Here is a 115,343-nt window from a genome sequence, read left to right as displayed (position 1 = left end):
GGAGGAGATCTTCGAGGAGATCTCGCCGATCGAAGACCTGAGCGAGACGATGCAGCTCTCGTTCACCAACCCCTACCTCGAGCCCGAGAAGTACTCCATCGAGGAGTGCAAGGAGCGCGGCAAGACCTACGCCGCCCCGCTCTACGTCGAGGCCGAGTTCATGAACCACCAGACCGGTGAGATCAAGACCCAGACGGTCTTCATGGGCGACTTCCCGCTCCAGACCGACAAGGGCACGTTCATCATCAACGGCACCGAGCGCGTCGTCGTGTCGCAGCTCGTCCGCTCTCCCGGCGTCTACTTCGACCGCACCCCCGACAAGACGTCGGACAAGGACATCGTGTCGGCCCGCGTCATCCCCAGCCGCGGCGCCTGGCTCGAGTTCGAGATCGACAAGCGCGACCAGGTCGGCGTGCGCATCGACCGCAAGCGCAAGCAGTCGGTGACCGTCTTCCTCAAGGCCCTGGGTCTGTCGAGCGAGGACATCCTCAACGAGTTCGCCGGCTTCGAGTCGATCGAGGAGACGCTGTCGAAGGACACCATCCTCACCAAGGAGGACGCGCTCCGCGACATCTACCGGAAGCTCCGTCCGGGCGAGCAGGTCGCCGCCGAGGCCGCCCGCGCGCTCCTGGACAACTTCTACTTCAACCCGAAGCGCTACGACCTCGCGAAGGTCGGCCGGTACAAGATCAACCAGAAGCTCGGTCTCGACCGCCCGCTCTCGGACTCGGTCCTGACGGTCGACGACATCGTCGCGACGATCAAGTACCTCGTGCGCCTGCACCGCGGCGACACCGTCTTCGACGGCATCCGCAACGGCCAGCCGGCGGAGATCCGCCTCGACGTCGACGACATCGACAACTTCGGCAACCGCCGCATCCGCGCCGTCGGCGAGCTCATCCAGAACCAGGTCCGCACGGGCCTGTCGCGCATGGAGCGCGTCGTCCGCGAGCGCATGACGACGCAGGACATCGAGGCGATCACGCCGCAGACCCTGATCAACGTGCGCCCCGTCGTCGCCGCGATCAAGGAGTTCTTCGGAACGTCGCAGCTGTCCCAGTTCATGGATCAGAACAACCCCCTGGCGGGCCTGACCCACAAGCGCCGCCTCTCGGCGCTCGGCCCCGGCGGCCTCTCGCGTGAGCGCGCCGGCGTCGAGGTCCGTGACGTCCACCCGTCGCACTACGGCCGCATGTGCCCGATCGAGACGCCGGAAGGCCCGAACATCGGTCTCATCGGCTCGCTCGCATCGTTCGCGCGCATCAACGCGTTCGGCTTCATCGAGACGCCGTACCGCCGTGTCGTCGGCGGCCGCGTCACCGACCAGATCGACTACCTCACGGCCAGCGAGGAGAGCGACTTCATCGTCGCCCAGGCCGGGGTCGAGCTGAAGGCCGACGGCACGTTCGCCAACGACCGCGTGCTCGCCCGCCGCGGCCAGGGCGGCGAGGTCGACCTCTTCCACGCGGAGGAGATCGGCTACATGGATGTCTCGCCCCGCCAGATGGTGTCGGTCGCGACGTCGCTCATCCCGTTCCTCGAGCACGACGACGCCAACCGCGCCCTCATGGGTGCGAACATGCAGCGTCAGGCCGTGCCGCTCCTGCGTTCCGAGTCGCCCGTGGTCGGCACCGGCATGGAGGGCTTCGCGGCCATCGACGCCGGTGACGTCGTCACCGCCGAGCGTCCGGGCGTCGTCGTCGAGGTCTCGGCCGACGTCGTCACGGTGCAGCTGGACGAGGGCGGGACCCAGGACTACTTCCTGCGCAAGTTCGACCGCTCGAACCAGGGCACGTCGTACAACCAGCGCGTCGTGGTCTCGGCCGGCGACCGCGTCGAGGCCGGCGAGGTCATCGCCGACGGTCCCGCGACCGAGAACGGAGAGCTGGCCCTCGGCAAGAACCTCCTCGTCGCGTTCATGACGTGGGAGGGTCACAACTTCGAGGATGCGATCATCCTCAGCCAGAACCTCGTGAAGGACGACACCCTCTCCTCGATCCACATCGAGGAGTACGAGGTGGACGCCCGTGACACGAAGCTCGGCAAGGAGGAGATCACGCGCGACCTGCCGAACGTGAGCCCCGACCTCCTGAAGGACCTCGACGAGCGCGGCATCATCCGCATCGGCGCCGAGGTGCGCCCCGGCGACATCCTCGTCGGCAAGGTCACGCCCAAGGGCGAGACCGAGCTGTCCGCCGAGGAGCGCCTGCTCCGCGCGATCTTCAACGAGAAGAGCCGCGAGGTGCGCGACACGTCGCTGAAGGTCCCCCACGGTGAAGCCGGCACGATCATCGCGGTCAAGGAGTTCAACGCCGAGGACGGAGACGACGAGCTCGGCTCGGGCGTCAACCGCCGGGTCGTCGTTTACATCGCCCAGAAGCGCAAGATCACCGAGGGCGACAAGCTCGCGGGCCGTCACGGCAACAAGGGCGTCATCGCGAAGATCCTCCCCGTCGAGGACATGCCGTTCCTCGCGGACGGCACGCCCGTCGACGTGATCCTCAACCCCCTCGGCATCCCCGGACGAATGAACTTCGGCCAGGTGCTCGAGCTCCACCTCGGCTGGATCGCCAAGCAGGGCTGGAAGGTCGAGGGCACCCCCGAGTGGGCCGCCCAGCTGCCGCAGCAGGCCTTCGAGGCTCCCGCCGGCACGAAGGTCGCGACCCCGGTGTTCGATGGCGCGTTCGAGGACGAGATCGCGGGTCTGCTGGACTCGACCCTGCCCACCCGCGACGGCGTCCGCCTCATCGACTCGTCCGGCAAGACGCAGCTCTTCGACGGCCGCTCCGGCGAGCCGTTCCCCGCGCCCATCTCGGTCGGCTACATGTACATCCTGAAGCTGCACCACCTGGTCGACGACAAGATCCACGCACGGTCGACTGGCCCCTACTCGATGATCACCCAGCAGCCGCTCGGTGGTAAGGCGCAGTTCGGTGGCCAGCGCTTCGGTGAGATGGAGGTATGGGCGCTCGAGGCGTACGGCGCCGCGTACGCCCTCCAGGAGCTCCTCACGATCAAGTCCGACGACATCCTCGGCCGTGTGAAGGTCTACGAGGCGATCGTCAAGGGCGAGAACATCCAGGAGCCCGGCATCCCCGAGTCGTTCAAGGTGCTCATGAAGGAGATGCAGTCGCTCTGCCTGAACGTCGAGGTCCTCTCGGCGGACGGCACGGCGGTCAACCTCCGCGACACGGATGACGACGCCTTCCGCGCGGCGGAGGAGCTCGGCATCAACATCTCCACGCGGTTCGAGTCGTCGTCGATCGACGAGATCTGACGCTCCGCGACCGACTGACTCACCACACAGAATTCCGACACAGGAGAACCAGTGCTCGACGCAACCACATTCGATGAGCTTCGCATCGGCCTTGCGACCGCAGACGACATCCGTCGCTGGTCGTACGGCGAGGTGAAGAAGCCCGAGACCATCAACTACCGCACGCTGAAGCCCGAGAAGGACGGGCTCTTCGGCGAGCAGATCTTCGGCCCCTCCCGCGACTGGGAGTGCGCCTGCGGCAAGTACAAGCGCGTGCGCTTCAAGGGCATCGTCTGCGAGCGCTGCGGCGTGGAGGTCACCAAGTCCTCCGTCCGTCGCGAGCGGATGGGCCACATCGAGCTCGCCGCGCCCGTGACCCACATCTGGTACTTCAAGGGCGTCCCCTCGCGCCTCGGGTACCTGCTCGACATGGCGCCGAAGGACCTCGAGAAGGTCATCTACTTCGCCGCCTACATGGTCATCTCGGTCGACGAGGAGGCGCGTCACCGCGACCTCCCCACGCACGAGAACAACCTGCGCCTCGAGATGAAGACCGCGGCCGACCGCCGCGACTCGCGCATCGCGAACCGCCTCCAGAAGCTGGAGGAGGAGCTCGCCGCGCTCGAGGAGGAGGGCGCCAAGGCCGACCAGAAGAAGAAGGTCAAGGACGCCGCCGAGAAGGACATGGCCGCCATCCGCAAGAGCGCGGACGAGACCATCGCCAAGCTCGAGCGCGTCTGGGAGGAGTTCCGCAACCTCGAGGTCGGCTCGCTGAAGGGCGAGGACGAGATCTTCCACGAGCTGCAGGACCGCTTCGGGCAGTACTTCGAGGCCTACATGGGCGCGGAGTCGATCCAGCGCCGCCTGCAGGCGTTCGACCTCCAGGCCGAGGCCGACAGCCTCCACCTGCAGATCTCGGAGGGCAAGGGCCAGCGCAAGATCCGCGCGATCAAGCGCCTCAAGGTCGTGAACTCGTTCCTCCAGACCGGCATGAGCCCGGCCTCGATGGTGCTCGACGTCGTCCCGGTCATCCCGCCGGAGCTTCGCCCGATGGTGCAGCTCGACGGAGGCCGCTTCGCCACGAGCGACCTGAACGACCTCTACCGTCGCGTGATCAACCGCAACAACCGGCTCCGTCGCCTCATCGACCTCGGCGCGCCCGAGATCATCGTGAACAACGAGAAGCGGATGCTCCAGGAGGCCGTCGACGCGCTGTTCGACAACGGCCGCCGCGGTCGTCCCGTCACGGGCACGGGCAACCGTGCGCTGAAGTCGCTGTCGGACATGCTCAAGGGCAAGCAGGGCCGGTTCCGCCAGAACCTGCTCGGCAAGCGCGTGGACTACTCGGGCCGCTCGGTCATCATCGTCGGCCCGCAGCTCAAGCTGCACCAGTGCGGTCTGCCCAAGCAGATGGCCCTCGAGCTGTTCAAGCCGTTCGTCATCAAGCGCCTGATCGACCTCGGTCACTCGCAGAACATCAAGGCGGCCAAGCGCGCCGTCGAGCGCACGCGTCCCGAGGTCTGGGACGTGCTCGAGGAGATCATCCGCGAGCGTCCCGTGCTGCTCAACCGCGCACCCACGCTCCACCGCCTCGGCATCCAGGCCTTCGAGCCTCAGCTCGTGGAGGGCAAGGCCATCCAGCTGCACCCGCTCGTCTGCGCCGCGTTCAACGCGGACTTCGACGGTGACCAGATGGCCGTGCACCTGCCGCTGTCGGTCGAGGCGCAGGCCGAGGCCCGCATCCTGATGCTCGCGTCGAACAACATCCTCAAGCCGTCGGACGGCCGCCCGGTGACCCTGCCCTCGCAGGACATGATCATCGGCCTGCACCACCTGACGACGGTCGTCGAGGGCGCCACCGGCGAGGGCCGCGTGTTCGGATCGGTCGGCGAGGCGATCCTCGCGAAAGACGAGGGCACCCTCGACCTGCAGGCCAAGGTCCGCATCCGCATCCCCGGCCTCACCTTCCTCGAGGGCGAAGCCCCCGAGGGCTACGCCGACGTCCTCGACGAGGACGGCGCCGTGGTCAAGAAGGGCCACGGGCTGGTGGATGCCTCGCTCGGCCAGGCGATCTTCAACGACACGCTCCCCAAGGGCTACCCGTTCGTGCGCGAGCAGGCCGACAAGGGCAAGCTGTCGCAGATCGTGAACAAGCTCGCCGAGGAGTACCCGAAGGTGGAGGTCGCCGCGTCGCTCGACCGCATCAAGGACGCCGGCTTCTACTGGGCCACCCGCTCGGGTGTCACGGTCGCCCTCAGCGACATCCTCACTCCGCCGAACAAGGCCGAGATCGTCGCGGGCTACGAGCAGCAGGCCGCGAAGGTCCAGGCGCAGTTCGAGAAGGGCCTCACGACCGACGCCGAGCGTCGTCAGGAGCTCATCAAGATCTGGACCGAGGCGACCGACGAGGTCCAGAAGGCGATGCGCGAGCACTTCCCGGCCGACAACACCATCAACCGCATGGTGTCGTCGGGCGCGCGAGGCAACTGGCTGCAGATCCGCAACATCGCGGGCATGCGGGGCCTCGTGAACAACCCGAAGGGTGAGATCATCCCCCGTCCGATCATCTCCTCGTACCGCGAGGGTCTGTCGGTGGCGGAGTACTTCATCGCGACGCACGGTGCCCGCAAGGGTCTGGCCGACACGGCTCTGCGTACCGCCGACTCGGGCTACCTGACGCGTCGCCTGGTCGACGTCTCGCAGGACGTCATCATCCGCGAGGAGGACTGCGGCACGACCAAGGGCCTCGAGCTCCCCATCGCGACGCAGGGCTTCGGCGGTGCGCTCACGAAGGACCCGAACGTCGAGAACTCGGTGTTCGCCCGCACGCTCGCGGCCGATGTCGTGGACGCGGCGGGCACGGTGCTCGCCGAGGCCGGCGACGACGTGGGCGACGTGCTGATCAACAAGCTCGTGGACGGCGGGGTCGAGACGATCAAGGTCCGCTCGGTCCTCACGTGCGACTCGGCGGTCGGCGTCTGCGCGAAGTGCTACGGCCGCTCGCTCGCGACCGGCAAGATCGTCGACATCGGCGAGGCCGTCGGGATCATCGCGGCCCAGTCGATCGGCGAGCCCGGCACGCAGCTGACCATGCGCACCTTCCACACCGGTGGCTCGGCCTCGGCCGACGACATCACGCAGGGTCTTCCCCGCGTGCAGGAGCTCTTCGAGGCCCGTACCCCCAAGGGTGCGTCGCCGATCGCGGAGTCGGCCGGTCGCATCACGATCGACGAGACCGAGCGCTCGAAGAAGGTCATCCTGACGCCCGACAACGGCGACGAGCCGCACGTCTACCCGGTCCTCAAGCGCGCGACGCTCCTCGTCGAGGACGGCCAGCACGTGACGGTCGGCCAGCCGCTGCAGGTGGGGACGCTCGACCCCAAGGAGGTCATGCGCGTCATGGGCGCCCGCGAGGTGCAGAAGTACCTCGTGAACGGCGTTCAGGGCGTGTACCGCTCCCAGGGTGTGCCGATCCACGACAAGCACATCGAGGTCATCGTGCGCCAGATGCTGCGCAAGGTCACGGTCGTCGACCACGGCGACACGACGCTGCTCCCCGGCGAGCTCGTGGACTTCAAGCGCTACCAGTCGATCAACCGCGAGTCGGTCGCCGAGGGCAAGCGTCCCGCGTCGGGTCGTCCCGAGCTGATGGGCATCACGAAGGCGTCGCTCGCGACGGAGTCGTGGCTGTCGGCCGCGTCGTTCCAGGAGACCACCCGCGTCCTCACGCAGGCGGCCATGGAGGGCAAGAGCGACCCGCTCGTCGGCCTCAAGGAGAACGTCATCATCGGAAAGCTCATCCCCGCCGGAACCGGCCTTGCGAAGTACCGCAACGTCACGGTCGAGGCGACGGAGGAGGCCAAGAGCGAGCGGTACCCCAACCGCATCTTCGCCTCGGACGGCGCGTACAGCGACGCCGACCTGAGCTACGTCGACTTCGACAGCTTCTCGACGGACGACTTCTCCGGCAACTACAACTGACGGGCGACGGATGCCCCGGCATCCGTCCCCTCAACACGAAGGCCCCGGCTCGCGCCGGGGCCTTCGTCGTCTCCGCGTGCCGAAGTGCGCCTCCTCTGCACACCGGCTTACCGTGGATCCGAGGGGCGGATCATGGCGCGCATCGGCGGTCGTAATCTCTGGCTGGCATGGCCTGTGGGGCTGCTGTGCGCCGGTGTCGTCGGCGCGCTCGCGTGGCTCGCTCTCCCGGCGGTGCCGGGGACGGTGGGATTCGTCGGCGACACCCTCCGCTCGGCGACCTCGACACCGCAGGCCGCCGCGACCGGTCCCGTCTCGGCCGCGGCGCTCGATCCCTCGGCCGACCTCGACTGTCGCGACATCTATCCGCGGCGACTGTGGGGTGAGCTCGCGTGGGCCCCCGACTCGCTCCTCTCGCAGACGCGGGCCGCGCCCGCGACCGCCGTGACCGCGCTCGTCGACGCGTTGCAGCCGACCGTGCGCGTGACCTGCGCCTGGCGCGCGGCGCCCGGCACGATCGTCACGACGCTCTCGGTGGTGGGCGCCGATGCCGCCGCCGTCGCGGAGGCGGCGCTTCTCGGCCAGGGCTTCTCGTGCGAGCCGCTCGGTTCGGGCGTCGCGTGCCGGCGGACGGCCGGCGGCATCGTCGAGGAGCAGGCGGTGCGCGACGGACTGTGGCTCGCGAGCGTCGAGAGCGGATGGACCCCCGTTCAATACGGGACCCGGCTGGCTGCCTTCGTCTGGGCGTGAGCGGGCGGCTCAGCCCCAGATCGAGGCGACGATCGCGGCGGTGAACCCGGTCGGCGCGAGGTTCGAGTAGCGCGTGTCGATCAGGACGTCGTCCCGCCAGAACAGCGTGCGCCCGTCGGTCACGGGGTAGGTCCCGTTCGGCCACGTCTTCTCGCACCGGGTGCCCATGTCGGGGGTATAGCAGGTGAAGCCGTTCTCGTCGGCGAGATCGTTGAGCATGTCCAACGCCGGCCCGCGGCTCATCTTCGTGATCGCGGTCGACAGGTAGGTCGTGTCGGCTGCCGGATCCCGCCAGATGCAGACGAGGCTTCCGTCCGCCTGCACGCCGGTCGGCACTCCCAGCACGGGGTCGTTGAGCGGCACCCCCGCCAGCTGCGCGGTGACGCTCGGTGACAGCATCCCGGCGCAGTCGTCGGGGATCGCCGCCGATGTCGTGGGCGACGCGCTCGGGGTGGGCGTCGGAGCGGCGGACGCGCTCGCGTCGGCTGCCCGGGTCGACGGCGCCGTCGCGCCGGACGCCTGTTCGGGAGCGCATCCGGCGAGCGCCGCCGAGAGCGCCACCACCCCGCTCGCGACGGCGATGGCGATGCGGAAGCGGGCGAGGCGCGGCGGCATGCCGTCACCATAGCCGCGAACACGCCGAATCCGTCCGCAATCGGCGCGGCATGCCTCCACGGGCATGACGGTGCTGGGCGCTACCCTCGCTGATGCGGGGGCGTGCCCCGTGTGAGGAAGTGGATCCGATGAGTGACTCGAAGTCGACTTACGGCGAACCCGTCGAAGAGCCGAGGCCCGTCGACGACGTGGTCGGAAGCGCGAACGAGGGACTCACGGATGCCGAGGCCGCCGGCCGCGACGCCGCGCCGTACGCCGAGCCTGCCGTCCGCGATGAGCCCATCGTGCGCGATGAGCCCGTCGCGGCGAACGGTGAGCCCGCCCCGGCGCACGCGGAGCCGGTCGTGCGCGACGAGCCGACCCCGGCACACGCGGAGCCGGTCGTGCGCGACGAGCCCGCCCCGGCGCACGCGGAGCCGGTCGTGCGCGACGAGCCGACCGGAAGCGAGAGCTGCGCCGCCGGTGCGCCGGCCGTCGCCTCGGAGCCGGTGGCCGCCGCAGACGAGCGGTCGACGGCGTCACCTCTGGCCGATTCCACGGACGACGAGATCACGGATGCCGCGGCCTACCATGCGGCTTACAACGCGTCGTACGACGATGAGCCGGCCGCCGCCGAGGGCTCCGTCGCCGCCCGCGCGTACGACACCCCCGCCGACCCCTCGGCGACGGGCCCCGCCGTCGCCCCCAGCGAGCCGGTGTCGGGTTCCGCCGACAGCGGAGCGACGACCGCGGCCGGAGCGACCGCGGCCGGTGCGACCGCCGCCGGAGCGACCGCCGCTGCTGCGCCGCAGCCCATCTTCGTGCAGGCTCCCGAGCCGCCGCGGGCGCGGGGGAACCGCGCCGCCGCGGGAGCCATCGGCCTCCTGGCGGCGCTGAGCTTCGTCGTCATCTTCCTCGCGGCGTGGCTCGGCATCGGCCTCGTGCGCGGCGACGTCGAGGTCGCCGGCATCGTCCCAGCCCTCACGAGGACGCTCACGTCGTGGGTGTTCTGGACGCCCGTCGTGCTCTTCTTCATCGGCTTCTGGCTGCTGGGCGCCATCATCAACCGCGGACGCTGGGCGCACTGGGTCGTCTTCGGACTCTTCGTCGGCCTGTTCAGCTGGTTCGGCTTCATCCTGGGCGAGCTGTTCCAGGCGCCGTTCTGGAGCCTCACCGCATCCGAGGGCGTCGCCCGCATCCAGGACAACCTCTTCGCCCCGCTCGCGGTCATCGCCTTCATCATCGGGCGCGAGCTGACGATCTGGTTCGGCGCCTGGGTCGCCGCGCGCGGCAAGCGCGTGACCGAGATCAACACCGAGGCGCAGCGCGAGTACGAGCGCACGCTGGAGGCCGGCCCTCAGCTGTACCGCCAGTAGCCCCGGGCGTCAACCGGCCTGCCGCCCGGCGCCGCCCGGACGTATCGTCGATCGATGACGGCTGATCGGCCACCCGAGCACGGGCATGTCCGCCCGCCCGTCGCGTTGGGACTCGCGACGGCGGCCTTCGGTGCGCTCGTGATCTGCGGGCTGGGCGTGACGAGCCTGATCCTCGACCGGGACGTCATCCCCGTGCCGGGGCTCGGGCAGATCCCCGGCGTCCTCGGAACGATGTTCGCGATCGGCGCGTTCGCGCTGGTCGTCTGGCTGGCCGTCAGCCGGCCGCATCCGTCGTACGGCGCGGCCGCGCTCGCCGCCGTCGCGGCCCTTCTGGCCTATCCCCTCGGGGTGTGGTTCGGGGCGGTCATCGGGGGATCCGACCTCGCGGCGGCCGCCGGGGCTGCCGGAAGCGTGCTCCTCTCCTGGTTCGCGGTGGTGATCGCGCTCTCGGCCTTCGCCTGTGCGTGGGGGGCGGTCGCGCTCGTGCGCACCGACGCCCGGCGGCCGCGGTGGCCGTGGGAGGACCCGGACGACGAATAGCGCGTCGCACCAGGGCGTCGCGGCGGTGCGCGGGATACGGTTGACGCCGTGGAGCGGTCGCTCGAGACCCAGGTCAGCCAGGCGGTGGACGCCTGGCTGAGGTGGCTGCCGCGGTGGGAGCCGGCGACCCATCGTGGGCGCGTGGCACCCTGCCGCCGGTGCTTCGGATCGCCGGTCCTCTCGGCCGCCGGCCTCGGGTCCGACGTGCCGCACGGGGTGCAGCACGGCCTGTCGACGCGCATCAAGGCGATCGTCGACCACTCCGTCGCGGAGTACACCGCCCGCAACCTCCCGATGCTCCAGGCCGAGCTCGACCAGCAGGCGGCGCGCAACCGCGCGCGCAGCTACCGCCCGGCCGAGGGCCTCGACCCGGAGTTCGAGGGACTGCCGCTGGATCCCGATCCGATCCCGGGCGCTCCCTTCCTGTTCACGATCTCGGGGCTGGCGGAGGAAGCGGATGCGGGCATCCCGGAGCTTCCTCCGCTCAGCGAGGACGCCAAGGCGGCCCTGCGGCAGGAGGTGGGCCTCGCCGACGACTACGCCAACATGGTGGGACGGGAGGTGTGCACGATCCTGCTCCACCATCGGCTGCGCATCCAGGCCGCCATCACGCAGTACGTGGAGCCTCAGATCGAGGCGATGCTCCACGAGCTGACGAAGTCCCTCGACGTGCCGTTCGACCCCAACGACCCGCCTGCGCTCTGATCAGCAGCCGTCCACAGGCGCGGCTCGGACCCCAGGGGCGGCTCAGGAGCGTTTGTTAGCATTGCGCAGTTTGAGTGCGCGGCGTGCGCGCGCTCTCCGGGTGCGGGTCGAGACGTGGGGAGGACCGGGTGGCAACACGCCTGCCTTCGGCACCCCCCATCCTCCCCGGACTGACCTACATCCGCCCCCTCGGATCCGGCGGCTTCGCGGACGTGTTCCTCTACGAGCAGGACATGCCGCGACGGGATGTCGCGGTGAAGGTGCTGCCGAGCGACGTCCGCGATCCCGAGCTGCGGCGCATGTTCAACGCCGAAGCCGACGTCCTCGCCCACCTCTCGGCACATCCCTCGATCGTGACCGTCTACCAGGCCGGGATCTCCGCCGACGGCCGGCCGTACATCGTCATGGAGTACTGCCCCGGTTCGCTCGCACAGCGATACCGCATCGAGCGGCTGCCGGTGCCGGAGGTGCTCGAGATCGGCGTCCGGATGGCGAGCGCGCTCGAGTCCGCGCACCGCGCCGGCCTCGTGCACCGCGACGTCAAGCCGAGCAACATCCTCGTCACCACCTTCGGCGCGCCGGTCCTGGCGGACTTCGGCATCTCGTCGTCGCTCGCCCGCGCCACCGCCGACGAGGTGCTCGCGATGTCCATCCCCTGGAGCGCGCCCGAGGTCGTGGCGGAGCAGACGGCGGGGACCGTGGCCAGCGAGGTGTGGAGCCTCGGCGCGACGGTCTACTCCCTCCTCGCGGGGCACAGTCCGTTCGAGCGCCGCGAGCGGGGGCAGAACACCAAGGAGCAGCTGCGCCGGCGGATCGCCCGCGCGAGCTACACGCCGATCGCCCGCACGGATGTCCCGGCCGCCCTCCAGGACGTGCTGGCGCGATCCATGAGCCGCGAAGCCGGCCGGCGTCACGCCTCGGCGCGCGAGTTCGCCGAGGCACTGCGTGCCGTGCAGGCCGAGCTCGGCATCTCGCCGACCGCGCTCGAGGTGCCCACCGAGGAGTGGGCCGCGGCATCCGGTCCCGTCGACTTCGCCGACTCGACGATGCGGGGAGCCGTGCGCAGCCGCGTCGAGCATGAGGGACGTCGCAAGACGCGTCCGGAGACCGGTGTGGCGAGCCTGGCCAGGGACGAGGACACCGACATCTCGGCGACCCCGGCTGCGCGCTCCCGGGTCCTTCCGTGGATCATCTCGGCCGTCGCCGCAGTCGTCGCCATCGCGGCGGTGGTCGCGGCTCTCTTCGCCGGGGGGGTGCTCTGAATGCGCCGCCGCGCCATCGCCGGCATCACAGCGGCGGCGGCCGTCGCGGGCCTCATCGTCACCGCGAGCGTCGTGTGGCCGGGACTCGACGCGCAGGAGACGCCCGAAGTCGACACCGCCGTCTGGGCGCTGCAGACGGGCGACGGCCGCCGCTACGCGCGCGTGAACACGGCGATCGGCGAGCTCGACACCGTCCGCAGCATCAGCAACCCGAGTGACGTCGCGCAGACCTCCGACGGTGCGTTCCTGTTCTCGGACAGCTACAGCAAGCTGACCCGGATCGACCCGGCCATGCCCGTCGACCTCGACGAGGAGTCGCTGCGCGCCTCGCCCTCCACACCCGCCGGCACGACCGACGTCGCAACGGCCGGTGACTTCGCGGCCTACCGCACCGACTCCGGAGCCGTCTTCGTAGGCCGTCTGTCGACGGGCGATGCGACGCAGCTCGACCCGTTCCCCTCCGACGACGACGCGCCGCAGTACACGGCCGATGCCATCGCCGTCGACGAGCGCGGCATCCTCTTCAGCTATTCCGCCGCCGACGGATCCGTGCTGCGCTACGACATCGCCGCGTCCGAGGTGAACGGGCGCGACACGCTCGATGTCGACGGCCTCTCCGCCCCGGCGATCTCCGCCGCGGGCGACGCGTGGGCGGTCGTTGACACCGAGGACGGCGACGTGTGGCTGCGGGACGCGGATGCCGCGATCGCGGTCGAGACCACCGGCACCGCGGTCGTCGGCGACCCGGATCCGACGGGCACCGCGATCTACATCGCGGACGAGACGGGCCTCGCCCGCGTATCGACGGACACCGGCGAGGTCGGCGACGAGCTCGGCGTGGGGTCCACGGTCATCGGGACGCCGGCGACCCCCGTCGTCCACGACGGGGAGGTCTTCGCCGCCTGGCTTCCCCAGGGCGACACGCAGGGCGTCCTGTGGAGCTCGCGCGGCGATCAGCAGGTGCTCGACTACGGCGGACGGGAGCTCGGCGACGACCGCCGCCCGACGTTCGTCGCGAGCGACGAGGCCGTCATCCTCAACGAGACGCGCACGGGCTGGGTCTGGACCGTGCCCGACGGGACACTCGTGCCCTCGAGCCAGGACTGGTCGCTCGACGAGAGGACGAACCCCGACTCGCAGCCCAGCGAAGAGCAGCTGACGATCCAGCTCGACCCGAAGCCGCCGATCGCCGAGGCCGACGCGTTCGGCGTCCGCGCCGGCAGTCTCGCCACCCTCCCCGTGCTCATGAACGACCACGACCCGAACGAGGACGTCCTCTCGATCGATCCCTCCTCGGTCACGGGTCTCGACCCGGGTTTCGGCTCGGCCACCATCACCGACGACGGCCAGCGCGTCACCGTCCGCGTCGCCCCCGAGGCGACGGGCTCGGCGACCTTCTCGTACGCCGTCACGGACGGCACCGCGGCGGACGGCCTGCGGTCGGATCCCGCGACCGTGACGATCACGGTCGCGCCGGAAGGTTCCGACAGTGCGCCCTCCTGGTGTGCCGTCGACGGATGCCTCGTCCCCTGGCCCGAACCGGAGGTGGCGCGAGGCGGCACCGTCACGGTCCCGGTGCTGCCGGGGTGGGTCGACCCGGAGGGCGATCCGCTCCTTCTCCTGTCGGTCGAGAACACCTCGGGCATCGGAAGCGTCGCGTCGACGCCGGCGGGCGACGTGGTCTATCAGCACGCGGACAGCGGCCAGGGCGGCGAGGAGCTCGTCGAGCTCGCCGTCACGGTGTCGGACACGCTGGGCCAGACCGCGACGAAGCCCCTCGTCATCCGCGTATCGCCGGAGCCGCGGCTGGAAGTGCAGTCGTTCGCCGTCGTCGACACGATCGACGCGGGCCTCACCGTCGATGTCGCCCCGCACGTGACGGGGACGGCGGGAGCCGTCACGCTCCAGTCGGTGCGGGTACTCGACGACGCAGCGGCGACGGCGACGGTCGTCGGCGGGACCACGGGCTTCGACTTCACCGCGCGGTCGCCCGGCACCTTCCGCGTCGGGTTCACCGTCACCGACGGGACGACGGACGCCGACGGCACGGCGCGTGTCACGATCCTTCCGGCCGATGCGCCCCCCGAGCTCGCGACGTCGCCCGTCGTCGCGTTCGTGAGGCCCCAGGAGGACGCGACGCTCGACGTCTTCGCAGCCGTATCGAACCCCACGCGCCGTGTCCTGCTGCTGAGCGACGTCGTTCCCCGCGCCGACGAGGGAGCGTCCCTCTCGGTGGATACCGTGGGACAGAACTACCTGCGCATCTCCGGTACGACCGCCTCGGGGGCACCGGGGCGACTCGGCACGGTGACCTACACCGTGAGCGACGGGACGGAGGATCGTGGAGCGAGCGTGCAGGGCGAGGCGACCGTGTACCTGCTCCCGCAGGCGCCCGAGCTCGCTCCCATCGCGGTCGACGACACCCTCGTCGTCCGCGCCGGGTCGCAGGTGGACATCCCGGTGCTCGACAACGACATCGCGCCCGCCGGCGGGCGGCCGATCCTCAACCCCGCCCAGGTCGTGTCGTCGAGCGATGAGGCCCTGGCCTTCGCCTCCGGCGACACCCTGCGCTACCTCGCGCCGAGCGAGCCCGGCGAGTACGGCATCGAGTACTCTGTCTACACGGCGGGCGCGCCCCTGCTCGCCGACACGGCCGATGTGCGCGTGCAGGTGCTACCCGACGAGGCGAACCGCGCTCCCCTCCCCGAGACGCTGGAGGGGCGGGTCCTGAGCGGCCAGTCGACAGTCGTCGAGTTCGACGGCTTCGGCATGGACCCGGACGGCGACGTCGTGACACTCGACCGCGTCGTGAGCCAGCCCGAGAGCGGCGCGGCGACGATCACGGCCGACGGCACGTCGATCCTCTACTCGAGCGTTCCCGGCTACCGGGGGCAGGTGTCCTTCCGCTACCGCGCGGTCGACGCCTTCGGTCAGACCGGGGAGGGCACCGTGCGCATCGGGGTGCTGGACGGACAGTCGAATCCGAGTCCCGTCACCTTCACCGACTACGTGCAGGTGCAGGCCGGCTCCGAGAGCCGCATCCGCGTCAGCCCGCTGTCGAACGACATCGATCCGACGATGCGCGAGCTGACTCTCGAGGAGGTCCGGCCCGACCTGCCCGCGTTCCTCGCCGACGGGTCAGTGAACCCCGAGTACCGGCGCATCGAGAACCGGATCAGGTCGCAGTCCGATTCGACCGTCGTCATCGACGCCGGGACCGAGCCGACGACGATGTCCTTCCTCTACGACGTCGCGTCCACCTCCGGCAACACCGGTCGCGGCCTCATCGTCGTGAAGGTCGTGCGCGACAGCGTGCCGGACTATCCGGTCGTCACCGACACGGTCCTCACCGTCGAGAACCGGGAGGACTTCGAGAAGGGCGTCGACGTTCTCGACGGCAAGGCGACCTGGTCGGGAGGTGACGCCGAGCAGCTGACCGTGAGCCTGTGGGGCGATCCCGCCGGCGTCTCGGTCGACGGGCGCGAGATCAGCGGGACGCTTCCCCCCACGACGCGCATCATTCCCTTCGCCGTCACCGGCGAGGGTGCGGACGGCCCCGTCACGACCTTCGCCTTCCTCCGCGTGCCGGGTGACGACGACCTCTCTCTCGCGCTCCGCTCCGGCGCCCAGACCCCGACCGTCGCCGAGCTGGAGTCGGTCTCGTTCGACATGGCGTCGCTCGTCGCCCGTCCACCCGGCGCGCAGCTCGAGGTGGGGGAGGAGCTGCGCACGTCCGGCGCCCGGGCCGAGGCCTCCTGCTCGCACGAGTCGGGCACCGCCGTGCGCTACGACTCCGGGGCCGGGGCGCCGTGGGCCGATGCCTGCCAGGTGCCCGTCCGCCTCGCCGGGCAGGAGGACTGGACCCTCCTCTCGGTGCCGATCGTCGTGCTCGCACTCGACCCGCAGCCCGAGCTGCATCCGGCCTCCCTCACCGTCGGGCCCGGCGAGACGACCACCTTCGACCTCGAGCAGATGACGACGTGGCAGCTGCGCGAGGGCTGGGGCGACATCCGGTATGCCGTCGACTATGCCGGCTCCGCCTTCGAGGTGACGCAGTCCGGATCGACTCTGACCGTCACGGGCGCCGACCGCGCCGTCCCCGGGACTGAGGATGCCGCGATCGTGCGCGTGACGAGCCACAACGCCGTCGTGCCGGCGCGACTGCTCCTGCGCGTGGGCGCGGCGCCCTCGACGCTTCCCCAGGGCGGCTCGGCGACGCAGCAGTGCTCGCAGGCGGCGGGCTCGTCGTGCACGATCCAGGTCATCGGCGCCCCGGGCGAGGTCAACCCGCTGCCCCGCACACCGCTCGAGGTGATCGAGGTCCGCCCTGTCGGCGCGTGCGTCGGAGTGAGCTTCCAGGTCGCGTCCCCGACATCCGTCGTCGCCTCGTGGGCGGCGGACGCGTCCGGCGCGACGTGCAGTGCGTCGTACTCCGTCAAGGACGCCCAGGGCCGCCGCACGAACGCCGAGCGCGACGGGCGGATCCTCCTCGATCTGCTCGGCTATCCCCGCACCCCCGCAGCCGTGCGGCAGACGGCTTACGGGGACGGGACCCTCACCCTGCGGGTCGATCCCGGTGAGTCCCGCCTGGCCTATCCCGCGCTGGCGGGCTTCCTCATCCGGTCGAACGGGCAGGAGGTCGCCCGCTGCTCGGCGGACGGCACGTGCCCGCCCATTCCCGCCCCCAACGGCGAGCAGCGGACGTATCAGGCGGTCGCGACGAACTCCGTCGGCGAGTCCCGGTCGAGTGTCAGCACCGTCGGGTGGGCGTATGCCGCGCCGGGCGCGCCGGCGGCGGTCTCGGTCGCGCCCGTCGTCACCGCCGGGGAGGGCGGTCTCGTCTCGCTCTCCATGTCCGGTCTCGACACCGACCAGACGGGAGGGCTGGAGATCACGAGCCCGAACGGCGAGACGGCCCGGATCCCCGTCCGTCCCGGCCAGGAGACGCTCGAGGTCGGCTCGTATCGCGTCGGCACCAACTCGTCCTCGCCCATCACCGTCACCCCCTATTCCCGCTTCCAGCTGCCCCCGGGCCTCGGCGGAAGTGCGTCGGGTTCCGCCGTCACGGTGTGGGGCAACGGCGTCGGGGCGCCGACCAGCCCCGCTCTCGCGCTCAGTTCGGAGTCGATGGGCGACGGGACCTCGACCGTCACCGCCCAGGCGTCGGCAGCGGTCAACGGCGACGGCTCCTCCTTGCGCTACGGCATCGTCCGGGACGGGCAGCGGTGCGAGGTCACGACGGGAGGCGCCACCGCGACCTTCAGCGGACTGCCCGACGGCGACGAGTACACCTTCACGATGTGCGTGGAGTCCTGGTTCGACGGCCGGTCGTACGGCTCCAGCGCCACCTCGGCGAGCGTCCGGGCCGTGCAGAGCGGGAAGGCCCCGAAGGGCTGGACGTTCGTCGTCGACGGGCGGCCGATCGTCGGCGACGGCCGCGCCGAGTGGACCATCCAGACCGCGCCGACCTCCCCCGAGCGGATCCCCAACCGCAACCGCGTCGAGATGAGCGGCTACCCGACCGGCGTCTTCGGGCGCGACCCCGGCATCCTGGTGCGCTACGTGCACGACTGGTGGGGGACCGCGACGCCGTGGTCGACCGTCGCTCCCGCCCCCGGAAGCGCCCCGTATCAGGTGCAGGCCTCGTGGAGCGCCGACGACGCCTGCGTGGGCGGCGGCACGCTCGCGCCCCGCGGGACGTCGACCGAAGGCCGGGCGGCCTTCACCTTCGGCAACGGCGGCCTGACGTACTACGACAGGAACGGCAAGGTGCTCTCCCACACGGCGGACACGTGGGACGTTCCCAAGGCGGCCGCACGGGTCGAGGGGATTCGGGTCACGGTGAGCTGGGCGGCGCAGGGCTGGGGCCTCGACGACGCGACCTCGACGTTCGCGGCCGCGTGCACCCCCGACGACACCCCGCCCGACCCCGAGCCGGTTCCGTAGACCCCCGTTCCGAGCCCCACCGGAGGACAGCATCCATGACGCTCACCCAGGAGCAGGCGACCTGGTTCGCCCAGACGTTCGCGCAGATCGCCGACAACGTCGAGCGCGCCGTGCTCGGCAAGCGGCATGTGGTCGAGCTGGTCCTGACCGCGATGCTGAGCGACGGGCACGTGCTCCTCGAGGACGTCCCCGGGACGGGGAAGACCTCGCTCGCGCGCGCCATGGGGCAGTCCGTGCAGGGCACGAACACGCGCATCCAGTTCACCCCCGACCTGCTGCCCGGTGACATCACGGGGATCACCGTGTACGACCAGAAGACCGGCCAGTTCGAGTTCCACGCCGGGCCGATCTTCGCCAACATCGTGCTCGCCGACGAGATCAACCGCGCGAGCCCGAAGACGCAGTCGGCGCTCCTGGAGGTCATGGAGGAGGGGCGTGTCACGATCGACGGCGTCTCACGGCAGGTCGGCGTGCCGTTCCTCGTGCTCGCCACCCAGAACCCCGTGGAGCAGGCGGGGACCTACCGGCTTCCCGAGGCGCAGCTGGACCGGTTCATGATGCGCGCCTCGCTCGGCTACCCCGACCACGCCTCGACCGTCCGCATCCTCGACGGCGCTGCGATCGCGACGGAGGATCTCGCGCCGATCATCACCCCGCAGGCGCTCGTCGGCATGGCCGACCTCGCCGCCGACGTCTACGTCGACGCTCTGGTCCTGGACTACGTCGCGCGGCTGGTCGACGGAACCCGGTCCGCCGACGAGGTGCGGCTGGGCGTCAGCATCCGCGGCGCTCTGGCCCTCACGCGGGCGACCCGCACCCGCGCCGCCTCGCAGGGGCGCACCTACGCGACGCCCGACGACGTCAAGGCGCTCGCTGTGCCCGTGCTCTCGCATCGGCTGATCCTCCACCCCGAAGCCGAGTTCGACGGCGTCTCCCAGGAGGCGGTCATCGGTCAGGTCCTGCTCGACGTCCCGCCGCCCACCCGCCGCGAGGCGATATGAGCGTCGACGAGGCTCGCCGGGGTCGCACCGACACGGTGGAGCCGCGCCTCACCCGCACGTCGGCGTCGACTCTGTCGTCGACGGCGGCGGCGACGACGCGCACGGTGGCCCCGGTCACGCGCGGGCGCACCCTGGTGCGCGCGGTCGTGTGGGCGACGGATGCCTCGCGGGCCGTGGGCCGCGGTGTGGCGAGCGCGGCCGACTGGACGGCGCAGACCGTCCGTCCGGCGGGAGTGCTGGTGGTGGCGGCGGCCTCGGTGGGACTCCTCCTCGGCATCGCCTTCGGCTGGGTGGAGTGGATGGTCGCCGGTGCGATCGCCCTTCTGCTGCTGCTCATGGCGGTGCCGTTCCTCTTCGGCGCGCGGTCGTACGACGTCGATCTCACCCTCGCGCACGAGCGGGTCGTCGCCGGTTCCGGTGTCGTGGGGGAGATCGTCGTGCGCAACCACGGCAACCGCATCGCGCTCCCCGGACGCCTCGACATCCCCGTCGGGGCGGGACTGGTCGAGTTCGGGGTGCCGCTGCTGCGCCCCGGGCACACGATCGCGCAGCCGCTCGACATCCCGGACCTCCGCCGCGGGATCGTGACGGTCGGTCCCGCGACCACCGTACGGAGCGACCCCATCGGTCTCCTCCGCCGCGAGCATGCCTTCGAGGACGTGCACGAACTGTACGTGCACCCGCGTACGACCACGGTGCCCTCGACGAGCGCCGGACTCGTCCGCGATCTCGAGGGCAGCCCGACCCGGCGCCTCGTCGACGCCGACATGTCGTTCCACGCCATCCGCGAATACGCTCCCGGCGACTCCCGCCGTCAGATCCACTGGAAGTCGACGGCGAAGACCGGGCAGCTGATGGTGCGCCAGTATGAGGAGTCGCGCCGCTCGCGCATGGCGATCGTCCTCGCGATCGCCGAGGGCGAGTACGCCGACGCCGATGAGTTCGAGCTCGCCGTCTCGTGCGCCGCCTCGCTCGGGCTGCGCGCCGTGCACGACGACCGGGACCTCGACATCGTCGTGGGGTCGGAGGTGCCGCGAGTCATCCGCGGGCGCCTGCGCGCGATCCAGCGCATCCCCGCGCCCGCGCCGCGGCCGATGCTGGACGGCTTCAGCGGCGTCCAGCTGATCGAGAACACGATGCCGATCGAGGACGTGTGCCGCCTCACGGCCGAGGCCGACGACCGCCTGTCGATCGCCTTCGTCGTGGTGGGCTCCCGCGTCTCGCTCACGCGCCTGCGACAGGCGGCGCTGGCCTTCCCGACCGACACCGCCGTCGTCGCGGTGATCTGCGACGAGCGCGCGCATCCCCGCATGCAGCCGATCGCGGGCCTCACGATCCTCACCGTCGGAACGCTCGACGACCTGTCGGGACTCCTTCTGCGCGGAGCGGCCTCATGAGCGGTCCGAGCGTCCTCCCGGCGACCCGGCGACGCGAGCGCTCCCCGTCCAGGCCGCGCCTCGTGGCGGGCTCGCTCTTCGTCGCCGCCGTCGTCGCGGTGGCGGCGGCGGCCGCCTGGCCGATCTATCGCTCGGGGTGGTTCCTGCTCCTCGTCGTCGTGTCGGCGGCGGTGGCCGCAGGACTCGCCGTCGTCGCGAGGGTGCGTCGCTGGGACGGATGGATGACGGGCGCCGCCCTCGGAGCCGCGTTCTTCCTCTTCGGGGTGCCGCTGGCGGTGCCGTCCCGGCTCGGCGGGGTGGTCGATTTCGTGCGCGGATTCGGCGACCTCGGCACGGGTCTGCTCCTCGCCTGGAAGGACCTCGTCACGGTCGACCTGCCCGTCGGCACCTATCGCAACCTCCTCGTGCCGGCGCTCGTGGTGTTCCTCGTCGGCACGTGCGCCGCGCTTCTCCTGTCGTGGCGCGAGGACCGCGTGGCCTATGCGGCGGCGCCCGTCGGGCTCGCGATGGTCTCGTTCGGCCTCTTCTTCGGTCGGGCGCAGACGAGCGCGCCCCTCGGTGTGGGCCCCGTCACCCTCTACGCCCCGCTCGAGACCGCGATCGGCATCTCGGCGCTCGTCGTCACGCTGCTGTGGCTGGCGTGGCGGAACCACGACGAGCGGGTGCGCGCACTGCAGCGCGCCGCAGCATCCAGCGGCGTGCGCATCTCGCGCCGGCCCACGCGCACCGACCGGCGACGCGCTGCGCTGGGCGCGGGCATGATCGTGGTCGCGGTCATCGCGGGGGCCGTCATCATCCCGTATGCCGCGCGCGGCGCCGACCGGGATGTGCTCCGCTCGACGCTCGGACCGGACGTCGACCTCGCCGCCGAGGTGAGCCCGCTGTCGACCTATCGCGCGCTCTTCGCCGACGACCGTGCCGACGAGGTGCTCTTCACCGTCAGGAGCGAGATCGGATCGCCCGCGCGCATCCGGCTGGCGACGCTCGACAGCTATGACGGCGAGGTCTTCCGTGCGGGCGGCGCCGACGCGCTCGACGAGGCGCAGTTCGTCCGCGTCCCGTCGAGCCTCGACGCCGGCGACGGGCGGGTCCTGCGCACCGAGATCTCGGTCGAGGGCCTGAACGGCATCTGGATGCCGACCGTCGGGCGACTGAGGTCCGTCGAGTTCGGCGGCGATCGCGCCGCGGCTCTCGCCGACAGCTTCTACTACAGCGCCGAGGCCGAGGCGGGCGTGCAGACGGCGGGCGGCGGGCTGCGCCAGGGCGACTCGTACGTCATCGAGTCCGTCCAGCCTCGGCTGCCCGACCCCGCGACGATCGCCGCTCCGGGCGGCGTGGATTCGTCCGTCGCGGCTCCGGAGAGCCTGTCCACCTGGGTGGAGCGGCACGCGACGGGTTCGGGCGGCGCGGCGCTGCAGGGTCTCGTCGAGCTCCTGCGCGAGCGCGGCTACCTGAGCCACGGCCTCCTTCCCGAGGGCCGCACGCCGGTCTGGGCATCCTCTCTCGGCGACTACGCCCCGCAGCCCAGCGCATCCGGGCACTCGCTCGCGCGCATCGACGCGCTGTTCTCGCGCCTCCTCGAGCGCGAGACGGATCCGCGGGCCGAGGCGTCCGGCAATTACGTCGCGGGGGTCGGCGACGACGAGCAGTTCGCCGTCGCCGTCGCGCTCATCGCCCGCGAGCTCGGGTTCCCGTCCCGTGTCGTCCTCGGCGCGCGGCTCGCCTCGGACGATCCGGACCTCGCGACCTGCGACGAGGGCGTGTGCCGCGCGCAGGATCTCTCCGCGTGGGCCGAGGTTCAGGACGAGGCGGGGCAGTGGGTTCCGATCGACGCGACGCCGCAGCGCGCCGACTCGCCGAGCCTCGAGGTGACCGAGCAGCGCGACCCCGAGAACGTCACCCAGGTGCGGCCGGACTCCGTCGACGAGGTGCTGCCGCCCGATCCGGTGCAGGAGGACTCGGGCGTCGACGACGACGTGCAGAACGACGTCGGGGCCGACCTCTCGTGGCTCTGGGCGGCCCTGCGGACGGCGGGCATCGTCCTCGCGATCCTCGTGCTCGCGCTCGGGCCCTTCCTCGCGGTGGTGCTCGCCAAGGCGCTGCGCCGGCGCGGCCGCCGCACCCAGGGAGCTCCGGCTGCGCGCGTCGCCGGCGGCTGGGACGAATACGTGGATGCCGCGGTCGATGCCGGACGCGCGGCTCCGCGTGCGCTCACCCGATCGGAGATCGCCACCTCCTACGCGACAGGCTCCGGCCTCGCCCTCGCCGAGCAGGCCGACCGCGCCGTCTTCTCGGGGAGCACGGTCACGGTGGACGAGGCAGCCGCGTTCTGGCGCATCGTCGACGAGGAGCGCCGGCGACTCGCGCGTGAGAGCGGGTTCTGGCGAGGGCTGCGGGCGACCGTATCGTTGAGATCGTTCATCCGTCCTCTCGCCCCGAAGAAGGGGCGCAGAGAGCGCACCGCCGGAAGGGGGAAGCGCCGCGCCGCGACGCGCGAGCGCACCACGCCATGAGCAACCTCGAAACCTGGACCAGCGTCACGCTGGGTCTGACGTCGGCGCTCGTCGTCCTGCTGATCTACGTGTGGACGGCGATCGGCCTGTCCGCGGTCTTCCGCAAGAGCGGTGAGGCGGGGTGGAAGGCGTGGGTGCCGATCCTCAACGCCGTGATCGTCCTGAGCCTGGGCGGGCTCTCGGGCTGGCTCGTGCTCCTGTTCATCCTCCCGATCCTCGGCTGGATCGCTCTCATCGTCGCGGTGTACCGCATCAACGTCGCGTTCGGCCATGGAGTCGGCATGACGGTGCTCGCGTGGTTCTTCTTCCCCGTGTGGGCGACGGTGCTCGGCTTCGGCTCCGCCCGGTGGGTGGGGCGCGAAGAGGGGGGACGCGGGCCGGTCCGGTCGGGATACGCCGACGCGCCGCCCCTGCCGCCGCCCCCCGACGGCGCGCGCCTGGCGCCCGCGACGTTCCCGCCCGTGGCACCCCCGCCCGCCTTCGCGCGTGCCGCCTCGACGCCTCCGGCGACCGGCGTGGGAGCGCCCGACCGGCCGCTGCCGGGCTGGAACCCTCCGCCGCTGCCGACCCCGGCCGCCGCGCCGGTCGCCGACGCGTACGCACCCGCCACGCGTCGCGCGACGGGCGACGCGTCGGAGCTCCCCGGCAACGCGCCCGCTCCCGCCCCGCCCTCCCCGCCGGTCCCCGGGGCCGCCGCGCCGCGCGGCGGGGTCGCGCACGGCCGCGGGCTCGACGACATCCCCACCGCGGACGAGCCGGCCTCGGCGCCCCTCCGGCGCTCGAGCATGCCCCCGGCGACGCAGGGGTGGGACGTCGACGACGACGCCGATGCGCCGTCCGATGAGCCGTCCTGGGACCTCGATTTCGGCGGCGCGTCCGGCACGAGCGAGGTGACGGATGCCGCGACCAACGCGCCCGCGCCGATCTCCGCCGCCCCCCGCCGCGCCGTCGGCCCGCCGGAGGAGCGCGTGTCGGCCGTGCCCCGGCGAGCCGTCCCCGACCTCGGCGACGCACCGGAGGACGCCGCCGAGCCGCCGGTGACGAGCGTCCCGACGGCCCCGACGCCCGCCGCCGCGATGCGTGAGCCGTGGGCGCCCGCGCCCTCTCCCGTTCCGTCGGAGGGCGAGGCCTTCCCCGAGAGCTCGGGTCCGGTCTCGGCGATCGCGGGAGCCCCCGACGCCGGGGGACCCCGGTCGGCGCTCTCGTCCGTGTCGGCGCTGCACACGCGCCCGCACATCCCCGAGGAGGACGAGCTCGAGGCGACCGTCGTCGCCCGTCGCAAGCGCACGGCCTGGACGCTCGTCGACCCGTCCGGCACCCGGATCCCGCTCACGGCCGAGGTGGTCCTCATCGGGCGCCGGCCCTCGGCCGACCCGGATCACCCGGATGCGCAGCTCGTCTCGCTCGACGACGACACGCGGACCGTCTCGAAGACGCACGCCCGTCTCGAGCTCCGCGACGACAAGTGGTACATCACCGACCTGGAGTCGACCAACGGCGTGCTGTTCACGACGCTTCTGGGCACCGAGGTCGCGGCGACCCCGGGCGAGCAGACCGAGGCGGGCGAGAAGTTCCTCCTCGGCGACGCGGAGGTGTCGCTCATCCGGAGCGACGGGTGAGCGGTTCCGAGGAGGGCGACCCGGCCGCCGACGACCCGGACATCGACGAGCGCACCGTCCGAGTGCCCCGCGACTCGCCGTACGAGGCGACCGCCGTCTCGCCTCGAAGGCCCGAGTCCGGCTCGCCGGAACCCGATCTCGAGGCCACGCTCCCCGCGCGATCACCGGCGGCCCTCGACGCCGCGCCCGGCCCGCGCCGGAGTGCTCCGTCCGCGGGCCGCCCCGACGACGAGCCGGTCGAGGGGAACGATCCCGAGGACGGATCCACCATGGTCGTCCGCCGCGAGTCCCGTCGTCGGGCAGCCGTGCGCCAGAGGAGCACGGACAATGCGAGCGCGATCGACGCGCCGCCGCGCACGCCGGCGGATCCGCAGGCCGCCGGGCGGCGGACCGCTGCGCTGGAAGACGCCGGTCGGCCGGCGAACCGCGCCGCCCGCGCACCCGAACCGGTGGATGCCGTCTACGGGCCCCGGCCGGGGGAGCCGGTGCGCGCCGAGCGATCGCGGCGTCCCGCGCGCGCGCGGCAGATGCCCGTCGACACGGCCGCGGTCGAGGCATCCGCTCGCTCTCGTCGACGGCGGCGCCTCGCCGGCGCGGTCGTCCTCGTCGCCGTCGTCCTTCTCGGCGCGGCCGCACTCCTGGCGCTCCTCGCCCTGACCGGCTGAGCCCGCCGTCGGCGCCGGGGCGCAGGCATCCGTCCCTCCGCCGGCCAGACCCGCGCTCGTTTGACCCCCCTCCCGAAACCGGCGTATCATAGGAGGGTGTGCGCTTTCGCGCGCCGTCCGCCGTGCCTCGGCGCGGTCGTCGGCGAGAGGGCGCCGCATCTCAGGGAACGGCCTGCGAACAGGCCACCCCCACGGCATATCCACCACACGACAGCGCGGCACCATCATGCCGCGCCGGTGGGTCCGCGTGAGCCTCCGGTGAAACAGATCGCAAGATCCGCGAATCCCGAGGGGAGACCACGAACGCTGTCACCGTGCAGCACATACAAGGAGAGAACGTGCCAACGATTCAGCAGTTGGTTCGCAAGGGGCGCACGCCGAAGGTCTCGAAGACCAAGGCTCCCGCCCTGAAGTCGAACCCGCAGCAGGCGGGTGTCTGCACCCGCGTCTACACGACCACGCCCAAGAAGCCGAACTCGGCCATGCGCAAGGTCGCCCGTGTCAAGCTCCGCAACGGCACCGAGGTCACCGCCTACATCCCGGGCGAGGGCCACAACCTGCAGGAGCACTCGCTCGTGCTGGTCCGCGGCGGTCGTGTGAAGGACCTCCCGGGTGTCCGCTACAAGATCGTCCGCGGCGCGCTCGACACGCAGGCCGTGAAGAACCGCAAGCAGGCTCGCAGCCGCTACGGCGCGAAGAAGGGCTGAGAGACATGCCTCGCAAGGGACCCGCCCCGAAGCGCCCCGTCGTCAACGACCCGGTCTACGGCGCTCCGATCGTCAGCCAGCTGGTGAACAAGATCCTCGTCGACGGCAAGAAGTCGCTCGCCGAGTCGATCGTCTACAACGCCCTCAAGGGCGTCGAGTCGAAGAACGGCCAGGACGCCGTCGCCACGCTCAAGAAGGCCCTCGACAACGTGCGCCCGACCCTCGAGGTCAAGTCGCGCCGCGTCGGCGGCTCGACCTATCAGGTGCCGGTCGAGGTCAAGCCTCACCGCGCCAACACGCTCGCCCTCCGCTGGCTCGTCAGCTACGCCAAGGGCCGTCGTGAGAAGACCATGACCGAGCGCCTCCAGAACGAGATCTTGGATGCCTCGAACGGCCTGGGTGCCGCGGTGAAGCGCCGCGAGGACACCCACAAGATGGCCGAGTCGAACCGCGCCTTCGCGCACTACCGCTGGTAACCCGGTCCGTCTCGCGCTTCGCGCTCGCTCAACGACCGGCCTGAGCACGGTCGTTGAGCGAGCGAGGCGAGACGAAACGCCCAGAACCCGATCCACAAGATAGGAAACCCCGTGGCACAAGAAGTGCTCACCGACCTCAACAAGGTCCGCAACATCGGCATCATGGCGCACATCGATGCCGGCAAGACGACGACGACCGAGCGCATCCTCTTCTACACGGGCGTCAACCACAAGATCGGCGAGACGCACGACGGCGCTGCCACCACCGACTGGATGGAGCAGGAGCAGGAGCGCGGCATCACGATCACGTCGGCCGCCGTCACGTGCTTCTGGGACAAGCACCAGATCAACATCATCGACACCCCCGGCCACGTCGACTTCACCGTCGAGGTGGAGCGCTCGCTCCGCGTCCTCGACGGCGCCGTCGCCGTGTTCGACGGCAAGGAGGGCGTCGAGCCCCAGTCCGAGACGGTGTGGCGTCAGGCCGACAAGTACGACGTGCCCCGCATCTGCTTCGTCAACAAGATGGACAAGCTGGGCGCGGACTTCTACTTCACGGTGGACACCATCGTGAACCGGCTGAAGGCCAAGCCGCTCGTCCTCCAGCTGCCGATCGGCGTCGAGAACGACTTCATCGGCGTCGTCGACCTCGTCGAGATGCGCGCGCTGGTCTGGCCCGGCGACGCCAAGGGCGACGTGACGATGGGCGCGAAGTACGAGATCCAGGAGATCCCCGCCGACCTCGCCGACAAGGCCGCCGAGTACCGCCAGCAGCTGCTGGAGACGGTCGCCGAGAGCGACGAGCACCTGCTCGAGAAGTACTTCGGCGGTGAGGAGCTCACCGTCGCCGAGATCAAGGGCGCCATCCGCAAGCTCACCGTCTCGGGCGAGCTCTACCCGGTGCTGTGCGGCTCGGCGTTCAAGAACCGCGGTGTGCAGCCGATGCTCGACGCGGTCGTCGACTACCTCCCGTCGCCCCTCGACGTCCCCGCCATCGAGGCGCACGACCCGAAGGACGAAGAGAAGGTCATCGAGCGCCACGCCGACCGCGACGAGCCGTTCGCGGCCCTCGCGTTCAAGATCGTCTCGCACCCCTTCTTCGGTCGTCTGACCTACATCCGCGTGTACTCCGGTCACCTCGACTCCGGCTCGCAGGTCGTCAACGCGACCAAGGGCAAGAAGGAGCGCATCGGGAAGATCTTCCAGATGCACGCCAACAAGGAGAACCCGGTCGATTCGGTCACCGCGGGTCACATCTACGCGGTCATCGGCCTCAAGGACACGACGACGGGCGACACGCTCTCGGACGCGAACAACCAGGTCGTGCTCGAGTCGATGACCTTCCCGGAGCCGGTCATCGAGGTCGCGATCGAGCCCAAGACGAAGGCCGACCAGGAGAAGCTGGGTCTGGCCATCCAGAAGCTCGCCGAGGAGGACCCGACGTTCCGCGTGGAGCAGAACGCCGAGACCGGCCAGACCGTCATCAAGGGCATGGGCGAGCTGCACCTCGACATCCTCGTCGACCGCATGAAGCGCGAGTTCAAGGTCGAGGCGAACGTCGGCAAGCCGCAGGTGGCTTACCGCGAGACGATCCGCAAGACCGTCGAGCGCCACGACTACACGCACAAGAAGCAGACCGGCGGGTCGGGTCAGTTCGCGAAGGTCCAGTTCGCGCTCGAGCCCCTCGAGGTCACGGCGGACAAGACGTACGAGTTCGAGAACAAGGTCACCGGTGGCCGCATCCCGCGCGAGTACATCGAGCCCACCAACCAGGGCTTCCAGGACGCGATGGCGGTCGGCGTGCTCGCCGGCTACCCGATGGTCGGCGTGAAGGCGACCCTCCTCGACGGCGCGTCGCACGATGTCGACTCGTCCGAGATGGCGTTCAAGATCGCGGGCTCCATGGGCTTCAAGGAGGCCGTCCGCAAGGCGAACCCCGTCCTCCTCGAGCCGCTCATGGCCGTCGAGGTCCGTACTCCCGAGGAGTACATGGGCGACGTCATCGGCGACCTCAACAGCCGTCGTGGGCAGATCCAGTCGATGGAGGACGCGGCGGGCGTCAAGGTCGTCCGCGCTCTCGTGCCGCTCTCGGAGATGTTCGGCTACATCGGCGACCTCCGCTCGAAGACCTCGGGCCGCGCCGTCTACTCGATGGAGTTCGACAGCTACGCCGAGGTGCCGCGCAACGTCGCGGACGAGATCGTCCAGAAGAACAAGGGCGAGTAATCGCCCGGGATGCCGCGGCCCCGGCCGACGACGGGCGCGGGTCGCGGCATCCATCCTCAATAACTGCACAGAATCAAACAGAACCCCTCTACTAAGCTAGAGAAATCCCCGTAGAGACCCGGTCGCAAACCAGTGCCCGGAATCCCTACACGACCGTCCTGAGGAGGACCCAGTGGCTAAGGCCAAGTTCGAGCGGACCAAGCCGCACGTGAACATCGGAACGATCGGTCACGTCGACCACGGCAAGACCACGCTCACCGCTGCGATCTCGAAGGTGCTCGCCGACAAGTACCCGTCGGCCACCAACGTTCAGCGCGACTTCGCGTCGATCGACTCCGCTCCCGAGGAGCGCCAGCGCGGCATCACGATCAACATCTCGCACGTCGAGTACGAGACCCCGAAGCGTCACTACGCGCACGTCGACGCCCCCGGTCACGCCGACTACATCAAGAACATGATCACGGGTGCCGCCCAGATGGACGGCGCGATCCTCGTCGTGGCCGCCACCGACGGCCCCATGGCGCAGACCCGTGAGCACGTTCTGCTCGCCAAGCAGGTCGGCGTCCCCTACCTGCTCGTCGCGCTCAACAAGGCCGACATGGTCGACGACGAGGAGATCCTGGAGCTCGTCGAGCTCGAGGTCCGCGAGCTGCTCTCGTCGCAGGACTTCGACGGCGACAACGCGCCCGTCATCCGTGTCTCGGGCCTCAAGGCCCTCGAGGGCGACGAGAAGTGGACGCAGTCCATCGTCGAGCTCATGGAGGCCGTCGACGAGTCCATCCCCGACCCGGTGCGTGACAAGGACAAGCCGTTCCTCATGCCCATCGAGGACGTCTTCACCATCACCGGCCGTGGCACGGTCGTCACGGGTCGCGCCGAGCGCGGCACGCTCGCGATCAACTCCGAGGTCGAGATCGTCGGCATCCGCCCGACGCAGAAGACGATCGTCACGGGTATCGAGATGTTCCACAAGCAGCTCGACGAGGCGTGGGCCGGCGAGAACTGTGGTCTGCTCCTCCGCGGCACGAAGCGTGACGACGTCGAGCGCGGCCAGGTCGTCGTGAAGCCCGGCTCGGTCACCCCGCACACCAACTTCGAGGGCACGGCGTACATCCTGTCCAAGGAGGAGGGCGGCCGTCACAACCCGTTCTTCACGAACTACCGTCCGCAGTTCTACTTCCGCACCACCGACGTCACCGGCGTCATCACGCTGCCCGAGGGCACCGAGATGGTCATGCCCGGCGACACCACCGACATGACGGTCGAGCTCATCCAGCCGATCGCCATGGAGGAGGGCCTCGGCTTCGCGATCCGCGAGGGTGGCCGCACCGTCGGCGCCGGCACGGTGACCAAGATCGTCAAGTAAGTCCTTCGGCGCGGCAGCGCCTGACGGCTCGAAAGCCCCCGGGAGCGATCCCGGGGGCTTTCAGCTTTCCCAAGGGCTTACGCCCGCCGCAGTGGCCCGACAGAATGAACGCGCGGCGGTCCGCCGTGACTCGCACCGAAGGGGGACCCGCATGGGCATCGACGACATCGTCAATCAGGGCAAGAAGCTCTACGCCGACAACAAGGACCAAGTGGACGGCTTCCTGCGCTCGGACCAGGCGGAGCAGGTCAGCGATCAGGTCTTCGACACCGCCGCCGACCTCGCGAAGAAGATCGCACCCGACCAGCACGACGCGACCGTCGACGAGTTCCGGGACAAGGCCGACCGCGCCGTCGGCAACGAGAAGTAGCGGCATCCGCACGGCCCGGGTGGAGCGTCCGCCCGGGCCTTTCGCGTGCCCTCCGAGGGGACCGGCGCTTCGCGCGGAGGCGGTGTCGCTGCGTCCGCGTACTTGACGCCCCGCGAGGCCGCGGACTACGGTCGCTCTCGGAGGGCGGTCATCACGTCGGCTCTGGGGCTGACGAGACGGCGTGACGTCGTGCTCCGCGGGGTTCCGTGTTCCGTGGAACCTCGAACGGGTCTCCGGTTCGGGGGAACCCGAGTCGATGGCGACGGGTAATTTCATATGTCTGGTGTTTCGGGCGGGCAGATTTCGGGGCGCAGGGGGCTGCGCCGGACTCTTCGGGAGGAGCGGGAGCGGCAGCGCAGGCTGACGTTGCGGCACCGGTGGTACGCCGGCGCAGTCGCGACGCTGGTTTCCGGGGCTCTCATCTTCAGCGGGGTCGGGCCCGCGGTCGCGGCGGAGGTGACGCCGACGCCCACGCCGGAGCAGTCGGCCGCACCCGAGCAGACGGCGGCGCCGGAGGATCCGACCGACCCTCCCGCGGATACGCCGATCCAGGAGGAATCGCCGGCGCCGGAGGACCCGGCTCCCGCTGATCCGGAGCCCTCGGAGCCGGCTGCCCCGGGCGGCGACGTGAAGCCGGCCGACCAGACCGATCTGTCGGTGCAGGACGAGCAGAAGACCGCGCAGGATGCCGCGGCCGCCCAACCGGATGTCGGCGTCCTCCTCGTGCCCGATCCCGGCCCGACGACCTCGGTCATCACCGTCAAGGTGGGTTCGGACCGCACCGGGATCACGGGGGTGACGAGCCTTGCCGGCGTCGTGCTCCTGCTGAACACGGGCGGCGCGGGCGGACCGAGCGGCACGCGCCCCGACGGCGTGGCGGGAACAGGGGACGGATGGGCCAAGTGCACCTCCGACGCGCAGGGCGACTGCTCCTTCACCGTGCCGGCGACCAACCCCGGCGGCGCCAACCGCGACCAGCGGTACTGGGTCGTGCAGTCGAGCGTCCCCGCGGGCTACTACGCCAACCCGACGCTGCGGACCGGCGGCTCCTCGGGCGCCGGGGCGGCGACGCCCTACACGTTCCGCACCGGCAACCAGCTGCGGGCGAACAGCACCTACTCCTCGCAGGACGCCAACGCCTTCATGCTGTCGTCGGGCATCACGCCGACGGCATCCGGCGGAATCTGGCAGCAGTCGCGCAGCAATCCTGCGCTGACCGCCTCCTGCGGGCTCGATGTCGCGCTCATCCTCGACCTCTCCGGCTCGGTCTCGGGCTCTCTCGCCCAGCTGAAGACGGCCGCGAACACGTTCGTCGACTCGCTGCAGGGCACGCCGTCGCGCATGGCGCTGTTCTCGTTCTCGTCGCAGACGCCTGCGACGGGCGCGACCGCGAACTTCCCCTCCCTCACGCCGGTCTCGACGCCTGCTCAGGGAACCGCGTTCAAGAACCTCTACGCGCCGTGGACGGCCGACGGCAGCACCAACTGGGACCGCGGCCTCGGCGTCGCGGCGGCGGCCAACACGGCCGCCAACAACTTCGACATCGCCGTGGTCATCACCGACGGCAACCCGACGTCGTACAACCAGCCTCCGCAGGGGAGCGGTTCGGACAACCGCTTCCGCGAGACCGAGAACGGCATCTTCTCGGCCAACGCCCTCAAGGCCGGCCCCGGCGGCACCGCGCCGACGCGCGTGCTCGCGTTCGGGGTGGGCGACGGGGCGACCGGCGCGACGAACGCGCTCAACCTCCGGGCGATCTCGGGACCGACCGCCTTCACGGGAGCCAACGGCGAGACGGCCGACTACTACCAGGCGAACAACTTCGCCGCCGTCGGCACCGCCCTGCGCAATCTCGCACTGGGCAACTGCGAGGGCACGCTCACGGTGACCAAGCAGATCATCCCGAACACCACGCCGGTCGGGCAGACGACGGGTGCACTTCCCTCCGGGGCGGGATGGCAGTTCACCGGCACCGTCAACACGCCGGGCGTCACGACGCCGGCCGCGGCACGCACGACGACCGCCGACGGCACGGGCACCGTCACCTACCCGCTGGCGTTCCCCGGCGGCACGACGAGCGCCTCGGTCTCGGTGGTGGAGACGCAGCAATCGGGATTCACCCTTCAGCAGGTGGGCGGGCAGAACGCCGTCTGCCGGAACCTCAACACGAACGAAGCGGTGTCGGTCACCAACAGCGGCGCGCTCGGATTCACGGTGGACGTGCCGAGCACCCAGGCCGTGAACTGCGTCGTCTTCAACCGCGCCCCGGCGCCGGAGGCGAACCTCACGGTCACCAAGACGTGGGTCGTCAACGGCGTGACGTATCCCGACGGCGCGCAGCCGAGCGACCTGACCGCCCAGCTGCAGCTGACCGGTCCGGGCGCAGCCGGGGCGACGAACCAGGGATGGGGAGTGACCCGGACGGGCTACGCGCAGGGGGACACGACCACGCTGTCCGAACAGGTCACCCTGATCGACCCCACGATGTGCACGAGCAGCGCGGTCGTCACCAGCGTCAACGGCACGCCGGCCAACGTCCCGTTGGGTGCGGGCTACCAGATGCTTCTGAGCCAGATCAACAACACGGCGACGATCACGAACACCGTGCTCTGCAACAGCGAACTGACACTCATCAAGCAGGTTCAGGGCGGTGACGCACAGCCTTCGAGCTGGACGCTCAACGCGTCGTTCCTCGCGACCGCGCAGGTTCCCACCGGACTGCCGGGCTTCTCTGGCGCGGCGGAGTCTGCATCGGTGGCTTCGCAGAACGTGACGCCCAACGCGCGATACCAGCTGTTCGAGTCCGGCGGAGACCCTCGCTATCGGCAGACAGACAACCGGACGAACCTGCAGTCCAACCCTCTGTCGACCGGTTCGGCCACCTGCATCCGCGTCGAGGCCGACGGCGACCCGTGGCCGGGCAGCGGCTTCTCGGACGGCATCAACGGCGGCGTCAACGTGCCCCTGGGGTACCGCGTCGCGTGCACCCTGGTGAACCAGACGGCCGACCTCACGCTGCTCAAGACGGTGGTGAACGACAACGGCGGCTCGACCCCGCCGTCGGCGTGGGACCTCACCGCCACCCCCGCGGTCCTCGCGGGGCTGACCCCCACCACCGTCCCGGGCTCCGAGACGGCGGGGGTGGCCAACACGTTCGGCGTGCGTCCCGGACACGTGTACACCCTCACCGAGTCCGACGTCCCTGGCTACCAGTTCGCCAAGCTCCAGCGCTTCGTGAACGGGGCATGGGTCGATGTCGTCGCTGACCCCGATCCGCTCCGGTACCCGCAGCAGAACGGGGACGGCGACTGGCTCATCACGGTCGATCCGCTCGACGATCCGCTCTACCGGTTCGTGAACGACGACATCGCGCCGCAGCTGACGCTGGTCAAGGAGGTCACGAACGACAACGGCGGCGAGGCCGAGCCGACCGATTGGACCCTCACGGCGACCACGCCGGGCGGGCCCGACCTCAGCGGTCAGACGGAGACGCCGGCGGTGACCGCGCAGCCGGTGCGGGCGGGCGTCGTCTACACGATCGGCGAGAACGGCGGCCCGGCGGCCTACTCCCTGAACAGCCTGACGTGCACGGGATACCCGAACACGTCGGTCGGGAACCCGACGATCACGCTCGCCCCGGGCGACGACGTGACCTGCACGCTCGTCAACGACGACATCCTCATCCCCGTGACCGTGGAGAAGTCCGACGGAACGGTCGAGCAGCTCGCCGACGGCACCTGGCGCATCACGTATGAGGTGGTCGTCGCGAACGGCAGCCCCACCCTTGCGACGCGCTTCTCGCTGACCGACACGCCGCAGTTCGACACGAGCTTCACCGTCCTGACACAAGGCTGGGAGGGCTCGCCGAACGTCACCGACGTGCCGATCGAAGGCGGCGGCGTCTACACCTTCACCTACGTGGTGACCGCAGAGGCGAACATCGAACCGGTCGCACCGGGCGCCCTCGTGTGCTCGCCCACCAACGGGGGCGGCTTCTTCAACTCGGCCACGGTCACGTTCCCCTCAGGCACCGACACCGACACGGGATGCGCCGTGCCGGGAGCGCCGACCGTGCAGAAGACGGCGCAGACGGCTGTGCAGAACCCGGCAACGGGGGAGTGGACGCTCCGCTACCTGGTCGCGGTGAGCAACCCCACCCCGATCCCCCTCTCGTACACGCTGAGCGACACCGCCGCGCCCCTGCCGGCAGGTGTCGCCGGGGGAGCATGGTCGGCATCCGACCCCACTCCCGTGGGCGGCGGCACGTTCGTCCGCAACGCCGGCTGGTCGGGCGCGGGCGAGCTCGCCACCGGCACCCTGCCCGCAGGCGCTGTGCACACCTACGCCGTGACGCGCGTCGTGACGGTCGCGGCATCCGTCTCGGAGGCCGCGCTCACGTGCGGATCGACGCCCGCGGACGGGGGCGGCGTCTGGAACACGGCATCCGTCACGAACGGCATCACCGTGACCGAGTCGTCCGACTGCGTCGACATCGAGCGCCCGGCGGTCACGATCGCGAAGACCGTGACCGACACGCGTCAGCTCGCCGACGGCACGTGGGAGATCGTCTACGACGTCGTCGTGACCAACTCGTCGACCACGCTCGCGGCGGTGTACAGCCTCGCGGACTCCCTGCAGTTCGGCGGCGACATCACGGTCGAGGGGGCGTCGTGGACCGGGCCGACGAGCGGCGACTTCGCACCGGACGGCACCGCTGAGCTGGCGACCGATCGCGTGCTCGCCCCCCTGGTTGGCGATGCCGGAGTGGAGACCTACGTCGTGACGGCGCGGGCGACGGTCGATCTGGCGGCATGGGAAGGCGACACGCTCTCCTGCACCGACGAGGACCCGCCGACCGCCGGCGGCTTCCTGAACGTCGCGACGGTGACCGTGAACGGCGTCGGGATCCCGGCCGACGACTGCTCGGAGCCCGGGCTGCCGACGATCGCCAAGCAGGGCGTCGCCGCGACGCAGGATCCGTCCGATCCCTCGGCGTGGACCGTCACCTACGAGGTGACCGTGACGTCAGGCGGCTTCGACACCTTCTACTCGCTCTCCGACACCCCCGCGTTCGCCGCGGGCATCGCCCTCAACGCGGGCACGGCGCAGCGGACGGACATCGCAGATCAGCCGGTGCTTCCGATCAGTCCGGGAGCCGACTTCGTCACCGACGTCGCTCTCGCTGCGGATGCGACGCACGTCTACCTCGTGTCGTGGAGCGTCGAGGTGACGGATGCCTTCACCGAGGATGACGCGGACTGCACGGGCGAGCCCGGCAGCGGCTTCTTCAACTCGGCGACGCTGCTCGTGGGCGACATCCCCATCGACGGAAGCGACTGCATCCCGGTCGCCGACCGCGTGTATCCCACCATCGTCAAGACCGTCACGGGGACGGACCAGGATCCGTCGACGGGCGACTGGACGATCACCTACGCCATCGAGGTGACGCTGGCGCCGGTGGGGCCGGGCAACCCCGACGGCCTGGCGGCCGAGTACGACCTGACCGACACGCTGGACTTCGGCGGCGGCATCGAGGTCGTGGAGGCGACGTGGGCGGGCCAGTCCTCGGGCACGTTCGATCCGGTGACCGACCCGGCCGAACTGGCCTCGGACGAGGCCATCGCCGCGGGCGCGACGCACGTGTACTCGGTGACGGTGCGCGCGACGGTGACCGCGGAGGCGATCGACGGCGGCACCACCTCGTGCGATCCCGGCGAGGGGCAGACCGGCGGATTCCTCAACACGGCCCTGCTGAGCTCGGGAGGTGAGGACACACCCGTCGACGCGTGCGCCGAGCCGGTCTTCCCGACCATCTCCAAGTCGTCCGCCCAGGGCGGCGCCGTGCAGCAGCCCGACGGGAGCTGGGCCCTCGCGTACGACATCACGGTGTCGTATCCGTCCACGGATGCCGATCCGCGCCCGAGCGTCGGCTACGTGCTGACCGACGTGCCCGACCTGCCGGCCAATGTGGAGCTGCAGGGCGAGTGGACGGCCACTGCGGGTGCCGATACGCCCGCGCCCGACGATCCGACGTTCGACGGCGAGGGGACGTGGACCATCGTGACCGCCGCACTCGACCCGGACGAGGACGGCGTGACTCAGCACGTCTATACGATCACGGCGGTGGTGCGGGTGACCGCACCCCCCGTCGAACCGGTCGCCGAGTGCGCCGAGCTGGAGGAGACCGGCATCGTCGTGCCCAACAGCGCGACGGTGACCTCGGGCGGCTACACGGCCGACGACGACGCCTGCCAGGTCGTGCAGTTCGACGACGTCGGCGTCGAGAAGAGCGCCGACCTCGCGGGCGAGGAGACGTCGGTCGAGCCCGGAGACCAGTTCGACTACGTGATCACCGTCACGAACACCGGCACCGGTCCGGCGAACGAGATCCTCGTGTTCGACGACTCGCTGAGCGAGGCGCCGTATGTCGGTCGCGTGCAGCTCGTCGCCGGCACGCTGTCGGTCGAGCCCGCCGGGCTCGCCTACACGGACTCGTCGGATCTGCCCGGGAACGTCATCGACCTCGAGATCGATCAGCTCGCCGTCGGCGAGTCGGCGACGATCCGGGTGACGGCCGAGTTCCTGCCCGCACCGGTGGGCGGCGAGCCGCAGGTGCCGCCGGGCGAGGACCCGCCCGCGCCGACGCCGCCGCTGGACGCGATCGTCAACCTGGTGTGCGTGGCCGCAGAGTTCGACGGGAACCCCGAGAACAACTGCGACGACGCCGAGGTGCCGACGCGCGACATCACCGCGTCCGTTTACGCGACGTGCCAGAGTGATGCGCCGCTGCTGGGGTGGGTCGTGGCGAAGTCGGCGCTGCTGGCCGGCGAGCCGGCGAGCCTCCTGTGGGAGCTCGACCCGCCCAGCCCGGGAAGCGTTCCGCCCTTCGTCGAGTTCGACGAGTCGGACGAGGGCGCGGTCGGCCCGGTCTGGACCGGCCTCGCCGACTGGCCGGGAGCGTTCTTCACCCCGTCCGGCGTCGCGATCGATTACCCCGGGTGGCGTCCGATCGAGCTGAGCGACGTGGTGCCCGGATCGAACCCGATCAACTACTACATCCCCGGCCCGGAGCCCCGGACGGAGATGACGGCGGCCGACCGGCTGAACCTCGTCTACAACGGCCTGATCCTCGATGACAGCGAGCTCGACTACGCGTGGCGCGGAGCGTCGACGGTCACGCTCTCGGTCAACCCCGAGCTGACGTTCGAGGTGGAGTACCCGCCGGCGACGCCGGAGTGCGTCCAGGCGCGGCACAGCACGGTCGAGATCGAGAAGACGGCGAGCGTCGAGCGCACCAGCGCGGGGCAGTCGTTCACCTACAGCCTGGAAGTGGCGAACGTGAGCGACGACTCGGCGGCCGAAGCCGTGGTCATCACCGACGCCATCCCTGCCGACCTCCGGATCACGTCGGTGACGTGGCCCGGCCAGGGCGACGCGGGGGTCTTCCCGAACTGGAGCTCGTGCGCTGTCACCGGGCAGAACGCGCAGGGGTACGGCGGGGTCCTGAACTGCACGCTGTTCGGTCCGCTGCAGCCGGTCGGTGCAAACGATTCGCCATCGAGCGCGCCGACGATCACGCTCGCGGCGACGGTGAATCCCGCGTCGACGGCAGCGGTCATCACGAACGTCGCGGTGGTGGAGTATCAGACGTTCGGCGACCCGGAAGACACGGGAACCGACTCGGACGACGCGACGGTCCTGCTGTCGGGCCTTCCGGTGACAGGCGGGTCGCCGGCGCTGCCGCTGATCATGCTCGGCTTCCTCGCCCTCCTCGGCGGCGTCGCGACCCTCGTCGTCACGCGCCGGCGTAGGAAGTCGGCGACGGTCGACGTGCAGTAGCGAGCCCGGCTTCCGGGCGGGGCCCGCCGACATGCTCGGCGGGCCCCGTGCGTGTGCGACACCCCGTCCCGCCACCGCGCGGACTCGATTTCGTCGGCGCCGCTCTCGCCCGATAGTCTTCGAGAACGCGGCATGCGTGCCCCGCATCGGGAGACTGCTCTCTCGGACCGCCCCTTGGGGGGAGCGGTGGGGCGCCGGCCGTCACAGTGCCGACCCGAAGGCGCTGGGGGTTACGGCGTGCTCATCGCGCCGTGTGGGGAAGGGAAAAGCGTGCTCGACGTACGCATTAATCGGCGTGCCTCCGCGCTGCTCGCAGCGCTGCTCGCCGTCGCACTGGTCTTCGCTCCGCTCGTGACGAGCGGGGCAGCGGCCGCGGAAACGAAGGGTGTCACCGGCGAACTCGTCGAGTGGACCTCCGACACCAACAAGACGTCCTATTGGGAGGCTCTGTACGCCGACCACGAGGCCGTCTGCTACTCGAGCTCGGGCAGCACCAGCCACGGCTCCATCACCGACGGCGGCAAGACCGTCACGCTGCGGCAGTACGACCCGTCGTGGCCGGGCGACCACTGGGAGCTTCTCGTCGTCAAGGGCGGCAACCTGTGGAACAACGTCGTCGAGCACCCGCAGGCCGGCGTCGCCTACGCGTCGCCGGAGAACAGCGGCGGACAGCAGTCCGACGTCTCGCACTGGATCGTCTGCAAGGGCACGACGCCCGAGGTGCCGCCGACCGTCGTGACACCGACCCTCACCTTCTCGCTGCCGACCTGTGCGCTCGCCGGCATCCTGACGCTCGGCGACAACGTCACGTGGACCTCGGTGAAGAACGAGGACGGCACGACGACGTACACGGCTTCGCCGGCGGCCGGCACGGTCTTCGCGGAGGGCGTGACGCGCGAGTGGACCGTCCCGAGCCTCGAGAGGCTGCCGGTGTACCACCCCTCGTGCACTCCCGAGGAGGAGCCGACCGAGGTGACGCCGGCGCTGACCTACACGCCCGCCACCTGCGACGCGGCCGGAACCGTCACCAGGAGCGAGGGCGTCGAATGGACCCCGACCTCGAACGAGGACGGCTCGACGACCTGGACGGCCGCGCCGCTCGCCGGCACGGTGTTCCCGGAGGCCGCCCAGACGCAGTGGACGGTTCCCAGCCTCGCTCAGCTCTCCGCAGACGACGAGGCCTGCCGCGGCGAGGAGGAGCCGCCCGGCGACCCCGACCTCGTCCCCGGCAGCATCCTCGCGGTCTGCCAGGGCGACGTGCCGTACCTCTCGTACGACGTCACGCTTCCCGAGGGCTTCTCGACCGACGACGCGACCCCCCTCACGATCACCTTCGTGAACCCCGCGGGCGACGACTACGTCGTCGGCGACCAGCCGCTGCAGGGGAGCCTGCTGTGGCCGGGTGCCTCGGCGGCCGAACCGAAGATGTGGCCCGGCTGGGCGCTCGTGGATGGCACCTACACCGAGACCGACGGCAACTTGCGGTGGACCCGTGCGGGCGTCACGGTGATCTTCGAGGTCAACCCGTCCTACGAGACGTCCGTCGTCTACCCCCAGGCGAGCGCCCTGTGCGCGAACCCGGCCGCAATCCCGTCGGTGCCCGCCACGCCGGCGTCTGACTCCGCCGGTCCCGCCGACCCCGCCGACCCCGGCACCCTCGCCGTGACCGGCAGCGTGTTCCAGGCCGGCTACCTCGCGGCCGGCGCGATCGCGCTCCTGGCGGGCGTCGCGATGACGGTCTACACCGCGCGCCGGCGCCGCAGCAGCGACGCCAGCTGACGCTCGGTCGGATCAGAGGGGCGGTCGCGCGAAGCGCGGCCGCCCCTTCACCGTGACTCCGGCGGCTCCCGGGTGGGCAAGGACGCGCCGCGGCATCCACCACCGTGACTTGTCTGTGAGAGCGCCCTGCATAGCGCGTCGCGACACGCCCGGGTTTGCGACACGCCCGGGCGGCCCGTAGACTAGTCAGGTTCCACATTCCGGCGCCCCTTTCGGCGCGCGCCGGATCACTGCCAGGGCAGTGCATAGGAAGCGCAAGCGAACTCCTAGGCCGCGGGCAGCAGAACAGCACATCCACCTTCGAGGCTCGGGAACCGGGTAGCCGGAACTCGGGCCGTGCGCGTGCGCACAGGGGAGTGGAGCCGGATGCCGCGGCCTCCGGTTTGACAGCAGAACAGCGGTGCAGCATCCCTCGACCTGTCGAGGAAGAAGTGCCCAGGCGCCTCGCGATCGCGGAGCGTCATGTGCGTCCGATGCCCTCAGAGGTAAGACGCGGAAAGAGAGTGAGCAGACAATGGCGGGACAGAAGATCCGCATTCGCCTGAAGTCGTACGACCACGCCGGACTCGACAGCTCGGCGCGCAAGATCGTCGACACCGTGACCCGTGCCGGTGCGACCGTCGTGGGCCCCGTGCCCCTTCCGACCGAGAAGAACGTCGTGTGCGTCATCCGGTCGCCCCACAAGTACAAGGACAGCCGCGAGCACTTCGAGATGCGCACCCACAAGCGTCTGATCGACATCATCGACCCGACGCCCAAGGCCGTCGACTCGCTGATGCGCCTCGACCTGCCGGCCGACGTCAACATCGAGATCAAGCTCTGAGGACGACGGCAATGGCACACATCAACGAAAAGGTTTCCAAGGGTCTCCTCGGCACCAAGCTGGGCATGACCCAGGTGTGGAACGAGAACGGCAAGCTCGTTCCCGTCACCGTCATCGAGATCGCCCCGAACGTGGTCACGCAGGTGCGCACGCCCGAGAAGGACGGTTACAACGCCGTTCAGATCGCCGCGGGCCAGATCGACCCGCGCAAGGTGAACAAGCCCCTCACGGCCCACTTCGAGGCCGCCGGCGTGACCCCGCGCCGTCACCTCACCGAGATCCGCACGGCGGACGCTGCTGACTACTCACTCGGTCAGGAGCTCACGGTGGACGGCGTGTTCGAGGCCGGCCAGCTGGTCGACGTCGTCGGCACCAGCAAGGGCAAGGGCACCGCCGGTGTCATGAAGCGCCACAACTTCAAGGGCGTCTCCGCCTCGCACGGTGCGCACCGCAACCACCGCAAGCCCGGTTCGATCGGCGCGTCGTCGACCCCGAGCCGCGTCTTCAAGGGCATGCGCATGGCCGGCCGCATGGGTGGCGAGCGCGTGACCGTCCTCAACCTCACGGTGCACGCCGTCGACGCCGAGAAGGGTCTGCTGCTCGTCAAGGGCGCCGTCCCCGGTGCGCGCGGCCGCATCGTCTACGTCCGCAACGCAGTGAAGGGTGCCTGATCTCCATGGCTGACTCGACTCTCGCGCTCGACGTCCTGAAGGCCGACGGCAAGAAGGCCGGCTCCGTGGAGCTGCCCGCCGCTCTCTTCGACGTCAAGACGAACATCCCGCTCATCCACCAGGTCGTCGTCGCGCAGCTCGCGGCGGCTCGCCAGGGCACCCACTCGACGAAGCGTCGCGGTGAGGTCTCCGGCGCCGGCCGCAAGCCCTTCAAGCAGAAGGGCACGGGCAACGCCCGGCAGGGATCGATCCGCGCGCCGCACATGACCGGCGGTGGCATCGTGCACGGCCCGAAGCCGCGCGACTACTCGCAGCGCACTCCCAAGAAGATGGTCGCCGCCGCGCTCCTCGGAGCTCTCAGCGACCGCGCTCGCGGGGACCGCCTGCACATCGTCGACTCGTTCGGCATCGAGGGCGCGCCCTCGACGAAGGCCGCCGCCGCGGTCCTCGCCGAGCTCGCCCCGACGAAGAACGTCCTCGTCGTCATCGAGCGTGACGACGAGCTCAGCATCAAGAGCGTCCGCAACCTCGCGTACGTCCACGTGCTGCCCTTCGACCAGCTGAACGCCTACGACGTGCTCGTCTCCGACGACATCGTCTTCACCAAGGCCGCCTACGACGCGTTCGTCGCGTCGAAGTCCGGCGCCACCGAGGAGGTCTCGGCATGACCGCCGTCAACAAGGACCCGCGCGACATCATCCTGAAGCCGGTCGTCTCCGAGAAGAGCTACGGGCTCATCGACGAGGGGAAGTACACGTTCCTCGTGGACCCCCGCGCCTCCAAGTCCGAGATCAAGCTCGCGATCGAGAAGATCTTCGGCGTGAAGGTGGCCTCGGTCAACACGCTCAACCGCGTCGGCAAGGCCCGTCGCACCCGCTTCGGCACGGGCAAGCGCAAGGACACCAAGCGCGCCATCGTGACGCTCAAGTCGGGCACCATCGACATCTTCACGGCAGTCGGCTGACGGTCGGGAACGAGGACTAGAGAACAATGGCAATTCGCAAGTACAAGCCCACGACCCCCGGTCGCCGCGGCTCGTCGGTGGCCGACTTCGCCGAGATCACCCGATCGACGCCCGAGAAGTCGCTCCTCCGCCCGCTCGCCAAGACCGGTGGCCGCAACAACCAGGGCCGCATCACCACGCGTCACATCGGCGGTGGCCACAAGCGCCAGTACCGCGTCATCGACTTCCGTCGCAACGACAAGGACGGCATCGACGCCAAGGTCGCGCACATCGAGTACGACCCCAACCGCACCGCGCGCATCGCGCTGCTGCACTACTTCGACGGCGAGAAGCGCTACATCCTCGCGCCGAACAAGCTGCAACAGGGCGACATCGTCGAGTCGGGCGCCGGCGCCGACATCAAGCCCGGCAACAACCTGCCGCTGCGCAACATCCCCACGGGTACGGTCGTGCACGCGATCGAGCTCCGTCCCGGCGGCGGCGCCAAGCTCGCCCGCTCGGCCGGCGCCTCGGTGCGTCTCGTCGCGAAGGACGGCCCCTACGCCCAGCTGCGTCTGCCCTCGGGCGAGATCCGTAACGTCGACGCGCGCTGCCGCGCGACGATCGGCGAGGTCGGCAACGCCGAGCAGTCCAACATCAACTGGGGCAAGGCCGGCCGCAAGCGCTGGAAGGGCGTCCGCCCGACCGTGCGCGGTGTCGCGATGAACCCGGTCGACCACCCGCACGGTGGTGGTGAGGGCAAGACCTCCGGTGGACGTCATCCCGTCACTCCTTGGGGCCAGGCTGAGGGTCGCACCCGCCACGCCAACAAGGAAAGCGACAAGTACATCGTCCGTCGTCGCAACGCCGGCAAGAAGCGCAAGTAGGAGTAGAGGAAGATGCCTCGTAGCCTTAAGAAGGGCCCCTTCGTCGACGAGCACCTGCTTCGCAAGGTCGTCGCTCAGAACGAAGCCGGTACCAAGAACGTCATCAAGACCTGGTCGCGTCGCTCGATGATCATCCCCGCGATGCTCGGCCACACGATCGCCGTCCACGACGGTCGCAAGCACATCCCCGTGTTCGTGACCGAGACCATGGTCGGCCACAAGCTGGGCGAGTTCGCGCCCACCCGCACCTTCCGCGGCCACGTGAAGGACGACAAGAAGGGCCGCCGCCGCTGACGCGGGGGCAGAGGAGAGAGAAATGGTGGAGTCCATCGCACGCGTGCGACACATCCGCGTGACCCCTCAGAAGGCTCGTCGTGTCGTCGCGCTCATCAAGGGCAAGCAGGCCCAGGAGGCGCTCGCGATCCTGAAGTTCGCGCCGCAGAGCGCGAGCGAGCCGATCTACAAGCTCGTCGCCTCGGCGATCGCGAACGCTCGCGTGAAGGCCGACCAGGTGAACGAGTACCTGGACGAGCAGGACCTGTACGTGGCCAACGCGTACGTCGACGAGGGCACGACGCTCAAGCGCTTCCAGCCCCGCGCACAGGGTCGCGCCTTCCAGATCAAGAAGCGCACGAGCCACATCACGGTGGTCCTCGCGACCCCGGAGGCGGCCGACGCCGCTCCGGCCAAGACCAGCAAGAAGGCGAGCAAGTAATGGGACAGAAGGTCAACCCGTACGGCTTCCGCCTCGGCATCACCACGGACCACGTGTCGCGGTGGTTCTCGGACTCGACCAAGCCGGGCCAGCGCTACGCCGACTACGTCGCCGAGGACATCAAGATCCGCAAGCTCCTGCAGACGCAGCTCGACCGCGCCGGCGTGAGCAACATCGAGATCGAGCGCACGCGTGACCGCGTCCGCGTCGACATCCACACCGCCCGCCCGGGCATCGTGATCGGCCGCCGCGGCGCCGAGGCCGAGCGCATCCGCGCCGACCTCGAGAAGCTGACCGGCAAGCAGATCCAGCTCAACATCCTCGAGGTGAAGAACCCCGAGGCCGACGCGCAGCTCGTCGCCCAGGGCATCGCGGAGCAGCTCTCTGCTCGTGTGGCGTTCCGCCGCGCGATGCGCAAGGGCCTGCAGGGCGCCCAGCGCGCCGGCGCCAAGGGCGTCCGCATCCAGGTGTCGGGCCGCCTCGGCGGCGCCGAGATGAGCCGCTCGGAGTTCTACCGCGAGGGCCGTGTGCCCCTGCACACGCTCCGCGCCAACATCGACTACGGCTTCTACGAGGCCAAGACGACCTTCGGCCGCATCGGCGTGAAGGTCTGGATCTACAAGGGCGATCTCACCAACAAGGAGCTCGCACGCGAGCAGGCCAACGCGCCGAAGCAGTCCCGCGGTCGTGACGACCGCGGCGGCGACCGTCGTCGTGGCCCTCGCAACGAGGCCCCCGTGGCAGAAGGAGCGTCGGCGTAATGCTCATCCCCCGCAAGGTCAAGCACCGCAAGCAGCACCACCCCGGCCGTTCGGGTCAGGCCACCGGCGGCACGAAGGTCAGCTTCGGCGAGTTCGGCATCCAGGCCCTCACCCCCGCGTACGTGACCAACCGTCAGATCGAGTCCGCTCGTATCGCGATGACCCGTCACATCAAGCGCGGCGGCAAGGTGTGGATCAACATCTACCCCGACCGACCGCTGACGAAGAAGCCCGCCGAGACCCGCATGGGTTCCGGCAAGGGCTCGCCGGAGTGGTGGGTCGCAAACGTCAAGCCGGGTCGCGTCCTCTTCGAGGTCGCCGGCGTCAACGAGCAGCTCGCTCGCGAGGCGCTGACCCGTGCCATCCACAAGCTGCCTCTGAAGGCACGCATCATCAAGCGCGAGGAGGGCGACGCGTAATGGCGATCGGCACCAAGACGCTCGCTCCGAGCGAGCTCGACACGTTCGAAGACCAGCGCCTCGTCGAGGAGCTGCGCAAGGCCAAGGAAGAGCTGTTCAACCTGCGCTTCCAGTCGGCCACGGGCCAGCTCGAGAGCCACGGCCGCATCCGTGCGGTCAAGCGCGACATCGCGCGGCTCTACACCGTGATCCGTGAGCGCGAGCTCGGCATCCGTGCCACGCCCGCCCCGCTCGAGGTCGCGACGAAGGCGAAGCGCCGCTCTGAGCGAGCGGAGCGGGACGAAGCGAAGACGAAGGCCAAGAAGGCGGATGCCGCCGACTCGGCCGCGAAGGAAGAGGCCGAGTGATGGCTGACACGAAGAAGGCAGCGGCCGCCGAGGCCGAGGTCAAGGACCAGGTCGCCGGTCACGAGTCGGCCGCCCACGACGTCCGCGACGCGAACGCCCGCGGGTACCGCAAGGCCCGCCGCGGCTACGTCGTGAGCGACAAGATGGACAAGACGATCGTCGTCGAGGTCGAGGACCGCGTGAAGCACCCCCTCTACGGCAAGGTCATCCGCCGGACGTCCAAGGTCAAGGCCCACGACGAGGGCAACACCGCCGGCATCGGCGACCTCGTCCTCATCAACGAGACCCGGCCGCTTTCCGCCACCAAGCGCTGGCGCCTGGTCGAGATCCTCGAGAAGGCCAAGTAAGCCCTCGGGCCTGCTTGGAACCCAAGGAGTAAGAAGTGATTCAGAACGAATCCCGCCTCAAGGTCGCCGACAACACCGGCGCCAAGGAGCTGCTCACGATCCGTGTGCTCGGCGGCTCCAACCGGCGCTACGCCGGCTTGGGCGACGTCATCGTCGCCACGGTCAAGGACGCGATCCCGGGCGGAAACGTCAAGAAGGGCGACGTCGTCAAGGCCGTCGTCGTCCGCACCGTCAAGCAGACGCGCCGTCCCGACGGCTCGTACATCAAGTTCGACGAGAACGCCGCCGTCATCCTGAAGAACGACGGGGAGCCCCGCGGCACCCGCATCTTCGGACCGGTCGGCCGTGAGCTTCGCGACAAGAAGTTCATGAAGATCGTCTCGCTCGCCCCGGAGGTCATCTGATCATGGCGAAGATCAAGAAGGGCGACCTGGTTCAGGTCATCTCGGGCGCCAAGCCCGAGCGCGGCGGAGACCGCGGCAAGCAGGGCAAGGTCCTCGAGGTCCTGTCCGAGCAGAACCGCGTCATCGTCGAGGGCGTGAACTACGTCACGAAGCACAACCGCGTGGGCCAGACCCAGCGCGGCACCAAGACCGGCGGCATCGAGACGTTCGAGGCCCCGATCCACATCTCCAACGTCGCGCTCGTCGACCCCTCGTCCAAGAAGCCGACGCGTGTCGGCCACCGCGTCGAGGAGAAGACCAAGGACGGCGTCAAGCGCACCGTCCGCGTGCGCTACGCGAAGAAGTCAGGCAAGGACCTCTGAATATGAGCACCACCACTGCCGTGGAGGCTGGCAAGATCCAGCCCCGCCTGAAGCAGAAGTACAACGCCGAGATCAAGAAGTCGCTGCAGGACGAGTTCGGCTACGCCAACGTCATGCAGATTCCCGGCCTGGTGAAGGTCGTCGTGAACACCGGTGTCGGCGAGGCGGCTCGCGACAGCAAGGTGATCGACGGTGCGGTCGACGACCTCACCAAGATCACGGGTCAGAAGCCCGTCGTGACCAAGGCCCGCAAGTCCATCGCGCAGTTCAAGCTGCGCGAGGGCCAGGCCATCGGCGCGCACGTCACCCTCCGGGGCGACCGCGCATGGGAGTTCGTCGACCGCCTGGTCAACCTCGCGCTGCCCCGCATCCGCGACTTCCGCGGGCTGTCGGCCAAGCAGTTCGACGGCCACGGCAACTACACGTTCGGTCTCCAGGAGCAGTCGGTGTTCCACGAGATCAACCAGGACAAGATCGACCGCGTGCGCGGCTTCGACATCACGATCGTCACCTCGGCGAAGACGGATGACGAGGGCCGGGCGCTGCTTCGTCACCTCGGCTTCCCGTTCCGCGCGGACGACGCCCAGGCCTGATCTGACGAAGTCCTCGGGGGATCTCCCCGAGGCAGTCATAGAAGGTCGTCTGTCGTGTAACGGCAGCCGAAACCTCATGAACGAAGGAATCAAGAAATGACAATGACAGACCCGGTCGCAGACATGCTGACCCGTCTGCGCAACGCGAACTCGGCGCACCACGACTCCGTGTCGCTGCCGAGCTCGAAGCTCAAGACGCACATCGCCGACATCCTCAAGCAGGAGGGCTACATCGCCGAGTGGGCCGTCGAGGACGCCCGCGTCGGCCAGACCCTCACCCTGACCCTCAAGTACGGCCCGAACCGCGAGCGGTCGATCGCCGGCATCAAGCGCGTCTCGAAGCCGGGCCTGCGCGTCTACGCGAAGTCGACCGAGATCCCCAAGGTCCTCGGCGGCCTCGGCGTCGCCATCCTGTCCACCTCCTCCGGTCTCCTCACGGACCGCCAGGCCGAGCAGAAGGGCGTGGGTGGGGAAGTCCTCGCCTACGTGTGGTGATCTGACATGTCGCGTATCGGTCGTCTCCCGATCGACATCCCCGCCGGCGTGACCATCACGGTCGACGGACAGGATGTCGCGGTCAAGGGTCCCAAGGGCGAGCTCACGCTCTCCGTGGCACGCCCCATCGAAGTCCAGGTCGAAGAGGGTCAGGTGCTCGTCACCCGTCCCGACGACGAGCGCTCCTCGCGTTCGCTGCACGGCCTGACCCGCACGCTCATCAACAACAACATCATCGGTGTCACCCAGGGCTACTCCAAGGGCCTCGAGGTCGTCGGCACGGGTTACCGCGTCGCCCAGAGGGGCAGCTCGGTCGAGTTCGCCCTCGGCTTCTCGCACCCCGTCCTCGTCGAGCCGCCCGCGGGCATCACGTTCACGGTCGAGGGCAACAACAAGCTCACCGTGAGCGGCATCGACAAGCAGGCCGTCGGCGAGGCGGCCGCGAACATCCGCAAGATCCGCAAGCCCGAGCCGTACAAGGGCAAGGGTGTGCGTTACGCCGGCGAGGTCGTTCGGCGCAAGGCCGGAAAGGCTGGTAAATAACCATGGCTGTGAAGTCGAAGACCGACGCGCGCGCGCGTCGTCACGCCCGCCTTCGCAAGAAGGTCGTCGGCACCCCCGAGCGTCCCCGCCTGGTCGTCACCCGTTCGTCGCGTCACGTCTTCGTGCAGATCGTCGACGACAGCAAGGGCCGCACGCTGGCCTCGGCCTCGACCCTCGAGGCCGACCTGCGCGCGTCCGAGGACGACAAGACGGCAAAGGCCCGCAAGGTCGGCGAGCTTCTCGCCGAGCGCGCCAAGGCCGCCGGCGTCACGGACGTCGTGTTCGACCGTGGCGGCAACCGCTACGCCGGCCGTGTCGCGGCGATCGCCGACGGCGCCCGCGAGGGAGGTCTGAACCTGTGAGTGACAACAAGGAGAACAACGTGACCGCAGAGGCTCCGGCCGAGGCCCAGGCCCCGGCTGCCGAAGCACCCGCCGAGCGCGAGCGCGAGCCGCGTCGCGGTGGCCGTGAGCGCAGCCAGACCCGCGGTGACCGCGGCGGCCGCGACCGCAACGAGAGCCAGTTCCTCGAGCGCGTCGTCACGATCAACCGCGTGTCGAAGGTCGTCAAGGGCGGTCGTCGCTTCAGCTTCACGGCGCTCGTCGTCGTGGGCGATGGCAACGGCGTCGTCGGCGTCGGCTACGGCAAGGCCCGCGAGGTCCCCCTCGCCATCTCGAAGGGCGTCGAAGAGGCCAAGCGCAACTTCTTCCGCGTGCCCCGCGCCGGCGTCACCATTCCGCACCCCGTGCAGGGTGAGGCCGCGGCCGGTGTCGTGCTGCTGCGTCCGGCTGCCGCCGGTACCGGCGTCATCGCGGGCGGCCCCGTGCGCGCCGTCCTGGAGTGCGCCGGGATCCACGACGTCCTGTCGAAGTCGCTCGGCTCGTCGAACACGATCAACATCGTCCACGCGACGGTCGACGCCCTCAAGCAGCTCGAGGAGCCCCGTGCGGTCGCCGCGCGCCGCGGCCTCGAGTTCGACCAGGTCGCACCGGCTCGTCTCGTCCGTGCCGAGGCCGAGGCCGCCGAGGCCGCCCGTGCTGCGAAGGCAGGTGTCTGATGGCTGCGCGTCTGAAGGTCACGCAGATCAAGTCCAAGGTGAGCGAGAAGCAGAACCAGCGCGACACGCTGCGTTCGCTCGGTCTCAAGCGGATCGGCGACTCGGTCGTCCGTCCCGACGACGCGCAGACGCGCGGCTACGTCAAGACCGTCGCCCACCTCGTGAAGGTTGAGGAGATCGACTGATGGCTGACAAGGCCGAGAAGAAGGACGACGTGGCCGAGGTCACCGAGTCCAAGAAGGCTGCCGCGAAGCCGGCCGCCGAGAAGGCGCCCAAGGCCGCCAAGTCCGACGCCAAGAAGGACGCCGTGAAGAAGGACGCCGTGAAGAAGGATGCCCCGGCAGCCCGCCCCGGCGTGCTCAAGGTGCACCACCTTCGCCCGGTCCCCGGCGCCAACACCGCCAAGACCCGCGTGGGTCGCGGTGAGGGCTCGAAGGGCAAGACCGCCGGCCGCGGCACCAAGGGCACGAAGGCCCGCTACCAGGTCCGCCAGGGCTTCGAGGGTGGCCAGATGCCGCTGCACATGCGCACCCCGAAGCTGCGCGGGTTCAAGAACCCGTTCCGCGTCGAGTACCAGGTGGTCAACCTCGAGAAGCTCGCCGAGCTCTACCCCTCGGGCGGCGACGTGACCGTGAGCGACCTCGTCGCCAAGGGCGCGGTCCGCAAGAACGAGAAGGTCAAGGTGCTCGGCACCGGCGACATCGCGGTCAAGCTCAACGTGTCGGTCGACAAGGTCTCGGGCTCCGCCGAGCAGAAGATCGTCGCCGCGGGCGGTTCCGTCAAGTAGTACCCAGCAGGGGTCGGAGCGTTCTCCGACCCCTGCTGTCGTCCCCGGCGCACACCCTCGCAACGTCGCGGGTGGCCCGCTGGGTTACGCTGGTTGACGGCGCGCCGCGTCGCGTGCCGGCATCCCCTCTGGAGGCAACCTCTTGTTCAGCGCAATCGCGCGGGTCTTCCGTACGCCCGACCTACGGCGGAAGATCGCATTCACACTGGCGATCATCGCCCTCTACCGTCTGGGCGCGCACGTCCCCGCTCCGTTCGTGGACTTCCCGAACGTGCAGGACTGTCTGCGTGAGCAGAGCGCCGGCACCGAGGGGCTGCTGTCGCTCGTCAACCTCTTCTCCGGCGGCGCACTGCTGCAGCTGTCGATCTTCGCTCTCGGCGTCATGCCCTACATCACCGCGACGATCATCGTGCAGCTGCTCCGCGTGGTCATCCCGCACTTCGAGACCCTCTACAAGGAGGGTCAGGCGGGCCAGGCGCGGCTGACGCAGTACACCCGTTACCTGACGATCGCGCTCGCACTGCTGCAGTCGACGACGCTCGTGACGGTGGCCCGCAGCGGCCAGCTGTTCGGCACGACCGGCATCCCCGCCTGCGAGCAGCTGCTCACCAACGACGTGTGGTGGGCGCAGCTGCTCATGATCATCACGATGACCGCCGGCACCGGCCTCATCATGTGGTTCGCCGAGCTCGTCACCGAGCGCGGCATCGGCAACGGCATGTCGATCCTCATCTTCACGTCGATCGCGGCGGCGTTCCCCGCGTCGATGTGGGCGATCTGGCAGTCGCGCGGCTTCGAGGTCTTCCTCCTCGTCCTGGCCGTCGGCATCGTCGTGGTCGGCCTCGTGGTCTTCGTCGAGCAGTCGCAGCGCCGCATCCCGGTGCAGTACGCCAAGCGCATGGTCGGGCGCCGCACCTACGGCGGCACCAACACGTACATCCCGATCAAGGTCAACATGGCCGGCGTCGTGCCCGTCATCTTCGCCTCGTCGCTGCTGTACATCCCGGCGCTCATCGCGCAGTTCAACCAGCCGCAGGCCGGTGAAGAGGTCCCGGCATGGGTGGCCTGGATCCAGCTCTACCTCGTGCGCGGCGACCACCCGCTGTACATGCTCCTGTACTTCCTCCTCATCGTCGGGTTCACGTACTTCTACGTCGCGATCACGTTCAACCCCGTCGAGGTCGCCGACAACATGAAGAAGTACGGCGGGTTCATCCCCGGCATCCGTGCGGGTCGTCCGACGGCCGAGTACCTGGACTACGTGCTCACGCGCATCACGCTGCCCGGCTCGATCTACCTGGGCCTCATCGCCCTTCTGCCGCTCATCGCCCTCGCGACGGTCGGCGCCAACCAGAACTTCCCGTTCGGCGGCGCATCGATCCTCATCATCGTGGGTGTCGGTCTCGAGACGGTGAAGCAGATCGACGCCCAGCTGCAGCAGCGGCACTACGAGGGGCTCCTGCGATGACCCGCCTCCTGATCGTCGGGCCGCAAGGCTCGGGCAAGGGCACGCAGGGCGTCCGCATCGCCGAGACGTTCGGCATCCCCGTCGTCTCGACGGGGGATGTGTTCCGCGCCAACGTGTCGCAGGGCACCGAGCTGGGCGAGCAGGTCAAGAGCATCATCGACGCCGGTCAGCTCGTCCCCGACGAGCTGACCAGCGCCGTCGTCCGCGACCGCCTGTCGAAGCAGGATGCCGCGGAAGGGTTCCTCCTCGACGGCTACCCGCGCAACCTCGCCCAGGTGATGCACCTCGACGAGTTCCTCGAGGGCCGCGACGAGAGCCTCGACGCCGTGATCGTGCTCGCCGTGCCGCGCGAGGAGAGCATCGCCCGGCTGAAGAAGCGCGCCTCCGAGCAGGGCCGTGCCGACGACACCGACGAGGTGATCGCCGCACGCCTGTCGATCTACGAGACCGAGACGTCGCCGATCCTGGGCGTGTACGGCACCCGCGGGATCGTCGACGAGGTCGACGGGGTCGGATCGCTCGACGACATCACGAACCGCATCATCGCCGCGCTCGAGGCGCGCGGGCTGACCCGTCCGGCCGCCGCCTGACGTGGTCTCGCTCCGCCGCTCGATCTACAAGTCGCCCGCCCAGCTGCGGTCGATGGTGGAGCCGGGCCTCATCACCGCCGCCGCGCTGGAGGCGGTCCGGGCGCTCATCGCACCGGGCGTGACGACCGAGGAGCTGGATGCCGAGGCATCCCGGGTCATCACCGCGCGCGGTGCGCGCTCGAACTTCCAGCTCGTCCGTGGCTACCGCCACACGATCTGCGCCTCGGTCAACGAGCAGGTCGTGCACGGCATCCCGTCCTCCCGCGCGCTCGAGCCCGGCGACATCGTGTCGATCGATGCCGGAGCGGAGTACCGCGGGTGGAACGGCGACTCGGCGTTCACGGTCGTCGTCCCCGACGCGTCGCGTCCCGACATCGTGGCCGAGCGCGAGGAGCTGTCGCGCGTGACCGAGGGCTCGCTCTGGGCCGGCATCGCGTCGCTCGCGTCGGCTGGGCATCTCGCGGAGGTGGGTGTCGCCATCCAGTCCTTCATCGACGACGCGGGGCACGGGTACGGCATCCTGCGGGACTACGTCGGCCACGGCATCGGACGGAAGATGCACGAATCGCCCTCGGTCTTCAACTACCGCGTCGCCGATCCGGGCCCCGAGGTGCGTCCCGGGCTCGCGGTCGCGATCGAGCCGATGGTCGTCATCGGCGATCAGAGGACGCGTGTCGAGGACGACGGCTGGACGGTCTCGACGGTCGACGGCACTGCCGGTTCCCACTGGGAGCACAGCGTCGCCGTGCACGATGACGGTATCTGGGTGCTCACGGCGCCCGACGGGGGCAAGGCGGGGCTCGCGCCGTTCGGCGTGACGCCCGTGCCCGTGGTGTGAGAAGGGGAACGCGGTGGCTCAGAGGCAGCAGCGCAAGGTCAACTGGTTCGCGATCTGGATCAGCGTCGGCGTCGTCGTCGCGCTCGTGGTCGTGGCAGGGCTCGTCGTCTGGATGAACAACCAGTCCACCGGCCCGGGCGAGGCGCCGCAGGCGTCGAACATCGACGCCGAGACGGGCGCGATCAGCGTCGGCCAGGGGTCGAACGAGCTCGCCACCTACATCGACTTCATGTGCCCCATCTGCAACCAGTTCGAGCAGTCCTACGGTGAGACGATCCAGAGCCTCGTGGACGACGGCTCCATCACCCTGAACATCCACCCCATCTCCATCCTCGACCGCGCGTCGCAGGGCACCGAGTACTCGACGCGGGCCGCGAATGCGATGTACTGCGTCGCGGTGGCGGATGCCGAGGCATCCGTCCCCTTCATGCAGGCGATGTACCAGAACCAGCCCGAGGAGGGGTCGACGGGCCTCACCGACGAGCAGATCCTGGGCATCGCCGAGGGCGCGGGCGTCACGGGCATCGACGACTGCGTGACCGGCGGTCAGTACTCGAAGTTCGTCACGGCGATGACCGAGCAGACCCCCGTCAAGGAGGGCGCCGGCGGCATCGGCACCCCGACGGTCGTGCTGAACGGCGAGATCATCGACCTGACGGGCGACCCGCAGGCCGACCTCGTCGCGGCCCTGCAGTAGCCACCCGGCCCGACCGTAGCCGCGAGCCCACACTCCCACGCATCACCCCACAGGTCCGCACGTCGCGGGTGCGAGGGTTGGTGCATGGATATGTGGGTCGCAGGCGTCCTCCCCAGAGGAGCTGACCTCGAAGTCGCCCACAGGCGGCGGGCGGGGGACTCCGGGTCCGGGCGCCGGAGCAGACCATGGCCCGATGGATGTCGGCGACATAGGGCTTCACGTGCAGTCTGCGGAAGGACTTCGGATGCTGGGGGTCGGCCGCACGCGCCTGCGCGACGCGGTAGCGTCCGGTGACTTCGTCGTCGTCCACCGCGGGTGGTACGTAGCCGGCGAGATCTGGAAGCGCTGGCATTCCGAGTCCCGCCACGCCGCTCGGTCGCTTGCGACCGTCCGGGCCATGAGAGACGGAGGGACCGTCGCATCCCACACGTCGGCAGCGGCCCTGTGGGGGCTGCCGTTCTACCGCTTCGAGCCCCAGCGCGTCCACGTGACGGGGCCGCGCGTCAACGGCGTCGCGCGCGGCGCTCACCCGGTCGTGCGCCACGAGGGTGACATCGTGGCGTGTCGCGCGGTGGTGGACGGGGTCGCGGTCACCAGCCTCGCGCGCACGATCGCCGACGTGATCGGCCGGCTGCCCCTCGAGGCATCCGTCGCACTGGCCGATGCCGGCCTGCGGCGAGTCGCTTGGCGTGGCGGCGACGATCCATACGATGTCGCGGAGGCGGAGAGGCTGAAAGCCGAGGTCCGTCAATGCTCGGCGCTGACCGCCGGCGCGCGCGGGAGCCGTCAGGCACGGTGGGTGATCGCCTTCGCCGACGGTCGGGCCCAGCGTCCGGGGGAGAGTGCGAGCAGGGTTCTGCTGCATCGACTCGGATTCGCTCCGCCGCGACTGCAGGTCCGCATCCCTCTCGAGAAGGGCTGGTACGACGTCGACTTCGGCATCGACGACGCCGACGTGTGGGGCGAGTTCGACGGTGAGGGCAAGTACGTCGATCCCGAGATGCTCGCCGGGAAGTCGACCGCGAAGGTGCTGCTCGAGGAGAAGCGCCGAGAGGACGACATCCGTGGCCGCACTCGTCGAGGGATCATCCGCTGGGGCTGGCATGACATAGCCGGCATCGGCCGATTTCGCCGACGACTGGCGTCGTTCCACGTTCACCCCCCGCTGAAACCCGGCGACGTGCCGCCGACGTTCGCGGGCCCGCCTCTCTGACGAGGCCCCTGACCCGGCCCCACGCATCGGAGTGCGAACCCACATGTCCGCGGTGCGGGGATGTGAGGGGTCGAGCGTGGATGGGTGGGATGAGCGATGTGGCACGGGGCGGGCCGACGGGCGCCGACGGCCGGGTGCCGACGGGCGGGTGTCGACGGCGGGGGGGCGGGGCGGGCGAGGAAGGCGGTCGGGACGACGCCGCCGGTTTGCCGGGGCATCCGCTATCACGTATACTCGATCTTTGGTGCCTTGCGCCTTCGTCGGCGTGTCCGAGCACCGAAATCCCCATCCACCGCAGACCGACCGGTCTGCAGCACAAGCGATAGCGAGCGTATGGCGAAGAAAGACGGCGTCATCGAGATCGAAGGCGTGATCACCGAGGCGCTGCCCAACGCGATGTTCCGCGTGGAGCTGAGCAACGGGCACAAGGTCCTCGCCACGATCTCCGGCAAGATGCGGCAGAACTACATCCGCATCATCCCCGAAGACCGCGTGGTCGTGGAGCTCAGCCCCTACGACCTCACCCGCGGACGCATCGTCTACCGCTACCGCTAGGCCGGTCGAGAAGTAACACCCCGCCCGGATCCGGAAGGATCCCCGCGCCCGGTGAAGACAGCGAAGAGAAGAAAAATGAAGGTCAACCCCTCCGTCAAGCCCATCTGCGACCACTGCAAGGTCATCCGCCGCCACGGCCGCGTCATGGTGATCTGCAAGAGCAACCCGCGTCACAAGCAGCGCCAGGGCTGACACCGGCGGATGCCTCGGCATCCGTCCCCCCCAACTCACAACTTCACACAGCCGGTCGGCGGACAGGCGCGTTTCGTCTCGCTTCGCTCGCTCAACGACCGGGAATGACAGCAGGCAGGATCAGAACCCGCAAGGGGGACACCTCGGGGCGGAGGCCCGGGCACCGATCCTGCTCCACACCTCCACTCACTCCCTAGGAGAGCCGCATGGCACGTCTCGCCGGCGTCGACATCCCGCGCGACAAGCGCGTGGTCATCGCCCTGACCTACATCTACGGCATCGGCCGTACCCGCTCGAACGAGATCCTCACGGCGACGGAGATCGACGAGAACATCCGCGTCAAGGACCTCAGCGACGACCAGCTCGTCGCGCTCCGCGACTACATCGAGGGCACCTACAAGGTCGAGGGCGACCTCCGCCGTGAGGTCGCCGCCGACATCCGCCGCAAGGTCGAGATCGGCTCCTACGAGGGCCTGCGCCACCGCCGCGGCCTCCCGGTGCGCGGGCAGCGCACGAAGACCAACGCGCGCACCCGCAAGGGCCCGAAGCGCACGGTCGCCGGCAAGAAGAAGGCGCGCTAAGCGCGGCCCCAGGTTCAGGAGAGCAAAGCAATGGCACAGGCCAAGACCGCCGCGCGCAAGCCGCGCCGCAAGGAGAAGAAGAACATCGCGCTGGGCCAGGCCCACATCAAGTCGACGTTCAACAACACGATCGTCTCGATCACCGACCCCTCGGGCGCTGTCATCAGCTGGGCCTCGTCGGGCGGCGTGGGCTTCAAGGGCTCGCGCAAGTCGACGCCGTACGCCGCCGGCATGGCCGCGGAGTCCGCTGCCCGCCAGGCGCAGGAGCACGGCGTGAAGAAGGTCGACGTATTCGTGAAGGGCCCGGGCTCGGGTCGTGAGACGGCGATCCGCTCGCTGCAGGCCGCCGGCCTCGAGGTCGGCTCGATCCAGGACGTGACGCCGCAGGCCCACAACGGCTGCCGTCCCCCCAAGCGCCGTCGCGTCTGATCCTCCGCCCTTCGACAGGCTCAGGGACCGGTCCCTGAGCCTGTCGGAGGGCTACCGCACGCTTCCGGATGCCTCCGCGCGAGGCATCCCCGAGAAAAACTCAACACACCTCACTCACCGCACGTGTCATATAGCGGGCACGTGATCGAAAGGAACACATAGTGCTCATCGCACAGCGTCCCACCCTGACCGAGGAGAAGATCGGGGAGTTCCGCAGCCGTTTCGTCATCGAGCCGCTGGAGCCCGGCTTCGGCTACACGATCGGCAACGCGCTGCGTCGCAGCCTCCTGTCGTCGATCCCCGGCGCGGCCGTGACGTCGATCCGCATCGACGGCGTCCTCCACGAGTTCAGCACCATCCCGGGTGTCAAGGAGGATGTCACCGAGATCATCCTCAACATCAAGCAGCTCGTCGTCTCGAGCGAGCGCGACGAGCCCATCACGGCGTACCTCCGCAAGACGGGTGCCGGTGAGGTCACGGCCGCCGACATCTCCGCCCCCGCGGGCGTCGAGGTGCACAACCCCGAGCTCGTCATCGCGACGCTCAACGACACCGCGAAGTTCGAGCTCGAGCTCACGATCGAGCGCGGCCGCGGCTACGTCTCGGCGACGCAGAACCGCAACGAGTACGCCGAGGCCGGCCAGATCCCGGTCGACTCGATCTACTCCCCGGTGCTCAAGGTCAGCTACCGCGTCGACGCGACGCGTGCCGGTGAGCGCACCGACTTCGACAAGCTCGTCCTGGATGTCGAGTCCAAGCCCTCGATCGCACCCCGCGACGCCGTCGCGTCGGCCGGTCGCACCCTGACGGAGCTGTTCGGCCTGGCCCGCGAGCTCAACGTCGAGGCCGAGGGCATCGAGATCGGCCCCGCGCCGGTCGAGACGGTCCTCTCGAACGAGCTGTCGATGCCCATCGAGGACCTCGACCTCTCGGTGCGCTCCTACAACTGCCTCAAGCGCGAGGGCATCAACACGGTGTCGGAGCTCGTCGCCCTTTCTGAGACGCAGCTCATGAACATCCGCAACTTCGGTCAGAAGTCGGTCGACGAGGTCCGTGACAAGCTCACGTCGCTCGGCCTGTCGCTCAAGGACTCGGTCCCCGGGTTCGACGGCGCGCACTTCTACGGCGGCTACGACGACGAGACCCTCTGATCGGATGCCACGGGCCCGGCGGTGACGCCGGGCCGGAGCATCCTTCGGACCGACTTTCCCCACTGGAGTAACTGATATGCCCAAGCCCACGAAGGGTCCCCGCCTCGGAGGCGGTCCCGCCCACGAGCGCCTGCTGCTTGCGAACCTCGCCGCGGCCCTGTTCACGCACAAGTCCATCCAGACGACCGAGACCAAGGCCAAGCGCCTGCGTCCGCTCGCCGAGCGCCTGATCACCTTCGCCAAGCGCGGCGACCTGCACGCGCGCCGCCGCGTGCTGTCGGTCATCGGCGACAAGGAGGTCGTGCACATCCTCTTCACCGAGATCGCGCCGCTGGTGGCCGACCGTGAGGGCGGCTACACGCGCATCACCAAGGTCGGCAACCGCAAGGGCGACAACGCCCCCATGGCCGTCATCGAGCTGGTCCTCGAGCCCGTGAGCCCGAAGGCGACGTCGTCCAAGAAGTCTGCGCCCGCCGCTGCCGCGCCCGCCGCCACGGCGGACGTCGCGGAGGACGAGGCGACCGAGGCCGTCGCCGAGAACGACGAGACGGTGGATGCCGCGGACGAGGTCGCCGCCGACGACGACGCCGCCGAGGCCGGCGCGGAGTCGCCCGAGGAGGGTGCGGCCGCCGAGGCGGCCGCCGATGACGCCGTCGTCGAGTCGGCGGACGAGAAGTCCGAGTAACCCGAACGCTCGGACGCCGGGAGCAAGACCCGGCACCCTTGCACCGCGAGACCCGCGAGCCCTCTGTGGCCGCGGGTCTCGCCTTTTCTCCGGGAACGGATGCCTCGGGCCGGCTACGGCGAGCCCGGCGGGCCGCGGCGAGCCCGGCGGGCCGCGACGAGCCGTTCCGGTCGCGGCGAGCCTGCCGGACGGAATCCGGCGAGGGCGCGCCGTAGGCTGGCGGCATGAGCGCGACCCCCACGCACCCGTCGGCGCCGCTCGCCGAGCGGGTGCCCGTTCCGTCCGAGCTCGTTCCGCCGAGGCATCCCGACGTCGTCTCGTGGCGTCCGGCGACCGAGGCGGACCTGGACGCGATCATGGAGCTCTTCCGGGCCGCCGACGCCGTCGACCACCCCAGCTGGGTCACGCCGCGCGAAGACGTCGCCGAGACCTTCGTCGCCGAGCACATCGATCCCGCGCGCGACACGGTCATCGGAACGGATGCCTCGGGGCGGGTCGTCGCCGCGGGCGAGGCGACGCTGCATCCGTCGCGGGACGTCCACCTGCACGCCTACCTCGCGGGGCGCGTGCACCCGGAGCTCCGCGGCCGCGGCGTCGGCCGGGAGCTGATGCGGTGGGAGCACGAGCGAGCGCGGCAGCAGATCGTCGAGGCGGGTGTCGAGCTGCCCGCCGCCGTCTACGTCTATGCGGAAGAAAGCGACACGGGCGCGAGGCACCTCGCGCAGCGCCGCGGGCTCGTCGAGGAACGATGGTTCTCGACGATGGTGCGGGACCTCGTCGAGCCGATCCCCGAGATCCCCGCGTCCGGCGCCGAGATCGTCGCATATGCGCCGCGATACAACGAGCCGACCCGGCTCGCCCGTAACGACGCCTTCCGCGATCACTGGGGGAGCCTCCCGACGCCGCCGGAGCGGTGGGCGCGCTTCATCGAAGGCGAGCTCCTGCGGCCCGATCTCAGCCGCCTCGCCGTCGAGGGCGACCGGGTCGTGGCGCTCGCCCTCGGTTCGGTCAACGAGGAGGACTGGGCCGTCCAGGGCTACTCGAGCGTCTACATCGACCTCATCGGCGTCGTCCGCGATCGGCGCGGTCGCCGGCTCGCGCCGGCGGTGATCACCGCCCTCCTCCGAGCCGCGAGGGAGGCCGGGCTCGAGAAGGCCGTGCTCGACGTCGACACCGAGAGCCCGACGGGAGCGAACAGCCTCTACGGCCGGCTCGGCTTCGAGGCGACGGAGCGAGCCGTCGCCCTCGTCGAGCACTTCTGATCCCGATCCTGCGGCCCGCGCACGCGCCGGCGATCCCGCGACTATCGACAGCGCGCGGCCTGACGCTATCCTGAGCCCAGCCCTCGGGGGACGGGGGCATGGGGTACAGGAGACGCGTACGCGGATTTCCGGCAGTCGGACTGTGGAGTCCGACCTGGGCAGGCCGGCTGCGGCGACCACCGAGTGGGTGGGCACACCGCGGCCTCGCCGGCGTGCCGGACTCTCGATCTACTCGATCCTGCTGATCATGCTGCTCTCGGTGAGCGTCCTGTCGAGCATCGTGGTCGGCGTCATCGGCTACATCAACGGCACGCAGGCCCTCCGCGCGATCGCGACCGAGAAGCTCGTCGAGATCCGTGAGAACCGTGCGCGCGAGGTCACGCAGCTCTTCGGCACGATCGAGAACTCGGTCCGCCTCAGCGCCATGAACGAGACCAGCAAGCAGGCGGCGGTCGCGTTCACGGAGGGATTCGCGGCGCTCGAGGGCACGGAACTGGATGCCGCGGCATCCGCCGCCCTCGCGGCCTACTACGAGGACGTCTTCGCGACGCAGCTGGCCGAGGCCACGGGCGAGGACGTCGACGGCGCAGCCTTCGCGCCGAAGGACGACGCGGCGCGCTACCTGCAGGCACGCTACGTGGTGCCCTACGACGCCTGGGAGGATGCGATCCTCGTCGACGACGCGGGGGACGGGAGCGCCTGGTCGGCCGCCCACGCCACGTACCACGAGTACTTCCGCGCCCTCACCGAGGTGCAGCAGTACGAGGACGTCCTGTTGATCGACACGCGGGGCGACGTCGTCTACACCGCGTTCAAGGGCGTCGACCTCGGAGCGAACCTGCTCGAGGGCCCGTACCGTCTGTCGAATCTCGCCGACGCCTACCGCGAGGTCATGAGCCGCAACATCGTCGGCGAGGTGGTGCTCGCCGACTTCGCCGCCTACAGCCCGAGCCTGGGCAACCCCGCCGGCTGGGCGGTGACGCCCATCGCGGTGGACGACCGCATCGTGGGCGCCCTCGCGATCGAGCTGCCGATCGATCGCATCAACGACGTCATGACGGTGGGCGGCGAGTGGGCACTCAACGGGCTCGGCGAGACGGGCGAGACCTACCTCGTGGGTCGCGACGGCACGATGCGGTCGATCTCGCGGGCGCTGAAGTCCTCGCCGGAGTCGTACGCCGAGTCGGCCGTGTCGGCGGGGCTGTCGCCCGCCGCGGCGGCGCTGAGCGTGCAGAACGGCGACACGGTGCTGCAGCAGACGATCCTCGGCGAAGCCCTCAGTCAGGCGCAGTCGGGAGAGGACGGCGCCCTCATCGAGCGCGATTACCTCGGACGCGAGAGCATCACGGCCTATGCGCCCCTCGCCGTGGGCGACCTCGGCTGGACGATCGTCGCCCAGGCGACCTTCGACGAGGCGATGGCGCCCGTGGAGGACTTCACCCGCAACCTCATCCTGTCGACGGCCGGCATGATCATCTTCGTCTGCCTGCTCTCGCTCGTGCTCGCTCAGGTGTTCGTCCGGCCCCTGCGCCGGCTCAAGGCAGCGGCGCAGCGGATCGCGGCGGGCGAGGAGGGCGTGCAGGTCGACGCCGGGTCCAGCGACGAGCTCGCCGACGTCGCGACCGCCTTCAACGACATGAGCCGGAGCCTGCAGGCGAAGTCCAACCTCATCGAGCAGCAGGAGCGGGCGAACGAGAACCTCATCCTCTCGTTCATGCCCGAGGGGATGGCCGACCGCTACAAGCACGGCGACGAGGCGATCACGCAGGACAACGACGACGTCACGGTGATCTTCGCCGACATCGTCGGCTTCGAGGAGCTCGCCCTGACGCTGTCGTCGGAAGAGGCCGTGACGAAGCTCAACGACCTCATCCGGATCTTCGACGAGGCCGCCGAGCGCTACGGCGTGGAACGCGTGCGGACGACGCGGCAGTCGTATGTCGCGAGCGTGGGCCTCGGCACGCCGCGCGTGGACAACGCCCGGCGCGCCGTGGAATTCGCCATCGAGCTGAGCACCATCCTGGAGCGGTACTCCGCACAGCAGGGCGTGGAGCTGGGTCTTCGGGCGGGGCTGGACTCGGGTCAGGTCACGAGCGGTCTCATCGGCCGGGCGCGCATCGTCTACGACATGTGGGGGGACGCCGTGAGCCTCGCCTACCGCGTGCAGGGCGACTACGACGAGGCCGGCATCTACATCACCCAGCGCGTCGCCGATCGCCTGCCCGACACGATCGTCGTGGCCCCGGCCGGCGAGGTGTCGACCAAGAGCGGCGAGCAGCGGGTATGGCGCGTCGAGACGCACGTGCCGGTCGGGGAGGCCTGAGGCATCCATGATCTCGGCACGGACGGGAGCGCACCGGTGAGCGACATCGCGAGCCAGCCGTGGTTCTGGCCGGCGGTGATCGTCTCGATCGGCCTGCCGCTCACGCTCATCGGCCTCACCGAGCTGGCTAACCTGCTGGTGCGCCGGGGGAGCCGGGCTGCGCCGATCGTCCTGATGATCCGCAACTACCTCGTCCCCGTCGCGGGCGTGCTCGTGCTCCTCAGCCAGCCCGGGGCGTGGGAGGGCTCGGGCACGTGGCCGAAGGTGGTCTGGACGATCTTCGGCCTGCTCGTCATCGTCGTGACGATCAACGCGATCAACCACCTCGTGTTCCACCGGGCCGAGAAGGGCTCGTGGCGCGACCGGTTCCCGACGATCTTCAGCGACCTCATCCGGTTCGTCCTCATCATCGTCGGCATCGCACTCGTCTTCTGGTGGGTGTGGGACGCCGACGTCGCGGGCGTGTTCGCCGCTCTCGGCATCACGTCGATCGTCGTGGGCCTGGCGCTGCAGAACGCCGTCGGTTCGATCGTCTCCGGCCTCTTCCTCATCTTCGAGGCGCCCTTCCAGCTCGGGGACTGGATCGAGACGGGCGGCACGCGCGGTCAGATCGTCGAGGTGAACTGGCGGGCCGTGCACCTCGACACGGGCAACGGCATCGTCGTCATGCCGACCGCCGAGCTCGCCGAGGGGTCGTTCGTCAACCTCTCCCGCGCGAGCGACCCGTACGCCGCGAAGAAGGAGGTGCAGTTCTCCACCGACGATCCGCCGGCGCGTGTGCGCGCACTCCTCGTCGACGTCGCCCGCGAGATACCGCTCGTCTCCGATGCCCGCGAGCCGTCTGTCAAATCGGTGGGAGCGGCGACCTACAGGATCTCGATCCCCCTGCAGTCGCCCGGTGACGAGGGGGGCGTGCTCGACGCCTTCATGACGCGGCTCTGGTACGCGGCCCGCCGCGCGGGCCTCCACCTCGACGGCGATCTCACCGATGAGTGGAACACGCGCGACCGGCTGCTGCAGTCCCTCCACAAGATCGCGCCGTCGCTGAGCCTGCGCCCCGACGAGGCGCAGGCGCTGGGCGAGACGGCGCGGCTCGAGCGCTTCGCGCAGGGCGAGGTGCTGCTGCGGCCGGGCGACATCCCGACCTCCACGCGGTTCATCATCGCCGGCCGCGTGATGCTGGGCGTCCCGACCGACTCGGGATTCGTCCAGATCACCGAGCTCCGCCGCGACGACGCCGTGGGCCTCACGGCCCTCACGCGGACCCGGACGATCTCGCGCGCGGTCGCGCTCACCGAGGTCGAGGCCGTCGAGATCCCCGTCGGGGTGCTCGACGACATCGTGCGGAGGCATCCATCCCTCGCGCGCGAGATCGTGCGCGAGAACGACAACCGGGTGCGTCTCGCGCGCTCGGCGCTCGAGGCCATCGGCGAGAAGCTCGACCCCACTCGCCGGGTCGTCGGCTGAGGCCGCAATAGGCTGATCCGGTGCGGATCCGTCTCGACATCGCCTACGACGGCACCCACTTCCGAGGCTGGGCGCGTCAGCCGGGGCTGAGGTCGGTGCAGGGGACGCTCGAAGACGCCCTCGCCCGCGTGCTCGGGGGAGACCCGCGGCTCGTCGTGGCGGGCCGCACCGACGCCGGCGTGCACGCGGCCGATCAGGTCGCCCACCTCGACCTCGACGAGGGGCAGGTGGCCCGGCTCACGGCGCGGCCACCACGCGGGGACGCGGCATCCGGTCCCGCTCCCGAACCCGCAGAGAGGCTCGCTGCGCGGCTGCGCGGCGTGCTCGGCGCGTACGCCGACGTCACGGTGCATCGCACCTCGCTCGCTCCCGCGGGCTTCGACGCGCGCTTCTCGGCCGTCTGGCGCCGCTACGAGTACCGCATCGCCGACCGCACGGCCGGATACGACCCCCTCGAGCGGCACCGGACGACGACCGTGCGCGCTCATCTCGACGGGAACGAGATGGATGCCGCGGCCCGCAGCCTCGTCGGCCTGCACGACTTCGCCGCCTACTGCAAGCCCCGGGAGGAGGCCACCACGATCCGGACGCTGCTCGAGTTCGACTGGCGCCGGGCGCCCGACGGCGTCCTCGTCGCCAACGTCAAGGCCGACGCGTTCTGCCACTCGATGGTTCGCGCCCTGGTCGGGGCGTGCGTCGCGGTGGGCGAGGGGCGGCTGGATATCGAGGATGTCGCGGCGATCCGCGACGCCGGGGAGCGGGTGCCGGAGGTGAAGGTGCTGGCCGCCCGGGGGCTGACGCTGACGGAGGTCGGCTATCCCGACGACGCCCTCCTGGCCGCACGGGCCGAGCAGACCCGGGCCCGGCGCGACCGCGAGTAGCGGAGGTGACACCTGGAGATTCGGTAGGAGGGGCCGCAATCTTCGTCAAGAGGCCACACTGTGGACAGGCACGAGTCCTAGGGTGAAGAGCACCATGGTGAACGTCATCTCGTACAATCTGCGCAAGCATCGTGCCGCGGGGGAGCTCGCGGACCTCGTGGAGCGCCATGCCGCCGACATACTCTGCCTCCAGGAGTACGACACGAGTGATATCCCGGAGAGGATCGGCGGACTGCATCTCGCAGACTCGACGCAACGGAATCGCCTCGGGCTCGCCGTGTATTACCGGGAGAACACGTACCGCCCGCTCGATGTCCGATCGATCGCGCTCAAGAAGTCGCTCCACGATCGCGTGCTGAAGCCCGCCGAGGAGCGCATGCTGGGCGTGCGGCTGCATGACATCGACGAGAACCGGTCGTTCATCGTCGCGTCCTTCCACGCGGCGCCTCTGACCGCGCTCAACTCCCTGCGTCGCCATCAGATCCGCACCGCGCTGAAGGAGCTCGCCGAGCTCGGCGAGGGGCTTCCCATTCTCATGGTCGGCGACTACAACTACCCCGTCTTCAAGGAGAACCTCGGCCAGAAGGTCCGAGAGCAGGGATACGAGCTGAGTCTCAGCGACTCGCGGACATACACCCGCTACCGGTTCTTCCGCGGACACTATGACTTCGCGACATCCGTCGGCTTCACGATCGACAAGGTGAAGACGCTCCCCCAGGGACTCAGCGATCACCTGCCGATCCTCGTGACCGCGCATCCGTCGGCGGCGGCGCCCGCCGGATCGCTCGACGTCGCCTGACCCCCGCTTGCTTGCGCCGAGCGACGCGCGTCGACGCCGACACGATTCCTTCTAGAGATTCGCCCAGCGTCGGAACGTCGAGACCATCTCCCGGTTGATCGTTCCGGGCACCCAGTGTCCATTGGCGGTTCCGCCACCGTCGTGAGGGAGCAGCGAGGCCTCGACGGCGACAGGCGCAGCGCGAGACGTGAGCGCCAGACAGTGGTCCTGCGGAGGGACACGCTCATCGACCGTGCTGTACGACGACCGGATCCGCATGCCGGTCCAAGCGGACGGTCCGAGCCGAGCCGGGTTCGTGGCCTGCAGCGCAGCCGTGCTGTAGCCGTAGGGATAGCCGACCCGCGTCGGATCCTGCTCGTAGAGGCTCTCCATGTCGTAGACCGAGCTCGCCAGATACATGCCGTGGCGACGAGGCACCATGCCGGTCCCGAACGCCCAGCACATGAGAGCGCCGCCACCGGAGTTGGATCGACCGAAGCTGTAGTAGACGCGCCAGAGCGCCGTCACATAGGCGATCGCATTACGGTGGGCCGTCACTGCTTTCGCGTTGGCGAACTCGTTGGGCCCGCCGTTGTCACCGCAGACGGAGATCGCGCCATAGTCGACCAGCGGGTCCGCTCCGTACTTGAATGCGGAGCTGACGGCCGTGTAACTGCTTCCGTTGGCGTGGTAGTACCACAGGACAGCCACCCATGACGTCGAGCTGGGGGGAGAGACGTGCGGCACGAACAGCCGGGTGCGGTCGCCCGAGATCGAGACGTCGATCACTTCGTACGGGTTGCCCGAGCCCGTGAACTGCGTGTCCATCCGGGTGAGCTCATTCGGCAGGCGGGGCACCTTCGAGTAATTCGGGGCGGCGCTGGCTGCACCTGGGCTTCCGAGCGCACCGGCAGCCAGCCCGGCCGCCGCTGCCGACCCGGCCAGGAAGGAGCGCCGACTCAGCGATCCCGGCTTCGTGCTCGCCGTGCGCGGATACTCTCGATTCACCTGATCCTCCTTGCGTCTGCCGAGGTCGCAGGTGGGGCTCGAGCGCGGTGGGCGGCAGCCTTGTCGATTCCTTCTTCGACCAGCATGCACCGTTCTTGCTCACGCGCCTAGTGATAGGACGGATCGGTTGCGCCGGTGCCGTAGAGGATCGCGGCCATTCCGCTCGAGGTCCTGCCGTGGGTCCGCCCCCCGAGCGTCTGCCTTTCACGTCCGTGCGACGTTCTCCGTCTCTCCTGCCCGATTCACTCGCTGACGAAGACGTGCGAAGGGACGCTCGACGTATACCAGCATCGCCCACGACGCGAGAACGGTCGCGGCAACGCCCACCGTTGCGGCTACGAGCTCCGGTTGGCCGATGTAGGTCTCGGTGAGGATCAGGACGGGACGGTGAAGGAGGTAGATCGAGTACGACACGATGCCGACCCACGCCACCGCCCTCCAGTTGAGTACGCGCCCGACCACCGACCCGGGGATCAGGATGACGGGGATGAAGACCGCCGCCAGTGCAACACTCTGCACCGTGTATCCGATCGTCATCCCCCACTCGTTCGGCCACCGACTCACCGCGTACACGACGCCCGCTCCCGCCAGGAGCACCGGTGTGAGCAGCCACTTCCGCCGAGGCGCTTGCACCTCGCCGTACACCGGGTTCAGCACGACGGCGAAGACCGATCCCCACAGAATGGCGTCCGCCCTCGTGTCGGTCGCCAGATAGATGCGGTCGTAGCTCGCCCCGCTGCTGAAGAGGTAGGTACGCCACACCATGATCGCCACGCACAGGCCTCCCAGGATGACCGCCTGCACCCACCGCGTCGGCACCCAGCGTCTCAGAGCGATGTAGAGGAGGGGGAACACGAGGTAGAAGTGCTCTTCCACGGCGAGCGACCACAGCGCGTTCATCCCGCCGGGAAGGCCGTCCCGGCCTTCCCAGATGATGTAGTAGTTCGCCCAGAACGAGAAGGAGGCGAAGACGCCCAGCGGGGTCATCTCGTTCGGGATCGCGTTCGCCAGGGAGAGGACGACGGCACAGATCAGGACGACATAGAGCGGTGGGAAGATACGGAACACCCGACGGAGGTAGAAATCCGCGACCGACACGCGATCACGGGCGTCATACTCGCGGCGCAGGAGCGTCGTGATCAGGTAGCCGCTCAAGAAGAAGAAGATCGTGACACCGGTCGACTCCCGGATCAGACGGAGCGGCAACTCCGCATGGCCCCAGACCACGAGGGTTATCGCGAGCGCCCGCATCCCGTTCAGTGACGGAATGTGGAACTTCCCGGCCGTGACGCCGGCACTGGGCATGGTGGTTCGTCCGCTGTGGAGGGGCTTCTAGGGACGTCCCATGCCGTAGTACGTCCAGCCCGCAGCGCGCCATGAGGCCGCATCGAGGCAGTTGCGGCCGTCGACCACGATCGCGCGGGACACGAGCGAGGCGGCGTGCTTCGGATCGAGGTTGCGGCGCCAGTCATCCCACTCGGTCACGACGATGACTGCATCCGCACCGCGCAGAGTACCGTCGAGGTCCTCGTCGTAGGTGAGCTGCGGGTGCACGCGCTTCGCGTTCTCGATCGCGGCGGGGTCCGTGACGACGACGTCCGCGCCCAGCCCCTTCAGGCGCACGGCCACATCGAGCGCGGGGGAGTCTCGGATGTCGTCGCTGTGCGGCTTGAACGCGGCGCCGAGGACGGCGACCTTCTTCTCGAAGACCGTTCCCCCGAGTGCTTCGACGACAAGATCGACGGCGCGATCGCGCCGACGCAGGTTGATGGCGTCGACCTCTCGAAGGAAGTTGACCGACTCTCCGCGGCCGAGTTCTTCGGCACGCGCCGAGAACGCGCGGATGTCCTTGGGCAGGCACCCGCCGCCGAATCCGATGCCTGCTCCCAGGAAACGGCGGCCGATGCGCGCGTCATGGCCGATGGCGTCCGCGAGCTGAGTGACGTCTGCACCCGTCACCTCGGCGATCTCGGCCATTGCGTTGATGAACGAGATCTTCGTCGCCAGGAACGCGTTGGCTGAGACCTTGACCAGCTCGGCCGTCGCGTAGTCGGTGACGATGAACGGCGTGTCCTTCGCGACCGAGGGGTGGTAGACCTCGCGAAGCACGTCTGCGGCGGTCTCCCCCTCGACCCCTGCGGGGACACCGGCCACGAGGCGGTCGGGGTCCACCGTGTCCTGCACCGCGAATCCCTCGCGGAGGAATTCGGGATTCCAGACGAGTGTGGCCCCCGTCGGCGAGACGCGCTCGGCAAGCGTCGCGGCCGTGCCCACAGGGACGGTGGATTTGCCGGCGACGATGTCTCCCGGGCTCAGGTAGGGCAGCAGGCCGTCGATGGCGGCGTTCACGTACGTGAGGTCGGCTGCATATCCATCCTTGCGCTGAGGGGTGCCGACGCCCACGAAGTGCACCTTGGCTCCGGCGGCTGCAGCCATGTCCGTGGTGAAGCTCAGGCGTCCCGAGGCGATGCCCTCCTCGAGGATCTCCTGAAGGCCGGGCTCGAAGAAGGGCGCCAGGCCCTTCGACAGCGTCTCGATCTTCCGCTCGTCCACGTCGATCCCGACCACTTCGTGGCCGATCGACGCCATGGCAGCCGCGTGTACGGCGCCCAGATATCCGCAGCCGATGACAGAGAGTCTCATTTGGTAGCACCCTTCCCAGCTGTCGACACTGGTTGTTTCGTGGTTTTCGAATCGTTTCCGGTGACGCCGGACCCGTCCGGGCCGGTGCGACCGAGCGGATCGAGCCAGATCCGCTCGACCCGCGGGAAGACCGAACTCGCAGAGTATCGTGCCTCGAACCTCGCGAAGCCGGCGTCTGCAATCGCCTCGCGCGCATCGTCGTCCGCCATCATGGTCACCAGCGCGGCGGTGAGCGCATCCGCATCGCCGGGGTCGATCAGGATTCCGCAGTCGTCGGCGAGGACGTCCGGGATGCCTCCGACTCTCGTCGAGATGACGGCGGCGCGTCGCGCCATGGACTCGAGGATGAACATGGGCATCGCCTCGTCGCGAGAGGGCAGGACGGAAACCGCGGCGCGGTCGAGGAGGTCCATGAGGGAGTCGTGATCCAGGCTGCCCGCGAAGTCCGCGCGCGGCAGATCGGGATCCACGAGTCGATCGTCCCGGATCGGGCCCGCCACGACGAGGCGCCAAGGCTCCGTCGGTTGCGCAGCACGCCACGCCGATTGCAGCACGTCGATGCCCTTGCGATGTGACACCACACCGCCGAAGACCACGAGCCTCTCCTTCTCGACAGGTGTGCCGACGGGGATCGCATTGGGGACGAGGGCAACGCGGTCGGCGCCGATGTGCGCGGCACAGATCGCACTCGTCTCATCGCTGAGGCTGATGACGCGATCGGAGGCTGCCAGGACTCTACCGACGAGTGCGGAGTTCTCGGCTTCGAAGGCGGCGAAGTCCGCACCGTGCATGTGGGCGATGACGGGCAGTCCGAGGTGATGTGCGTAGCGGGCGATCCAGCCTTCGCGGACGAAGGATCCTCGCTCGCTCAGGTGAACGACGATGACAGCGGGCTGCTTGCTTCTGGCGATCGTCCGGACGGTTCGCAGCGCGCGCGCGAACAGCTTCGCGGCAGTCAGGTGATCCCCGGGGTTGCCGCGGGACTCGATGACCTTCACGTCGCACTCGTCGAAGCGCCACGCCAGGTAGGCGTTCACCACCTGCGTCATTCCGCCGGGCACGTCTCCGGCTCGCCCGACGTGATAGACGATGGGGCGAAGGTCAGCCAACCGGAGCCTCCTCGGGGACCGAAGCCGCTCCGGTGAGCAGCTGCGAGAGGTCTGCGCGCACGCTCGCCAGCCGCGCACGAGCCACCAGCAGCTTCTCGAGCATCTCTCGTCGTTTGCCGGCGATCCGCGAGAGAGATTCCGCGAGGTCGCCGGCCGGCATACCGGTCGTATTGATGGAGACATCCTCGATGCCGATCGTGGAGAAGTGCCGTGAGACCTTATCGGAGTCGTCGAGTTGCAGGCCGACGGGAGCCGCGCCTTCCGTGAACGCCGCGATGATGACGTGCAGACGGTCACTCGCTGCGACTCGAGTGCGTCGGTAGAGCGCGCGCAAGCGCGCTTCCTGAGGGCCATGGTCGGCGAGCTCGTCCCACCCGAGCAGCTGGGCGCCGAGGTCGACCGCAAGCCGACGAGAGCGGTCGTCGTCGACCGAGACCTGGGTGACGACCCAGAGAGTGAGCCCCTCGGACCGGGCGAAATCGCTGACCCCGTCGAGCCACGCCTTCGAAGGGTAGGGCCGCGGGGCGACCTCGGTGTCGTCTCGAAGTGAGATCACCATGACGTCTCGAGCGCGTGGGGCCTCGATGATCGCCTCGCGGAGCTCTTCATCCGGCATGCCTTCGGCGAACCCGAGGTCGGGCATGGCCTCACCGCCGAAGTAAGCGGCTGTGCGATCGTCACGCCACCGCGAATAGGATGCCAGCGCGTTCGAGGGCCACATGATCGCGCGGGGGAGCGGAGCGAAGTTGCGTGCGCCGACGCCGATGCGGCTCACAGTCCCTCCGCGGAGCCGAACGAGGGCCGCAGCCGGGAGCATCACGACGTGCTCCTTCATTCCGATGAGCGTCAGCTGGATCTCGCCGGGCTTGTAGATGGTGCTGGCGCGACCTCGCAGCGCTGAGGCGAGCAGGGCGAGATACCACTTGCTCAGCGATCGGTAGACGACATCGGCCCCGCCGACCCCGAGGCCATCGTCGTAACCTGCGGGCGAACGACCGACATACACGTGAAGTCGACCTCCTTCGCGTGCCCATCTCAAGAGCGGGCGCCGCAGAATGATGTCGCCGATGTTCTCGTACTGGCCGCGCCCGACGGCGAAGACGTCCCTTTCGGCGGGCATCAGACGGTCTCGACCTTCGCGAGCCGACCGTCGACGATGCGTCGACCCGCAGCGTACCTGATGACTTCTTCGGTGAGACCAGGGCCCTCCACGGGGATACCGATCCCGTTCGTCTCGACAAGCTCAGCGATCTCGAGCTGGTGGTCGTCGACGTGCTCGTTCCGAAGTGCGCGGCGGATGGCCTGTACGGGGTAGATGCCCATCGAGAGCAGTTCCACGAGCGTTCCGACTCCAGCGTGGGTGATCACGACGTCCGCTCGCGCTGCCTCGAACGCGAATTCGTCCGGAGAGAGGTAGTCGTATACGTTCCCCGGAAGTGCGTCCGTTCGCGTCGTGTCGCCGAGCTGCCAGACCGTCGTTTCGTTCGCCAGGCCCGTGGAGAGGAATGCGTCGATGACCGAGTCGAACCGATAGCCGCGGATCGTCCCCAACGTGATGAACACCCGCAGCGGACCCTCGGGGGCGAGGCGCTCTTCGCTCCTGAAGGAGTCGAGGATGCTGGGGCAGGCGCTCCACCGTCCGCCGGCCCACTCGGCGTGCTGGGTACGCAGTTCGACGCCCGGGACGGCCATGAGGAGCTTGCCCGTCGTCGAGGGACCGCGCAGCCGGCACACGCTCTCGATGTAGATGCTCGGAATGCCGTGAAGCGTCGCCAGTGGCAGCGCAGCCGCGGCGATCGCCGCGCCCGTCGACACCGCCGCGTCGAATGACTCGCCGCGGAGCACCCGGCGCAGCGAGGGCACCGACCTCAGGGTCCCCTTCAGGTCGCGGGGGCCGACATAGGGCAGGTAATGGACGCGTCGACCCTCGAGCGCTTGCCTGCTCTGCGGAGTGTCGAACGTGACCCACAGCGAGTCCGGATTGATTCCGTCGCGTTCCTCGATCCGCCGCAACTCGGTCAGATGTCCGCCCGTCGAGCAGACGAAAAGGGACTTCGCAGCCGTGTGCGTGTCGAGTTGTGCCGACATCGTGGAGCCTCCGACAGGCGGTTCATGACGGGATTCCCGTCAAAGATGGGAAGTGTCGGAACAACGCTGGCGACAGGTTCTACACGCCAACGCTAACGGGTCGGGTGCGCGCGTCGAGGCGTTCCGACCGCACGTTTACTCCCTCGTAACGACTCTTCACGCAGTGTTCACACCGCATCGAGAAGGCCATCCGGATCGGCTCGTGGGGGCGGCGAGAGAGCGCCGGACTCGATCGTCCCTCCCGGCGCGGCAGACGCGGGACGTCGTCGGAACCCTTGATTCCCCGCGGATCTCGCGGCCCTCAGAAACCGACGCCCGGTGTGCGCGCACATGCTCTCGCTTCGGATTGCGGCCCTCGGCGACGACGCCGCGATCACCATCGCGCGAAGTCGTCGCCACCGTCCCGCACCGCGCACCGCCGCCGAGCCGTGCGATTCGACCTGACGCATGCCGCAATATGGAAAGCATGGGGGTAATGACCTGATGAGAAGCAGGGGTGCATATGAGAGAGCGGGTTCTTCCGCCTTCCCCATCGAGGCGCGGATTCCTTAAGTCACTGTCGATCGCGGGCGCCGGGACGGCGCTTGCCGCGGTCGGATCGGTAGCTAATGCGGGTGCTGCGGACGCCGCTCTGCAACAATCGGCGGCGCTCATCGGAGACGGCACCACTGACGATGCCCCGGCGATTCAGGCCGCGTACGACGCGGGCCGCCAGCCGGCTTTCGCAGCGAACCGCACGTACTACCTCAATTCGCCGATCTTCCTCGATCGGCCGACCTCGCTGTCGATGTTCGTTCTCGAACTAAACGGCGCGATCCTCAAGCTCGGGCCGAATCTTCCGACGACCGATGCCTTCTGGCGCGAGACAGCAGTCAAGTGGGCGTTCTTCCCGAACACCAAGCGCACCGCACTGCAGTCCGGCAAGGTCGACGTCTCGGTGAACACTCGAGCGAGCGGAACGAACACCGGTGCGCTCATCAGCCTCATCGTGCGCAACGGCACGATCGACGGCAACGGCGCCAACGTGGGCTTCGCATTCGCGAACCGCACGGCGGCTCGATTCGAAAGCGTGGTCCTTCGCCGCGGGCGCGCCCTGTTGTCATGGACCGACTACAGCGACGCGAATGTCTTCCTGCAATGCCACAATCGCGCCGGGGGGCCCGCCAATTCCGTCCTCGTGGAACAGGTCAGCTCGGGCGATGGCCTGCTCATGCAGAGCTGCAAGGCCGATGCGGCGGTCGGCCTTGCGCGGCTGAAGTACTGTCGGGGTGCGGAGATCGTGGGCACCGTCACCGGTCGGATCGAACTCGACGCCTGTTCGGCGATACAGATCCGAGGCGGCCACCAGGAGGCGCCGATCATCAACCAGACCATGGTGGACATACGAAGTTCGGATGTCGTGATCGACACGACGGCCCTGTACCTGACGCGAGGGCAGGCAGGCGACGCCCTGCCTCCCGTTGTCCGCATCGCCGACAGCGGATCCCCGGCCTCGTCGGTCGTGATAAGAGACTCGATCGAGATGCGCGCGCTGGTCCGCAGCGACGAGCAGCTGGGAAGCCTCGTGGCGATCGAGAGGGCTGTTCCCGGGACGCGTCTCGAGGCGCGAGGACTCACCGCGGTGGTGAGCGTGCGCGACATCGGCGGTTTGTGGAGCAGGTCGGTCGGGCCTTCGATCGGCGGCGCGAGTGCTGTCACGTCGGCAGTCTCACGTTCTCTCGCCACCGTGGCATCCGGCGACTTCAAACTGCAGGATCCCGGCACGGGGTGGGTCCTGTCCCCAACGACCGCCCCCGTCTCGGCGACCGCGGCCACGCCGTCGCTGTGGTCGCTTTCGACGGTTGAAGAGATCCAGGGCACTCTTCCGGCGAAAGGGCACCGTTATCGGTGCCAGGGACGGCTCGCGGGCGGTGGATACACACCCGCTTCGGCGTTCACCTCATGGGTCACTCCCACTCGCGGCGCGCTCCGATTCCTGCTCGCGGCCAACGGGGCCGTTCAGGAAATGCGGATCTGGCGATTCGTCGGAACGTCAGCGACGGCGAATGCGTACGTGGCGGTTCCCGCCGCCGCCCTTACGCACACGCTCTACGACACAGGCGCGAACGTGAACGGCTTCGGCTGGAAGCCGGGAAGCACCGTACCACCGCCCGGCTAGCAGCGCGGCCGACGCCGACATCGAGCCGGCCCCCGTGCATCACGATCACGAGGGCCGGCTTCGACGCGCTGGGCGAGCCTAGAGGTTGGCCCATCTCTGGAACGCCTTGAGCATGTCGGTGTGCACCCATCCCGGTACCGTGTGGCCGGTCGCGGTGCCGCCGCCGTCGTGCGTGATATAGGACGTCTCGACGGCGACGGGCTGGGCCAGCGTCAGCAGCGCGATCGCATGCTGCTGCGGCGGCACCGTCTGGTCGTCCGGGTTGAAGGACGCTCTGATGCGCGATCCCGTCCAGCTCGACTGCGGGAGGGTGGCCGGGTTCGTCGCCTGGATGGCCTCGAGATCGTAGCCGTAGGCCGGGCCGACCCGAGAGGGGCCGCGCGTATACACATCCATCATGTCGTACACGCTGCTGGCGAGATACATTCCCTGCTGCCGAGGGAGCAGGTTGTTGCCGAACGCCCAGCACATGAGCGCGCCGCCACCCGAATTCGACCGGCCGAAGCTGTAGTAGATGCGCCACAGCGAGTTCATGTAGGCGACAGCGTTGGTCTGCGCCCTCACCGCTGGAGCCGAGACCCAGGCCGTCGCGCCCGCATAGTCGGGGCACACCGCGATCGCGCCCTTGTCGACCGCAGGCTCGGCGCCGTAGAGGAACGCGCTGCTCAGCGAGGTGTAGCTGCTGTTGTTCGCGTGGTAGAACCACACGACGGGAACCCACGCGTACTTGTTGGGCGGCGCGGAATGCGGCACGAAGATCCGCGCCATGTCGCCGAGGATGGATACGTCGATGCTCTCGTAGAGAGTGCCCGCCTTCGTCCTGAGGTCGCTCGTGCGTGAGACCTCCCCTGGCAGCTTGGGAACTTTCGCATAGCTCACGGCGGCGTTCGCCACGGAGGCACTTCCCAGGACGCCGCCAGCGGCGCCCAGCAGGGCTGCGGCGCCGCCCGCGATGAATCCTCGTCGGCTGACGCCGCTTCGCGCGGCGGAGGATGACTTCATCAGCTTGACACTCCTTCTTCTCGGTGTTCGGTGACCCGGGAGAGTGCACGTGCGCGCACCCTTGAGCTTGCTGTCGTCGAAGTCACCGTGCGCTTCTCACCCAGATGACGCCCGCGATGTCGCCTCCCGCTTCGGCTACCGTCGACAGCGCGCGTGACAGCTCATCCGTCGTGGTGCGTCCTCGGCGCACGATCACGAGAGTCCGCATCCCGAACCGCGACAGCACTGCGGCGTCGGCACTGGCATCGGCCGGGTCCGCTGTCACGAGGACGACATCGCTGCCTCTCGCGAGCTCCTGCAGCTTGTCCGCCGCGCGCTCGCCCGCGAAGATGTCGGCGCGTTCATCCACGAGAGTGCCGACTCCGACGTACGTCGCCCCCGGCACAGACTCACGGTCGAGCACCTCCTCCATCGACGCCGTGCCCGCGATGAAATCGGTGAGGCCGGGCGCACCCGACGAGCCGGGATCGGTGACGATCAGCGTCGTCCGGCGGCCGATCGCTCCGAAGGAGGAGGCGACCGCCCGGCCCGTCCCCTCCGTCCGAACGTCGCCGGCGCCCGTGATGAGCCACGTGCCGCTCTCCGGAGCACGAGCCTGGAAGGCCGCTCGCAGGGTCGCGACATCCTGTGCGAGCGGAGCGCCCTTCCGATCGTCGCCGCGGATGGAGAGGACTCCGAGAACGTCGGCGCCGGCGACCGATCTGGCCACCTCGACGTCGTAGATGCGCTTGTCGCGACTGATCATCGTGGCGATGAAGATCGCCGCGGCCAGCACGCCCACCGCGAGGGCGATCAGGCTGTTGATCAGAAGGCTCGGGCTCGAAGGAGCCGCGGGAACGGCTGGCGGAAGGATGGTCTCGACCGCATAGGTGTATGTGAGAGCCGCGTCCGCCTGGTCCACGACGATCTCGTCAGCGGCAGCCTGTGCGCTCAGCTCATCGATGATGGCCCCACCGACGTCCGCCGCGTCCTGAGCGTCAGGCAGCGTGACCGTGATGTTGATCATCGTTCCTGAAGGGCTCGCGGATACTCCGCCGCTGACGGTGTCGTACGTGAGAGCGGGGTTCCCCAAGGCGGCCAGCGCCGGGGTGAGGACGGTGGGTGTGGGGATCAAGGAGGCGTCGGTGGCCGCACGCTGCGCGGCGAGGCTCGTCGCCTGCAGCTGGTTCTGCAGTGACCCCTGGGCGTTCAGCGAGTACATGACCCGGGACTCCGACGTGTACTGCGCGGGCATGCTCGACGTGACGACCCAGCCGCCCGCGAACGCCACGAGAAGGATGAGCAGCACCCAGATCCAGGTACGTCGGAGGACACGTCCGATCGGGAGAAGGTTCATGATGCTTTGTTCCTTTGCTGCGTGGATTGCGTGTGATCAAGACGGGACTCCCCGAACCGCAGGATGCCCTCGCGCAGGTCGAAGCGCAGAGATGCCACGATGGCGGCCCCGGCGAACAAGAACAGGTACGACGGCGGCGAGGTGAATGCCGGAGCGGCGACGGAGTCGAGCATGATGAGCACGAACCAGCACACTCCGCTCAGCCGGATCCAGCGGACGATGGGCGGCTCATCGGGCGCCGTGCGCTGGAGCAGGATGCGGAGAGTGAGGATCGCTCCGATGATGAACGCGATCGTTCCCAGCCACCCGGTCTCGCCGAGAAGCGCCGGCCACTGCGTGTCGTTGAGATATTTGCCGAACCCGGGCTTGGACCCGAGGCCGTAGATCCGATCGAAACCGAGCCTCGTGTACTCGGGGCTGTAGTAGTCCGCTGCCGTCGCGCTGGCATAGCGCCCGAAGCCGACCCCCAGCGGAAAGTGCGACATGGCCAGCTGTGTTCCGCCGGCGGTGAGTCGGGATCGCGCCGACGTCTGACCCTCGCCGTAGTAGAGCTCCACGTCACCGAAGACGGCGGTGAAGATCCCCGGACCGACCAAGGCGAGCACCGCAGGCAGGCACGCGGCGAGGACCGCGAGGATCAGAGCGTTGCCTGCGCGGAGCACGAGGCCCGTGGACACCAAGAGGAGGCCGACGAGAGCCTTGACGCGGAACGTCAGGAGAGACAGGCCCCCGAGAAGCAACGCGGTGAGGTACCCGACCCAGCTCGACTTGACGAAGAGCTGATAGGCCAGGATCGACGACGCGAGGATGGTCGCCATACGGCCGTACGCCGCCGGCTGCTGGAACGGGCCGATGATCGAGGGGACGCCGCCGACGTACTGCACCGCCGATCCGGCGAGCAGCCCCGCCCATGGGCCCGGGATCGCGAGGTTGACGAGGCCGGTGACGATCAGGATGAGCGCGAGAACGAAGCCGGCCCGCGCAAGACCGTGCAGATCTGACGGGCTCCAGTGAACCTGCGACACCGCGATCGCGATGACGACACACTTGACGAGCAGCGTCGCTCCCTGCAGGGAGATCTCCAGCGGGGTCCCGTAGACGATCGCTCCGAGCGTGCCCGCGAAGACGAAGAGGCCGAACCAGCCCAGCCCCGGCAGCCACACGACCGAACGCTCGACCAGCGCCCTGCGTGCGACGATGACGGTGGCGGCGCCGAAGATCATCGCCTCGTCGGCGATACCGCCGACGCTGCCCATGGCAGCCTGCAGCTGCGGCGAGATCATGGTGACGATGACCGTCAGCGCGAGGGCGAGCTTGGGCCGCGCCCACGCCAGCAGCACGAAGGCGATCACTGCGACGGACCCGAAGAGCAGGAGTGGCGTCCGCACGCCGATGACGGCGCCGAGGAAGACGACCGCGAGCAGGGCTCCGTAGGCGACGGTCGAGCGCGCGCTCCGGCGCAGCCGCTCTGCCCGAGGGCTCCTCTCCGCTGCGACGAAGCTCGACGACAGGATGACGGATCTGTCGCTCATGACTCGAGGTGCTCCGAGAGAAACTCGAACAGGCTGCGGCGCACGTCGTCATTCAGCAGAGCCAGGCCGTGGCGGTCGCCGGACACCACCATGACCTCGGTCGGGACGCCGGCGGCCGCGAGCTCGGAGTGAAGTGCTTCGACCTGCTCACGGGGGACGAGCTCGCGAGACCCCACGGCGAGGAAGAGCGGTACATCGTTCGCATCGACGGCTTTGGTGGGCGACGCCGCCTCTGATTGCGGGCAGTCCTCGATCGAGGGGCATCCCAGATAGGCGAGGATCGTCGCCGCGGCCGCGGCTGTCGGGGTGCCGAGTTCGAGCCCGGAGACGGTCATGTCTCCGACCGGCGAGAGAGCGGCAGCGGCGGCGAGCCCCGAATCAGGTTCCGTCGCCACGCTCGCGGTGATGATGGCGCCCGCGGAGCTGCCCAGCATCCCGACGCGTTCCGCATCCACGCCGTACTGGGCGGCGATGTCTGGTTGACGGAGCCATGCGACCGCGGCATTCGCGTCCTCGACGGGTGCGGGGTACGGATGATCGGGCAGCAGGCGGTAATCGATCGCGACACCGACGATCCCTCGACTCGCGAACTGATCGCAGAGTGCGCCCATGCTCGAGCGCGACCCCTCGGTGAATCCGCCGCCGTGGACGAGGATCATGGCGGGCCGATTCTGCCCTTCCGCATCGGGGAGACAGATGTCGGCGGAGAGGGTGTCGCCGTCGACTGTGCGATAGACGACGGACTCCCGACCGTCGGCGGCGGCGGTCGTCGGCGTTCCGCTTCCCGTGCTTGTCGGCACGGCAGGCGTCGTGCACGAGGTCAAGACGACCGCGATGAGGGCAGCGCCCACCGTGGCGAAGATGGTGCGAGAGCTCATGCGGTGGCGCTTCTGGCCGGCTTCTTGGGCGTTCGGCGGACTGTCCACGGCGGAATGTAGAGCCACCGCACCTTCGTCGTCAGTTTGGACAGGAGAACCGCGATGTACGTGGTCAGGATCGCGGCAGCCGTCACGATCAGGGCGCCCACGGCTCCCCCGACCGGCGGCAGGAGCAGTTCGAGCAGGGCCGCCATACTCACGATGATGAAGATGTGAAGCAGGTAGATCTGCAGGCTCCACTCTCCGATCGTCCCGAAGACGGCGGCCAGCGGACGGACACGGGCGATGTACTTGCACGCCACGAACCCGCCGGCCACGGCCAGCAGCTGCACGATCGTGATGGCGAAGGGGATGTCGCGCGCGCCGGGAACGGCGACGACGGCGGCAGACGCGCCGAGGTACACGGCCACCAGCCCGACGAGGACCCATGGGCCGGCCTTGCTGATCGCAGCGGCGATCCGCTGGTGGAAGACGGCACCGATCAGGAAGAACAGGAACAGCGCGGCGGTGCGGTTCCACCCCAGGTTGTTGAAGGTCGTGACCCCGGACGTGATGACCGCGGAGAGGATCGCCGCGCCCGAGACCTTGAGCCAGGTCGGCACCTGGCGCAGCGCCCACACGCCGAGCGTGAACCAGAACATCGCGTAGAGGAACCAATAGCTGTTGCTCGGCCACACCAGCAGCAGCGCCAGGCTGCGCCAGTCCGTCGCCGGAAGTGCGCCCAGGTCGCCGTTCGTCCCCGGGACGATCACGTAGAAGGCGAACCTGACGAGGGACCACACGACGTAGAGCCACAGCAGTGGAAGGAGCCGGCGCTTCCACAGCTGGGGGAAGGTCCAGGACGTGACGCGATACGCGAAGAGTCCGGCGATGAGGAAGAAGGCCGGCATCGGGTACGCCTCGAGGAACTGCTTCATTCGTCCCGGGTAGCCCGTGATGTCAGCGTGGCCGAAATAGAGCGACGTGTGGAAGAGGACCACCATGAACATCGCCGTGCCTTTGGCCACGTCCATCCACGCCTTCGGACGGGTGTTGCGATCGATGAGCGAAAGTCGCTCTCTTGGCTCCGTCACCGCGTACCTCCTTCCCCCGAGGGAATACGTCGTGTGTGAACTGTCAGACTAGGCAGGGTCGATTTCGAACCTGTGTCGCGCGCGAGACCAGCGCGTGAATGTCCGGTCGCGGTCGGATCCCTATGCATGGCTACAGTCGCCCGCCCGCACGATCGAGCACCGCTCCGTATCCGCGGGGGCTGATCCAACCGATCGTGTAGATGGCGAGACGGCGACTGTCGCGTCGCCGCGCGAGCGCGGCAAGTTGTCTCATCGACATCTCGCCGCGGATCTCCTTCAGGAGCGCTGAGCGCTCCGGCGGGTCATAGGCGCCTGAGGTCGCGTCTTTCAGCCGGGAGAGCACACTGTAGCGCGCACGATAGTAGAGGTAGTCGACGCCGCGCAGTGCACGCTTGTCGACCCGAGACACGCACGATTCGATGACCTCGCCGAGCTCGCGCAGCGAGTCGGCCCGCTTCGCCCCCGACCGGATGATCGAACCGACGCGCAGGCGGTATGTGTACACCGACCGCTGCAGCGTCGCGACACGTCGGGCTTCCACGAGCGCCTGAGCGACCATAGCCTGGTCGGAATGCTGCCGGATGCGGGTGAACGTGATCTTCTCGAGCAGATCACGACGGAACAGCTTGTTCCACAGATGCCCCGTGATGTCACCGACGAGCAGACTGCGCAGAGCCTCGGCCCCCGTGAGCAGCGGCTGATCGGGCACCTCGCCCACCGGCTTGTCTGCGTGACCTTCGGCCGTCACAGTGGCTCCGGCGCACACGATGTCCGCATTCGTGGCCGCCGCCACACCGACCATCGAGCGCAGGGCGTCGGGTGGCCAGTCGTCGTCCGCATCGACGAACCAGACGTAGGTGCCGGTCGCGGCGGTCACGCCCGCCTCGCGCGCTGCGGCGACACCGCCGTTTCGCTCGAGCAGGATGGCGCGAACGCACTCGTGTCGGGCGGCCAGCTCAGTGAGAAGGCGCGCCGTGCCGTCCGTCGAGGCATCGTCGACCGCGACGATCTCCAGGTCCACGCCCTCCTGACCAAGCAGGCGGTCGATCGCGCTCTCGGCGAACTCCGCTGCGTTGTAGCAGGGAAGGACGACGGTGATCCGCTCCAGGTCGGTCATGATGATCCGCCCCGTCCCGAGACGAGGTGCAGTACTCGCTCGAGATCCCGGCCGCTGGACTCGACGGAGAAGCGCGTCAGCCACGCGTCGATGCCGGTCACGGGAAGCAGGCTCGCTCGTTCGACCGCATCGGCGAAGTCGGCGGCGGCGTCCGTGAGGGCGAGTTCGCCGGTGACCCCTGGGACGATGGCGTCAGCCACGCCGAGAGCGCCGGATGCCGCGACCGACGGAACGCCCATCGCCGCTGCTTCGACGAGCACATTGCCGAAGCCCTCACGACTGGACGGAAGGAGGACGACGGCGTTCGTCGCGAAGTGAGCGAACCAGTCCTCCACCCAACCGCGATCAGTGAAGGTCACGCCGGCCGCTTCCGCTGCCCGGTTCATCTCCTCGAGGAGTGGACCGCCCCCGAATGACACAACCTCGGCGGCGATGCCCCGGCGGTTGAGCTCTGCCGCGGTCTCGATCGCAAGCGTCGGACGTTTCTGGATGACCAGGCGGCAGGGGAGGACGATCTGTACCCCGGAGTCGAGCCCGGGCTGCCGGGGCAGGGGCGGACGGCCCGCGATCTTCGCCGTTGCGGGGTTGGGCACCACCGTCATCCGGTCGCCGCGCACGCCGAAGCCGGCCACCAGCTCGCCGCCGACCGGGTGCGAGATCGCGATGACATGGTCGGCGCGCGGGTACAGCTTCTTCGCGATCCAGATCTTGAGTCGGTGACGCGGGCCCGACCCGGCGAGGCCGAGCGAGACGAGGTTGCGCTCACTGACGATCACCTTCGGTGCGTCCGAGCCTGCAAGCATCGCCGCCGTCAGAAGAAGCAGGTTCGCATGCGCCTGAAGGCCGACGGCGATATCGGCGCCAGTCGTGGAGAACACCTCGCGAAGGGCGCGGGCCTTGGCGAGGTGTCCTCTTGCTCCGCCCAGGCGATGCACGGCGACGCCATCGGGTATGTGCTCGTCGGTCGCCTTCGATGAGGTTGTGACGACGCTCACGCGGTAGCCGCGCTTCACAAGCCACGCCATCCAGGTGCGCGCGACGAATTCCGCTCCACCGCCGTGCATCGAGAGCACGACGAACACGACCGAGAGAGGAAGAGCGCTCTGCACATTCGCCCCCACCTCGGAGGGATTCGATTTGAGGTCGGTCATCGCGGGGCGATCCCTTCGTCGTTCACGGTGTCGTTGCCAGGATCCGGCGTGACCGCCGAATCCGGTGAGGACTTCCCGGCTCTGCTCCGACGGAAGTAGCGGCGGGCTGACAGGAAGTCGAGGATGTCCCGCCTGTAACGGGGCCACACCAGCGCCATGAGCGCAATCCACACGAGCAGGGCCGAACCACCCACGATGACGCGGACGAAAGGCAGATCGGCCGGAATGGCAAACGTCGCCAGCGCCGACGCGATGCACCCCGCGCCGTAGACGGCCATCGCGCGTGCGCCGTTCCAGAACATCGCGCCGACCGGCGCATCCGAGATTCGGCGGATCCATAGGAGCGAGACGGGCCACATGACCACGACGGAGGCAGAGTAGGCGATCGCGACGCCATACATCCCCCAGATCGAGCCGAAGAGGATCATCGCGATCATGAGGGGTCGGGTAGCGAGCGAGTAGTACATGTTCTGCCGCATGAGTCCTTTGGACAGAAAGACCCAGTAGACGGCATATCCGGCCGCCTGGAAGAAGCCGGCGACGAGCAGGATCCGGAAGACGGGCACCGCCTCGAGCCACTGCGGACCGAGCATGATGCGGACCACCGACTCCGCCTGTGCGCCGAGCAGCGCGAGCGCGGCTCCGAGGACCGTGAGGAGGGCGGACTGACCGAACGTGATGAACTGCGCATAGCGCGCGCGGTCATCCTGGAGCCTGGACAGAACCGGCAGCGCCACGCGGGTCGACGGCGCGTTCAGCTGCAGAAGGGGCAGCATCATGAGCTGGAATGCTCGGTTGTAGATGCCGAGGGGACCGGCGCCGAAGCGGGCGCCGATGACGATGGAGTCCACGTTCCGGCTCGCGTAGGCCAGCAGCTGGGTGCCGAACATGTTCGAGCCGTAGCTCAAGAGGCCGCGCATCGGCTCTCGGCGCGACACGCCGCCAGGAAGCCAGCCGGTGAGGAACAGCAGGAGGGCGAGCGCAGCAATCGTCTGAGCGACTGACTGACCCACCAGCGACCAGTACGCCGCCCCGGCGAAGGCCATGGTGACTCCCACGGCGAGCGCGATCACCTGCGCTCCCGTCTCGACGATCACCAGTCGTCCGAATCGAAGCGAGCGCGACATGTGTGCCCGGAACTGCGTGGACAGTCCGTTGAGGAGAAAGGTGACCGACAGGGCGGCGGTGATCGGCTGCAGGCGCGGATCGTCGTAGAAGTCCGCGATCGGCCACGATGCGGCGATGGTCACCAGCATCAGGACGGCGCCGATGCCCGCGTTGATCCAGAACAGATTGTTCTTCTGACCCCGACTGAGGGTACGCGCCTGGATGGCTGCAGAGCCGAGTCCGAAGTCGCGGACGAGCTCTCCCACGCCGATGATCGCCGTCACCATCGCCAAGAGACCGTAGTCCGTCGGTGTCAGCAGCCGGGCGAGGATCATGATCCCGCCCAGCTGGACCGCGATCCGTACGATCTGCCCAAGAATCGTCACACTCGCGCCTCGGGATGCCGATGCACCCAGAGAACGCTCGGCGGTCGCCGTCATCTGCGCTTCACTCGCTCGATCGCCTGGCGGTACGCGCCTTCGATGATCCGGCCGACGTGATCCCAGTCGCGTTCGGACAGGTCGGGTTCCGCGGAGCGCTCGCCCCGCCGCACCTCGTCCAGCGCACCGCGGATGGTCTCCGGCGTCAGGTCGCCGTCGTACTCGATGATCCAGCCCTCGCCTACCTCGGCCGACAGCGCCGAATTGCTGGCGGTGCGCGGTGCCAGCACCGGGCGTCCCAGTGACATCGCTACGAGGATCGCGCCGGAGTTGTGCATCTCGTGGTACGGGAGGATGACCAGCTCTGCAAGGCCGACCTCCGTGACGAGCTCCTCGTCCGTCACATAGCGAAGCGTCGCCGTGATCCGCGGGTCGCGGTCGCAATGAGTCTCGATGATCTCTCTCTGACCCACGCTCGGGGAGCCGACGATGCGCAAGGAGAGATCGTCGGCGTCCAGCTGGGAGAAGATCCTGGCGAGGCCGTCGACATTCTTGTACGGACGGATGATGCCGAAATAGAGCAGCCGACCGCGACGGGGATCGGGGAGCGCATACTTCGCATAAGCGGACCGGTAGTGGCCGTGCAGCGCCGTGACGACGGGCCGGTCGGTCGGCGGCGTGGTGGTCGGATTGAGCCTGATGTAGAGGTCGGTTGCGCGGTCGAACCGCCGGAGGGAACGCGTCTCGGCGGCATCTCCCGGTTCGTGCGGCTCGACGTTGTGGAGGTGCCTCACGATCGGCGTTCGCATCAGCTTCGCCCGCAGGAGGAAGGCGTCGAGGTACCGGCGTCGCACGAAGCGGCGCACGCGAGAACTTCCGCGGATGGTCAGCTCGGGCCAGTGAGCATGGAAGACGTCGTAGCGTCCGAAGATCGCACTCTTCCATGAGTCGAACCGGTGCACGATGCGCGGATTCTCCATGCCGATCATCTGGTCGACGAACTTGGTCGTGCCGTCCGGGGGTGCGAGCGTCTGCTGCACGACGATCGTCGGCAAGGATGTCGAGGCTTCGGATTCCTCGGTCGCGCGTTCCGCAGTGGTCATCGTGGTGGGGCTCTCCGTGATCGGGACTTTCAGCGACGACGACCCTGTCTGGGAGTCACTCTACGGTGACTGCTTGCCGCCGGCCGGCCATTTCACGAGGACGGCACCGAGTGTTTACGCGGCCGAAATCACGGCCTCAGACTGCGCGGGGAGCGGTTCGCGCCGCTTCGACGTGAGGGGAACTGCCGGACCACAGGTCTCGAGGAAAGGCGTCGAGGAGAGGTTCCGCCTTCCAGCCGCGAAGCGGCGGCGCAGGGTTGTCGAGCGCTTCGGCGAGCGTCCTGGACGCGTGCGGAAGCTCTCGGCCCGTTCCCTCGAAGTAGTCCCGGTACTTGAACAGGTCTTCCACGCCCGGCAGCAGAAGCGACGCCGGCACACCGAACGTCTCGGCGATGATGATGCCGTGCAGTGAGGAGGCGACGACGTGCGAGCTTTCGGCAATCGCCCGGACGCAGGCCCACAGTCGCGTCGTCGGATCCAGGAAACCAGGGGAATCGCGCCAGTGCGGAGCATCGTGCAGGTTGGGCACGATGGTTACCGAGCGGCTGCGCAGCGAGAGGCTCTCCGCGAAGCGAGGGAACAGGGTCGGGAGGAGGAGCGCGGGGTCGCCGTAGACGGCCGGCGCCGTGATGCCGCGTTCGATCAGCCAGGCCCGGGTCAGAGGACCGCGAGTGGCGCGCACGTCGAGCGTCGAGAATCGGTAGGCGTCGTCGGGCGTCTTGCCGTTCCGCCCGGTGCCCCACACCGTGTCGCCGTCTCTGGCGAAGTGCAATGTGGATCCGACCGACAGCAGCCGCCGGCCGTCGCCGCGTCCGTGCACGGACTTGGCGAGCTCGCGGACGACGAGCGGCCCGATGAGATCGCCGAAGTTGTTCACGCGCACAACTCGCGGCAGCCTGCGAGCGAGTCGGCTGCCGCCGAGGTGGCGACGGGGGTTCCAGTGAACGACTTCGACGCCGCGGAGGTTGATCGTCATGCCGCGCATCATAGCCAGCGCATGTTGCGCGCTGTCGCGCGGGCCGGGGCAGGTAATTGCCTCCGCCGTAACAACGCGGTAACCCACCGTTGGCAAAACGACGCAATGATGAGCTCGGGACCGTTCCTCGGGAGTGACGGAGGACCTTCCTGCCTCCGCTCGCCCGCGACAGCAGTCGACCGGAGGAGATAGCAGATGGCAACGTCGTTCGCGTTGGATGATCGTACGTCGACCAAGCCCTCGGCCACGATCACAAGCAGGGCCGCACGTGCTGCCGCCAAGCCGTCGGTCAAGTGGGAGCGACAGTACGCGCGCGCGCTCGTCGTTTCCGACTCGATCCTGATCGCACTCGCCCTGATCGCCACCGTGCTGGTGGTGCCGCATCCGGCGACGGTCTCGGTGGAGGTCATCGCAGCATCCGCCGAGGTATCCGTCTGGGTCGTCGTCGCGGTCATAGCGATCGCGATAGGCACGCTGCTGTCTCTGTCGGGCAGCCGCACGTCCCGCGTCGTCGGCGTGGGAAGCCAGGAGTACCGGGCGGTCGTCAGGTCGTGCTTCTTGGCGATAACGTCGGTCGCGCTCTTCGCGTACGTGTTCCGGGTTTCGGGTCTCCCTTTCATTCTCGCCGCGGGGCTCGCCGCGACGGTGGGCGTCCTGCTTCTGAGCCGTTGGGTCGCGCGCCGCTGGCTCGTCGCGCAACGGAAGCAGGGCCGGATGGCGAACCGCGTCCTTCTCGTCGGTTCCGAGGAGTCGGTGGCTTCGACGGCTCGTGACCTGCAGCGCAACCCGGCAGCGGGCCTTTATGTCGTCGGTGGCTGCACTCCGACCGGACGCATCGCCGACTACATCCCCGGCACAGAGATCGCCGTCTCCGGATCGGTGTCCAACGTGATGGATGCGCTTCGTCGCGTGTCTGCGGACACGGTTCTCATCACGAGCTCGAATGAGCTGAGCGCCGACACAGTGCGCACGCTCAGCTGGCAGCTCGAGCCCGGTCAGCAGCACCTCATCGTGGCACCGAGCCTCACCGACATCGGCGGTCCCCGCCTCCACACCCGCCCCGTGTCCGGGCTCCCGCTGGTGCACGTCGAAACACCGCGCTATCGCGGGGGCAAGCTGCACGCCAAGCGGGTCTTCGACGTCCTGGCGGCCGGGGCGCTCATCCTGCTCCTCGCACCCGTGCTCGTGGCTGTGATGGTTGCCGTGCAGATGTCGAGCCCCGGGGGGATCTTCTTCCGTCAGGAGCGGATCGGTCTCGGCGGCGAGCGATTCTCCATGCTGAAATTCCGCTCGATGTACGTCGACGCGGAGGAGCGTCTCGCCGAGCTCGCCCAGGCGGACCGCGACAGCGGCAACGACGTGATGTTCAAGATGAAGGATGACCCGCGCGTGACGAGCATCGGTCGCATCCTGCGCCGGTTCAGCCTCGACGAGCTGCCTCAGCTGTTCAACGTGGTGCGGGGCGACATGGCGCTCGTGGGCCCGCGTCCGCCGCTCGATCGTGAAGTCCGGCAGTACGCGGACTCCGTGCACCGGCGCTTTCTCGTCAAGCCGGGCATCACGGGTCTCTGGCAGGTCAGCGGCCGAAGTGACCTCGACTGGGATGCGACAGTGCGGCTGGATCTGTTCTACGTCGAGAACTGGACGCTGACAGGCGACCTCGTGATCCTGCTCAAGACGGTCCGCGCGGTTCTGAGAAGCGACGGCGCGTACTGATCCCGGCAGGCGCCGATCGTCGACTCCAGGGAGCCGATGCTGATGGTCACCGACACCAGCACGACGCGATCGGGCTCGCCATCGACGGCCGGCCCGCCGAAGCGCTATCTCACCGGCGTCCAGGGACTGCGCACGATCGCTGCGCTGCTGGTCGCGATCTACCACATCTGGTTCGGCCGCGTCTCCGGCGGCGTCGACGTGTTCTTCGTGGTGGCCGGATACTTCGCCACGCTGTCGCTTCTCAAGCTGGCGACGATCGACTCTTCCCGTCGCGCATCGTTCATCGGTCGATACCACCTCCGGACCGCGCGCCGAGTCATCCCGTCCGCGGCGGTCGTCATCTTCGCCACCGTGGTGGCGGGGCGGTTCTGGATACCGCCTGCGCTGTGGGATACGACCATCACGCACGGCGTCGCCAGCATCATCTTCGGTGAGAACTGGCAGCTGATCCGTTCCGCGACGGACTATCTCCAACAAGGGGCGATGGCGTCGCCGTTCCAACAGTTCTGGGCGCTGTCGCTGCAGGTGCAGTTCTACGTGATCTTTCCGCTCCTTGTGGCATCGGCTGTCGCTGTCGCGGTGCGCGTCGGTCGAGAGCCGCGCAAGATCGTCGCCGTCATGGCGAGCGTCATCTTCCTCGCTTCATTCGCCTACTCGGTCTATTTGACGGCGGTCGACCAGCCGGTCGCCTACTTCAGCACTCTCACTCGCCTCTGGGAATTCATGGCCGGCGTCCTCGCGGCGATCCTCCTCACGCGAGAGCTTCGCAACAAGACGATCGCGGCCGCTCTCGGCTGGCTCGGCCTCATCGTCCTGTTGAGTCTGGGAGCGATCTTCGACCTGTCCACCATGTTCCCCGGCGCGATCGCGCTCGTTCCGGCCGGCGCTGCGATACTCATCATCGTCAGCGCCTGGAACTCTCGCGAGCCACGCATCCTCCGGGCGCGTCCCGTCCTGTGGTTCGCTGAGTCGTCATTCGCCTTCTACCTGTGGCACTGGCCGCTGCTGATCTTCTATCGCCTGCAGTTCGGCGACGACATGCACTTCTTCGCGGGGCTTGCAATCCTCGTCGTGTCGGCGGTGCTCGCAGTGGCTACGACGAAGCTGGTCGAGGTCCCTGTTCGCAGCTCCGCATTCCTTCGCCGATCTGCGACGGCGACAGTCATCGCCTGCCTTCTCCTGATGGTGCCGGCGGCGAGTGCGGTCTGGCTCTGGAACCGCACTGCCGCCGAGGCGTACTCGGCGGCAGCGAGCGACGTCGCCGCGCATGTGGCGGGTGAGCCGATCACCGCAGCGCCCGTGCCTGCGCCGATCTATGCCCGTGACGACAATGTCGATGCGTACAGCGACGGGTGTCACCAGACGATCCGGTCAGCCGAACTGACGGTGTGCGAGTCGGGCGTGGTGGAGGGGTCACGCACCATCGTGCTGGTAGGAGGGTCGCATTCCCTGCAATGGCTGGATGCCGTCAGAAGCGTCGCGGAAGAGACGGACGCGCGAGTCGTCTCGATGACGAAGAGCGGATGCGTCTTCGGAGAGGTGGACGCGTTCGACGACGTCAGCTTCCACCCCTCGTGTGCCGAGTGGTCTACCGCAGCACTCGAGAGCATCATCGCCGATCGGCCGTCTCTCGTCGTCACGATCGGGTCGCGGTCGATCGACGGCCGTGAGCAGATCCCCGACGCCTATCGCCTCTACTTCGACGAGCTTGCAGACGCCGGCATCCCGGTGCTCGCTCTGCGAGACAATCCGTGGTTCCCGAACGATGTACCGGTGTGCCTCGACGTGTTCGGCGAGTCGGGCTGCTCGATCGATCGGGACGCCGTCTACAGAGAGCTGGCCGCTCTCGATGTCCCGGTCGAGCCCGGATTCACGTTCCTCGATACCGCCGACGACTACTGCGACGATCGAACCTGCCGCGTCGTGCAGGACGACGTCCTCATGTACCGGGACTCCAATCACCTGACCAGGACGTGGACGCTGACCCACGGAGACCACGTGACCTCTGCACTGCGGGAGAAGCTGCTCGGAGGCTGAGATCAGCCTCCGAGCGGTTCAGCCGATCACTCGGTGCCGATGGCGTCGAGGATGACGTCTGCGGCACGAGAGGTCAGTAGAAGCGTCGACTCCGTGGCCGTCCGCCCGTTCCCCGCCAGAGAAGAGCGCCGATCACGGCTCCTGCGGAGTTGGCGACGACATCCCAGACGCTCGGCATGCGCGAGGGCAGGAAGAACTGGGCTGCCTCGCCGAGACCGAACAGTGCCGAGCAGAGGAGTGCGGCGACCCACCACAGTCTCCCCGGCAGGATCATCGCCAGGAAGAAGGCCATCGGCGCCGCCAGCACGACGTTCGCCGCGAACTGCACGACGTCGTAGGTGATCCATCTCGGCATTCCGCGCCCGTAGAGCTGGTAGAGCACGCGGTAGACGTCCAGGGAGTCGCCGTCCACGCGCTGCGGCCACAGCACGATCGTCGCCCCCAGCGCGAGGTAAGCGGCCAGCAGCACGATGCCGATGATCCGTGCGGGGACCCCTGGGCGGCCCGGCGTCCTGATCGTCATGCCGGGCCCTCTCGTGACGACGCTCGTCGAGGGCCGCGCTGACCGGTCATGCGGGCAGCGCGGGCGAGATCTCCTTGATCCACGCGGCGAGGTCGGGTCCGAGGTCGTCCCGGTCGAGGGCGAGCTGGATGCTGGACTTCAGATACTCGAGGCGGTCCCCCGTGTCGTAGCGTCGTCCATCGAAGACAACCCCCAGGACCGGACCCGCGATCGACGTGTCAGCCGCGAGAACCTCGAGGGCGTCTGTCAGCTGGATCTCGCCGCCCTTGCCGGGCTCGGTCTCGTCGAGGACGTCGAAGATCTCGGGCTTGAGCACGTATCGGCCGATGATGGCCAGGTCGCTCGGCGCATCGGCCGGCGAAGGCTTCTCGACCAGCCCCTTGATGGAAACGACGTCATCCTCGTCGGTCGGGTCGACGTCTGCGCACCCATAGAGGTGGATCTGCGACGGGTCGACCCGCATGAGGGCGACCACGGTTGCCGACTGAGACGTCGAGACTTCGATCATGCGCGCGAGGAGGGGGTCGCGGGCGTCGATCAGGTCGTCGCCCAGCATCACCGCGAATGTCTCGTTGCCGACGTGCTTCTTGGCCCGGAGGACGGCGTGCCCGAGACCCTTGGGGTCGCCCTGGCGCACGAAGTGGATGTCGGCGAGCGAGCTCGGCTGCATGACGCGCTCGAGCTTGCTGTGGTCGCCCTTCTGCTCAAGCGTGTGCTCGAGCTCGGTGACCCGGTCGAAGTGGTTGGCCAGCGCGTTCTTGTTGCGCCCGATGATCACGAGGATGTCATCGATGCCGGCGGCCACCGCCTCTTCGACCACGTACTGGATGGCGGGCTTGTCGACGACGGGCAGCATCTCCTTCGGCATCGCCTTGGTGGCGGGAAGGAAGCGCGTACCGAGGCCTGCAGCGGGGATGACCGCCTTGATCGAGGAAGTAGTCATGGTCCGACCCTAGAGACGCTGCATGAAGGGGCGATTTCGGGAAGGTGACAGGCCGACGCCGATGCGGACGATCAGGGCCGGTTCATCGAGTTGCCCCGGCGGTGGAGTTCGTCCGTCACCTCGGGACGTTCCGCTCGGGCGTCGGGTTCCGGCGTCCCACCGGAGGGGTCCTCCGGCAGGCGGATGCCGCGGCTCAGGGCGCTGAGCTGGTACTCGTGCTCCGCGGCCGCCGACGCGCGACCGATCGCGACGGCGAGGACGATGCCGACCGCGGTCCATACGGCCATCACGGACAGAAGGACGGCGAACAACTCCATGACACTCTCCGGCGAGCGAGGGATGCGCCGCTTGGGGGGTACGGACGCTGCGACGACTCGCAAGCTTACCGCGCCGCGCGCCGGCTTCCCGGATCGGTGACCCCTCGGGGATGAGGGCAGACATCGCCGCAGGCGACTCCGGCGGACGACATCGTGTCCGCGGCTCCGGCGGTGTTCGCCGCAACCTGTCGACTACGCGTCCATCGCGTATCGGTTGTCCGGCTGCCGGATCCCCTCCGATAGTCTGGTACCGCCTCCCGTATCACGTTCCGCGGGACGTATGACTCGCGTCCGGGCTTCATGGCCCCATGACGTGTATGGACAGGTCCCCGGTCGGGCGCTTCCCCAGGCGCATCCCCAAGCCGGCCGGGGGCCCTCCCTCGTCCCCGCCCGGTTTGGACGAGGCATCCGGATGCCGTAGACTCGACCTTTGGTGTCCGGCTCGGCTGACCCGGCACCGCGAACGTGAGCCCTCCACTGGCGTCTTCGCCCCTCGACGAACTCGGGGACCGACACCGCGAAGCACCCCGGAGCGGGATTCACGAACCTCTCCGTTCGATCTAGAAAGCAGCACTACTGTGACGCGCACTTTCACCCCCAAGGCTGGCGAAGTCCAGCGCGAGTGGCTGGTCATCGACGCGACCGACGTCGTCCTCGGACGCCTCGCCTCGCACGCGGCGGCCCTCCTCCGCGGCAAGCACAAGGCCACCTTCGCCAACCACGTCGACACCGGTGACTTCGTCATCATCGTCAACGCCGACAAGGTCGCCCTCACGGGCCAGAAGCTTCAGAAGAAGATGGCCTACCGCCACTCGGGCTACCCGGGCGGCCTCAAGGCGGTCAGCTACGAGGAGCTCCTCGAGAAGAACCCCGTCCGCGCCGTGGAGAAGGCCGTCCGCGGCATGCTCCCCAAGAACAGCCTGGGCCGCCAGCAGCTGTCGAAGCTGAAGGTGTACGCCGGTGAGGCCCACCCGCACGCCGCCCAGCAGCCCAAGACCTACACCTTCGACCAGGTCGCCCAGTAAGCGCCGCCCAGAATAAGGACACACTCGTGGCGAAGATCCAGGATTCCGCAGACCTCAGCAACTACTCGACCGAGACCCCGGTCGACCAGGAGGCCGTCGCCGCCGAGCGCCCCGTGCTCTCGGTCCCCGGCGCCGCTGTCGGCCGTCGCAAGGAGGCGATCGCGCGCGTGCGCCTCGTCCCCGGCACCGGCACCATCACGGTCAACGGCCGTACGTTCGAGGACTACTTCCCGAACAAGCTCCACCAGCAGCTCATCACCGACCCCTTCACGGTGCTGAACCTCACCGGCGCGTACGACGTCATCGCACGCATCTCGGGCGGCGGCCCCTCGGGCCAGGCCGGCGCGCTGCGCCTCGGCATCGCCCGTGCGCTGAACGAGATCGACGTCGAGAACAACCGCCCGACGCTCAAGAAGGCCGGCTTCCTCTCGCGCGACGCCCGCGTGAAGGAGCGCAAGAAGGCCGGTCTCAAGAAGGCCCGCAAGGCGCCTCAGTACTCGAAGCGCTAAAGCGAGTCGCATCCGATGCCGCTTTTCGGCACGGACGGGGTGCGGGGGCTGGCCAACGGCCCCCTCACCGCCGACCTCGCTCTCACCCTGGCCCAGGCGACCGCTGTCGTCCTGGGCCAGGGCCGTACTGCCGACGCCCGCCGCGCCGCCGGTAAGCGCCTCACGGCGGTCGTCGCCCGCGATCCCCGCATCTCCGGTGAGTTCCTCGCCGCGGCGGTCGCCGCGGGCCTGGCGTCGTCGGGCGTCGACGTCCTCGAAGCCGGCGTCCTGCCGACCCCGGCGACGGCGTTCCTCATCGCCGACACCGACGCCGACTTCGGCGTCATGGTCTCGGCGTCGCACAACCCCGCGCCCGACAACGGCATTAAGATCTTCGCCCGCGGCGGCGTCAAGCTCCCCGACATCGTGGAGCAGCGCATCGAGACGGCGATGGCCGGGCCCAAGCTCCAGCCCACCGGCGCGGAGGTCGGTCGCATCCGCCGCTTCGCCGACGCCGAGGACCGCTACGTCGTGCACCTCCTCGCGTCGCTCACGCACCGCCTCGACGGCATCCACGTCGTCCTCGACTGTGCGCACGGCGCCGCCGCCGGCGTGTCCCCCGAGACGTTCCGCGATGCCGGCGCGACGGTGACCGTGATCGGCGCCGACCCCGACGGGCTGAACATCAACGAAGGCGTCGGCTCGACGCACCTCGACCAGCTAGCGCGCGCAGTGGTGGAGGCGGGCGCCGACCTCGGCATCGCCCACGACGGCGACGCCGATCGCTGCCTTGCGGTCGACGCGAACGGGCGCATCGTCGACGGCGATCAGATCATGGCGATCCTCGCGGTCTCGATGAAGGAGCGCGGCCGTCTCGCGCACGACACGCTCGTCGCGACCGTCATGAGCAATCTCGGCCTCCACCGCGCCATGGCCGAGCACGGGATCCGCGTCGAACAGACCGCTGTCGGCGACCGTTACGTCCTCGAGCGCATGGACGAGGGCGGCTTCGCCCTCGGCGGCGAGCAGTCGGGCCACGTCATCATGAGCGAGTACGCCACCACGGGCGACGGCCTGCTCACCGGCTTGCACCTGGTCGGCGAGATGGCGCGTCAGGGCAAGACGCTGGCGGAGCTGGCGTCGATCATGACGGTCTATCCGCAGGTGCTCGTCAACGTCCGCGGCGTCGACCGCTCGCGCGCCAAGAGCGACGAGGTCGTCCTCGCAGCCGTCGCCGAGGTCGAGGCGGAGCTGGCCGACACCGGACGCGTGCTGCTGCGGGCGAGCGGCACCGAGCCCCTCGTCCGCGTCATGGTCGAGGCCGCGGACGAGGCGGCCGCGCGGGGCGCCGCCGAGAGGCTGGCCGACGTCGTCCGCGACCGTCTCGCGCTCGAGCCCGCGAGCTGAACCCGCCTGCGCCTTCGGCTCCCACCGGATGCCCGCGACTGCGCGCGAGCACGTCATCACGCGCGGAGGGATGCCGTGGCGCGGCGTGAGAGCGCCTCGCAGCGCAGCGTGAAGACGGCGTAGAGGACGAGCGCCCCGCCGACGAGCACCAGGAGCCCGAACGTCATCGGACGCTCCCACAGCAGATCGTCCCGGCGCGCCACGAGCGAGACGGAGATCGCGACGAGGCTGAGCAGCTGCGCCTGGAAGAGCGTCCGGAACGCGCTCCACCGGTCGTCCCACAGAAGCCCGGCGTTGACGACTCCGGTGAGGGTCAGCACGGCACCGGTGACCTGCGCCGTCAGCGGCGTGAGCGGCCACGCCCAGAAGCCCATCGCGAACTGGGGTGCGACGAACACCACCGCGCCGAACGCCAAGGCCGCCGCGCCGATCCCGGCGAGGACGTACCGCCAGCGCCGGGGGATCGCGGCATCCACGGAATCAGGCGTACGCGGATCACGGGGGCTCTGCACGACGGCCAGCGCGGCGACGACGAACGGCGTCGTGGCGTACAGGGCCATCCACACGGCGAACGAGAGATTCTGCGAGAACCGGTCGAGGTGCAGCAGAGTCGCCAGAAGGAGGGCGCCGGCGAACACGACGACGGCGGGGAATCCGTGCTTCACGGAATGCCAGCGCCGGGCGCGCACGACGCCGACGAAGAACCAGATCCCCCCGACGTACGCGGAGGCGAGGAAGAACGCCGACAGGGGGACGGCGATCGCCCACGCGAAGAGCTCGCCGGTGCGCTGGGGGAAGGCGAAGAGCAGGAAGGCCGCCACCACCAGGAAGGGCACGATCGCGAGCGCGACCCAGCGGGTGATCGGCAGGACCCGGTCGTCGGCCCGGCGATCACCCACGGATCCACTCCAGCGCCTCCGCGACGCTGAGCGTCAGGCCCTCCGTCACCGCCCGATCGAGGTCGTCGCCGAGGCCCGCTTCGCGCAGGGCCGCGAGCGGCACCATGTAGAACTCGAAGGCGCCGGGGTTGAGGAAGCCCTTCCGCCGCCTGACGGTCTGCGCTGCGCCCAGCAGGAGCCCCGCGCGGCGTGCATCGCCGGCCGCGGCGGCGAGCGCCACGAACGACTCAAGCCCGTAGGCCAGGCTCTCGTCGTGCCCCAGCGCGAGGGAGATGTCCATGCCGTCCGTGAAATCCCGGCGGGCGCCGTCGAGGTCTCCCGCGAGGAACCTCGACCATCCTCGGTGGTTCATCGCGATGACGATCCCGAGACGCTCCCCCTGCTCGGAGGCGAGGCGGAGGCTCCCGTCGAACCGCTCCCGCGCGCTCACGAGGTCGCCCTGCAGCATGTCGATGCGGCCGATCATGACGAGGGCCATGGCCTGGCCCCATGCGTCCGAGGCGGACCGGAACTCGGCGAGGCTCTGCTCCAGCTCGGCCCGGGCGCGGGCGAAGTCGGCGCCGCCGGTCGCCGTGAGGAGCGCAAGTCCCAGCGACACGCGCGCCAGTGCGCCCCCGAAGACATCGCCGGCTTCCAGGAAGAGGTCGCGGCTGCGGGCCATGCCCGGTGCGGTGTCGAAGCCGGGGTCGCGCCAATAGCGGATCGCGTTGGTGTAGTACTCGGCGACGGCGCGCGCCTGCGTGCTGAGCGGGCGCTGCTCGCGCTCGGCGACGTCGAGCAGCTCGGACGCCCACGCCTGGACGACGCCGAGATAGCCGCCGATCCACAGATACAGGTAGAGAACCCAGAGGTAGCCGGCGGCCTCGTCGAGCTCTCGGCGATCCAGCATGGCGCGCACGACCCCCGCGAGGTTCTCGGTCTCGAGGTCGAGCCGCTCGAGCCAGCGGGCCTGGTCCCGCCCGCGGACGCCGGCCTCGGCATCCGTCGCCACCGCCCGGTAGTGATCGATCCACGTCCGCGTGGCGCTGTCGGCCTGCTCCGGCGTCATCGTCTGCCGGGCGTAGGCCCGCACGAGCGAGAGCAGCCGGAACACCGTCGTTCCGCGCTGCTCGGAGGACCCGAGGAGGCTCGCGTCGACGAGTGCCTCGAGCGCTGCGAGGGGATCCGGTGTGCCGCCCGTCAGCAGCACGGCTTCGGCCGACTCCAGGGTGAAACCGCCCGAGAACACCGACAGCGCCTGGAGGGCCGCGCGCGAGTCCTCGTCGAGCAGCTGGAAGCTCCACTCCATCGTGCTGCGCAGGGCGCGCTGCCGCTCCGGCAGATCCCGCGCTCCGCCGACGAGCAGCGTCAGCGCCGAGTCCAGGCGCTGGAGGATCTGCTCGACGGACAGCGAGCGCACGCGGGCGGCGGCGAGCTCGATCGCCAGCGGGACGCCGTCGACCGCCCGGCAGATGCCGACGACGGCTGCGGCGTTCGCGGGAGTCACCCGGAAGCCGGGCCGCACCGCCGCCGCGCGCTGCTCGAAGAGGGTCACGGCCGATCCGGCGGGACCCGCTCCGTCCTCGTCCTGCGACGGCACGCCGAGCGGCCCGACCTCGTACACGTGCTCCGCCCGCAGCCGCAGCGGCGAGCGGCTGGTCACGAGCAGCTGCAGCCGGGGCGCCTCGGTGATCAGGCGAGCGAGCAGCTCAGCCGCCGGCAGGACGTGCTCCATGTTGTCGACGACGAGCAGCAGGTCGCGGTCGGCGAGCGCGATTCCGACGCGGTCCTCGAGCGAGCCCTCACCTCCGGCATCACGGACTCCGAGCGCCCGGGCGATGGCGACGATGACGCGCTCGGGAGCGGTGACCGCCTCCAGGAGCGCGAACGCCACGTCGCGCCCCGTGTCGGCGACGGCGTCGGCGATCTCGATCGCGAGCCGGGACTTGCCGATCCCGCCCGGTCCGACGAGGGTGACGAGTCGGATGTCCGGCCTCGCCAAGAGGGCGAGCACGTCGCGCTGCTCCGCCTCGCGTCCCACGATGGCCGAGTACGGCGCCGGGATGTCGGGCACGTCGAGGGCGTCGGCGACGACGGATGCCGCGGCCCGCGTCGCGTCGAAGCGCTCGGCGAGGAGCGTCGCGAGGTCGCCGCGAACGAGGTCCGCCAGCTCCTCGGGCGTCGAGAACGACTTGTAGGAGCTCAGGTCGTCGTTGCGGATGCGATCCAGGAGCCCGTCGAGCCGGTCCTCGCGCTGCGGGGCGGGCTGCTTGACGTACATCAGGTGGGGGAGGGAGCCCGAAAGCGCGTACTCGTCCTCCAGGCCCGAGACGGTCTCACCGGGCGCGACCCAGCCGTAGCGCTCGCCGTAGATCCCCACGAAGACGTCGCTCTGCGCGAGGTACGAGCGGTAGAGGTCGCGGGGAGGGTGCGGCCGCGCGCCGAGCTCGAACATGACGGGCGCCAGCTGCAGGGACTCGACCGCCGAGCGCACGGCACGCCGCTCCGGCTCGAGCTCCTTCAGAGTGGAGCTGACGAAGACGCGGAGTCGCTGGTCGGGCGTTCGAATCGCCGCGGATCGTGCGGCCATGAGGGAATCATGGAGCACGGCCCCCGCCCGCGTCCACCGCCCACGCGGCCGGTCACCCGCTCAGCCCCACGACATCGCCTCGATGTACCGCAGCAGGACGCCCTCGCGGAGGGCCCACGGACTCACCTCGAGCTCGTCCACCTTCAGCATCGTCATGGCGGTGTGCAGGACGACGGCTCCCGCGACGATCTGGAACGCGCGGTCGGGAGTGATTCCGGGCAGCTCCTGTCGCGCCGAGGCGGGGATGCGCGAGAGCCGAGGAATCCACGAGCCGAGGGCGGCGCGGGGGAGCAGCATCCCCTCGAGTCCGCTCGATCCGGGCACGGGGTAGCCGGCGAGCTTCGCGAGCGAGCGGATCGCCTTCGACGATCCCACGACGTGGTCGGGTCGCGGCTCGGCGAGGAGCCGCTCGGCGACCGGGGCGAGCGTGCGGCGCGCGTGGGCGCGAAGCGCCTCGACGGCGTCTTCGCCGGGCGGGTCTTCGGGGAGGAACTGCACCGTCATGCGGCCGGCGCCGAGAGGGACGGATGCCGCGACATCCGGCAGCTCGTCGGCACCGGAGGCGAGCTCGAGCGAACCGCCGCCGATGTCGAAGAGCAGGATCTGGCCGGCGGCCCAGCCGAACCACCGCCTCACGGCGAGGAAGGTGAAGCGCGCCTCGGACTCGCCGCCGAGCACCTGCAGCTCCTGGCCGAGTGCCTGCTCGAGGAGCGCGATCACCGCCGGGCCGTTGGTCGCCTCGCGGACGGCCGAGGTGGCCGTGGCGAGCAGCTCGTCGACGTTCTCGGCGAGCGCCACCGCCCGCGCCTCGGTGACCGCCGCGACGAGTGCCGCGACCCCTTCGTCGGTGATCGATCCGTCCGGCGCGAGATAGCGCATGAGTCGCAGCACGGTCCGCTGACTCGTGGTGGCCAGTGGCCGGCCGCCCGGGCGGGCGTCGGCGACGAGAAGGTGGACGGTGTTCGAGCCGATGTCGAGGACTCCCAGGCGCACGGGTCGAGGCTACAGGGACGACGCGACCCGCAACGGGCGAGTGGCCGCCGCCCCGAGGGGGGCGGATACGATGGGCCCGATGTCCGCCGCAGCAGCGATTCCCGGAGACGACTCCGCCGCCACCGTCGCCGAGATCGACGACGGTGACTCGGATCTGAGCCCCGCGCTCTACCGCGAGATCGGCCGCGCGGAGTGGTCGCGGCTCTCGGGAGGGCTCACGCAGCCCCTGTCCGAGACGGAGGTCGTGCAGCTGCGAGGGCTCGGCGACCGGCTCGACCTCGCCGAGGTGCGGGAGGTCTACCTTCCCCTCAGCCGCCTCCTCAGCCTCTACGCGACGGCGACGAAGCGCCTCGGCGCCGACACGGCCGGGTTCCTGCAGGAGCCCGACACCACGACGCCCTTCGTCATCGGCGTCGCGGGCTCGGTGGCTGTCGGCAAGTCGACGATCGCGCGCCTGCTGCGCGAGCTCGTGAGTCGCTGGCCCGGCACCCCGCGGGTCGAGCTCGTGACGACCGACGGCTTCCTCTACCCCAACGCCGAGCTGGAGCGCCGGGGGCTCATGGGCCGCAAGGGCTTCCCCGAGTCGTACGACCGCCGTGCGCTGGTGCAGTTCCTCACCGACGTCAAGAGCGGCGCCGCCGAGGCGCATGCGCCGTTCTACTCGCACCTGCGCTACGACATCGTCCCCGACGCCCACGTCACCGTGCGCCGGCCCGACGTCGTCATCGTCGAGGGGCTCAACGTGCTGCAGCCCCCGCCGCAGCCCAACGACGTGGCCGTGAGCGACCTGTTCGACTTCTCGATCTACGTGGATGCCGCGACCGAGCACATCACGCAGTGGTACGTCGAGCGGTTCCTGGCCCTCCGCCGCGCGGCCTTCGCCAACCCCACCTCCTACTTCAAGGTGTTCGCGGAGCTGACGGACGAGGAGGCCGTCTCCATGGCCCTCGGCTTCTGGAACGACATCAACCTTCCCAACCTCGAGGAGAACGTCAAGCCGACGCGGCACCGCGCGACGCTCGTGCTGCACAAGGCGGCGGACCACGCGGTGGAGCGGGTGCTCCTGCGCAAGCTCTGACGCGGGCGGCGGCATCCGCCCTTTGTACAGGCATCTCACGAAACCCCCCGCCTACCATGGGGGGCATGTGTGGAATCGTCGGATACGTCGGCCCGAGGGACAGCCAGGCCATCCTCCTCTCCGGGCTCGCGCGCCTCGAATACCGGGGCTACGACTCCGCCGGCATCGCCGTGATCGACGGCGACGGGGGCCTCGGCGTACGCAAGAAGGCGGGCAAGCTCAGCGTCCTGCGCGACGACCTGGCCGCCCACCCGCTCGCCGACGGCACGACCGGCATCGGCCACACGCGCTGGGCGACACACGGCGGCCCCACGGACGCGAACGCCCACCCGCATCTCGCCGACCACGATGACCTCGCCGTCATCCACAACGGCATCATCGAGAACTTCTCCGACCTGAAGGCCGATCTCCTCGCCGAGGGCTACACGTTCCGCAGCGAGACCGACACCGAGGTCGCCGCGGTACTTCTCGGCCGCGAGTACCGCCGGAACGGCGGCGACCTCGTCGAGGCCTTCCGCACGACCGTCTCGCAGCTGGAGGGCGCCTTCACCCTCCTCGCGATGCATGAGGAGCAGCCCGGCCTCGTCGTCGGCGCACGGCGCAACTCCCCACTCGTCATCGGTCTCGGCGACGGCGAGAACTTCCTCGCCTCCGACGTCGCGGCCTTCGTCGAGCACACCCGCCACGCCCTCGCGATCGGTCAGGACGAGATCGTCGCCATCACGCCCTCCGGCGTCGAGGTCACCGACTTCACGGGAGACATCGTCGAGGTCGAGCCCTTCGAGGTGCTGTGGGATGCCGCCGCCGCCGACAAGGGCGGGTGGTCGTCGTTCATGGCGAAGGAGGTGTCGGAAGAGCCCGAGGCCGTCGCGAACACGCTGCGCGGCCGCATCCGTGACGGGGTCGTCTCGATCCCGGAGCTGGACGGTCTCGACGACCTCTTCGCGGGCATCGACCGCATCATCGTCATCGCCTGCGGCACGGCCGCCTACGCGGGCATGGTCGGGAAGTACGCGCTCGAGCAGTGGGCACGGGTGCCGGTCGACGTCGAGCTCGCGCACGAGTTCCGCTACCGCGACCCCGTCATCGGCCCGCGAACGCTCGTCGTGTCGATCAGCCAGTCCGGCGAGACGATGGACACCCTCATGGCCGTGAAGTACGCCCGGGAAGCCGGGGCCAAGACCGTCTCGATCTGCAACACGCAGGGTGCGACGATCCCCCGCGAGTCGGACGCGATCGTCTACACGCACGCCGGCCCGGAGGTGGCCGTCGCCTCGACGAAGGCCTTCGTCGCACAGATCACGGCGCTGTACCTCCTGGCTCTCCACCTCGGCGGCGTGCGCGGAGCGCTGAGCCCCACCGAGATCGCGCAGCACGTGCTCGAGCTCGAGGCCGTGCCCGAGAAGATCCAGCGCATCCTCGACCGCTCGCAGAAGCACATCGAGCAGTTCGCCGGCTGGATGGCCGACACCCGCTCGGTGCTCTTCCTCGGCCGTCACGTGGGCTATCCCATCGCGCTCGAGGGCGCGCTCAAGCTCAAGGAGATCTCCTACATCCACGCGGAGGGCTTCGCCGCGGGCGAGCTCAAGCACGGGCCCATCGCACTCATCGAGCCGGGGCAGCCGGTCTTCGTGATCGTGCCGTCGCCGCGCGAGTCGCCCGTGCTGCACTCCAAAGTCGTCTCGAACATCCAGGAGATCCGCGCTCGCGGTGCCCGCGTCATCGCCGTGGCCGAAGAGGGCGACGCGGCGGTGCTGCCGTTCGCGGACGAGGTGCTGCACATCCCGCTCGCCGACCCGCTCATGGAGCCGCTCCTGGCCGTCGTGCCGCTGCACATCTTCGCGATGGGCCTCGCGACGGCGAAGGGCCTCGACGTCGACCAGCCGCGCAACCTGGCGAAGTCGGTCACCGTCGAGTAGGGGCGAGAGGGCCGAGGTCCTCGAGCGAGCACGGCGGGACGGACGGCGCCGAGCTCCCTCGCTCGACGACCGATCGGTGAACCCGGTCGTCGAGCGAGCGCAGCGGGACGGAAGGCGCCGAGCCTTCGAGCAGCGCCGCGATAGGGTGACGGATGCCGCGCCGCGGCGCAGGGGAGGTCTCATGATCGTCGGAATCGGCGTCGATCTCGTCGACATCCCGCGGTTCGAGCGCACACTCGAGCGCACGCCGCGGCTCGTCGAGCGGCTCTTCTCGCCGTCGGAGCGGGTGCGGCACCCCCGCTCGCTCGCGGCGCGGTATGCCGCCAAGGAGGCGCTGATCAAGGCGCTCGGCGGATCGGACGGCGTGCACTGGACCGAGATCGAGGTGGCCGCCGAGGCATCCGGTCGCCCGGTCTTCGTGCTGACCGGATCGACGGCGGCGGCCGTGGCCGAACGCGGGATCACGATGATGCATCTGTCGATGTCGCACGACGCGAATCTCGCGACCGCGTACGTGATCGCCGAGTCCGCGCCGAGCGCGGCGGGGGCGTCGTCGTGAGCCGCATGCCTGCCGGCGTGCTCCGGGAGGCGACCATCGACGTCGGGGCGATCGCGGCGAACGTCCGTCACCTGCGGCGGCTCACGGAGTCCGAGGTCATCGCCGTCGTCAAGGCGGACGGCTACGGTCACGGCGCGGCCCGCAGCGCCGTCGCCGCCCTCGACGGGGGCGCGAGCCGGCTCGGCGTCGCCGACGTCGGCGAGGCGCTGGCCCTCCGCCGCGCCGGCGTCGACGCCCCGATCCTCGCGTGGCTGCATGCGCCGGGAGCGAGCTTCCGCGAGGCGGCGGCCGCGAGCATCGAGCTCGGCATCTCGAGCTTCGAGCAGCTGCTGCAGGCGTCGGCCGCGGCATCCGTCGACCGTCCTGTCGCCGTTCACCTCAAGCTCGAGACGGGACTCGGCCGCAACGGCATCGCGCCGGAGGACTACCCCGTCGTCTTCTCGGAGGCGGCGCGGCTCGAGCGGATCGGGAAGCTCCGGGTGATCGGGATCTTCAGCCACCTCTCCAACGCCTCCGCGGACGACGACCGGGCCGCGACGCGCGTCTTCCACGACGCGCTGGGCCTCGCCGCGTCCGCCGGTCTCGCGCCCGCTCTCCGTCACATCGCGGCGAGCCATGCCGCCATCGCGCTCCCCGAGACGCGCCTCGGGTGCGTGCGCCTCGGCGTCGCGATCTACGGGCTCTCGCCCTTCGCCGATCGGGACTCCGGCGATCTCGGGCTGCGGCCGGCCATGACGCTGCGCGCACCCGTCGCGGCCGTGCGCCGCGTGCCCGCGGGCCACGGCGTCTCGTACGGGTACGCCTACCGCACGGAGCGGGAGACCACGCTCGCCCTGATCCCGCTCGGGTACGCCGACGGGGTGCCGCGCACGGCGTCCGGAGCCGGTCCGGTCGCCATCGGCGGCGAGCGCTTCCGCGCAGCGGGACGCATCGCCATGGACCAGTTCGTCGTCGACGTCGGCGATCACCCCGTCCGGGTCGGCGACGAGGCGGTGCTGTTCGGCGACGCCACCCTCGGGGTCCCCTCCGCCGATGAGTGGGCGGACGCCGCGTCGACGATCAACTACGAGATCGTGACGCGCATCGGACCCCGCGTGCCCCGCCGCCAGGTCTCCTCGTGAGCGGGAACGCGGAGGCTCCCTCGAACGTTGCAGGGGACATGGGAACGACGACGGACGGACTCGAGAGCCTCGCGGGGCGACGTGAGATCGAGAGCCCGGCGAGCATGGAGGAGCTGGGCGAGCGGATCGGGCGGATGCTGCGTCCCGGTGACCTCGTCGTGCTGACCGGGCCCCTCGGCGCGGGCAAGACCACGCTTACGCGCGGCATCGCGGCGGGCCTCGGCGTGCGCGGCCCCGTGCAGAGCCCGACCTTCGTCATCGCCCGCACGCACCCCTCGCTCGTGGGCGGTGCACCCCTCGTGCACGTCGACGCCTACCGCCTCGGCTCGGCCGCCGAGCTCGATGATCTCGACATCGACTTCGACAGCTCGGTCGTGGTGGTCGAGTGGGGTCGCGGGCTGGTCGACGCCGTCTCGGACTCCTGGTGGGACATCGAACTCGAGCGCGAGTGGGGCGGCGCCGGCGTGGACTCGGCGTGCGGTACGAGCGGCCGCGCGGCCGCCGAGATGGACGCCGACGCTCCGCGCATCGTCACCATCACCCGCCACCGGGCGTAGGCGCCGCTCGCGGCCGACGAGATCCCCGGTCGTCGCGCGAGCGTGACGACACGCCCGCGCCCGGCGTGATGGCCCTGTCTGCGCGTCTCGCCTCCGTCGCTGCGCCCCCGTCGTGCCACGACCCAGGGCGCGGGTCGGACTAGCCTGGAGGGCGTGATCCTCGGCATCGACACGTCCCTCGGCACCGCCGTCGCGGTCGTCGAGCCCGACGGCGTCGTCCGATCCCAGGCGGAGAGCGTCGATCCCCGCGGCCACGCCGAGGTCATCGGATCGCTCGTCGAGCGCGCGCTCGCCGAGGCATCCGCTCACCCGTCCGACATCACGTATGTCGCTGCCGGCATGGGTCCGGGGCCCTTCACGGGCCTCCGCGTCGGGATCGCCGCCGCGCGCGCCTTCGCGCTCGGGCGAGGGGTCCCCGTCGTCCCCGTGGTGAGCCACGACGCCGCCGCGCTCGAGCTGCTGCTGCACAGCGCGCTCACCGGCGGACGCGATGACAGCGACGACGACGCGTTCGCGATCGTCACCGACGCGCGCCGTCGGGAGTTCGCCTACACCGTCTACCAGGGCCTCGACGACGACGGGCTCCCCGTGCGGATCGGGGGACCGGCGCTCTCGCCGCGAGACGAGATCGACGCGGTCCTGGCGGCAGGGAGCATCCTCCGCCGCGACACCGACCGGATCGGCGCCGCGATGCTCGCCCTTGCCGCCGCTCGCGCCGTCGACGCCGGTCGCACGATCGGCCCTGCCGACGCCCTCTACCTCCGCTCGCCGGACGTGACGCTGTCGGCGGGCCCGAAGCGCGTCACCACCCCGGCGGGAGGCGCCGCATGAGCCTGCGCCCCGCGACCCCCGACGACCTCCGCGCCATCATGGCGCTGGAGCGGGCGTCGTTTCCGACGGACGCGTGGTCGGACGCCATGATGCGCGCCGAGCTCGCCTCGCCGCACTCCTACTACCTGGTGGCCGAAGAGGCGGGCCGTGTGATCGGCTACGCGGGCCTGCGCGCCCCCGAGGGCGGAACGGATGCCGACATCCAGACGATCGCGATCGCCGAGGCGGCCCGAGGCCGTGGGCGCGGCCGAGCGATCCTCGAAGCGCTGCTCGCCGAGGCATCCGCCCGGCGCGTGCAGGAGGTCTTCCTCGAGGTGCGCGCCGACAACCCCGCGGCGCAGGCGCTGTACGCATCCGAGGGCTTCGCGGAGGTCGGCCGTCGCCCGCGGTACTACCAGCCCGACGATGTCGACGCCATCGTGATGCGCCTCGACCTGCGGGGATGGGCGTTTCACCGGGCGCCGGATCCGGAGCACAGCGCCGGATCCGGATCGGATGCCGCGCCCCGCCCGGATCCGGCGGCCCGATCCGAATCCGGTGCCGCGTGGCAGGGAGGCGCGTGCACGTGAACGACCTTGCACACGCTCACGAGCCGCTGGTGCTCGGGATCGAGACGAGCTGCGACGAGACCGGGATCGGCATCGTGCGCGGACGCACGCTCCTCAGCAACACCATCGCGAGCAGCATGGACGAGCACGCACGCTATGGCGGCGTCGTTCCGGAAGTCGCCGCGCGCGCGCACCTCGAGGCGCTGCAGCCCTCGATCGAGGCGGCACTCGGTGAGGCGGGGGTGACGCTCGCCGACATCGACGCCGTGGCCGTGACCTCCGGCCCGGGCCTGGCGGGAGCCCTCATGGTCGGCGTCGGCGCCGCCAAGGCCCTCGCCGTGTCGCTGGACCGGCCGCTCTACGCCGTCAACCACCTCGTCGGTCACATCGCCGCAGACATCCTCGACTCGGACGCGCCGCCGCTGGAGTTCCCCACGGTCGCTCTCCTCGTGAGCGGCGGCCACACGTCGCTCCTCCTCGTCCGCGATCTCACCGCCGACGTCGAGCTGCTCGGGGAGACGATGGACGACGCCGCCGGCGAGGCTTTCGACAAGGTCGCCCGCGTGCTCGGGCTGCCGTATCCGGGCGGTCCCGAGATCGACCGCGCCGCGGCATCCGGGAATCCCGACGCGATCCCGTTCCCCCGCGGTCTCTCCCGTGCGTCCGACATGGCCGCGCACCGCTACGACTTCTCGTTCTCGGGACTCAAGACGGCGGTCGCTCGATGGGTCGAGCAGCGCCAGACGGCAGGCGAGCCGGTGCCCGTCGCCGACGTCGCCGCGAGCTTCCGGGAGGCCGTCGTCGACGTCCTCGTCACGAAGGCGCTCGCCGCGTGCCGAGACCACGGTGTGCCGCGACTGCTCCTCGGCGGGGGCGTCATCGCGAACCGCCGTCTGCGCGACGTCGCGCTGGAGCGGGCGGATGCCGCGGGCGTCGTCGTGCGGATACCGCCGCTCTCGCTCTGCACCGACAACGGCGCCATGATCGCGGCCCTCGCCTCCGAGCTCATCACGGCCGGGCGGCGGCCGTCGACCCTGGAGTTCGGCGCGGACTCGACCCTGCCCGTCACCGAGATCCAGGTCGCCGAGGCGCCCGGAGAGGTGGCCGCGTGACGACGCGGGACGACGGGCCCACCCCGGAGCCGTCGATTCCCCGACCGGAACCGCCGGTAGGCGCGTCCGCAGGCCCCGCGGTCCCCGCCCGGCCCGAGCCGCTCAGCGATCCGGCGCGCGAGCTGGGCGACGCCGGGGCGGAGTCCGTGCTGCCGGGCGGGCACCGCGGCGGCTTCCAGCGGCTCCCGACGGGCCCCACCGCCATCACCACGCAGTCGGCGCCCGCGGATCCCGACGGCGAGCAGTCGGCGCCGCTCGTGCAGTGGGCCATGCCCGAGCCGGCTCGGCCGGCGCGCGGCCTCGCCGCGTGGGCGCTGGGCTTCTCGATCGTCGCGCTCGCCGTGTCGCTCTTCGTCGGCTGGGGGTTCCTCCTCGGCATCGCGGCAATCGTCGCGGCGATCCTCGCGCTGCGCCGGCCGCTGGAGAGCCGGGCGGTGGCCCTGTGGGCGCTCGTGCTGGGCGCGGTCTCGCTCCTCTACAGCGCCGGGTGGCTGCTCTTCGCCGCAGTCGCGGCAGGCTTCGTCGGCTGAGCCTGCTTCCTCGGGTCGGCGGCCGGCCGCTGAGCGAAGGGGATTCGGCCGGGGGAGGGTGGATCGGGCCCTCGGGTCCTCCGCCCGCGCGGAATCCTCCGCTGGGCGGCTCATGGCCGGGTGTCCCGGGTCCGCCGCTGAGCGGAGGGGATTCGGCCGGGGGAGGGTGGATCGGGCCGTCGGGTCCTCCGCCCGCGCGGAATCCTCCCCTGGGCGGCTCATGGCGGGGTATTCCGGGTCCGCCGCGGAGCGGAGGGGATTCGGCCGGGGGAGGGTCGATCGGGCCCTCGGGTCCTCCGCCCGCGCGGATTCCTCCGCTGGGTCGCTCGTGGCCGGGTATCCCACGTGCGCCGCTTCGACGCGCGGCGGGCGCGGGGCGACCTCGGCCTCAGCCGACGCGATCGGCGAGGAGCGCGACGCGCCTCTTGCCGACGCGGGTGACGATGAGCGTCGCCGATCCCTCGCCCTTGAGCGACAGCGCCTTCCGCAGCGCGGCGGGATCGACATCCACTCCCCGCTTCTTGATCTCGAGGCGCCCGATCCGGCGCTCGCGCAGAGCCTTGGCGAGCTTCTTCGTGTCGGCGGGCAGCTCCTCGCGCACGCGGAACGACGAGACGAACGGGCTCGTCAGCCCGGCGTCGGAGGTGAGGTAGGCGATGTGCTCGTCGAGCATCCCGGCTTCGAGCGACCGCGCGACGTCGCCGATGAGCCGGGCCCGGATCACGGCGCCGTCGGGTTCGTGCACGAACTCGCCGAGGGGGCGGGTCGGCTCATCCGGCGCATCCGTCGCGGCGGTGAGCTCCGCCGCCGTGTCGCCGCGCACGACGAGGGCGGCGCGGCGCACGCCCGGGCGGGCAAGCGCGCCCGACCAGATCACGAGCTCGATCGTCGACCCGTCGGCGCTCACCCACTGCGCCTCGACGTCGTCGGGAAGGAGGTCGCGATCGAGACCGGGACCGAGCTTGACGCCGACGGGATGCCGCGCGGCGAGGTCGAGGACCCAGTCGAGCGACGGAGACCAGTCCTCGGGGCGGGTGCGCGACGTCTCGCCGTGGCCGGCCGTGCGGCGCGCCGGGTCCAGCCAGTACGCCTCCGCCGCCACGTCCCCCTCGGCCACGACGTCCTCGGCACGCCCTTGCCGCACGGAGACGTCCTCGCCGAAGGGCGCGAGGTTGTATGCCGCGATCGCCGCGGTCACTGCGTCGGCGTCGACGGCCACGACCTTCAGCCCGAGCGCCGCGAGCCCCAGGGCGTCGCCGCCGATCCCGCAGCCGAGGTCGGCTACAGACGAGAATCCCGCGCTGCGGAACCTCTCGGCGTGCCGGCCGGCGATGGCGAGCCTCGTCGCCTGCTCGAGACCCGCGCGGGTGAACAGCATCCGATCGGCGAACGGGCCGAACTTCCCCCGTGCACGCGTGCGCAGCCGGGCCTGGCCGACGACGGCCGACACGAGGTCGGGGGAGTGTCCGAGGGCGCGCAGTCGCGACACGGCGCGGGCGACGTCGTCGGCCGAGTCGATCGTGCCGAGCTGGTCGAGCAGCCGCAGCCCCTCCGGGGTCAGCAGCGCGGTCAGCTCGGGCAGGTCCATCCGGCCAGCGTACGTCGCCGCGCGACTCCGACGCCGCTTCGAGGCATCCGTCACATGACGTCGTTTTGGCACTCACGTTGCACGAGTGCCAGCCCGTTGCCTACACTGGATTAGCACTCCCAGCGTGTGGGTGCTAACCAGTCTTCGTCTCAAGAAAGAAGAGGTAGACCGTGACGGTTTCCACTCAGGTGTCCATCAAGCCGCTCGAGGACCGCATCGTCATCCGCCAGGTCGAGGCCGAGCAGACCACCTCCAGCGGTCTGGTCATCCCCGACACCGCGAAGGAGAAGCCCCAGGAGGGCGAGGTCGTGGCTGTGGGCCCGGGCCGCATCGACGACAACGGCAACCGCATCCCGCTCGACGTCGCCGTCGGCGACCGCGTGATCTACAGCAAGTACGGCGGCACCGAGGTCAAGTTCGGCGGCGACGAGTTCCTCGTCCTGTCGGCTCGCGACGTGCTCGCGGTCGTCGTCCGCTGACGACGGACCATTCGCGAGGGGCTCGGGTGCTTCGGCATCCGGGCCCCTCCGCCTTTCCCGATGGCAGGATTCGCGGCATGGACGGCAGGGGCGGATGCCTCGTCCCGCGTCGCCCGCGCGGCAGCGGTCCTAGGCTTGGGGGGTGAACCCCGACGCTGTGTCCTCGTCCGCCGTGCCCGCCGGCGCGGCCGGGCAGGCGAAGGGCACGGATGCCGGGCGCGAGCACTTCGTCGGCGGAGTCTACGCGTTCTTCGCCTACCTCCTGTGGGGCTTCCTCCCGCTGTATTTCCTCGCGCTCGCGCCCACCGGACCGTTCGAGATCGTCGCGTGGCGCATCATCCTCTCCCTCGTCTTCTGCGCCTTCCTGCTGACCGTCACACGCACGTGGCCGAAGCTGATCGCGATCCTGCGCAATCGGCGCCTGGTGTGGTGGACGGTCCTCGCCGGCGCCCTCATCTACGTGAACTGGCAGACCTACCTCATCGGGACTCTCACCGGCCACGTCGTCGAGACGAGCCTCGGCTACTTCATCAACCCGATCGTGACGGTGCTGCTGGGCGTCCTCGTGCTGCGCGAGCGACTGCGCATCATGCAGTGGATCGCGATCGGCATCGCCGCCGCCGCCGTGCTCGTCATCGTCATCGGGTACGGCGCCTTCCCGTGGATCGCGCTCACGCTCGCCTTCTCGTTCGGCTTCTACGGCCTCGTGAAGAAGCAGATCGGCCCGTCGGTCGACGCGATCAGCGGCTTGACGCTCGAGTCGCTGTGGCTCACGCCGGTCGCCGTCATCCAGCTCCTCGTCATCGCCGTCACGAGCGGGCTGTCCATGGGGCAGGAGTCCGCGGGGCACACCGTCCTGCTCCTGCTCGCGGGGGTCGTGACGGCCGTACCGCTCCTCCTCTTCGCGGCCGGCGCCCGGCGCGCCCCGCTGACGCTCATGGGCATGCTGCAGTTCATCGCTCCGATCCTGCAGTTCATCATCGGCGTGTGGCTGCTGGGCGAGCCGATGTCGCTGGAGCGCTGGATCGGCTTCGCCCTCGTCTGGCTCGCGCTCATCCTGCTGACGGCGGACTCGGTGATCGCCTCCCGCCGCTCACGCGCGCAGCGCGTGGACGCCGGCGTCTCCGACGTCGCCGAGCTCACCTGACCCCGGCTCATCAGCGTCATCTCGGCTCGATCGGTGAGCGGATGTCGACCGAATGACCCGGTGACGCCCGAGACGCGAAAGCGGCGGCCCCCGCGGGGGAGCCGCCGCGTCGATCGAACGACCGGGGTCAGCGCACCAGCCGGGCGATCGCCTGCGTCGCCTCGGCGATCTTGGCGTCGGCCTCCGCGCCCCCGAGCTTGGCGGCATCCAGCACGCAGTGCTTGAGGTGATCGTCGAGAAGGGCGATCGCGACCGCCTCCAGGGCGCTCGTGAGCGCGCTGATCTGGGTGAGGATGTCGATGCAGTACTTCTCCTCCTCGACCATCTTGTGGATGCCCCGTGCCTGGCCCTCGATCCGCTTCATGCGGTTGAGGTACCTGTCCTTGTCGGTGATGTAGCCGTGGTGGCCGTGCCCGTCAGGGGCGTCGATGGATGCCGCGGCCGGCGTTTCTGCGAGGGTCATCGCTCCTCCTTCACGAGGTGGTCTGCGCGGTGCCGAGGGTAGTCGGAGGGCACGGCCCCGGCGGGAGCACCGTCCGCGGTGCTGCGGAACCGGCGCAGCAGCAGGCTGTTGCCGACGACGAAGGCGCTCGAGAACGCCATCGCCGCTCCGGCGATCATGGGGTTCAGCAGCCCCAGCGCGGCGAGCGGGACCGCCGCGACGTTGTAGGCGAAGGCCCAGAAGAGGTTCACCTTGATCGTGCGCAGAGTCGCGCGCGAGAGCCGGATCGCGTCGGCCGTGCTGCGGAGGTCTCCGCGCACGAGGGTCAGGTCGGAGGCCTCGATCGCGGCATCCGTCCCCGTCCCCATCGCCAGACCCAGATCGGACTGCGCGAGGGCGGCCGCGTCGTTGACGCCGTCGCCGACCATCGCGACGACCTTGCCCTCGGCCTGGAGCGACGCGACGACGGCGACCTTGTCGGCGGGGAGCACCTCGGCCACCACGCGCTCGATGCCGACCTCGGCGGCGATGCGTCGCGCGACGGTCTCGTTGTCGCCCGTCAGGAGCACGGGCGCGAGGCCGAGGTCGCGCAGCTGCCGGATCGCCTCGGCGCTCGTGGGCTTCACGCGATCGGCGACCGCGAGGACGCCGCGCACCTCACCGTCCCACGCCGCGACGACCGTCGTCCTGCCCTCGGATCGGAAGCGGGCGGATGCCTCGGCGAGAGGTCCCTCGAGGGTCAGGGCCCAGTCGGCGAGCAGCGCGGCGCGGCCGACGACCACGGCGTGTCCCTCGACGATTCCCGAGACTCCCGTGCCGGGGAGGTTCTGGAAGGACTCGGCCCGGGGGAGAGCGCCCGTCTCCGCCGCAGCGGCTTTCGCGATCGCCCGGGCCACGGGGTGCTCGGAGGCGTGCTCGAGGGCTCCCGCGAGCCGCAGCACCTCGGCGCGGGCGACGCCCGGCGCGGCGACGACGTCGACGAGCGACATCCGTCCCGTGGTCACGGTGCCGGTCTTGTCGAGCACGACGGTGTCGACGGCGCGGGTCGACTCCAGCACCTCGGGTCCGCGGATCAGGATGCCGAGCTGCGCGCCGCGGCCGGTCCCGACGAGCAGCGCGATGGGCGTGGCGAGGCCGAGCGCGCACGGGCAGGCGATGATGAGAACCGCGACGGCGGCGCCGAAGGCGGCGGCGGCCGGGTAGCCCAGCAGCAGCCACACGACGAGCGTGGCGAGGGCGATGGCGATGACGATCGGCACGAAGACGGCCGAGATGCGATCGGCCAGCCGCTGCGCGGCGGCCTTGCCGGACTGCGCCTGCTCGACCAGCTTGGCCATCTGCGCCAGCTGCGTGTCGGTGCCGACGCGGGTCGCGCGCACGACGAGGACTCCGCCGACGTTGACGGTGGCGCCGATGACGCCGTCGCCCTCCACGACCTCGACGGGGACTGATTCGCCCGTCACGGTCGAGGCGTCCACGGCCGACGTCCCCGACACGACGGTGCCGTCGGTGGCGATCTTCTCGCCCGGCCGCACGACGAACTCGTCGCCGACGCGCAGCTGCTCGACGGGGATCCGCACCTCGGTGCGCGCGCCGGTGAGAAGGTCGTCACGGAGCACCGCGACGTCCTTCGCTCCGAGCTCGAGCAGGGCTCGGAGAGCCGCGCCCGCCTGGCGCTTCGAGCGGACCTCGAAGTAGCGGCCGGCCAGCACGAACATGGTGACCCCCGCGGCGACCTCGAGGTACAGGTTGCCGCCGGCATCCGTCGGCGAGATCGTCCACTCGAACCCGTGCGTCATGCCGATCATCCCCGCGCCGCCGAAGAAGAGCGCGTAGAGCGACCACAGGTAGGCCGCCGTCACCCCGACCGAGATCAGGGTGTCCATCGTGACGGCGCCGTGGCGGAGGTTCGTCCATGCGGCCTGGTGGAACGGCCAGCCCGCCCACGTGACGACCGGGGTCGCGAGCGCGAGCGAGACCCACTGCCACCCCGGGAACTGGAGAGCGGGGATCATCGCGAGGAGGATCACGGGAAGGGCCAGCGCGATCGCCACGAGAAGGCGGCGGCGCAGCGACCCCAGCTCCGGCTCGACGTGGTGCGCGTGCTCGTGGACCGGCTCGGGCACCCGTGCACCGTATCCGGTCTTCTCGACCTCGGCGACGAGGGCCCGCGGGTCGACGCCGCGCGGCGCGACGACGTGCGCCTTCTCGGTGGCGAAGTTGACGGATGCCTCGACCCCGTCGAGGCGATTGAGCTTCTTCTCGACGCGCGCGGCGCAGGACGCGCACGTCATGCCGGTGATCTCGAGATCGATCGCCTGCGTCGCGGCGGCACCGCCCGCGGCTGCGCGGTGGGAAACGCTCATCAGATCCGCACCGCCTCATACCCGGCCTCGTCGACGGCCGCGATCACGGCCTCGTCGCTCAGGGACGACGCGGTCACGACCAGGCGACCCGTGGCGGCGCTCACCTCGATGCCCTCGACGCCGGGGACCTCGGCCACATGCTTGCGCACCGCGGCCTCGCAGTGCCCGCAGCTCATGCCGGTCACCTGGAACTCGTTCGTCGTCATGGAAGTGCCCTTCATTCGTGATGATACCCCCGTGGGGTACCTACCTCCAACCGTATACCCCGGCGCGGTATTCCGACTCTTCGCATAACGATTGGGTCGCGTTACAAACCGTTAACGAAAGGCAATACACAAGAGCGCGACGCCCGGTTAGGTTTGTGGCACTGGGGCGGCGCCCGAGCCGTGCCCGCGTTCATTCACAGCAAGGAGCAACATGAGCGTCTTGACTCGCTCGCGCACCGTGCGAGTCCTCAGCGGACTCGCCATCGCAGGTGCAAGCGCCCTCGTCCTGGCCGGTTGCGCCGGTGGTGGGACGGGTAGCGCATCGTCCGCAGCGCCCGAGGGCCCCGCGGAGGATCTCACCCTGAAGATCGGCACGGTGCTGCCGCAGACCGGCAGCCTGGCCTTCCTCGGCCCGCCCGAGGAGGCCGGCGTCTCGCTCGCCGTCGCCGAGGTCAACGAGGCGGCCAAGGGCGTCACCGTCGACGCCACCTTCGGCGACTCGGGTGACGCCGACAACAAGGCGTTCGAGACCACGGTCCCGAAGCTGCAGAGCGAGGGCGTGTCGGCCATGATCGGCGCCGCGGCGTCGGGTGTGACGAAGCTCTTCCTCGACAGCAACGTCAGCTCCGGCATCATCACGTTCTCGCCGGCCAACACGTCGCCCGACTTCACCACGTGGGACGACAACAACCTCTACTGGCGCACGGCTCCCAGCGACCTGCTCCAGGGCGAGGTCCTGGCCAACACGATCGCGGAAGACGGTCACGAGAACATCGCGATCATCTACCAGAACGACGCGTACGGCACCGGTCTCTACGGCGTCGTCAAGGAGGTCTTCGAGTCGACCGGCGGGTCCGTCGTCGCCGAGGCCTCGTACAACGACGGCGACTCGTCGTTCGACGCGCAGGTGCAGACCGTCCTCGCCTCGAACCCCGACGCCGTCGTGCTGATCACGTTCGACCAGTTCGCGACGATCGCCCCGCTGCTGGCCAACGGCGGCATCGACCCCGCGACGATGTACCTCGTCGACGGCAACCTCAAGAACTGGGGCGACCAGGTTACGGTGCCGCTCGAGGGTGCCAAGGGAACCCTCCCCGGGCCGAAGCTCGACGACGACTTCCAGACGCGTCTCAACGACAACTGGACCGCCGAGGGCAACGCGGATCTCGAGGACTACTCGTACGCGGGCGAGTCGTACGACGCGGTCGTGCTGCTCGCGCTCGCTTCGCTCGCGGCCGGCTCGACCGACGCGGCCGACATCGCCGCGAAGCTGCAGGAGGTCTCCGGCGGCTCGGGCGACGGAGAGAAGTGCACGACGTTCGCCGAGTGCGCCGACATCATCAACGGCGGCGGCACGGCCGACTACGACGGCTACTCGGGCCCGGTCACGTTCGACGAGAACGGCGACCCGACCGAGGCCACCATCGGCATCTACCAGTACGGCGCCGACAACACCTACAGCCGCATCAACTGAGCCCGCTCGGCTGATCAGCGACTCGAGGGCCCCGGAGCGATCCGGGGCCCTCACCTTTGGGCGCAGAGAAGAAGAGCGGATGCCTGAAGTGGCCCCCGGAAGTTGGACTGGCCATTTGAGAGCCTAAGTCGCAAGGGCCTGCGCTCGGTATTGCACCGGGCTCAGGCCCTTGAGCTTTG

101 protein-coding genes (1 of these 101 running past the window's edge) are annotated in these 115,343 nt (G+C 69.6%); 74 read left to right on the top strand and 27 right to left on the bottom strand.

Annotated elements, in window-relative coordinates; all coding sequences use genetic code 11:
* The 3 genes from rpoB to EV279_RS00490 form a co-directional block, all read left to right on the top strand.
* Window positions 1–3,277, top strand: partial view of a DNA-directed RNA polymerase subunit beta gene (gene rpoB / locus EV279_RS00500; protein ID WP_133540972.1) — the 3' portion only. 218 nt of this gene lie to the left of the window's left edge; the window shows 3,277 of its 3,495 coding nt (coding positions 219–3,495); its start codon lies off the left edge, out of view; it ends in the stop codon at window positions 3,275–3,277.
* A 51-nt stretch (window positions 3,278–3,328) separates the two neighbouring features.
* Window positions 3,329–7,237 carry a DNA-directed RNA polymerase subunit beta' gene (locus EV279_RS00495; protein ID WP_133540970.1) on the top strand — a complete coding sequence of 1,303 codons (3,909 nt, stop codon included), beginning with the start codon at window positions 3,329–3,331 and terminating at the stop codon, window positions 7,235–7,237.
* A gap of 132 nt (window positions 7,238–7,369) precedes the next feature.
* A complete protein-coding gene (locus EV279_RS00490; RefSeq protein WP_133540968.1) occupies window positions 7,370–7,984 on the top strand; it encodes a hypothetical protein in 615 nt (204 codons plus the stop codon).
* Between the two features lie 9 nt (window positions 7,985–7,993).
* Here EV279_RS00490 and EV279_RS00485 read toward each other — a convergent pair whose 3' ends face one another.
* On the bottom strand, window positions 7,994–8,599 hold the full coding sequence (locus tag EV279_RS00485; protein ID WP_243728377.1) for a hypothetical protein: 606 nt from the start codon (window positions 8,597–8,599) through the stop codon (window positions 7,994–7,996).
* Between the two features lie 128 nt (window positions 8,600–8,727).
* Between EV279_RS00485 and EV279_RS00480 the strand changes: the two genes are divergently transcribed.
* The 53 genes from EV279_RS00480 (at window position 8,728) to EV279_RS00220 (ending at window position 65,650) form a co-directional block, all read left to right on the top strand.
* Entirely contained in the window at window positions 8,728–9,954 is a 1,227-nt protein-coding gene (locus tag EV279_RS00480; RefSeq protein ID WP_243728376.1) for an ABC transporter, read from the top strand.
* Between the two features lie 54 nt (window positions 9,955–10,008).
* The gene (locus EV279_RS00475; RefSeq protein WP_133540966.1) at window positions 10,009–10,494 is read left to right on the top strand and encodes a hypothetical protein; all 486 of its coding nucleotides are present in this window, start codon (window positions 10,009–10,011) and stop codon (window positions 10,492–10,494) included.
* Window positions 10,495–10,542: 48 nt separating this feature from the next.
* The gene (locus EV279_RS00470; protein ID WP_133540965.1) at window positions 10,543–11,199 is read left to right on the top strand and encodes a spermidine/putrescine ABC transporter substrate-binding protein; all 657 of its coding nucleotides are present in this window, start codon (window positions 10,543–10,545) and stop codon (window positions 11,197–11,199) included.
* Window positions 11,200–11,327: 128 nt separating this feature from the next.
* A complete protein-coding gene (locus EV279_RS00465; RefSeq protein WP_133540963.1) occupies window positions 11,328–12,461 on the top strand; it encodes a serine/threonine-protein kinase in 1,134 nt (377 codons plus the stop codon).
* Window positions 12,462–18,407 carry an Ig-like domain-containing protein gene (locus EV279_RS00460; RefSeq protein ID WP_133540961.1) on the top strand — a complete coding sequence of 1,982 codons (5,946 nt, stop codon included), beginning with the start codon at window positions 12,462–12,464 and terminating at the stop codon, window positions 18,405–18,407.
* A 35-nt stretch (window positions 18,408–18,442) separates the two neighbouring features.
* Entirely contained in the window at window positions 18,443–19,408 is a 966-nt protein-coding gene (locus EV279_RS00455; RefSeq protein WP_133540959.1) for a MoxR family ATPase, read from the top strand.
* Window positions 19,405–20,805: a DUF58 domain-containing protein gene (locus EV279_RS00450; RefSeq protein ID WP_133540957.1), complete on the top strand. Its 1,401-nt coding sequence runs from the start codon at window positions 19,405–19,407 to the stop codon at window positions 20,803–20,805. Before EV279_RS00455 ends, EV279_RS00450 begins: the two co-directional genes overlap by 4 nt.
* Window positions 20,802–23,318, top strand: a complete 2,517-nt coding sequence (locus tag EV279_RS00445; protein WP_133540955.1) for a transglutaminase domain-containing protein — start codon at window positions 20,802–20,804, stop codon at window positions 23,316–23,318. The genes EV279_RS00450 and EV279_RS00445 overlap by 4 nt, the downstream gene beginning before the upstream one ends.
* Window positions 23,315–24,937, top strand: coding sequence for a DUF5684 domain-containing protein (locus EV279_RS00440; RefSeq protein ID WP_133540953.1), 1,623 nt, complete (start codon window positions 23,315–23,317; stop codon window positions 24,935–24,937). The genes EV279_RS00445 and EV279_RS00440 overlap by 4 nt, the downstream gene beginning before the upstream one ends.
* Entirely contained in the window at window positions 24,934–25,602 is a 669-nt protein-coding gene (locus tag EV279_RS00435) for a hypothetical protein (RefSeq protein ID WP_133540951.1), read from the top strand. The genes EV279_RS00440 and EV279_RS00435 overlap by 4 nt, the downstream gene beginning before the upstream one ends.
* A 338-nt stretch (window positions 25,603–25,940) precedes the next feature.
* Window positions 25,941–26,309, top strand: coding sequence for a 30S ribosomal protein S12 (rpsL, locus tag EV279_RS00430; protein ID WP_029145644.1), 369 nt, complete (start codon window positions 25,941–25,943; stop codon window positions 26,307–26,309).
* 5 nt (window positions 26,310–26,314) lie between these two features.
* The gene (gene rpsG, locus EV279_RS00425) at window positions 26,315–26,785 is read left to right on the top strand and encodes a 30S ribosomal protein S7 (protein ID WP_133540949.1); all 471 of its coding nucleotides are present in this window, start codon (window positions 26,315–26,317) and stop codon (window positions 26,783–26,785) included.
* 111 nt (window positions 26,786–26,896) lie between these two features.
* Window positions 26,897–29,011 carry an elongation factor G gene (gene fusA, locus EV279_RS00420; RefSeq protein WP_133540947.1) on the top strand — a complete coding sequence of 705 codons (2,115 nt, stop codon included), beginning with the start codon at window positions 26,897–26,899 and terminating at the stop codon, window positions 29,009–29,011.
* 172 nt (window positions 29,012–29,183) lie between these two features.
* Complete coding sequence (gene tuf / locus EV279_RS00415; protein WP_133540945.1) at window positions 29,184–30,377, top strand: elongation factor Tu; 1,194 nt, start codon at window positions 29,184–29,186, stop codon at window positions 30,375–30,377.
* 151 nt (window positions 30,378–30,528) lie between these two features.
* The gene (locus tag EV279_RS00410) at window positions 30,529–30,747 is read left to right on the top strand and encodes a hypothetical protein (RefSeq protein ID WP_133540943.1); all 219 of its coding nucleotides are present in this window, start codon (window positions 30,529–30,531) and stop codon (window positions 30,745–30,747) included.
* Between the two features lie 366 nt (window positions 30,748–31,113).
* Window positions 31,114–38,586, top strand: coding sequence for a VWA domain-containing protein (locus EV279_RS00405; RefSeq protein ID WP_166644404.1), 7,473 nt, complete (start codon window positions 31,114–31,116; stop codon window positions 38,584–38,586).
* Between the two features lie 270 nt (window positions 38,587–38,856).
* Window positions 38,857–40,365, top strand: coding sequence for a hypothetical protein (locus tag EV279_RS00400; protein ID WP_133540939.1), 1,509 nt, complete (start codon window positions 38,857–38,859; stop codon window positions 40,363–40,365).
* A gap of 514 nt (window positions 40,366–40,879) precedes the next feature.
* Window positions 40,880–41,188, top strand: a complete 309-nt coding sequence (gene rpsJ / locus EV279_RS00395; protein WP_013584016.1) for a 30S ribosomal protein S10 — start codon at window positions 40,880–40,882, stop codon at window positions 41,186–41,188.
* Between the two features lie 11 nt (window positions 41,189–41,199).
* The gene (gene rplC / locus EV279_RS00390) at window positions 41,200–41,859 is read left to right on the top strand and encodes a 50S ribosomal protein L3 (protein ID WP_133540938.1); all 660 of its coding nucleotides are present in this window, start codon (window positions 41,200–41,202) and stop codon (window positions 41,857–41,859) included.
* A 5-nt stretch (window positions 41,860–41,864) separates the two neighbouring features.
* Window positions 41,865–42,527 carry a 50S ribosomal protein L4 gene (rplD, locus tag EV279_RS00385; RefSeq protein ID WP_133540936.1) on the top strand — a complete coding sequence of 221 codons (663 nt, stop codon included), beginning with the start codon at window positions 41,865–41,867 and terminating at the stop codon, window positions 42,525–42,527.
* Window positions 42,524–42,823, top strand: coding sequence for a 50S ribosomal protein L23 (rplW, locus tag EV279_RS00380; RefSeq protein WP_133540934.1), 300 nt, complete (start codon window positions 42,524–42,526; stop codon window positions 42,821–42,823). Before rplD ends, rplW begins: the two co-directional genes overlap by 4 nt.
* Before the next feature lie 26 nt (window positions 42,824–42,849).
* On the top strand, window positions 42,850–43,689 hold the full coding sequence (gene rplB, locus EV279_RS00375; RefSeq protein WP_133540932.1) for a 50S ribosomal protein L2: 840 nt from the start codon (window positions 42,850–42,852) through the stop codon (window positions 43,687–43,689).
* A gap of 12 nt (window positions 43,690–43,701) precedes the next feature.
* Window positions 43,702–43,983 carry a 30S ribosomal protein S19 gene (gene rpsS, locus EV279_RS00370; RefSeq protein ID WP_133540930.1) on the top strand — a complete coding sequence of 94 codons (282 nt, stop codon included), beginning with the start codon at window positions 43,702–43,704 and terminating at the stop codon, window positions 43,981–43,983.
* Window positions 43,984–44,005: 22 nt separating this feature from the next.
* Window positions 44,006–44,404, top strand: coding sequence for a 50S ribosomal protein L22 (rplV, locus tag EV279_RS00365; protein ID WP_133540928.1), 399 nt, complete (start codon window positions 44,006–44,008; stop codon window positions 44,402–44,404).
* Window positions 44,404–45,165 carry a 30S ribosomal protein S3 gene (gene rpsC / locus EV279_RS00360; RefSeq protein WP_133540926.1) on the top strand — a complete coding sequence of 254 codons (762 nt, stop codon included), beginning with the start codon at window positions 44,404–44,406 and terminating at the stop codon, window positions 45,163–45,165. Before rplV ends, rpsC begins: the two co-directional genes overlap by 1 nt.
* The gene (rplP, locus tag EV279_RS00355; protein ID WP_133540925.1) at window positions 45,165–45,584 is read left to right on the top strand and encodes a 50S ribosomal protein L16; all 420 of its coding nucleotides are present in this window, start codon (window positions 45,165–45,167) and stop codon (window positions 45,582–45,584) included. The genes rpsC and rplP overlap by 1 nt, the downstream gene beginning before the upstream one ends.
* Window positions 45,584–45,931, top strand: coding sequence for a 50S ribosomal protein L29 (gene rpmC, locus EV279_RS17110; RefSeq protein ID WP_133540923.1), 348 nt, complete (start codon window positions 45,584–45,586; stop codon window positions 45,929–45,931). The genes rplP and rpmC overlap by 1 nt, the downstream gene beginning before the upstream one ends.
* The gene (gene rpsQ / locus EV279_RS00345) at window positions 45,931–46,278 is read left to right on the top strand and encodes a 30S ribosomal protein S17 (protein ID WP_133540921.1); all 348 of its coding nucleotides are present in this window, start codon (window positions 45,931–45,933) and stop codon (window positions 46,276–46,278) included. The genes rpmC and rpsQ overlap by 1 nt, the downstream gene beginning before the upstream one ends.
* 35 nt (window positions 46,279–46,313) lie before the next feature.
* Window positions 46,314–46,682, top strand: coding sequence for a 50S ribosomal protein L14 (gene rplN, locus EV279_RS00340; RefSeq protein ID WP_045246799.1), 369 nt, complete (start codon window positions 46,314–46,316; stop codon window positions 46,680–46,682).
* 2 nt (window positions 46,683–46,684) lie between these two features.
* Window positions 46,685–47,044, top strand: coding sequence for a 50S ribosomal protein L24 (gene rplX / locus EV279_RS00335; RefSeq protein WP_133540919.1), 360 nt, complete (start codon window positions 46,685–46,687; stop codon window positions 47,042–47,044).
* A gap of 2 nt (window positions 47,045–47,046) precedes the next feature.
* Window positions 47,047–47,637: a 50S ribosomal protein L5 gene (gene rplE, locus EV279_RS00330; RefSeq protein WP_133540917.1), complete on the top strand. Its 591-nt coding sequence runs from the start codon at window positions 47,047–47,049 to the stop codon at window positions 47,635–47,637.
* Between the two features lie 96 nt (window positions 47,638–47,733).
* Window positions 47,734–48,132, top strand: coding sequence for a 30S ribosomal protein S8 (gene rpsH, locus EV279_RS00325; RefSeq protein ID WP_133540915.1), 399 nt, complete (start codon window positions 47,734–47,736; stop codon window positions 48,130–48,132).
* A 6-nt stretch (window positions 48,133–48,138) separates the two neighbouring features.
* The gene (rplF, locus tag EV279_RS00320) at window positions 48,139–48,675 is read left to right on the top strand and encodes a 50S ribosomal protein L6 (protein ID WP_133540913.1); all 537 of its coding nucleotides are present in this window, start codon (window positions 48,139–48,141) and stop codon (window positions 48,673–48,675) included.
* Window positions 48,676–48,677: 2 nt separating this feature from the next.
* A complete protein-coding gene (gene rplR / locus EV279_RS00315) occupies window positions 48,678–49,037 on the top strand; it encodes a 50S ribosomal protein L18 (RefSeq protein ID WP_133540911.1) in 360 nt (119 codons plus the stop codon).
* A gap of 20 nt (window positions 49,038–49,057) precedes the next feature.
* Complete coding sequence (rpsE, locus tag EV279_RS00310; protein ID WP_241245934.1) at window positions 49,058–49,732, top strand: 30S ribosomal protein S5; 675 nt, start codon at window positions 49,058–49,060, stop codon at window positions 49,730–49,732.
* Window positions 49,732–49,917 carry a 50S ribosomal protein L30 gene (gene rpmD, locus EV279_RS00305; protein ID WP_060960260.1) on the top strand — a complete coding sequence of 62 codons (186 nt, stop codon included), beginning with the start codon at window positions 49,732–49,734 and terminating at the stop codon, window positions 49,915–49,917. Before rpsE ends, rpmD begins: the two co-directional genes overlap by 1 nt.
* Entirely contained in the window at window positions 49,917–50,519 is a 603-nt protein-coding gene (gene rplO / locus EV279_RS00300; RefSeq protein WP_133540907.1) for a 50S ribosomal protein L15, read from the top strand. Before rpmD ends, rplO begins: the two co-directional genes overlap by 1 nt.
* Before the next feature lie 142 nt (window positions 50,520–50,661).
* Entirely contained in the window at window positions 50,662–51,987 is a 1,326-nt protein-coding gene (secY, locus tag EV279_RS00295) for a preprotein translocase subunit SecY (protein WP_133540905.1), read from the top strand.
* Window positions 51,984–52,577 carry an adenylate kinase gene (locus EV279_RS00290; RefSeq protein WP_133540903.1) on the top strand — a complete coding sequence of 198 codons (594 nt, stop codon included), beginning with the start codon at window positions 51,984–51,986 and terminating at the stop codon, window positions 52,575–52,577. The genes secY and EV279_RS00290 overlap by 4 nt, the downstream gene beginning before the upstream one ends.
* A 1-nt stretch (window position 52,578) precedes the next feature.
* The gene (map, locus tag EV279_RS00285) at window positions 52,579–53,415 is read left to right on the top strand and encodes a type I methionyl aminopeptidase (RefSeq protein ID WP_133540901.1); all 837 of its coding nucleotides are present in this window, start codon (window positions 52,579–52,581) and stop codon (window positions 53,413–53,415) included.
* Window positions 53,416–53,428: 13 nt separating this feature from the next.
* On the top strand, window positions 53,429–54,112 hold the full coding sequence (locus EV279_RS00280) for a thioredoxin domain-containing protein (protein ID WP_243728375.1): 684 nt from the start codon (window positions 53,429–53,431) through the stop codon (window positions 54,110–54,112).
* Window positions 54,113–54,356: 244 nt separating this feature from the next.
* A complete protein-coding gene (locus EV279_RS00275) occupies window positions 54,357–55,325 on the top strand; it encodes a hypothetical protein (protein ID WP_133540899.1) in 969 nt (322 codons plus the stop codon).
* A 333-nt stretch (window positions 55,326–55,658) separates the two neighbouring features.
* Complete coding sequence (infA, locus tag EV279_RS00270; RefSeq protein ID WP_133540897.1) at window positions 55,659–55,880, top strand: translation initiation factor IF-1; 222 nt, start codon at window positions 55,659–55,661, stop codon at window positions 55,878–55,880.
* 75 nt (window positions 55,881–55,955) lie between these two features.
* Window positions 55,956–56,072, top strand: coding sequence for a 50S ribosomal protein L36 (gene rpmJ / locus EV279_RS00265; RefSeq protein ID WP_005050492.1), 117 nt, complete (start codon window positions 55,956–55,958; stop codon window positions 56,070–56,072).
* A gap of 206 nt (window positions 56,073–56,278) precedes the next feature.
* A complete protein-coding gene (gene rpsM, locus EV279_RS00260) occupies window positions 56,279–56,653 on the top strand; it encodes a 30S ribosomal protein S13 (protein WP_133540895.1) in 375 nt (124 codons plus the stop codon).
* Window positions 56,654–56,683: 30 nt separating this feature from the next.
* On the top strand, window positions 56,684–57,082 hold the full coding sequence (gene rpsK / locus EV279_RS00255; protein ID WP_056117708.1) for a 30S ribosomal protein S11: 399 nt from the start codon (window positions 56,684–56,686) through the stop codon (window positions 57,080–57,082).
* 161 nt (window positions 57,083–57,243) lie between these two features.
* On the top strand, window positions 57,244–58,233 hold the full coding sequence (locus tag EV279_RS00250; RefSeq protein ID WP_133540894.1) for a DNA-directed RNA polymerase subunit alpha: 990 nt from the start codon (window positions 57,244–57,246) through the stop codon (window positions 58,231–58,233).
* A 76-nt stretch (window positions 58,234–58,309) separates the two neighbouring features.
* Window positions 58,310–58,918: a 50S ribosomal protein L17 gene (gene rplQ, locus EV279_RS00245; RefSeq protein WP_133540892.1), complete on the top strand. Its 609-nt coding sequence runs from the start codon at window positions 58,310–58,312 to the stop codon at window positions 58,916–58,918.
* A gap of 224 nt (window positions 58,919–59,142) precedes the next feature.
* Window positions 59,143–60,180 carry a GNAT family N-acetyltransferase gene (locus tag EV279_RS00240; RefSeq protein WP_133540890.1) on the top strand — a complete coding sequence of 346 codons (1,038 nt, stop codon included), beginning with the start codon at window positions 59,143–59,145 and terminating at the stop codon, window positions 60,178–60,180.
* A 142-nt stretch (window positions 60,181–60,322) separates the two neighbouring features.
* A complete protein-coding gene (locus EV279_RS00235) occupies window positions 60,323–62,503 on the top strand; it encodes an adenylate/guanylate cyclase domain-containing protein (protein ID WP_133540888.1) in 2,181 nt (726 codons plus the stop codon).
* A 36-nt stretch (window positions 62,504–62,539) separates the two neighbouring features.
* On the top strand, window positions 62,540–63,970 hold the full coding sequence (locus tag EV279_RS00230) for a mechanosensitive ion channel domain-containing protein (RefSeq protein ID WP_133540886.1): 1,431 nt from the start codon (window positions 62,540–62,542) through the stop codon (window positions 63,968–63,970).
* A gap of 20 nt (window positions 63,971–63,990) precedes the next feature.
* Window positions 63,991–64,851 (top strand): tRNA pseudouridine(38-40) synthase TruA, encoded by an 861-nt coding sequence (truA, locus tag EV279_RS00225; protein WP_133540884.1) that lies wholly within the window; start codon window positions 63,991–63,993, stop codon window positions 64,849–64,851.
* 97 nt (window positions 64,852–64,948) lie between these two features.
* On the top strand, window positions 64,949–65,650 hold the full coding sequence (locus tag EV279_RS00220; protein WP_208109537.1) for an endonuclease/exonuclease/phosphatase family protein: 702 nt from the start codon (window positions 64,949–64,951) through the stop codon (window positions 65,648–65,650).
* Between the two features lie 51 nt (window positions 65,651–65,701).
* Here EV279_RS00220 and EV279_RS00215 read toward each other — a convergent pair whose 3' ends face one another.
* From EV279_RS00215 to EV279_RS00195, 6 genes are all read right to left on the bottom strand, one after another.
* On the bottom strand, window positions 65,702–66,457 hold the full coding sequence (locus EV279_RS00215; protein WP_133540882.1) for a hypothetical protein: 756 nt from the start codon (window positions 66,455–66,457) through the stop codon (window positions 65,702–65,704).
* Window positions 66,458–66,841: 384 nt separating this feature from the next.
* Window positions 66,842–67,942, bottom strand: coding sequence for an acyltransferase (locus tag EV279_RS00210; RefSeq protein ID WP_133540880.1), 1,101 nt, complete (start codon window positions 67,940–67,942; stop codon window positions 66,842–66,844).
* A 27-nt stretch (window positions 67,943–67,969) separates the two neighbouring features.
* Complete coding sequence (locus EV279_RS00205; RefSeq protein WP_133540878.1) at window positions 67,970–69,280, bottom strand: UDP-glucose/GDP-mannose dehydrogenase family protein; 1,311 nt, start codon at window positions 69,278–69,280, stop codon at window positions 67,970–67,972.
* Window positions 69,277–70,389, bottom strand: a complete 1,113-nt coding sequence (locus EV279_RS00200) for a glycosyltransferase family 4 protein (protein ID WP_166644402.1) — start codon at window positions 70,387–70,389, stop codon at window positions 69,277–69,279. The genes EV279_RS00205 and EV279_RS00200 overlap by 4 nt, the downstream gene beginning before the upstream one ends.
* Window positions 70,382–71,509, bottom strand: coding sequence for a polysaccharide pyruvyl transferase family protein (locus EV279_RS16745; protein ID WP_166644401.1), 1,128 nt, complete (start codon window positions 71,507–71,509; stop codon window positions 70,382–70,384). The genes EV279_RS00200 and EV279_RS16745 overlap by 8 nt, the downstream gene beginning before the upstream one ends.
* A complete protein-coding gene (locus tag EV279_RS00195; RefSeq protein WP_133540874.1) occupies window positions 71,509–72,477 on the bottom strand; it encodes a glycosyltransferase in 969 nt (322 codons plus the stop codon). The genes EV279_RS16745 and EV279_RS00195 overlap by 1 nt, the downstream gene beginning before the upstream one ends.
* 988 nt (window positions 72,478–73,465) lie before the next feature.
* Here EV279_RS00195 and EV279_RS00190 point away from each other — a divergent pair.
* Window positions 73,466–74,635 (top strand): hypothetical protein, encoded by a 1,170-nt coding sequence (locus tag EV279_RS00190; protein WP_166644400.1) that lies wholly within the window; start codon window positions 73,466–73,468, stop codon window positions 74,633–74,635.
* 78 nt (window positions 74,636–74,713) lie between these two features.
* Here the strand turns inward: EV279_RS00190 and EV279_RS00185 are convergent, their stop codons facing one another.
* From EV279_RS00185 to EV279_RS00140, 10 genes are all read right to left on the bottom strand, one after another.
* On the bottom strand, window positions 74,714–75,637 hold the full coding sequence (locus EV279_RS00185; protein WP_133540870.1) for a hypothetical protein: 924 nt from the start codon (window positions 75,635–75,637) through the stop codon (window positions 74,714–74,716).
* Window positions 75,638–75,719: 82 nt separating this feature from the next.
* Window positions 75,720–76,973 (bottom strand): hypothetical protein, encoded by a 1,254-nt coding sequence (locus EV279_RS00180; protein ID WP_133540868.1) that lies wholly within the window; start codon window positions 76,971–76,973, stop codon window positions 75,720–75,722.
* Window positions 76,970–78,505: a hypothetical protein gene (locus tag EV279_RS00175; RefSeq protein ID WP_133540867.1), complete on the bottom strand. Its 1,536-nt coding sequence runs from the start codon at window positions 78,503–78,505 to the stop codon at window positions 76,970–76,972. The genes EV279_RS00180 and EV279_RS00175 overlap by 4 nt, the downstream gene beginning before the upstream one ends.
* Window positions 78,502–79,383, bottom strand: a complete 882-nt coding sequence (locus EV279_RS00170; protein WP_133540865.1) for an alpha/beta hydrolase — start codon at window positions 79,381–79,383, stop codon at window positions 78,502–78,504. The genes EV279_RS00175 and EV279_RS00170 overlap by 4 nt, the downstream gene beginning before the upstream one ends.
* Complete coding sequence (locus tag EV279_RS00165; protein WP_133540863.1) at window positions 79,380–80,456, bottom strand: acyltransferase; 1,077 nt, start codon at window positions 80,454–80,456, stop codon at window positions 79,380–79,382. The genes EV279_RS00170 and EV279_RS00165 overlap by 4 nt, the downstream gene beginning before the upstream one ends.
* A 130-nt stretch (window positions 80,457–80,586) precedes the next feature.
* Window positions 80,587–81,573 (bottom strand): glycosyltransferase family 2 protein, encoded by a 987-nt coding sequence (locus EV279_RS00160; RefSeq protein ID WP_133540861.1) that lies wholly within the window; start codon window positions 81,571–81,573, stop codon window positions 80,587–80,589.
* On the bottom strand, window positions 81,570–82,724 hold the full coding sequence (locus tag EV279_RS00155; protein ID WP_133540860.1) for a glycosyltransferase family 4 protein: 1,155 nt from the start codon (window positions 82,722–82,724) through the stop codon (window positions 81,570–81,572). The genes EV279_RS00160 and EV279_RS00155 overlap by 4 nt, the downstream gene beginning before the upstream one ends.
* Window positions 82,721–84,217 carry a lipopolysaccharide biosynthesis protein gene (locus tag EV279_RS00150; protein WP_208109437.1) on the bottom strand — a complete coding sequence of 499 codons (1,497 nt, stop codon included), beginning with the start codon at window positions 84,215–84,217 and terminating at the stop codon, window positions 82,721–82,723. The genes EV279_RS00155 and EV279_RS00150 overlap by 4 nt, the downstream gene beginning before the upstream one ends.
* 50 nt (window positions 84,218–84,267) lie before the next feature.
* Window positions 84,268–85,266 (bottom strand): glycosyltransferase, encoded by a 999-nt coding sequence (locus EV279_RS00145; protein ID WP_166644399.1) that lies wholly within the window; start codon window positions 85,264–85,266, stop codon window positions 84,268–84,270.
* A 184-nt stretch (window positions 85,267–85,450) separates the two neighbouring features.
* Window positions 85,451–86,290 carry a polysaccharide pyruvyl transferase family protein gene (locus EV279_RS00140; RefSeq protein WP_133540855.1) on the bottom strand — a complete coding sequence of 280 codons (840 nt, stop codon included), beginning with the start codon at window positions 86,288–86,290 and terminating at the stop codon, window positions 85,451–85,453.
* Between the two features lie 195 nt (window positions 86,291–86,485).
* On the opposite strand from EV279_RS00140, the gene EV279_RS00135 reads away from it, so the two are divergent.
* Window positions 86,486–88,006, top strand: coding sequence for a sugar transferase (locus EV279_RS00135; RefSeq protein WP_133540853.1), 1,521 nt, complete (start codon window positions 86,486–86,488; stop codon window positions 88,004–88,006).
* A 42-nt stretch (window positions 88,007–88,048) separates the two neighbouring features.
* Window positions 88,049–90,043 carry an acyltransferase family protein gene (locus tag EV279_RS00130; RefSeq protein WP_166644398.1) on the top strand — a complete coding sequence of 665 codons (1,995 nt, stop codon included), beginning with the start codon at window positions 88,049–88,051 and terminating at the stop codon, window positions 90,041–90,043.
* Between the two features lie 73 nt (window positions 90,044–90,116).
* Here EV279_RS00130 and EV279_RS00125 read toward each other — a convergent pair whose 3' ends face one another.
* From EV279_RS00125 to EV279_RS00115, 3 genes are all read right to left on the bottom strand, one after another.
* A complete protein-coding gene (locus EV279_RS00125; RefSeq protein ID WP_133540849.1) occupies window positions 90,117–90,566 on the bottom strand; it encodes a VanZ family protein in 450 nt (149 codons plus the stop codon).
* Window positions 90,567–90,612: 46 nt separating this feature from the next.
* Window positions 90,613–91,509, bottom strand: a complete 897-nt coding sequence (galU, locus tag EV279_RS00120; protein ID WP_133540847.1) for a UTP--glucose-1-phosphate uridylyltransferase GalU — start codon at window positions 91,507–91,509, stop codon at window positions 90,613–90,615.
* Between the two features lie 71 nt (window positions 91,510–91,580).
* Complete coding sequence (locus EV279_RS00115; protein ID WP_133540845.1) at window positions 91,581–91,826, bottom strand: hypothetical protein; 246 nt, start codon at window positions 91,824–91,826, stop codon at window positions 91,581–91,583.
* Window positions 91,827–92,404: 578 nt separating this feature from the next.
* On the opposite strand from EV279_RS00115, the gene rplM reads away from it, so the two are divergent.
* Genes rplM through glmM form a run of 3 tightly spaced genes read left to right on the top strand, consistent with a single transcriptional unit; the run spans window position 92,405 to window position 94,746 of the window.
* Window positions 92,405–92,851 (top strand): 50S ribosomal protein L13, encoded by a 447-nt coding sequence (gene rplM / locus EV279_RS00110; protein ID WP_133540843.1) that lies wholly within the window; start codon window positions 92,405–92,407, stop codon window positions 92,849–92,851.
* A 26-nt stretch (window positions 92,852–92,877) separates the two neighbouring features.
* Window positions 92,878–93,360, top strand: a complete 483-nt coding sequence (gene rpsI, locus EV279_RS00105; RefSeq protein WP_133540841.1) for a 30S ribosomal protein S9 — start codon at window positions 92,878–92,880, stop codon at window positions 93,358–93,360.
* 15 nt (window positions 93,361–93,375) lie between these two features.
* The gene (gene glmM, locus EV279_RS00100; RefSeq protein ID WP_133540839.1) at window positions 93,376–94,746 is read left to right on the top strand and encodes a phosphoglucosamine mutase; all 1,371 of its coding nucleotides are present in this window, start codon (window positions 93,376–93,378) and stop codon (window positions 94,744–94,746) included.
* A gap of 56 nt (window positions 94,747–94,802) precedes the next feature.
* On the opposite strand, the gene EV279_RS00095 is transcribed toward glmM, so the two are convergent.
* Genes EV279_RS00095 through EV279_RS00085 form a run of 3 tightly spaced genes read right to left on the bottom strand, consistent with a single transcriptional unit; the run spans window position 94,803 to window position 99,207 of the window.
* Window positions 94,803–95,645: a hypothetical protein gene (locus tag EV279_RS00095; RefSeq protein WP_133540837.1), complete on the bottom strand. Its 843-nt coding sequence runs from the start codon at window positions 95,643–95,645 to the stop codon at window positions 94,803–94,805.
* Window positions 95,638–98,214: a DUF4062 domain-containing protein gene (locus tag EV279_RS00090; protein WP_133540835.1), complete on the bottom strand. Its 2,577-nt coding sequence runs from the start codon at window positions 98,212–98,214 to the stop codon at window positions 95,638–95,640. Before EV279_RS00090 ends, EV279_RS00095 begins: the two co-directional genes overlap by 8 nt.
* 60 nt (window positions 98,215–98,274) lie before the next feature.
* Entirely contained in the window at window positions 98,275–99,207 is a 933-nt protein-coding gene (locus EV279_RS00085; RefSeq protein ID WP_133540834.1) for a Ppx/GppA phosphatase family protein, read from the bottom strand.
* Between the two features lie 79 nt (window positions 99,208–99,286).
* Here EV279_RS00085 and coaA point away from each other — a divergent pair, with 79 nt between their 5' ends.
* The 9 genes from coaA (at window position 99,287) to EV279_RS00040 (ending at window position 107,462) form a co-directional block, all read left to right on the top strand.
* Window positions 99,287–100,285: a type I pantothenate kinase gene (gene coaA / locus EV279_RS00080; RefSeq protein ID WP_166644397.1), complete on the top strand. Its 999-nt coding sequence runs from the start codon at window positions 99,287–99,289 to the stop codon at window positions 100,283–100,285.
* Window positions 100,286–100,350: 65 nt separating this feature from the next.
* Window positions 100,351–102,204, top strand: coding sequence for a glutamine--fructose-6-phosphate transaminase (isomerizing) (gene glmS, locus EV279_RS00075; protein WP_133540830.1), 1,854 nt, complete (start codon window positions 100,351–100,353; stop codon window positions 102,202–102,204).
* A 181-nt stretch (window positions 102,205–102,385) separates the two neighbouring features.
* Window positions 102,386–102,763 carry a holo-ACP synthase gene (locus tag EV279_RS00070; RefSeq protein WP_133540828.1) on the top strand — a complete coding sequence of 126 codons (378 nt, stop codon included), beginning with the start codon at window positions 102,386–102,388 and terminating at the stop codon, window positions 102,761–102,763.
* Between the two features lie 5 nt (window positions 102,764–102,768).
* On the top strand, window positions 102,769–103,884 hold the full coding sequence (gene alr, locus EV279_RS00065; RefSeq protein ID WP_133544441.1) for an alanine racemase: 1,116 nt from the start codon (window positions 102,769–102,771) through the stop codon (window positions 103,882–103,884).
* A 38-nt stretch (window positions 103,885–103,922) separates the two neighbouring features.
* On the top strand, window positions 103,923–104,441 hold the full coding sequence (gene tsaE / locus EV279_RS00060) for a tRNA (adenosine(37)-N6)-threonylcarbamoyltransferase complex ATPase subunit type 1 TsaE (protein WP_133540826.1): 519 nt from the start codon (window positions 103,923–103,925) through the stop codon (window positions 104,439–104,441).
* Between the two features lie 153 nt (window positions 104,442–104,594).
* A complete protein-coding gene (gene tsaB, locus EV279_RS00055; RefSeq protein WP_133540824.1) occupies window positions 104,595–105,272 on the top strand; it encodes a tRNA (adenosine(37)-N6)-threonylcarbamoyltransferase complex dimerization subunit type 1 TsaB in 678 nt (225 codons plus the stop codon).
* Window positions 105,269–105,841 (top strand): ribosomal protein S18-alanine N-acetyltransferase, encoded by a 573-nt coding sequence (rimI, locus tag EV279_RS00050; RefSeq protein ID WP_133540822.1) that lies wholly within the window; start codon window positions 105,269–105,271, stop codon window positions 105,839–105,841. The genes tsaB and rimI overlap by 4 nt, the downstream gene beginning before the upstream one ends.
* Window positions 105,838–106,932: a tRNA (adenosine(37)-N6)-threonylcarbamoyltransferase complex transferase subunit TsaD gene (tsaD, locus tag EV279_RS00045; protein ID WP_133540820.1), complete on the top strand. Its 1,095-nt coding sequence runs from the start codon at window positions 105,838–105,840 to the stop codon at window positions 106,930–106,932. The genes rimI and tsaD overlap by 4 nt, the downstream gene beginning before the upstream one ends.
* Window positions 106,929–107,462 (top strand): hypothetical protein, encoded by a 534-nt coding sequence (locus tag EV279_RS00040; protein ID WP_133540818.1) that lies wholly within the window; start codon window positions 106,929–106,931, stop codon window positions 107,460–107,462. The genes tsaD and EV279_RS00040 overlap by 4 nt, the downstream gene beginning before the upstream one ends.
* A 388-nt stretch (window positions 107,463–107,850) precedes the next feature.
* Here the strand turns inward: EV279_RS00040 and EV279_RS00035 are convergent, their stop codons facing one another.
* Window positions 107,851–109,050, bottom strand: a complete 1,200-nt coding sequence (locus EV279_RS00035) for an SAM-dependent methyltransferase (RefSeq protein ID WP_133540817.1) — start codon at window positions 109,048–109,050, stop codon at window positions 107,851–107,853.
* A 188-nt stretch (window positions 109,051–109,238) separates the two neighbouring features.
* Here EV279_RS00035 and groES point away from each other — a divergent pair, with 188 nt between their 5' ends.
* Together groES and rarD are read left to right on the top strand one after the other, a co-directional pair.
* Window positions 109,239–109,529, top strand: coding sequence for a co-chaperone GroES (groES, locus tag EV279_RS00030; RefSeq protein ID WP_133544439.1), 291 nt, complete (start codon window positions 109,239–109,241; stop codon window positions 109,527–109,529).
* A 172-nt stretch (window positions 109,530–109,701) separates the two neighbouring features.
* Entirely contained in the window at window positions 109,702–110,676 is a 975-nt protein-coding gene (gene rarD / locus EV279_RS00025; protein ID WP_133544437.1) for an EamA family transporter RarD, read from the top strand.
* A gap of 127 nt (window positions 110,677–110,803) precedes the next feature.
* Here the strand turns inward: rarD and EV279_RS00020 are convergent, their stop codons facing one another.
* Genes EV279_RS00020 through EV279_RS00010 form a run of 3 tightly spaced genes read right to left on the bottom strand, consistent with a single transcriptional unit; the run spans window position 110,804 to window position 113,690 of the window.
* Window positions 110,804–111,139, bottom strand: coding sequence for a metal-sensitive transcriptional regulator (locus EV279_RS00020; RefSeq protein WP_133540815.1), 336 nt, complete (start codon window positions 111,137–111,139; stop codon window positions 110,804–110,806).
* Window positions 111,136–113,484, bottom strand: coding sequence for a heavy metal translocating P-type ATPase (locus tag EV279_RS00015; protein ID WP_133540813.1), 2,349 nt, complete (start codon window positions 113,482–113,484; stop codon window positions 111,136–111,138). The genes EV279_RS00020 and EV279_RS00015 overlap by 4 nt, the downstream gene beginning before the upstream one ends.
* Entirely contained in the window at window positions 113,484–113,690 is a 207-nt protein-coding gene (locus EV279_RS00010; protein ID WP_133540811.1) for a heavy-metal-associated domain-containing protein, read from the bottom strand. The genes EV279_RS00015 and EV279_RS00010 overlap by 1 nt, the downstream gene beginning before the upstream one ends.
* Window positions 113,691–113,901: 211 nt before the next feature.
* Here EV279_RS00010 and EV279_RS00005 point away from each other — a divergent pair, with 211 nt between their 5' ends.
* Window positions 113,902–115,164, top strand: a complete 1,263-nt coding sequence (locus tag EV279_RS00005; RefSeq protein WP_133540809.1) for an ABC transporter substrate-binding protein — start codon at window positions 113,902–113,904, stop codon at window positions 115,162–115,164.
* Window positions 115,165–115,343 lie beyond the last annotated feature (179 nt).

The organism is Microbacterium sp. BK668 (assembly GCF_004362195.1).
Lineage (GTDB): Bacteria > Actinomycetota > Actinomycetes > Actinomycetales > Microbacteriaceae > Microbacterium.
This window is presented reverse-complemented; position numbering and strand designations above follow the sequence as displayed.

Coding starts and splice junctions, on each gene's coding strand:
- rplE (WP_133540917.1), top strand. CDS start 47,047: ATGAGCACCACCACTGCCGTGGAGGCTGGCAAGATCCAGCCCCGCCTG.
- EV279_RS00160 (WP_133540861.1), bottom strand. CDS start 81,573: ATGACCGACCTGGAGCGGATCACCGTCGTCCTTCCCTGCTACAACGCA.
- EV279_RS00155 (WP_133540860.1), bottom strand. CDS start 82,724: ATGACCGACCTCAAATCGAATCCCTCCGAGGTGGGGGCGAATGTGCAG.
- rplC (WP_133540938.1), top strand. CDS start 41,200: ATGGCACACATCAACGAAAAGGTTTCCAAGGGTCTCCTCGGCACCAAG.
- rplV (WP_133540928.1), top strand. CDS start 44,006: ATGGTGGAGTCCATCGCACGCGTGCGACACATCCGCGTGACCCCTCAG.
- EV279_RS00215 (WP_133540882.1), bottom strand. CDS start 66,457: ATGGACACGCAGTTCACGGGCTCGGGCAACCCGTACGAAGTGATCGAC.
- EV279_RS00275 (WP_133540899.1), top strand. CDS start 54,357: ATGCTGGGGGTCGGCCGCACGCGCCTGCGCGACGCGGTAGCGTCCGGT.
- rplQ (WP_133540892.1), top strand. CDS start 58,310: ATGCCCAAGCCCACGAAGGGTCCCCGCCTCGGAGGCGGTCCCGCCCAC.
- EV279_RS00410 (WP_133540943.1), top strand. CDS start 30,529: ATGGGCATCGACGACATCGTCAATCAGGGCAAGAAGCTCTACGCCGAC.
- EV279_RS00140 (WP_133540855.1), bottom strand. CDS start 86,290: ATGACGATCAACCTCCGCGGCGTCGAAGTCGTTCACTGGAACCCCCGT.
- rpmC (WP_133540923.1), top strand. CDS start 45,584: ATGGCGATCGGCACCAAGACGCTCGCTCCGAGCGAGCTCGACACGTTC.
- rplW (WP_133540934.1), top strand. CDS start 42,524: ATGACCGCCGTCAACAAGGACCCGCGCGACATCATCCTGAAGCCGGTC.
- EV279_RS00210 (WP_133540880.1), bottom strand. CDS start 67,942: ATGCCCAGTGCCGGCGTCACGGCCGGGAAGTTCCACATTCCGTCACTG.
- glmS (WP_133540830.1), top strand. CDS start 100,351: ATGTGTGGAATCGTCGGATACGTCGGCCCGAGGGACAGCCAGGCCATC.
- EV279_RS00020 (WP_133540815.1), bottom strand. CDS start 111,139: ATGACCCTCGCAGAAACGCCGGCCGCGGCATCCATCGACGCCCCTGAC.
- EV279_RS00240 (WP_133540890.1), top strand. CDS start 59,143: ATGAGCGCGACCCCCACGCACCCGTCGGCGCCGCTCGCCGAGCGGGTG.
- rpmD (WP_060960260.1), top strand. CDS start 49,732: ATGGCTGCGCGTCTGAAGGTCACGCAGATCAAGTCCAAGGTGAGCGAG.
- rplD (WP_133540936.1), top strand. CDS start 41,865: ATGGCTGACTCGACTCTCGCGCTCGACGTCCTGAAGGCCGACGGCAAG.
- EV279_RS00090 (WP_133540835.1), bottom strand. CDS start 98,214: ATGGCCGCACGATCCGCGGCGATTCGAACGCCCGACCAGCGACTCCGC.
- EV279_RS00290 (WP_133540903.1), top strand. CDS start 51,984: ATGACCCGCCTCCTGATCGTCGGGCCGCAAGGCTCGGGCAAGGGCACG.
- rplX (WP_133540919.1), top strand. CDS start 46,685: ATGGCGAAGATCAAGAAGGGCGACCTGGTTCAGGTCATCTCGGGCGCC.
- infA (WP_133540897.1), top strand. CDS start 55,659: ATGGCGAAGAAAGACGGCGTCATCGAGATCGAAGGCGTGATCACCGAG.
- EV279_RS16745 (WP_166644401.1), bottom strand. CDS start 71,509: ATGCCCGCCGAAAGGGACGTCTTCGCCGTCGGGCGCGGCCAGTACGAG.
- EV279_RS00460 (WP_133540961.1), top strand. CDS start 12,462: ATGCGCCGCCGCGCCATCGCCGGCATCACAGCGGCGGCGGCCGTCGCG.
- EV279_RS00125 (WP_133540849.1), bottom strand. CDS start 90,566: ATGACGATCAGGACGCCGGGCCGCCCAGGGGTCCCCGCACGGATCATC.
- rimI (WP_133540822.1), top strand. CDS start 105,269: ATGAGCCTGCGCCCCGCGACCCCCGACGACCTCCGCGCCATCATGGCG.
- EV279_RS00130 (WP_166644398.1), top strand. CDS start 88,049: ATGGTCACCGACACCAGCACGACGCGATCGGGCTCGCCATCGACGGCC.
- rplR (WP_133540911.1), top strand. CDS start 48,678: ATGGCTGTGAAGTCGAAGACCGACGCGCGCGCGCGTCGTCACGCCCGC.
- rpsQ (WP_133540921.1), top strand. CDS start 45,931: ATGGCTGACACGAAGAAGGCAGCGGCCGCCGAGGCCGAGGTCAAGGAC.
- rpsS (WP_133540930.1), top strand. CDS start 43,702: ATGCCTCGTAGCCTTAAGAAGGGCCCCTTCGTCGACGAGCACCTGCTT.
- rplP (WP_133540925.1), top strand. CDS start 45,165: ATGCTCATCCCCCGCAAGGTCAAGCACCGCAAGCAGCACCACCCCGGC.
- EV279_RS00185 (WP_133540870.1), bottom strand. CDS start 75,637: ATGAAGTCATCCTCCGCCGCGCGAAGCGGCGTCAGCCGACGAGGATTC.
- EV279_RS00205 (WP_133540878.1), bottom strand. CDS start 69,280: ATGAGACTCTCTGTCATCGGCTGCGGATATCTGGGCGCCGTACACGCG.
- EV279_RS00490 (WP_133540968.1), top strand. CDS start 7,370: ATGGCGCGCATCGGCGGTCGTAATCTCTGGCTGGCATGGCCTGTGGGG.
- rplO (WP_133540907.1), top strand. CDS start 49,917: ATGGCTGACAAGGCCGAGAAGAAGGACGACGTGGCCGAGGTCACCGAG.
- rpmJ (WP_005050492.1), top strand. CDS start 55,956: ATGAAGGTCAACCCCTCCGTCAAGCCCATCTGCGACCACTGCAAGGTC.
- EV279_RS00455 (WP_133540959.1), top strand. CDS start 18,443: ATGACGCTCACCCAGGAGCAGGCGACCTGGTTCGCCCAGACGTTCGCG.
- glmM (WP_133540839.1), top strand. CDS start 93,376: ATGCCGCTTTTCGGCACGGACGGGGTGCGGGGGCTGGCCAACGGCCCC.
- EV279_RS00445 (WP_133540955.1), top strand. CDS start 20,802: ATGAGCGGTCCGAGCGTCCTCCCGGCGACCCGGCGACGCGAGCGCTCC.
- rpsH (WP_133540915.1), top strand. CDS start 47,734: ATGACAATGACAGACCCGGTCGCAGACATGCTGACCCGTCTGCGCAAC.
- EV279_RS00475 (WP_133540966.1), top strand. CDS start 10,009: ATGACGGCTGATCGGCCACCCGAGCACGGGCATGTCCGCCCGCCCGTC.
- EV279_RS00480 (WP_243728376.1), top strand. CDS start 8,728: ATGAGTGACTCGAAGTCGACTTACGGCGAACCCGTCGAAGAGCCGAGG.
- EV279_RS00005 (WP_133540809.1), top strand. CDS start 113,902: ATGAGCGTCTTGACTCGCTCGCGCACCGTGCGAGTCCTCAGCGGACTC.
- rpsM (WP_133540895.1), top strand. CDS start 56,279: ATGGCACGTCTCGCCGGCGTCGACATCCCGCGCGACAAGCGCGTGGTC.
- EV279_RS00015 (WP_133540813.1), bottom strand. CDS start 113,484: ATGAGCGTTTCCCACCGCGCAGCCGCGGGCGGTGCCGCCGCGACGCAG.
- rpsJ (WP_013584016.1), top strand. CDS start 40,880: ATGGCGGGACAGAAGATCCGCATTCGCCTGAAGTCGTACGACCACGCC.
- EV279_RS00195 (WP_133540874.1), bottom strand. CDS start 72,477: ATGTCGGCACAACTCGACACGCACACGGCTGCGAAGTCCCTTTTCGTC.
- EV279_RS00115 (WP_133540845.1), bottom strand. CDS start 91,826: ATGGAGTTGTTCGCCGTCCTTCTGTCCGTGATGGCCGTATGGACCGCG.
- rpsK (WP_056117708.1), top strand. CDS start 56,684: ATGGCACAGGCCAAGACCGCCGCGCGCAAGCCGCGCCGCAAGGAGAAG.
- rpsG (WP_133540949.1), top strand. CDS start 26,315: ATGCCTCGCAAGGGACCCGCCCCGAAGCGCCCCGTCGTCAACGACCCG.
- EV279_RS00035 (WP_133540817.1), bottom strand. CDS start 109,050: ATGGACCTGCCCGAGCTGACCGCGCTGCTGACCCCGGAGGGGCTGCGG.
- coaA (WP_166644397.1), top strand. CDS start 99,287: ATGTCCGCCGCAGCAGCGATTCCCGGAGACGACTCCGCCGCCACCGTC.
- EV279_RS00180 (WP_133540868.1), bottom strand. CDS start 76,973: ATGAACCTTCTCCCGATCGGACGTGTCCTCCGACGTACCTGGATCTGG.
- tsaE (WP_133540826.1), top strand. CDS start 103,923: ATGGGAACGACGACGGACGGACTCGAGAGCCTCGCGGGGCGACGTGAG.
- EV279_RS00175 (WP_133540867.1), bottom strand. CDS start 78,505: ATGAGCGACAGATCCGTCATCCTGTCGTCGAGCTTCGTCGCAGCGGAG.
- rplB (WP_133540932.1), top strand. CDS start 42,850: ATGGCAATTCGCAAGTACAAGCCCACGACCCCCGGTCGCCGCGGCTCG.
- rpsC (WP_133540926.1), top strand. CDS start 44,404: ATGGGACAGAAGGTCAACCCGTACGGCTTCCGCCTCGGCATCACCACG.
- EV279_RS00010 (WP_133540811.1), bottom strand. CDS start 113,690: ATGACGACGAACGAGTTCCAGGTGACCGGCATGAGCTGCGGGCACTGC.
- EV279_RS00485 (WP_243728377.1), bottom strand. CDS start 8,599: ATGCCGCCGCGCCTCGCCCGCTTCCGCATCGCCATCGCCGTCGCGAGC.
- EV279_RS00135 (WP_133540853.1), top strand. CDS start 86,486: ATGGCAACGTCGTTCGCGTTGGATGATCGTACGTCGACCAAGCCCTCG.
- EV279_RS00450 (WP_133540957.1), top strand. CDS start 19,405: ATGAGCGTCGACGAGGCTCGCCGGGGTCGCACCGACACGGTGGAGCCG.
- alr (WP_133544441.1), top strand. CDS start 102,769: ATGCCTGCCGGCGTGCTCCGGGAGGCGACCATCGACGTCGGGGCGATC.
- EV279_RS00170 (WP_133540865.1), bottom strand. CDS start 79,383: ATGAGCTCTCGCACCATCTTCGCCACGGTGGGCGCTGCCCTCATCGCG.
- rplF (WP_133540913.1), top strand. CDS start 48,139: ATGTCGCGTATCGGTCGTCTCCCGATCGACATCCCCGCCGGCGTGACC.
- EV279_RS00440 (WP_133540953.1), top strand. CDS start 23,315: ATGAGCAACCTCGAAACCTGGACCAGCGTCACGCTGGGTCTGACGTCG.
- EV279_RS00070 (WP_133540828.1), top strand. CDS start 102,386: ATGATCGTCGGAATCGGCGTCGATCTCGTCGACATCCCGCGGTTCGAG.
- galU (WP_133540847.1), bottom strand. CDS start 91,509: ATGACTACTTCCTCGATCAAGGCGGTCATCCCCGCTGCAGGCCTCGGT.